Genomic DNA, 97,167 nt, shown 5'->3' with positions numbered 1-97,167 from the left:
CAAATCCTACTCCCGCAACCAACCGCACACACAAACCCCGCAAGTCCAACGACTTGGCGGGGCTTTTCTTTGCCCAACCTCCGCGACCCAGCAAGGCAGCGCGTCCGCAATCGATCAAGCGCCTGCCTTGCTGTCACGATCGGTACAGCCGCGATTTGCAGGTAGCCGTAACAACCCCTGTTGACATGCGACGAGGCGGTGTTAAATTTTTAGCATGTCAGATCGGGCATCCAGGGTCGCGCGCAAAGGGGGTATGGACGGCTTGAGCCGCCGTGAGCGCGAAATAATCAATGTGCTCTACCGGGTCGGTCAGGCGACCGCCGCGCAAGTCCAGGAACAGCTCGCCGATCCGCCTAGCTACACCACCGTTCGCACCCTCCTGACCATTCTGGAAGGGAAGGGCCATGTGCACCACCGCGTCGACGGCTCGCGCTATGTATACGAGCCTGCCGTGGCGCGCGAGCACATGGGCGCGCGCGCGGTCGAAACCTTATTGTCGACCTTCTACGACAACTCGGTCGAGCTGATGATCGCCGGGATGCTGGACCGCGAGGAGGTGCCGGCGGAGGAGCTGGATCGGCTGGCGGAGATGATCGCCCGAGCCCGTAAGGATGGGCGGTGATGTCGCTCGCGCTTCTCAACGCCTCGCTGTTTGCGGTGGAAGCGCTAGCGGCATCGCTGATCCTGCCGCTTCTCGCATGGCAGTTATGCTTCCTGCAACGTGAGCGCGCCGCCCTGCGCCACCTGATCTGGCTGGCGGTATTCGGCGCGTTGCTGTTGCTGCCGTTGCTGGCGTTGCTGGTGCCGTCGCAAGTCATGCTGCATCGCGAACCGGACGCGGCGATTGGCTACTCGCAGCCGATCGCGATAGGGATGGTGGATGCGGCACCGGCACCCCTCTTAAGCAACTCTCACATCGTGATTGCGCTCGCCGCGGTCTGGGCGGCGGGGCTTTGCTGGAATTTGCTCCGATTGGCCGCGGGTCTGTACGGGCTGCATCGCTTGCGCCGGAGCGGTGTGCCGTTCGAGGCCGGTCTGGACTGCACGGTGCGACTTGCCCCCACTGTCCCGCTGACCTTCGGCTGGTTGAAGCCGGTAATCCTGCTGCCGCTGGACGCCCCCTCCTGGCCGCAGGCAAGACTGGAGGCGGTCTTGGGCCACGAATGGGCGCATGTGGGCCGGCGCGACAATCTGAGCAACGGATTGGCGCTCCTCGCTTGCGCTGTCTACTGGCCGAACCCGTTCGTGTGGTGGGCCAGACGGGCGATGTGTCGCGCCGCGGAGATCGCCGCTGACAATCGCGTTCTGGCCGGGGGCATGAGGCCGTCGCTCTATGCCGCCGAACTGCTGGCGCTGACGGCCGAATATCGGGGACGGGCGCCGTTCGCCGCGCTGGCGATGGCGTCGCCGTCCTGGCTGGAAGTGCGCGTAACCACCCTGCTGTCGCCGACCCAGTCGCGCACGGATGCAGCGGCGATCGACATCGCCGGAATCGCCGCCCTGGGTTCTGCTGCCGCCTTGATGCTGGCCCTCGTCCGTCCCGGTGTCGTTGAATTCCCGCTGTCGGCGGTGCGCCCGCAAGGTTCCGCATCGCCGGCAATGGCGGCTCCGCAATCCGATCTGCCGCCGGCGCTCCCCGCTCCGTCGAGCAGCGCGTCCGCGCCTCCGCCGGTGTCGTTCCGTGCCGGGCACGTCCTGCCAGAAGGTATCCGGCCGGTCGAAACGGGGGCGGCCGCGGTCGATGCGGCATCGGGCGAGTCGCCTCCCGCGACCGGCTCCAATCCGCAAGACGTTGATCGCGACAGGGCGAGCAGGGACGCACGACTGATGACCGAGCGCATCGAGCGTGAGGATTGGCTGAGGCAAAAGGCGGTGCAGAGACGGATTGCCCTCGATGCGAAGTTCGCGCGGTCAACGGCCGACCGGGAGGCAATGCTCAATATCAAAGCGGCGGAAAGGTCCGCCCGATTGGCTTCGGAAAAGTCGGCGAGGGACGCCGCGCACGACCTTCTTTAGCTCTTTCAAGACCCGCAGTTGAGACCGCGCTTTGCGGCACGGCGTAGCTTTGCCACAAAAAGGGAGAAACCGGATGACCCGTTCGTGGAGAACATTTCGCAAGTCCGTCTGGGCGCTAGTCCTTGCTTTGGGCATTGCCACGCTTCCAGCCCGCGCGGCGCCGGTGGATGACTACATCCGGTCCGAAATGCGGAAGATGGGTATCCCAGGCCTATCCATCGTCGTCATCAGGGACCGGAAGATTGTAAAGATCGCGGGATACGGATCGGCCAATCTAGAGACCCGCACTCCGGCCACGCCCGACTCGATCTACAAGATCGCGTCGCTAAGCAAACCGTTCATTGCTTCCGCCATTCTGGATCTCGCGGCTGACAGAAAGATCGGCCTGGATGACAGGATCAGCCAACACCTGACGGGGACGCCGGACAGCTGGAAGGATATCACGATCCGGCAGGTACTGACGCACACCTCCGGTATTCCGCGCGATCCGAACGACTATCGTCCCTATCAGGAACAGAAGCCGATGGCTGTCATCGCCTCGGCCTACACACTGCCGCTTTCCTTCCAACCCGGAGAGAAATTCCTCTATTCCAACGTTGGGTATTACATCCTCGCTCAAATCATCGAGAACGCTACAGGAGCGCCGTGGGAAGGCTTTGTGGCGGCGCGCGTGTTCAAGCCTGCCGGGTTGCAGGTTACCCGCCCATTGACGGCCGCGATCGTGCCGGACCGGGCTGCCGGATACGATCAAGTAGATGGACGACTGGTCAATGCCGAGAACTGGATCGCGTCGCGACCCAGCGCCGCCTTCCTCTCCAGCGTGCGCGATTTGGCGCGGTGGGATATCTTTCTAGATGAGCAGCGGTCGCGGTCGCCTGCGTTCTGGGAGCAGACGCGCACGCTGCCAATGCTTCCGAATGGCCGAACCGGGCAATACGGGCTGGGCTGGTATGTCGAGACTTATCTCGGCCACGCGCGAATCCATCACGACGGACAATATCCGGGCTTCCGCTCGACCTGGGAGCGTTTCGAGGACGACAAGCTAACGATCATAATCCTGACCAATTCGGGCCAGGCGCCGGTTGAATCTCTGGCGCTCAAGGTTGCCGGCTTCTATGTCCCCGCGTTGGTCGCGCCGACTTTCAATACCGGCGTGAACCTGCCGACCTCCAGCGTAGCAAGCGGATCGCCGGTGACGATCGGATTCACGCTGCGCGCTGGGAAAGCCGCTCCGAAGTCTGTCCTTGAGCTGGAAATCTGGGATTCCGAGAACAAGGCGGTGTACAAGCAGATCAAGAGCGGCCAGGACTTCGCGGCCGGAGAAGACCGTCGGATCGATTTCCAGTGGACGCCCGCCAAGCCCGGGAAATACTGGATCAACCTGGGCATTTACGGGCCCAAGTTCACGCCAAGTTACGCGTGGAGCGAGCATATCGGAACTCTGACCGTGAATTGATTATCCGCCGCACGGGTTTCCGCTAGCGGGTGGAAGGCGGCATCGCGGCGCTTCGGCGATTTCCATGGGAAGTAGACGGATGCAGCACCAGGCTCAGCCCATGAGTTTCTTCCCAGGCGATGCCCGGTCATGGACCGTCGCCGGCTCGACGGTTTGCGGTCGGTATAGCGCTGCAGGTCCGATAGCTGCAGCGCGCAACCTATCCCCGGCACACGCCCAGACCGCAGCCAGGAGGGGCAGGCTGCCGAGGATGACGATGGGCGGCAGGCGACGGGCGCCTGAGCGCCGCTCGCCGGGAAGCCTGGCGCCGCCCATGCCGGTCATGCCCGCTGCAGGAGGCGGGCCGGCAGGCGGTGCGAGGCCCAGCCGGCAAGCGAGCCGATGGCGCTGGCGCCGAACAATTGGGCCAGGGCCTCGAACGACGGTTCGAGATGCGCCGCGAACCAGGCGACGAGGCCGAGGAAGTATCCGAGCAGGTTGTTCAGCACCGGCAGGCCTCGCAGCGCGACGACCACCAGCCCGACGACGAACACGGCGGCCGGAAGCGCGAGACCGCGCCCGACAAGGCCGGCCAGGTACGGAATGGCAAGCGCCGTGAGTGCGCCGATGATCAGTCCGAGGCCGACACAGGCCAGGTTTTCAAGGGCGGTCCGGTTGTTCTGGATGCGCGTGAAGAACGCGATCCAGCCGATGAACATGGCCCAGATATGCAGCGAGAGCGCCAAGCTTCCGGCTGCCGCGAGCGCGGCAGTTACCGCGGCGACGAGCGTCGTCGCCACATAGGCCTGACGTGAAGGTGCGTGTGCAGACATAGCGTTCTCCTTTTTTGGGGGCCAGGGAGCGGCGGCGCGTCGATCGCGGACGGTCGGCCGTCCGCGATCGACCGTATGGCTCAGGCCTTCCTTGCCGGCTTCAACAGGTCGGACAGGCCGACGCGGTGGAGCATCTCGGCGCGCAGGCGGTCGAGGACGGCGAAGCCGATGTTGGCGCCGTCCTCGGTCGGGTCGAAGTGGATCCGGAACGGGCGCTCGCCGAACGGCGTGTTGACCACGTCCACGATCATGTCGGCGACCGGCGCCGGATCGGCGTCGTCGGGCACGATCTCTGCGAAGGCCTTCTGAACCTCTTCGCCGAACCCGGCATAGGGACCGGCCTCATATTCACCGACGCGCGCTTCATCCGCCGGACGGCCGGAATGGGCGAAGTGGTTGGTGCCCCTGGTGAAGGCGCCGGGCACGACGATCGTCGTCTCGATGCCCCAGCGCGCAAGCTCACGGGCATAGAGGACCGCGAGCGAGTCCATCGCCGCCTTGGCCGCGAAATAGGGCGACAGATAAGGCGGCGTGCCGCCGGCCGAGCTGGAGCTGGACACCCAGACCAACAGGCCTTCGCGGCGAGCGCGCATATGCGGCAGCGCCGCCCGGTTGACGCGCTGGGTGCCGAGCACGTTGACGTCATATTGCTGGGCAAACTGCTCCGGCGTGAAGGCCTCGGCCGGGCCGAACATCATATGGCCGGCATTGTGGACGATCACGTCGATCCGGCCGCTCTCGGCGATGATCTTCTCGACTGCAGTGTTGACCGACGGTTCGGACTGCACGTCCAGCTCGATTGGGCGGATGTCGCTGCCGGCAATGGCCGACAGCTCGGCGGCGTTCTTGGCATTGCGGCCGGCGACGTCGCGCATCGAGGCGTAGATGGTGTGGCCGGCACGGCCCAGGGCTTCGGCGGTCAACCGGCCGAAGCCGCTCGATGAACCGGTAACGAGAATGATCTTGGTCATGAACCCACTCCTTGAAATTGAGGAAGAGTTTTGGCCGGGCCGCCTCACCCGGGCGGGCCGGGCGGCCCGGCCAGTCGGGAGACCCCTTGGGGGCTGGGGGCTCTCGAAACGGATCGCTAAATGATCCCGCCATTGGCGCGCAGGACCTGGCCGTTGATCCAGGCACCGTCCGGGCCGGCAAGGAAGGCGATCGCGCTTGCGATATCCTCGGGCTGGCCGAGCCGCTCGAGCGGTGCGAGCCTGGTCAGTTCGTCGATGACCTCCTGGCGCTTGCCGTCGAGGAACAGCGCCGTGGCCGTCGGCCCGGGAGCGACGGCGTTGACCGTGATGTTGCGACCGCGCAGCTCCTTGGTGAGGATGTGGGTCATCGCCTCGACGCCTGCCTTGGTCGCGGTATAGACCGCATAGTTGAGGGGGCGCAGGCCGACGACGCTGGACGACAGGTTGATGATCCGTCCGCCGTCGCGCATCCGCTTCGCCGCTTCGCGCAACGTGTTGAAGCTGCCCTTCAGGTTGATCGCCACCTGGCTGTCGAACAGCGCGTCGTCGCTTTCGGCGAGGCTCGCCAGCTTCATGATGCCGGCATTGTTCACCAGCACGTCGATGCCGCCATAAGTCTCTTCGGCCGCGTCGAACATCCGCTTCACCGCCAGCGGGTCGCTGACATCGGCTTGGGCGGAGATCGCCTGGCCACCGGCCGCCTCGATCTCATCGACCAGCTCGGCGGCGGTGTTGGCGTTGCCGGCATAGTTCACGATGACGCGGAAGCCGTCGCTCGCGAGTCTCCGCGCGATGGCGGCGCCGATGCCGCGCGAGGCGCCGGTGACGATCGCGACTTTGCTACTTACCTGATTCATTCAAGACCTCCTGAGAAATTGCCGCCTGCCGGGGGATGGAATGGGAAAGGGTCTCGGCCGTTCGACCGCGTTCGTTGCCGACCGCTTGAGGATCCTGTGGGCATCAAAGTTCGCGGCCGATGCGTCGATCGACCGACCAGGCGCCGCCGCCGTGGAGGGAGATCAGCAGTGCGATGAAGCCCAGGATCAGCGGATATTCGATGCCACGGTCGATCCAGGGATAGGTCGGCCCGAGCGCCACGCTGATGAAGATCATCTGCACGGCCAGCATCGGCGCGAAGAGCCGAGTGCCCAGGCCCGCCGCCACCGCAAGGCCGCCGAACGTTTCGAGCAGCGCGACGAACATGGCCAGCTGCGGCGCGAACGGGAGGTTCAGCACATTCGTCATGAGGTTGATCGATCCCGCCATCGGGTCGGCCATCGAACCGTGCGACATCCCGAGAAGCTTCGGGACGCCGTGTGTGACGATGGTCAGACCAAAGGCAGCTCGAAGCGCGGCATAGGCCAGCGGCCGGGCGCGCTCGTAGAACGGCGTCAGTGCCGGGATGAGAAGACGCACGTCACCATTGGCCGCGACCGCGCTATCCGGGTCTGATTCGCTCGACATTGAGACTTCCTCCCGTCCTTGCGCCTGGGGAAGAAGATATCTGTTTCGTATTTTGACAGTAGACTGCGCATTCGAACATCACTGTTTCGAACTGAATAACAATCTGCTATCCAAATTGCATGGATCGCATCAGTGCCATGCGCCTGTTCGTCAGGATCGTGGAGCGTGGAAGCTTTGCTCAAGCGGCAAGGGACCTGAAAATCCCACGCCCGACGGCGACTCATGCCATCCAGCATCTCGAAGCGGATCTGGAGGTGCGGCTTCTGGAGAGAACCACGCGAACCGTCAGGCCCACGCTTGACGGCACACTCTATTACGAGCGCTGCATCCGGCTCCTGGCCGACCTCGACGAAGTCGAGAGCGTCTTTCGCAACGCCGAGCCGCGCGGGCCGCTGCGCGTGGACATGCAGGGCACGCTTGCCCGCTTCTTCGTCCTGCCGGCGCTTCCGGAATTCATCGCCCGCTACCCGGGCATCTCGTTGAACCTGAGCGAAGCCGATCGCATGGTCGACCTGATCACCGAGGGCGTCGATTGTGTTCTGCGCGCAGGCAACCTGTCGGACTCGTCCCTGATTGGACGACGGGTCGCCATGCTTGAACAAGTGACCCTTGCAAGCCCGGCCTATCTTGAGCGCTTCGGGGCGCCGGCCTCGCCAGATGACCTCGCCGGTCACAGGATGGTCGCCTATACGGCGTCGGCGACGGGACAGCCCTACCCATTGGAATTCGCGGCGGACGGTGCCCAGCGGGATGTCCCGCTTCCCTATGACGTCGTTGTTCGAGGCGCCGAGATCTATACCGCATCGGGGGTTGCGGGCCTGGGACTGATCCAGGTTCCACGCTATCGCGTCGAGCCTCAGATCGCCGCAGGGCAACTTGTCCCGGTGTTGGAGGCCTTTTCGCCGCCGCCGATGGAAGTGTCTGTCCTATATCCCCAAAGTCGACATCTGTCGCCACGCGTCCGCGTCTTCATCGATTGGCTCGCCGATCTGTTTCGATCGGCGCAAGGATAGCTGATGGCGCGTTGATGGGCTGCATTCGGCGGGGCGCATTCCCATCTGGCTACACAGGGTTGCGATCGCACGCGGCGGGCAGGATCCGCGCGATTGGCGGGTTCGTCGTTGACAGCCGCGCGCCCGCACTGCTTTCTCCCGTCCGATGAAGCGCATCCTCCTCGCAATCGTCGCTCTGGCCGTGATCGCGGCCGGCGCCTGGTTCTTCCTCCTGCGCTCGAGCGGGATTCCGGTCTATGCCGTGACGGTCGCCGCGACGCATCCGCACGATCCGACCGCCTTTACCGAGGGGCTCTTCTTCCACGACGGCGCGCTTTACGAAGGCACCGGCGAAATAGGCAGCTCCTATGTCCGGAAGGTCGACCCCGCGAGCGGCAAGGTGCTCCAGCAGGTCGAACTGCCCGCGCCCTATTTCGGCGAGGGCATCATCGCGTTCGGCGACAAGCTCTACCAGGTCACCTGGCAGGACAAGACCGGCTTCACCTATAACCTCAAGGACTTCTCGCTCGGCGACACCTTCAGCTACACTGGCGAGGGCTGGGGGATGACGCAGAACGGCAAGAACATCATCCTGTCGGACGGCACGCCGGTGCTGCGTTTCCTCGATCCCAAGACGATGCAGCCGGTATCGACGCTGAAGGTGACTGCCAATGGCTGCCCCGTCGAGAAGCTCAACGAACTCGAATGGGTCGATGGCGAGATCTGGGCGAATATCTGGCAGACCAACCTGATCGCGCGCATCGATCCGGCCAGCGGCCATGTGAACAGCTTCCTCGACATAAGCGCGCTCGGCCCCCGGAACCGCGATGTGGACGATGTGCCCAACGGCATTGCCTATGATAGCGCGACCAAGCGCATCTTCGTCGCCGGCAAGCGCTGGCCGCAGCTCTACGAGATCAAGCAGGGCGCGGCGATGAACAACAACGAGGAAGCGACGAAGCTGACGCGCTGCGCCGGCTAGGGCCCATATTCGATCACGGCCGTTGCCGGCATCGAGTGCGGACCCGGACGCGGGAAGGCTTTGCGACCAATCAGGACATGACGTCGACAAAACCGGACGCCCGCCTTCCTGCATCGTGATATGAAGCGCGGATGGGGCTGAAGGATATGACGGGTCTGCTGCGCAAGCGCGAAGTACGCGCGGCCACGCTTCTGGCGTTGGCCCTCTGGTCCGTGGCAATTGTACTGTGGACGATGCCGGGACTGGCCATGGGCGATCCCATGTCGCCCGGCCTGATATTGCTACTTGCAAAGACCTTCGTCGTAGGCCTCGTCTTCTCCGGTTCGATCGCTGCGGTATTGCTGCGGGTCGAGCGCTGGGATTCCCGGCCGCCGATCCTTGCCGTCGCGACCTTCACCCTGGCGCTTGCCCTGGCGCATGGCTGGCTGGACGCGATCTTCATCAACGATGCGCGTGCCGCCATCGGGCTCAGGGTCGTGCCGCTCTGGCGGCAATTCGTCTTCGGCCTGATGCCGTTCGTTCTGGTCTATGGCCTGTATGCCGCGGGGCTGGGGCTGGTGTTCAGCAGCATGGTCGCGCAGGAACGCGAGCGTCAGCTGGCCGCGGCGCAGAATGCGGCACAGGAAGCGCAGCTTGCCGCCTTGCGCTTCCAGCTCAATCCCCATTTCCTGTTCAACACCTTGAATGCGGTTTCGTCGCTGATCGTCACGCGCCGCAACGACGAGGCCGAGGGGATGATCGGCAAGCTGTCCGATTTCCTGCGCGCCAGTCTCGAGGCCGATCCGCAACGCGAAGTCACGCTCGACGAGGAGTTCGCGATGCTCCAATCCTATCTGGACATCGAAGCGGTACGCTTCCGGGATCGGCTCGATGCCGAGTTCGTCTGCCCCGCCGAGCTGCTGGACGCGCTGGTGCCCAGCTTCATCCTCCAGCCGCTGATCGAGAACGCCGTGAAATATGCGGTGGCGCCTTCGCGCCGCGCCGTCCGGATCGTTGTGCGCGCCACCGCTTCGGAAGAGGACATGCTGCGCCTGTGCGTGGAGGATGATGGGGGGCAGGCGTTTGGCGGCGCTCCCAGAGGCGGCACCGGGCTGGGGCTGGTCAATGTGCGCCGGCGGCTCGAGGCCTTTTACGGCATCGAGGGCGGCCTGGTCGCCACGGCGCGCGAGCGCGGTTTCGTGGCGTTGATGACGCTGCCGCTGCACCGGGCGCACAGAGCGGAGGCTGCGGAATGATGCGGGTGCTGTTGGTCGACGACGAGCCTTTGGCGCTGGACCGGCTGAAGGTGGGCTTCAACGCGATCGAGGATGTCGAAGTGGCCGGCACCGCGAGCGACGGCGTGGAAGCCGTGGAGAAGATCCGCGCGCTGGAACCCGATCTGATCATCCTCGATATCCAGATGCCCGGCCGCAGCGGCATGGAGATCGCACGCGCGCTGCGCCCCGAAGGACACCGGCCGGAGATCATCTTCGTCACGGCGTTCGATCGCTTCGCCACCGATGCCTTTGAAGTGGAAGCGGCGGACTATTTGCTGAAGCCCGTGGCGTTCGATCGCCTGCGCCTCGGCGTCGAGCGCGCGCGGCGCCGACGCGCGCTGCGCGATGCCGAGGGGCAGGTGGCCGAGCTCGGCGCAACGCTGGCGGCGCTTCGCAACGATGCACGTGCCGCGCCTGCCCCGGCGGTGGAATCGCCCTATGACCAGGGCATATGGGTGCCGGGCCGCCAGGGCGCGGTGCTCGTCCCGGTCTCGATGATCGACTGGATCGAAGCCGCGCGCGACTATGTGCTGCTCAACACGCCGCTCAAGAGTCACATATTGCGCGCGCGCATGAACGATATCGAGCAGCGGCTCGATCCCGCGCTGATGCTGCGCATCCATCGCTCGCATATCGTGCGGATCGGCGCGGTGGTGGGCGTCGAGCGTCCGGGCAAGGGGGCATTGCGGGTCGTGCTGTCGGACGATGCGGTGCTGCAGGTGGGCCCCAATTACCAGGCCACCGTCGAGGCCGTGCTCAAGCTCTAGGACGGGTCGGCATTCGGGGAGGGGCCGGTGGCCCGGTCGCCCGGGCTCGTCGCGAATGCGACGGCTCCCATCGCGAAGGAGAAGGATGCGGTGGCGCGCGGGCCTACCGGCCTTGGACGAGACGAGCGAAGACGAGTTGGAGACCGCCCATGCCGAAGCCCAGGATCCGGGCGCTTGCCGCCACCGCGCTGCTCGCCCTGGCCAATGCTCCGGCGGGCGACGATTTCGAGACGCTCGTCGCCGCCGAGCGGCGCTTTGCCGCCGATGCCACGACATTGGGGATCACCCCTGCCTTCCGCGCGCATGTCTCGCCCGACGGGCTGCTGATTTCGCCCGCGCCGCGCCCGGCGGCGCCCGAACTCGCCAGGCAGACGGATGCGCCGGGCGCCCGGCTGGAGTGGCAACCCGAAGCCGCCGGCATTGCCCGATCGGGAGACCTGGGCTTCACCACTGGCCCCTATGTCATGCGGCGCGGCGATCGCGTGTCGCACGGCCAGTTCTTCACCATCTGGCACCGGGGCAAGGACGGCGACTGGCGCTGGTTGATCGATTCGGGTTCCCCGCCTCTTGCTGCAGGCGCGGTGGCGATGCCGGCGCGGGTGGCGCGGCTCGGCGATCCGGGGGCGCCGGCGCACAGCGAGGATCTCGCCGCGGTCGAGCAGCGGCTCGACGCCGATATCTCGGCGCTGGCCGGATTCCTGGCGGCCGACGGGCGGGTGCTGCGCGCCGGCGCGCCGCCGGCGATCGGCGAAGCGGGTGTCGCGCTGGCCGCGCGCGGGCCGAAGGGGGCCGGCAAGCGCCTTGGCGGCGGACGGTCCTCCGCGGGCGATCTTGCCTATAGCTATGGCCAGGTCGAGGATGGCGGCGTGCGCATCGGGCACTATGTCCGCGTCTGGCATCATGGAGCCGCCGGATGGCGGCTGCTCGTCGACCAGTTCGCGCCGACGCCGCGCCGGCCCTGATGGATCAGGCCGGCGACGCGACCCAGCCGACCTTCGGATCGTCGAAATTCAATACGTCGCCAAGCTCCCAGACATTCTCATAGCCATAGCCGACAAGGTTGATGAAGGTCTGGATGTTGAGCGCGAGCGGCGCCGCCTTGAGCGGAACCGGCGCGCGATGGTTCGAGAAATTGTTGTTGCAATAGATCAGGATCGGGCGGTTCCGGTTCGGCCCGATCGCCGCCGCCAGCGATTCCGCGGTGAAATCGGTGAGCGGCAGGTTGACCGCGCCGGCGATGTGGCCGCGCGCGAAAGCGTCCTTCGAGCGGGCGTCGAGCAGCAGTGCGCCTTTCTCCCCCGCCATCGCCTGGAAGCGCGCAAAGGGCAGAAGGCGCCCGGCCCGCAGCGCACGCACGTCATGCGTCAGGGTGGTGAAGGCGGCATAGTCGATCTGCGGATTGGCGGGCGAATCCTGCGGCACGCTCAAGGCGAGCGCGAGGGCGGTGAGCAGCAGCACGGGCGTTCTCCCAGGCGGGGTCGGACGCGGAACGATCGCGCCCTTCGGCTGACGGAAGGCTGAACGGCATTTCTCCCACTCCCCGGGGAGGGGGAGGGCGTGCGAAACAAAGTTGCGCCGGCCCTCCGCCGCGCTACACCACTCTCCCAAAGAGATAGGGGAGTATCGATGGCCAGCCTGTTCCGGTTGAAGCAGATCGTCGCGGAGGAAGACCGCCCGCCCGAGCACCGGCTCGCGCGCACGCTTTCCTGGCCGCATCTCGTCGCGCTCGGCGTGGGGGCGATCGTGGGGACCGGCATCCTCACCCTGATCGGTGTCGGCGCGGATCGTGCCGGGCCGGCGGTGATCCTCTCCTTCGTCGTCGCGGGGGCGATCTGCGCCTGCGCCGCGCTGGCCTATGCCGAGATGGCGACGATGATCCCCGCCTCGGGCAGCGCCTATACCTATAGCTATGCGTCGCTGGGCGAGATCGTCGCCTGGGTGGTCGGCTGGAGCCTGCTTGCCGAATATACGCTGGTGGTGGCCACCGTGGCGGTCGGCTGGTCGGGCTATACGCATGGTTTCCTCGAGGGGATCGGCGTGCACCTGCCCGCCGCCTTGTCGCATGGGCCCAGGATGGCGGGCTGGCAGGTGGTCGAATGGGGCGTGAACGTGCCGGCGCTGTTCATCGTCGCGGTCGTCGCCGGGCTGCTCTGCGTCGGTACGCGCGAGAGCGCCACGATCAACGCCATCCTCGTGGTGGTGAAGCTGATCGCGCTCGCCGTGTTCGTCGCCGTCGCCTTGCCCTATTTCAACGCCGCCAATCTGGAGCCGTTCAGCCCGTTCGGCTTCACCAAGCATATGGGCCCCGACGGCGTGGAACGGGGCGTGATGGCCGCCGCGGCGATCATCTTCTTCGCGTTCTACGGCTTCGATGCGATCTCCACCGCTGCCGAGGAAGCCAAGAATCCGGGGCGCGACCTTGCCATCGGCATCGTCGGCTCGATGGTGGTCTGCGTCGCGATCTACATGGTCGTCGCCGTCGCCGCGGTGGGCGCGCTCAGCTATACGCGCTTCACCAACAGCCCCGAGCCGCTGGCGCTGATCCTGCGCGAAGTCGGCCAGCCGGGCGTCGCGACGTTCCTGGCGGCCAGCGCGGTGATCGCGCTGCCCACCGTGATTCTCGGCTTCCTCTATGGCCAGAGCCGCATCTTCTTCGTGATGGCCCGCGATCGGATGTTGCCCGAGAGCCTGGCCAAGGTCTCGAAGCGCGGCACGCCGGTGCGCATCACCGTCTTCACCGCCGGTGTGGTGAGCTTCTTCGCCGCCTTCTTCCCGATCGACGAGATCGCCGCGCTCGCCAATGCCGGGACGCTGACCGCCTTCGCCGCGGTGGGGCTCTGCCTGTTGGTCATGCGCCGCCGCGTGCCCGACGCCGTGCGCCCGTTCCGCACGCCGGCGGCCTGGGTCGTCGGGCTCGGCGCGATCTTCGGCTGTCTCTATCTCTTCCTCAGCCTGCCGCATCAGACGCAGGTCGCGTTCGGCGTCTGGAACCTCTTGGGTTTGGTCGTCTACTTCGCCTATGCACGCCGCAACGCAGCAAAGGGGTAGGCGATGGGCGGCTGGACGATCGGGATCATCGGCGGATCGGGGCTCTATGATGTCGAAGGCATCGAGGGCGGCGAATGGATCTCGACCGAGAGCCCCTGGGGCAAGCCCTCGGACGATTGCTTCGTCGGCCGGGTGGGGCATGTCCGCGTGGTGTTCCTGCCGCGCCATGGCCGCGGGCACCGCATCTCGCCGTCGGACCTGAACGTCCGCGCCAATATCGACGTGCTGAAGCGCCTGGGGGTGACCGACGTGCTCGCCATCTCCTCGGTCGGCTCGCTGGCCGAGGAGCGGGCGCCGGGCACCTTCACCATCGCCGACCAGTTCATCGACCGGACCAAGGGCCGGCCCTCGAGCTTCTTCGGCGCAGGGCTGGTCGCGCATGTCTCGATGGCCGATCCGGTCTGCCCGCGCCTCTCTGCGCTGGCGGCGGATGCGGCTCGGGCGGCGGGCGCCACTACCCATGCCGGCGGCACCTATCTGGCGATGGAGGGGCCGCAATTCTCGACTCGCGCCGAGAGCCATCTCTATCGCAGCTGGGGCTGCCACATCATCGGCATGACCGGCATGCCCGAGGCCAAGCTCGCTCGCGAAGCCGAGCTGCCCTATGCGCTGGTCGGCATGGTCACCGACTATGATTGCTGGCGCGAGGGCGAGGAGGCAGTCGACGTCGCCACGGTGATCGCCCAGCTCGGCACCAATGCCGACAAGGCGCGCAAGCTGGTGATGCACCTGCTCCGGAACCTGCCCGAGGAGCGGCCAGCCTCGCCGATCGATACCTGCCTCGACTATGCGCTGATCACCGCGCCGAACGCGCGCGATCCGCATCTGCTACGCAAGCTCGACGCCGTCGCCGGCCGCGCTCTCTCCAACTAAGGATTCCCCGCCATGTCGTTTCTCGCCGCTCTCGCCCTGCTCGCCGCGCAGGATGCGCCTGCGCCCGATCGTTCGCAGGACATGGCCTGGCAGAGCCAGCAGATGCTGGCGCTGGCCAAGCTCAATGGCGCGGACGGCTGGCACAGCACGCCGGAAGGGCTGCGCTGGCGCCGCGTGAAGGGCGATGGCACGGGCAAGCACCCGACGGTGGCCGATACGGTCACCCTCCATTATGCCGGCACCTTCATCGACGGCACCAAGTTCGACAGCTCCTATGATCGCGGCGAGCCGGCGACTTTCCCGCTCGGCATGCTGATCAAGGGCTGGCAGGTCGCGGTGCCGCTGATGGGCGTGGGGGACACGTTCGAAGTCGCGATCCCCGCCGACCTTGGCTATGGCTTCAAGGGCAAGGGGCCGATCCCCGGCGGCGCCACGCTGCTGTTCAAGATCGAGCTGCTCGGCGTTCCCGCCGCCGGCTGAACCGGAAGCATTTCCCGGGTGGCGCGTCCGCCTGGACGGGGCACAAAAAAGGGGCGGTACCCGAAGGTACCGCCCCAAATTTTTGCCGTGCCTGCGGTTAGAACTTGAAGTTCGCGCCGGCGCGGAACGTCCGGCCGATCAGGCCCGCCGCGTGCCACGAGGTCAGCGTGTTCACCTGGCTCGGATAGGCGGTGTTCGCGAACAGCGGCGCGCGCGCGTTCGTGACGTTGCCCACCAGGCCGAAGAAGCTGAACTGGTCGTTGACCTTCACCGTGAGATTCACGTCCGTGTAGACGAAGCTCTTGATGTGGCAGAAATCGGCATTGCCGGTGGTCGGCTTGTAGATGGCCGAGGCAGCGCACGAGGTATCGCCGTTGACCGAGCTCGGCTGGTCGGCCGCAACCGCCTTCATCGAGCCGATGAAATAGGTCGTCGTGCTGAGCGAGAACTGGTCGAAGGTGAAGGTGTTCTGCCAGTTGCCGCGCCAGCGCGGCGTGCCGCCGCCCGACGACAGGCTCTGCGGACCCACGGTGCCGGCGTAACGCTGCACCGCGGCGCCGCCGCCCGGGTTGAGATTGTACTTCATCGTCTCCTGCACATCGACGCGGCTTTCCCAGCGGAAGTTCTCGCTGAACTTGATGCGCGCGTCGGCAGTGAACTCGAGCCCGGCGATGACCATATAGGCGGTGTTCACATAGGGCGCGTTGACGACGAGCAGACGCGGCAGCGCGTTGGGGGCGAAGGGATCCGCACCGTCGATCACGTTGCACGAATAGCCGGCGCCGACCGCGGCAACCTTGGCGCAGCCCGCAGCGGCGGCGGCCGCGGCGGAAGCGAAGGTCTGGCCCGCAACCGAGTAATAGGCGTTGACCGCGTCCGACGACAGCGGGCCGGTGACGATCAGGTTCGACTTCTTCACGTTGAAATAGTCAGCCGTGAAGCTCAGCCACGGAGTCGGCTCGAAGATCGCGCCGAGCGTGAAGCTGCGCGCCGTTTCCGGCTTGATCGCGGCGTTGCCGACATAGCCACGGCCCAGGCTGTACGGGGCGGTGTAGGTCGGGTTGGACGCGTGCGCGGTCAGGAACGCGCCGGTCGGCGTGTAGCCGACAAAGCCGGAATAGGAGCTGCGCGGGTCCGATTCCGCGAAGGTCGGTGCGCGGAAGCCTTCGGAGTAGGTGCCGCGGATCGCGATCTGCTTGATCGGCTGGAACTTCGCCGTCGCCTTGGGCGAGAAGCGGCCGATACCGGTCGAATAGTGATCGTAGCGGCCGGACAGGTCGATGTTGAGCGAGTCCAGCACCGGCACGTCGACTTCGAAATAGCCGGCCCATACCGAGCGGTCGCCATAGGCCTGCGCGGTCGAGAGGCCGGGGATGTCGAGGTTCGGGTTGGCGCTGTTGTTGGTCAGCTTCTCCTTGCGATACTGGCCGCCGACGGCCATCCGCACGTCGCCGCCCGGAAGCGCGAAGAGGGTGCGGCTGAGCGACGCGTCCACGGTCAGCTCGCTCGAATTCGAGCGTGCGTTGATCGGCGGAAGCACCGAATCACGGACCGCCTGGGTGTTGAGGCTCGGATTGACGAAATTGTACGAGCCGGTGTTGATCGCCTTGATCAGCCCGTTGAGATTGGCCCAGCCATATTGGGTCAGGCTCAGGTCGGCGCGCGAATAGCCCGCCTCGACATTCCAGTTCCAGCTGTCGCCGAAGGTGCCGTGCAGGCCGCTGGTCACGCGGAACACTTCGTTGACGCGGTCGCTGCCCGAACGGACGTCGCCGAACAGATAATAGATGCGCGCGGCACCATTGGCCGGATCATTGGCATAGGCCGCCGCATAGGGGTTGTTCGGGTTGAGCTGGCGATCGGCCGCAGTCGCGCAGTTGACGCCCGACGAGCAGATATAGACCGGCAGCACGATGCCCGGATTGGTGGTCGACGTCGCCGGCGAGCCGCCGAATGCCTGGGTCTGGCGGATCGCGCGCGGCGGCGAGATGATGTTGACGCGGCTATGGGCATAGCTGCCCGCGATATAGCCCTCGACATTCTCGCCGAGGCGGAAGCTCAGGCGGCCGACGGCGTCGTAGCGCTCCTGCAGCGGCGTGATCTGCGCATATTCCCGCGTGTTGTCGTGCCTGCAGGCCGAGCCGACGCGCTGCGCGGTGTTCTCCGAATAGGTGCCATAGGCGCAATTGGCGAGCGGCGTCAGCGAAGTGAAGATCGCCGGCGTGGTGGCGTTCGTCACCGAACCCGCGAGCGGATTGTTGAGATCGGTCTGGCGCGTGCGCGTGACCATCGCATCGGTGGTCGCGGTGCCCAGCGTGTCGTCGGCGCGGTTGTTGTCGTTGCCGCCGATCGAACGCAGGTCGAGCGTGTCGAAGGGGAAGCCACGCGAAGCGGCCGAGATGCGGCCGCCATATTCATAGTCGCCGCCGATATAGACGTTGAAGCCCTGCGTGTCATAGTCGCCATAGCCGAAGAGGAGCTTCGCGCGGTACTTCGCGCCGTCGCCCTTCTGGGTCGCGCCGCCTTCGACGCCGGCCTCGAGGCCGGTCATGTGCTTGCGGGTGATGATGTTGACCACGCCGCCGATCGCGTCCGCGCCGTACAGCGACGAGGCGCCGTCCTTGAGGACCTGCACCTGCTGGACATTGACCATCGGGATGCTGTTGAGGTCGACATAGGAATTGTGGCCGTCGTCGCTCAGCGGGAAGTTCGTCGAGCGGAGGCCGTCGACCAGCACCAGGGTGGACGACACGCCGAGGTTGCGCAGCGACACGGCGGCGCCGCCGGCCGAGAAGCCGCTGGTGAAGCCGTTACCGATCGAGCCGGCGCCGTCGGCCGAGGCCGAGCGGATCGCGTCGGTCACGTTGGTGATGCCGGCGCGCTCCAGATTCTCGGCAGTGATGACCGTCACCGGCAATGCGGTGTGGGTATCCGACTGGCGGAAGATGGTGCCGGTGACCACGATGTCGCCGTCGCCGGACGGAGCATCCTGCTGCGGGGCGGTGGCGCCGGTGCTGGCCGGCGCGTCCTGCGCAAGCGCGGGCGCCGCAAAAAGCGAGCTCGCGAGCACAAGGGCGGACAGAGCCGCTCCGGTGCGCAGGCGTGTGATCTGAGTCTTCTGCATTATTTTCCTCACTCTCCCTGGTCCTGCCCCAAGGGCAGTCGGTGGAATCCCCCGATTCCTCGCCACCCCCACCCCTGGGGCCTGTTGGCGAAGTTGTGGCGAGGATTTAGAGAGTGTCTGATTTGTGTAAAGCACCAGAGATTGTTGCTGCTCTGTTTCTTCATTGTGTGTTTCTGAAATGCAACACATCCGAAATGGGGGTAACGTGTCGCCGCCGTTTCGGCCCGCCCGGCATGCGCCGGCGCCCCGAACCTCCAAGCGCCCGGTCCAGGCGCAAAAAGGGGGAGGGCGTCGCCGCCCTCCCCCGATATTTCCTGTCGTGCCGGATCAGGCGGCGAGCTTGCGCAGCACGTACTGCAGGATTCCGCCGTTGAGGAAATATTCCAGCTCGTTGACGGTATCGATCCGGCAACGGGTGAGGAAGGTTTCCTTCGAGCCGTCCTCGCGGGTGAGCTCGACTTCGACGTCCTGGCGCGGGCGGAGGCTCGCAACGTTTCGAATCGTGAAGGTGTCGCCGCCCTTGAGCTTCAGCGTCTCGCGAGTCACGCCTTCGGCGAACTGGAGCGGCAGGATGCCCATGCCGACCAGGTTCGAGCGGTGGATGCGCTCGAAGCTTTCGGTGATCACGGCGCGGACGCCGAGCAGGTTGGTGCCCTTGGCCGCCCAATCGCGCGAGGAGCCGGTGCCATATTCCTTGCCCGCGACGATCACGAGCGGCGTGCCGTCGGCCTTGTGGCGCATCGCGGCGTCGTAGATCGGCATTACCTGGCCGCCATAGCGGGTCATGCCGCCCTCGATGCCGGGCACCATCTCGTTCTTGATGCGGATGTTCGCGAACGTACCCCGCACCATGACTTCGTCATTGCCGCGGCGCGCGCCGTAGCTGTTGAAGTCCTTCTTCGAAACCTGATGCTCCTGCAGGAACGTGCCTGCCGGGCTGTCCGCCTTGATCGAGCCGGCCGGCGAGATGTGGTCGGTGGTGATCGAATCGCCGAGGATGGCGAGGGGCTTGGCCTCGAGGATGTCGGTGACCGGCGCGGGGGTCATCGTCATGCCCGCGAAATAGGGCGGGTTGTGGATGTAGGTCGAGCCGGCGGGCCAGCCATAGGTGTCCGAGCCCTCGACGCTGATCTTCCGCCAGTGATCGTCGCCGGCATAGACATTGGCGTAGCGCGAGCGGAACATCGCATCGTCGATGTTCGCGGTGATCAGCCCCGCGACCTCTTCGTTCGTCGGCCAGATGTCCTTCAGGAACACGTCCGCGCCGTCCGAGCCCTGGCCGATTGGCGTCTCGTACATGTCCTCGGTCACCGTGCCCTTGAGGGCATAGGCCACCACCAGCGGCGGCGAGGCGAGGAAGTTCGCGCGCACGTCCGGCGAGACGCGACCCTCGAAGTTGCGGTTACCCGACAGGACCGAGGCGGCGACGATGTCGTTGCCGTTGATCGCCGCCGAGATCGGCTCCGCCAGCGGGCCCGAATTGCCGATGCAGGTGGTGCAGCCATAGCCGACCAGGTTGAAGCCGATCGCGTCGAGATCCTCGCTCAAACCGGTCTTGTTCAGATAGTCGGTCACCACCTGCGAGCCCGGCGCGAGGCTGGTCTTGACCCAGGGCTTGCGGGTCAGGCCCTTCTCGCGCGCCTTGCGGGCGACGAGGCCGGCCGCGATCAGAACGGACGGATTCGACGTGTTCGTGCAGGAGGTGATCGCCGCGATCACCACGTCGCCGTCGCCGATGTCGTGGTCCTTGCCCTCGACCGGCACGCGCGCGGCATGGTCCTTCTTGTACACCTTGGTCAGGTCGCCGTTGAACACTTCGTCGACGCTGTCGAGGCTGACGCGGTCCTGCGGGCGCTTCGGGCCGGCGAGGCTCGGGCGCACGCTGCTCATGTCGAGTTCCAGCGTGTCGGTGAAGATCGGCTCGACGCTGTCGACGTCGTGCCACATGCCCTGGGCCTTGGCATAGGCCTCGACCAGCGCGACGGTCTCGTCCGGACGGCCGGTCAGGCGCATATAGTCGAGCGTCTTGTCGTCGATCGGGAAGAAGCCGCAGGTCGCGCCATATTCGGGCGCCATGTTGGCGATCGTCGCGCGGTCCGCCAGCGTCATCGCGTGCAGGCCGGGGCCATAGAATTCGACGAAGCGGCCGACGACGCCCTTGGCGCGCAGCATCTGGGTGACGGTGAGCACCAGGTCGGTCGCGGTGATGCCTTCGCCGAGCTTGCCGGTCAGCTTGAAGCCGACCACTTCGGGGATGAGCATCGATACCGGCTGGCCGAGCATTGCCGCCTCGGCCTCGATGCCGCCCACGCCCCAACCAAGGACACCCAAGCCGTTGACCATCGTCGTGTGGCTGTCGGTGCCGACCAGCGTGTCCGGATAGGCGATCGTTGCACCGTCGGCATTCTTCGACGACCAGATCGACTGGGCGATATATTCGAGGTTCACCTGGTGGCAGATGCCGGTGCCCGGCGGCACCACCGAGAAGTTGTTCAGCGCCTTGGAGCCCCATTTCAGGAACTCGTAGCGCTCGGCGTTGCGCTCATATTCGAGAGCGACATTGTCCGCGAACGCCTTGGGCGTGCCGAACTCGTCGACCATCACCGAGTGATCGATGACGAGGTGGACGGGGACCTGCGGATTGATCTTCTGGGCATCGCCGCCGAGCTTGGTGATCGCGTCGCGCATCGCCGCCAGGTCGACCACGCACGGCACGCCGGTGAAGTCCTGCATCAGCACGCGGGCCGGGCGATACTGGATCTCGCGGTTCGAGCGCGCGTCCTTCTGCCAGTCGACGATCGCCTGGGCGTCCTCGCGGGTGACGGTGGTGCCGTCCTCGAAGCGCAGCATGTTCTCGAGCAGCACCTTCATCGAGAAGGGCAGGCGGCTGATGTCGCCGAGCTTCTTCGCGGCCTTGGGCAGCGAGAAATAGTCGTAGCTGGCGGTGCCGACGCTGAGCGTGTCGCGGGTGCCGAGGGTATCGTTGCCGATCGCGGTCATGAGGCGCGGGGTCCTTTCTTTTGTCCGGCCGGGCGCTCGGGGGACGTGGCTCCCTTATAGGGCCGCGCGGGCGCACCGGCGTGCTGCGAATGCGAAGATTCGCGGGTGCCGCTAGCACGCGGGAGGGGCGGGGGGAAGGGGAGGGTTTGGGGGCGGGTGGCTGGAATCTCCGGCCCCGGTTCGGGCGGGGAGCGGATGGGCCGCTTTGCACGCGGATCGCAAATGGCCGCCCATGCGGACGACGCCGGTTCCCGCGCGGATCGGCATTGGCGCGCAATGCGGTCTCGCAGGGCATCCGGCGTCATCTCGAAAGCGGTGTCGCGCATCTTCCCGGTGCGCGCGGATGCATGGGATCAGCGCATCACGGGCGAGATAACGCCATGGCTGCGCCTTTCCTTTCCCATTCATTTCTTTGATTTGATCAAATCGACGGCGAACATGAGCTCAGTATCGACGCCATTCACGAGATCGTCGATCCTTGGGCTTACTCGATAGTCCGGATCAACGCCCCGTCCCTTTGTGAAGGCAACGGCATTCACTGTCTTCATCAAGGGGATGGCCACCCTTATTTTGGAATGAGGGAGGACAAGTCTGGCGATGCGATGGGACGTGTTGCCCTCCATCGTGCCCCCACTCTCTTCTCCTATGAATGTCCCCTTGCGATTGCCCTTCAGAAAATCGGCAACCACCGATGCCATCGAACCTGTCGCGCCGTTAATGAGAACATAGAGCTTTCCTCTGAAATGATTCGCATCTGGCTGCTGCTCATTCAGCAGGGGCATGGAGGTCTTCTTCAGCGCGTACATCCCGGTATCCGTCGGATAGACTGACGAGCCATCGACAGACACGTCGTTGCCATTTTGCAGATGGGCGGTCATCGGCGGCTGCCCCACGAACTTAAACTCAGCGGATGCAAAATGCTGATACGGCCTGTCCAATAGATAGGTCAGCAGTTTCTCTCCGGTTTCGTCGCCGCCTTCATTGTTACGTAAATCCAATATCAAGTTATCGATGCGTTTCTCTTTGAGTTCTTTAAATATGCTGTCATACAGTGCGTAGAAGTCTTGCTTGAAGCGATTTCTATGCCATCTTAGGAATGACGATATGCGTAGATATGCGATATCGCCCTTGACGTATCGGAAATCCAACGGGGCGACGAGTTTTGTTCTGCCATAGAAGTATCTCTTGTAGTCGGGATCATCCATTCCGGAAATAGTCGCTACATTTATCTTGGATCGATCGGATCTATCTATGAACTCTATCGTATAAGATTCAGTGTTTTCCACGAAGATCGGATAATTAAGATCGAAGAGATTTTCCTCTTCGGTCATGCTGTAATCTTCCAGGTGTCTAAGGTCGAAGCTTTGAATATAGCCGTCCGAAGGAATGGTAGGAAGTAGGATGCCGAGAAGTTCTTCCGCCGATTTTCCGTTTATAGAGATGATTTCAGATCCAACGGGGATTGTTCCGGCCGATTGTGCGGCCGTTAGAACGTATATCCTTCGATCGATGATCTTCAGGGAAAGAGGGAAGTGATGGCGGGTGTCTTTTAGCGAGAGATAATAGCCCTCCGACGGTTTGGGTATCAGGTGCTCATCATGGACTCTCGCGCAAATGGTGGCGATGAGCTTATAGAACTCGATCTCCGTTTCGGGCTTGTCCAATGACCTGAAGCCGTCGTCTAGAAGCTTGTTCATGATCGATCGGTCGGTGAAGCGATATAGGCTCGGATACATATTCTCCAAGGCTGCTCTGAGAACCGAATAGTCTTCTTGCAATTCCTTTGGGCTATATATCGTCGGTTGCTGCTTCCCGGGCTCGCTCTGACCGTTTCCACAAAGGGCCACTGCTAACAGCGGGAGTGCGATCGCATTCCTTAGAGCTGAATTCATCTGCGGAGTGCCCTTTCGTCACCATGACATCATCTCGATATCTGCAATGAACGATCGTCTTCGGAATTCGGGGGGTAGTCCATCCCATATTGCGGCGGCATCGTCGTCGCGCGCCCGCTTCCAGCACCCCGCCCAACCCACTCATTTCTCCAGCCGATACACCGCCGTATCCCGCACATATCCGGTCCAGGTGGTAAGGTCCGCCGCGCGCACCTCCACCAGCTCCGCCCCGAGCTTCTCGACGGCGCGGCGGGAGCGGGTGTTGCGGGTGTCGATGCGGAACTGGATCGCGGCATAGCCCCCGGCAAAGGCGCGCTCGATCATCAGCCGCTTCATCTCCGCGTTGAACGGCCCGCCGCGCACCCCCGGCACGATATAGGTCGCGCCGATCTCGATCGCGTCGTCCGTCCCCGGCACCGGGATATAGCTCGTCATGCCGACCAGCCGGCCGGCGGCGCCTTCGTTTCCGTGCCCGTCGAGCACGGCGAACATCGTCCAGCCCGGCAGCGCGCAGGAAGCGCAGCGACGGATCGAAATGCGTGCCGACCATGCTCACCGGATAGATCTCCCAGATATCCGGATCCTCGGCACAGGCCGCGCGCAGCGGCTCGACATGCGCCTCCCCGAACGGCGCCAGCCTGACGCGCGATCCCGCCATCGGCTTGCCCAGCATGGCCATCCCCCCTTCCTTCCCGCCGGTTTTCCCTGGCGTTCCGGCGCGCAGGCTCGGCGCGGATTGCAGCCCAATTGCGGCGTCTTCGCGGGCGGCGCATGGCGAGTGCGTTCGGAGCGACGCCGCGGTTGCGGCTCCGGGAGGCGGCCGCGGGCTATCCGATCGCCGCTGCCTGGTCGAGCAGGGCCGGCCAGTCGAGCGCGAGGCAGGCGCCGATCGCGCGGCCCAGCGGGTCGTGCGGATGCAGCCGGCCGCGGCCGAGCTCGCTGGTCATCGCCGTGCCGCCGCCATATTCCACCTTGATCATCCGCAGGTCCGCGGCTGCCCCCGCGCCGGTGGCATAGAGCGCCGGATCGAGGCCGAGCAGCCCGGCCGCGAGCGGCCTGACCGCCGGTTTCGCGCCGCGCCAGGCCAGCCGGGCCCTCGACTGGAGGCAGCGCACGCCGCGCGCGGTCTGCCCGTGCGGCAGCTCGCAATTGGCGAAGGACGGGTTCAGCCACAGCTTGAGCCACACGGCCGGCTGATGCGAGCGGACGCGCGATCCGATGCGTTCGTTGCTGCCGGTATTGGGCTGGATCACGTTGAGCCGGAACGTGATCGCGCCGCGCATGACCGGCTGGGCCCTGGGGCCGAATTCCTTGCCATAGCCCTCGACCAGCAGCTCCGGCTCGATGCTGGTGCCGTGCGGATCGCGGAACGGTGCCGAGGCCATCACGCGCTCGGCGAGGAAGGCCATGCGGCGCTCGAACAGCGCCTCCTCGTCGGGCCGGGCCTGGCTGCGGGCGATGTCGGCCCGGTACGGACCCGGCGCGGTCCAGCCGGGAACCTCCAGCCCGGGATAGGCGGCCATCGCCGATGCCGGCGCGAGATAGGGCGCGCGCCAATAGACGCCGAGATAGGCGGCATAGTCCTTGGTGGCGCCCGCCATCGGGCTGTCCCAGCCGGCATCGGGGAAGAGCGGCGGCCGGAAGCGGCGATGGCCCGGCATGTTGGGCTCGAGCGCGACGGATCCCGGAGGCGGGGCGACGCCGGCGGACAGCGCCACCGCATTGGGCGGGACCGGGGTGCGGACAGGATGCTCGCGCAGCCCCTGGGGCGGCTGCACCGGGGTGAGGCCCCCGTCCTGGACGAGGAGCAGCAGGGCGGCGGAAAGGGCGAGCGTCTTCATCGGGCGCGGGGTGCTCCGGGGCTGTTCACGCCGTCGACCAGGGCGCGCCAGTCCGGCAGGAAGCTGGCGGCGATCAGCCGGCCATGGATGCTGTCCGGCGAAAGCGAGCCCTGATGGGCGTAGCGTGCGTCGACCGGGTTGCTGGCCCCGGGCTCGACGGTGAGGATCTGGATGTCGGTCTTCGGCCGGGCGGGATCGAAGAAGCGGGGGTTCTCCACCTGCTTGCCGCCGCCGCCGCGGAATTCGGAGACGTGGGTCGGCCGGTCCCCGGCGACGACGAGCGCCGCGAAATCGGGCAGGAACGCCACTTGCGTGCCGTGGTAGCGGCCCCAGGCCGGGCCGCCGCGCAGCGGGATGTTGGACGTGATAGCGATGCCCGCATTGTGCCCCTGCTCCGGCGTGCGCCAGCGGCCGTCGCTGCCCTGCGTCGCTCCGGGCGCGCCGATGCGGAGCGCGGGTGCGCCGATCACCAGGCGGAAGCTGTAGACCTCGACTCCGGCAACGTCCTTGCGGCGCGTCATCCACACCGATCCGCGCAGCGTCATGCCCTGGGCGCGCTGGAGCGCGGGCATCTTCAGCACTGCCTGGTACAGGGCGTCGGCCTGGGCGAACAGGGTGTCGACTGCCGCTTTGGGCAGGCCCGGGTCGGCGAACACCGAAGTGCGCGCGAGCCGCGGCGCCACGGCACCGGCCGCGGTGCGGGACTCGCCCGGCGCGCCGCGCACCTTGGCCTGCGGCCAGCTGCGCCAGAAATCGATGAGATAGTGATAGGCGAAGCGCAGGTCGGTGCCAGGCAGATAGGGGCTCTTCGGGCCGGCCCGGGCGGGCAGGTTGCTGCCCTTGATGATCGGCAGCAGGCGCGATTCGACCGCGGGCGAATCATAGTCGCCCTTCTCGTAGAAGGGCGTCCCGTCCTCGACGCGCAGCAGCCGCGTGGTCTCGACCGGCTGGTCCTCCGGCGCGCGGACTTCCCAGCGGCCATAGGGATCATAGGCGGCACCGGTCTGCGGCCGGTCGGGGATCGTCGCGGGGACCTGGGCAAGGGCCGGTGACGCCCATCCCGTTGCCAGTATCGCCGCAGCCACGACAAGACGCATGCATCCCTCCATCGGGCCATGCGCAAGGACCGGAGCGGCCGGAAGGGGCAATCGGGCTGCGACGGACTTCGCGCGCGGCGCGACCGGTCCGTCCGGTTAGGGCGCGGGCCGAAGCCCGCGCCCACCGATGGAGACCGCCGGTGGGCGCCGGCAGCCCGCCAGGCCCCCGTGTTGCCACGGGCGCCGTGCGGCGTGGGGGCGACCGGTGCCGCGGCCGCCCAAGTCCCTTGATCTGCCCCCGCCTATCGGCATGCGGGGCGCCGTCCTCAAGCGGGACGTTGCCCATTTTGGCGGAACCGCGCGCGCCGGTTCAATCGAACGCCACCGGTGCGGGCCGGCCGGCAAGATAGGCGCGGGCGGGGTCGTGGAGGGGGAAACCGTTTACACCCAGGCGCGCAAGCAGGAGCCGGACGGTGGAGAAGCTCCGGACGCTGGTCGCGATCGATTCGGGGCGGTTGAGCCAGGCCTCGGAGACGAGCAGCTTCTTGCCCACCCGCTCGACCCGGCCGTCCGCAAGCAGGTGGACGAGGCGGCGGCGCACCGTCGCCTCGGGCAGGCCGAGCGCGCGGGCGACCGCGCTGGTGCGCACCGGCCGGCGCAGCGCCGGCGGCGGTTCCTTGCGGCCATCGGCATAATGCCAGGAAAGCTCGCGATCGGCGTTGAGCAGGCGCGAATTGGCCGCATAGATGGTCGAGAACAGCACCAGCTCGAGCCAGTCGCGATGCGTGCGCCGATTGGTGTCGACCACCGCGAGCATCAGGTCGATCGCGGCCTGGACGCCGGCGGCGTGGTGATAGGGGCGTACGGTGCCCACTTCCGGCATCGGCACCCCGGCGCGCGCCATGTCGGCGACGAAGCGGACGGCGGCGTCATGGACCAGCGTGAGGAACTCGGCGAGCGCGGGCGCGCGGAGCTCGGCGTGGCTGGCATGGACGCCGTCCACGCCGCGCTCGCACCAGCCGGCATCGACCAGCGCGTGCACGTGGCGGCGCACCGTCTCGTAGGGGCGCGACAGCGACATGGCGAGCGAGTGGGGGGAAACGGTGGGCGCCAGCCCCTCGCGCGTGCCGAAGGGATAGGTGTCGCGCGTGATCACGGCGAAGATCGTCACCCGGTCGAGATCGCCGTCGAACAGGCGGATCGCGCGCGCCAGCACCGTCGTCTGCAGCTCGGCGAGCAAGCGGGTCATGAGCCGGATCGGCGGGGGATCGGGAGGCAGGCGGATCGACATGCTCTGCGCCGATACTCGCCGTTGCGGGCGCCGGCAGCTAGCCCGGGGACGCGCTATTTCGCCAATTTGAGTAGCAGGAAATGGCGGATTCCCGAGGAAAATCAGCCGAAACCGTCCAATCGGGTAACCATGTTCGGCCTGGCGAGGCCTCAACCGGCCCTTGCCCGCGCGGGCGCGGCGCGGGACAAGCGCGGCAAGGAGACGAGAGGAGCCGCATGAAATCCTGGATCGCCGCGACGCTGCTGGCGCTCGGCACGGTCCCCGTGCCGGCGGCGGCGCAGACTGTGCCCGTGCCGTCCGTGCCCGTGCCCCCCGTGCCCCCTGCACCGCCCGAGCGGCCGGCCTGTCGCGAAGTGGGCGACCTGCCCTTCCTCGTCATCGATGCCGGCAGCGCGGCGCGGCTGGGGGCGATCGGGCTCGACCGGGCAGCGATCTTCGCACAGATGCGCGAGACTTCGATCCCCGAGACGATGGGTTGCTGGGCGATGCCGGTGGGCAATTTCGACAGCCAGCTCGTCTCGGTCGGCATGGCGCAGTGGAATTTCGGGACGGGGAGCCTGCAACCCCTGCTCAAGGCGTGGAAGCAGGCGCAGCGCGGCGGCTTCCGCCGCGCGCGCAAGGCGCTGATGCCGGTCCATGGCAAGACGATCTTCTCGCACGCCTGCCTGGCGGTGCCGGTGAAGCCCCGATGCCGCGAGAAGATCCTGGCGGCGCACGGGCCGGACGGGAAGCTCGATCCCGTCCTGTGGGGCGAATTCAATGCGCTGTTCGAGAGCGACGCGATGCTGCAGGTGCAGCTCGACACCTATCTGGTGCTGCTCGAGGCGGTGCGGCAGGACCTGTTGCGCGTGTTCCCCGATGGGCCGATCACGCTGCGCAAGGTGCGCTGGGCGGTGGACACGAAGGTGCAGCAGGGTGGCTTCCCGCTGGACGAGGACCTGGCGCGACTGCGGCGCAAGCTCGCGGCGATGCCCGAAGCCGATCGCTGGGACCGGCTCGGCGCGATCTTCGCCTGGTACGGCGCCCTGTCGCGCTCGATCGACCAGGACGGCGTGCAGCGGGACTGGGCCTGGAACCTCGATCGCTGGGGCTGCCTGCTCGACGGGCGGCGGATCGATCCGGAGCAATATGAGATGCTCCACCTCACCTTCCTGCGCAGCCGCACCGCGATCGGCAATTCGGGGCGCTGGCAGGCGCTGACCTTCGAACGGCGCGCCAAGATCATCCTCGGGGTGGGCAGCGTCTCCGGCAAGGCGGACGGAGAATGTTTGCGCTGACCCCTTGGAACCGGCGGCGCGGCCATCCATTACGTGACGGGAACATTTATCCGGAGTGCAGGGCGATGCGTGGTTTGCTGGTGGCGGCGGGGTTGTTGGCGGTGGCGGGCTGCGCGAGCCCGCAAAAGGATGCGCGCTACATGGCCGGCCATGCCCGCGCCCAGGCGGACCTCAAGATGGCCGACGGCACCGATGTCGGCAAGGCGATCGCCGAGGAAGTCGACGGGTCGATCCGCGTGATGGTGGAAGTGCACGGCTTGACCAAGGGGGTGCACGGCACGCACGTCCACACCGTGGGCAAGTGCGAGGGGCCGGACTTCGCCAGCGCCGGCGGCCATTGGAACCCGACCGCGCACCAGCATGGCAAGGACAATCCGATGGGCCCGCATGCCGGCGACATGCCCAATCTCTCGGTGGGCGAGGACGGCCGCGACCGCACGATCTTCGTGCTTCCGGGCGGCACCTATGCGGGGCTGATGGACGAGGACGGCGCCGCGCTGGTCGTCCATGCCAATGCCGACGACTACAAGACCGATCCCTCGGGCAATTCGGGCGGGCGCATCGCCTGCGGCGTCTTCCACGCGATGTGACGCGGCGCGGGGCGGGAGGCTGAGGTGACGTCGGTGCTGTTCGTGTGCCTGGGCAATATCTGCCGTTCGCCACTCGCCGAAGGCGCGCTGCGGGCGGCGGCGGAGCGCGCCGGGCTCGACATGGTGGTGGATTCGGCGGGGACCGGCGACTGGCATGTCGGCGCACCCCCCGATCACCGCGCACAGGCGGCGGCGCGGCGGCACGGGGTGGACATCTCCGATCTCAGGGCACGGCAGGTGCGGCCGGAGGATTTTCGCCGCTTCGATCATGTGCTGGCGCTCGACGACCAGAATCTGCGCGACCTCGCGGCGCTAGCGCCGGCGGACGGCACGGCGGAAGTCCGGCTGCTGATGGACTATGTGCCGGGGCGCGAGGGCAGCTCCGTCGCCGATCCCTATTACGGGACGGATCGCGACTTCGATGTGACCTGGGCCGATGTCAGCGCCGCCGCCGATGCGCTGGTGGGGTGGCTGGGGCGGCGCGGCGCAAAGGCCGGGAAGATTCGATAGCGGACATTCACTCGACCCGCAGGCGAAGCGCTATTCGGGCTGTGCCCGCGCGGCGAGCCAATGGAGAGGCGAGCCAATAGAGAACGCCGCTCCGCCAAGGAGCACGCCTGGCTCCCGGCGATGCATGCGAACCCGTTTCGTGCATCGACAGGAGGTGTGTTAGCGATGTATGGCAGGCATGCTCGCTCGGCGGAGGACAAGTGCGTAACAGGATCGGAGTCATATCGGCGGCGCTATTGTCTGCACTGCTGCCGGCAGCTGCCGGCGCTCAGGGACAAGCGGCAAGCGGCGGCAACGGGGCGATGAAGACGTCGGGCACCGTGCGCGTCAGCCTCGCCACCGGCCGGGTGGAAGGCCGTGTCTGCATAGCCGACCGGCCCGCGGAGGTTGCGGGCGCCTTCGCGCTCAACGCCGGTCTGAACGTCGCCAGGGTGACGGATGGCGACGGAAAGGCGGTGGCGTTCGACGGATGGTATGATCCCGGCATCAACGGGGAAGCGCGTGTCTATACCGTCTCCGCTGCGCCCGCCGTCCTCTGCGTCGAATATGTCGGAGCCTATCCGGTCTATCCGGCACATGATGCGCCGGACGATTTCAAGGGCGTGATGGCATTCAACGGGGACAGCGCGCGGTTCGCGGAGCAATCTGCGTGGCTTCCGCTTCCCTTCGACAACAAGGCGAAGGCCCGGGCCGGCACCATGGCCTATGCGCTCGACGTGTCCTGCGAGGGCTGTCGCTTCCTCTACATGAACGGAAGTGCGGCGATCATCGGGGACCATGGGCGCTTTTCCAGCGCCACTGCCCGCCCGCCTCTGCTCTTCGGCGGCAAGGGACCGATCACGAAGACGGCCAACGTCACCATCCTGAACGAGACGGTGGCGCCCGCGCAGGCCGACGCGCTGTCGGCTGCGGTGGGACAGGTCGCCAGCTATTACCGCGACTATATGGGGGCGCCGGTTGCGGATCAGCCGACATTCCTTCGGATGGTGGCGGCCAACCAGGTCAAGCGCGATCGCGAGGGTTCGGAATGGGCCTTCGCCACATGGCCGACGATCGCCATGAGCGGGAGCGTCGGCCGTGTCGGCGCGACGCTCCAGGCTGGCGGGCAAGCGCGGGATGGACGCATCGCCTATATCGCGCATGAGATGGGCCATTATTATTTCGGAACGCTCGCCCGGTCCCCAGGCCCATATTTCTGGTTCATGCTGGAATCGACGGCGGAGTTCCTGTCGATCAAGGCATTGCGGGCGCTCGGTGGCGAGGCCGCCGCCCAACGGCATATCGCCGGTCTCGCGGCGGAGGTGAACGGCCATACCCAGCCGTTCGTGGCGCTCGACAAGATCACGGACGGTGCCTCCATCGGCGGGACCTATCGCTACCATTACGGCCCGCTGCTCCTGCTCTCCCTGGAGCGACAGGTGGGAGAGGCGAAGATGCGCGCCTTCCTGCGGGGCCTGCTTTCCGCGCGGAATGTTCGCACATGGGCCGATCTTCAGGGCGTGGCCGCACGCGCCGGCATCGATGATGCCGCCTGGGAACGGTGGCGTAGTACCTGTGTCGCCGATGGAAGGCGTGTTTGCCAGAGTCAGGACTCGTTGGGCAAAACCGGCAGATGACGGTGGCGGGCGCGATGGCGGCGAAGGTTGCGAAGCGATCTTCCTCCCGGATCGGACTGTCCCCTTCGTTCGGGAAACCCTGCCGAACCCTGGGCATGCTCGGCTGATATGGCGCCGATGATGAGCCGCCAAGCTCTGCCCCTCATGCGCCGCCGCGTCTTTCCCCGGCGGACGCAGCATGTATAAACCACGGCCGGGGCGGGGGCGCATGGGGAGCATGGATGGCTGAAGCCGATGCCGCCTGGCCCAGCCACGGCGGAGAGACAGGGGAAAGGCTGCGGGCGCCGGACTTCGCGGTGCCGGAGCTCGGTCCGGTCGCGGACTGGCCGCGCGAGCTCAGGCAAGCGATCGACCTGATGCTCGCTTCGCCGCAACGCGCCTTCGTCACCTGGGGCCCCGACTATCTCTTTTTCTACAACGACCGGATTCTCGACGCCTATCGCGACGAGAACGCGCGGATCTTCGGCCGCTCCTATCGCAGGAGCTGGCCGGCCGTGTGGGAGGAAGTGGGCACCTATTTCGAGCGGGCGCTCGCCGGCGAGCCGGTGCTCCGCCCCGGCCTGCACGTGCAGACCACGCGCGGCGGCGGCGAGAAGATCGACATCCATGTCGACCTGTCGATGACGCCGATCCGCGATGCCGCGGGCAAGGTGGTGGGCATCTTCGGCACCAGTGCCGACCGGACCGAGCATTTCCAGATGGCGGCGCGCGAGCGGGAAGCGCGCGAGGCGCTGGAGGAAAAGTCGCGCACGCTGGAAGTGGTCAACCAGGCGGGCACCGCGATCACGGGCGAGCGCGACAGCGCGCGCGTGGCGCAGACCGCGGTGGATGCGGGCGTGGCGCTGATCGGGGCGAAGTTCGGCGCCTTCTTCTACAACAGGACCGACGAGGCCGAGGGCGAGCGCTACATGCTCTATGCGCTGGCCGGGGCGCCGCGCTCGGTGTTCGACAAGTTCCCGATGCCGCGGATCACCAAATTGTTCGAGCCGACCTTTGCCGGCACGGGCATCATCCGGGTCGACGACGTCACCGCGGATGCGCGCTACGGCCGGAACGCGCCGTTCAAGGGCATGCCCGAGGGGCATCTGCCGGTGCGCTCCTATCTGGCCGTGCCGGTGCGCACCCCGGCAGGCGACGTGATCGGCGGCCTGCTCTACGGCCATCCCGAGCCCGGCCGGTTCAGCGCGGCGGCCGAGGCAAGCCTGGTGAGCCTGGCCGGCCAGGCGGCGCTGGCGATGGACAATGCCCGGCTGTTCGAGGCGGTGGCGCGCGAGCTGGCGCGACGCGCCGCCGCCGAGGAAGAGCTGCGCCTGCTCAACGAGCGGCTGGAGACGCGCGTCGCCGAAGCGGTGGCCGAGCGCGAGACGGTGTTCGCCGCGCTCCAGCAGGCGCAGAAGATGGAGACGATCGGCAAGCTGACCGGCGGCGTGGCGCATGATTTCAACAATCTGCTCCAGGTGATCTCGGGCAACCTCCAGCTGCTCGCGCGCGACGTGCAGGGCAACGACAAGGCCGAGCGGCGGGTGGCGAACGCGCTGGCGGGGGTGCAGCGCGGATCGAAGCTGGCCAGCCAGCTGCTCGCCTTCGGCCGGCGCCAGCCGCTCGAGCCGCGCGTGCTGAACGTCGGCCGGTTCCTGGGCGGAATGGAGGACATGCTGCGCCGCGCGCTGGGCGAGGCGATCGCGATCGAAGTGATCACTTCGGGCGGCTTGTGGAACTGCCAGGCCGATCCCACCCAGCTGGAGAATGCGATCCTCAACCTCGCGATCAACGCGCGCGACGCAATGGCGGGCAGCGGCAAGCTGACGATCGAGGCGGCCAACGCCTCGCTCGACGATGCCTATACCAGCGGGCTGGATGACGTGCCGCCGGGCCAATATGTGATGCTGGCGGTGACCGATACCGGCACCGGCATCGATCCGAAGCTGATCGAGCAGGTGTTCGAGCCGTTCTTCTCGACCAAGCCCGAGGGGCAGGGATCGGGGCTGGGGCTGTCGATGGTCTATGGCTTCGTCAAGCAGTCCGGCGGCCATGTGAAGCTCTATTCGGAGCTGGGCCACGGCACCACGCTGAAGCTCTATCTGCCGCGCGTGCGCGGGCGCGAGGAAATGGTGGCGGCGTCGCCCGAGACCGTGACGATGCGCGGCGGCGAAGAGACGATCCTGGTGGCCGAGGACGATCCGGACGTGCAGGCGACGGTGGTCGAGCTGCTGACCGATCTGGGCTATGTCGTGCTGCGCGCCAATGATGCGCAGAGCGCGCTGAGCGTGATCGAGAGCGGGATGGCGATCGACCTGCTGTTCACCGACGTGGTGATGCCGGGCACGCTGAAGAGCCCCGAGCTGGCACGGCTGGCGCGTGCGCGGCTGCCCGCGCTCACGGTGCTGTTCACTTCGGGCTATACCGAGAACGCCATCGTGCATGACGGGCGGCTGGACGCCGGCGTGGAGCTGCTCTCCAAGCCCTATACGCGCGAGCAGCTGGCGCGGAAGGTGCGCGCGGTGCTGGAGGCGAAGCGGCGGGGCTAGGGTCCGTCAGGCCTGCAGCGGATAGCGTGCCACAGCCTCGTATCGCGCGCCTTCATGGCCGAGATGGCTCTCGAACAGGTGGAAATGGTCGAGCGCGAAGGGCGGGCTCGCGAGGCCGGCATGCGCTTCGACGAAGCGCGCGGCGGCTTCGGCGGGGGCGTTCATCCGGGCCAGGGTGACATGGGGGAGATAGGCGCGGCGCTCGGGCGGCTGGCCGGCGCGTACCAGCGCCTGGTCGATCTTGCGGTGGAGCCCGGCAAGGCCCTCGCGCGGGCGGATGCCGGCCCAGACGGCGTTGATCCGGCCGCGGCTGTCGAATGTGCCGACGCCCTCCAGCGCGACTTCGAGCGGCGGCCAGTGCACGGCCGAGAGCGCGAGCGCGGCATCCTCGGCGGCGCGTTCGTCGACTTCGCCGATGAAGCGCAGGGTGATGTGGAGCTGCGCGTCGTCCTGCCAGCGGGCACCGGGAATGCCGCCCATCAGCGCGCGCAGCTGGGTGCGGATCGGAGCGGGCGGACGCAGGCCGACGAACAGGCGGATCATGGCCTGGGCACTAGCGCGCCCGGTTTTGCTTGAAAACACCCGGCGCGGGGGCGATATTCACGGATACCGGCAGGTGCCGGGCAAAGGAGTTTTGAAATGGCTGACTGGTCGGATCCCCGGACGGGCGCGCCCTATGTGACCGCCGGCGCGGGCGCTGATGCGCGCGACGCGGGGCTCAGGTCCTATATGCTGTCCGTCTACAACTACATGGCGTCGGGCGTGCTGCTGACCGGCATCGTCGCGTTCGTCTTCGCCAAGAGCGGAGCGATCGACACGCTGTTCGCGGTGCAGGAGAATGGCCGCGTCGCGCCGTCGCTGCTCGGCTGGCTGGTGATGCTGGCGCCGCTCGGCATCGTGCTGGTGATGAGCTTCGCCCAGCGGAGCCTCTCCACCCCGGCGATGCAGGCGCTCTACTGGGTCTATGCGACGACGATGGGCCTGTCGCTCTCGACGATCTTCCTGCAATATACCGACAGCTCGATCGCGCAGGTGTTCTTCGGCACCGCCGCGGGCTTCGCCGGGCTGAGCCTGTGGGGCTACACCACCAAGCGCGACCTTTCGGGCTGGGGGACGTTCCTGATCATGGGCGTGGTCGGACTGATCGTCGCCTCGATCGTCAACCTGTTCATCGGCTCGGGCCCGCTGAGCATGGCGATCAGCGTGATCGGCGTGCTGCTGTTCGCCGGCCTCACCGCCTATGACACGCAGAAGATCAAGAGCCTGTACTTCTACGTCCAGGGTACGGACATGATGGGCAAGACGGTGGTGATGGGCGCGCTGACGCTCTACCTCGACTTCATCAACATGTTCCTGTTCCTGCTGCGCCTGTTCGGTAGCCAGCGGAACTAGGCTTCGGCAGCGGAAGCGGAAATCGCGGCCCGGCGGGGAAACTCGCCGGGCCGTTTTCTTTTCTGCCCGGGCGAGAGGCGCGTGCTGGAACGCGAATCGAAGGGCGTTCGTTACAACCCGGCAACGCTCAGGAGAGTGAGTCATGGACGCGAACCCGATCGATCCGGCGGTGGACCCCCTGTCGGCGGCACCGGGCCCGGATGAGGAAACCAAGCGCACGGCCGCGCAATCGGCCGATGCCGGCACCGACGAATCGATCGCCGAGCGGCTGGCGCGCAACCCCGAAAGCAGGGAGGCCCGGCTCGACCGGGCGCTCGACGAATCGATGGACGCGTCGGACCCGCCCGCCTCGACCCAGCCGGTGCACAGCCATCGCGGCGGCGACCTGCCCGAGAGCTCGGGCTATGATCCCAGGAAGGAAGCCAGGCTGGCGCAGAGCGAGGACAAGGGCGTTATCGGCCGGATCCTGGCGAAGATCGGCCTCGGCTAGGGCCGACCGCAGCGGCTTCGCCGGCGTCGGGCCGGCGCGCCCTGCAGGGGCCATCCCTCGGCTATGGCCGCGAGCCTTGTTTCCGGGCGCGGACATCTCGATCCACACGGGATGAGGCGGGTCAGCCGCATCGGGCGGCGAGCCGCTGATCGACGGCATCTTCGATCGGCCTGGCGGTCCTGACGACATTCCTTCCCGCCTCGTCCTTCGCGATCACGAACAGGAAGTCGCGATCGCCCCGCAGATCGGCATGCGCGAAATAGCGCACCGGCACGGTAGGCGCGGCGGCGTGTCCCCTCAGCACCTTGCGGATCTTCAGCTTCGCCGTGATCCACCCATGGCCGAGCATATCGTCCTCGCTATCGACTGGCGTGTAGTCGAGGCTCCTCGCCCGCCCGATCGCCACCAGGTCGCCGCAGCCATAGCCTATCGGCGCGTCCTGGGCCGCGGCTGCCGAGGGCATGGTGGACAGCGCGATCGCGAGTGCCGGGGCGAGAGGCCGGTGCGGGCGCGGCTTCATATCCGCCCGCAATCGCTCGCCGGCCTTTGCCCGGCGAAGCGCGCGTCGATCCAGTCGAGCGTGGCCGCGGCGGCGCCGGCATTGCGCGTGGCGGCGGGATGGTCGCCGCCGGGCAGCGACAGGTAGCGGAGCGGCGCGCCGGTGCGGCAGCGCTGGCGGGCGAAGGCGAGCGTCACGGCCGGCGCGACCACGGTGTCGGCGGTACCCTGGACGATCAGCAGGGGGCCGGATACCGCGCCGGGCACGACGCTGTTGGCGCGGGCGATGCCGGCCCAGGGTGGCGTATCCGCCATGTCCTTGCTGCGCAGCGCCCCCCGGATCGCGGCGATGCCGAGGATGGTGCCCAGCCGCGGCTTCTTGCCGAGCTCGATGCAATTGTTGCGCGCCAGCCGGGTGGCGACTCCGGCATTGGTCTTGTTGAACAGGCTGGAGAGCGGATGGCCGAAATGCTGCGACCAGCTATAGGCTGCATAGGCTGCCAGCATCGCCCGGACATTGGCATCGCTGCCCGAGCGGAGATTGGCGGCGAGATCGGTGGGCGGCGCGGCGGCGGCGGTGCCGAGCAGGCGCAGTTCGGGCGCGTAGCGCGCGGCCTGCGCCGCGGTCCACAGCGCCGCATGGCCGCCCTGCGATTCGCCCCAGACCGCGAAATCGGCGCCGGCCCGGGCCTCGCGCAGCGACCGGGCGGCGCGCACCGCGTCGAGCACCGCCCGGGCAGTGTCGATGCCGATCAGATAGGGATGGGCCATGGGCGAGCCGAGCCCCGGATAGTCGGGCGCGACCACCAGATAGCCGCGCGCGATCATCTCCGCGAGCGCGGGCGTCGCCTGCCAGAAATCGGGGCTCAGCGACGGCGCGCATTTCTCGACCACGCCCCAGGTGCCGTGCGTCCAGGCGATCACCCGGCGCGGCGCGGGCGAAGGCGCATGGTCGCGCGGGGCGACGATCATGCCGGTGACCCGGATGGCCCGGCCATGCGCGTCGCTGGTCCAATAGGCGATGCGCCAGCTGCGCATCGCGTCCGGCCCTCCGGAGACCGGCTCGGCGGAGATCAGCGTGCCTGGGGATTCGCCAGGCCTCTGGGCGCGCGCCGTGGCGGGCAGGGCGATGAGGAGCAGGATGGCGGACAAGAGGGTGCGCAGCATGACGAGCCTCCTTCGATGCGCCGCTTATCCCAGATCGGGCGCCCTGCCTCAACCGGTACGGGCCATGGCGCGGTTCGTGGCGATGCCGGGATCGGGCGCGCATGCCTCTGCGACGATCCATTCCCGGAACGCGATCATCGCGGGCCCCGGCGTGCGCGACTGGAGCCAGGTGAGCCAGTAGCGTCCGGTCGAGACTTCGAGCGCGAAGGGGCGGACGAGCCGGCCTTCGTCCAGGTGGCGGGAAAGCATCGCCGGCGGAGCGAGCGCGACGCCCATGCCCAGGATCGCCGCTTCGGCCATTGCCAGCGAACTGTCGAACACCGGGCCGCGCAGGGGCGGCGGCGCGATGCCGGCCTGGGCGAGCCAGCGCGGCCATTCGTCGGCGCGGTAGGAGCGCAGCAGCGGCAGGGCGAGCAGATCGGCGGGGGCGGCGAGGCGCGCGGCCAGCTCGGGGGCGCAGAGCGGCGTGAGCGGCGTCTCTACCAGCGGCACCGCTTCGGTGCCGTGCCAGGCGCCGGCGCCGAAGCGAATGGCGTAGTCGAGCCCTTCGCCCGCCAGGTCGACGCGGTTGTTGTTGGTGAACAGGCGCAGGTCGATGCGCGGATGCGCGGCGTGGAAGGCGGGGAGCCGGGGAAACAGCCAGCCGGTGGCGAAGGTGCCCACCGCGGCCACCGAGAGCAGCTGTGCGGCAGTGCCGCTGGCGATGCTCTCGACCAGCTCGGCGATGCGATCGAAGCTGTCCCCCAGCGCGGGGAGCAGCGCCAGCCCTTCGTCGGTGAGCGCAAGCCCGCGCGGCAGGCGGCGGAAGAGCTGGGTGCCCAGGCGCTGCTCCAGGCCCTTCACCTGGTGGCTGATCGCGGCTTGCGTCACGCACAGCTCGATCGCGGCGCGGGTGAAGCTCAGATGCCGTGCCGATGCCTCGAAGGCGCGCAGGGCATTGAGGGGGAGGTGGGGGCGGACCATCGGGCGCCAAGCATAAGTTCAGCTAATGCCGGGCGCCAGTGGGGTGGACGGGTTGCGCGCCGGCGGGCGACGTGGCCCGCATGGTCGCGCTATTCCCAGCCCTGCTCGGTCCGGGCCGTGGCGGGGAGTTTCTCGAAGCGCTGCAGCGCCGGGTCGAGATAGTCCCAGGGCTGTGCCGCCACCGTCCACAGCGCGACGCCGGGCACGAAGCGCTCGGGCGCATCGAGCGTGGCGGGGCTGACGATGAACAGCTCGGGAATGTCCGGGAAGGTCATGAAGACCGGGGCGCCGCAGGTGCCGCAAAAGGCCCGGCTCTTGCGCGTGCCCTGCTCGCCCGTGGTTTCCCAGTGGCTCGGCGTGCCGGTGGTGCGGACATCGGCGCCGAAGAAAGTGAGGTGCGAGCTATGGCCGGTGCCGCTGGCAAGCTGGCACTGGCGGCACTGGCAATGGTTCATGTCGACTGGCTCGCCGATGACTTCATAGCCGATCGCGCCGCAGGCGCAGCGGCCGGTATAGGGCAGGCTTCCGGGCATCGTCCGCTCCTTGCTGGATCGTGGTTCAGTCGGCCTCGGCCTCGGCCGCGACGGTGCCGACCTGCTTCACCACCTTTTCCCAGCCGCGGTGCATATTGGTGAAGGCAGTCTCGTTGCGCGGCAGCTCGAAGCCCGAATGGGTGAGCCGCAGCAGCGTGCCGCCGGCCACCGCCGCGAGATCGAAGGTGACCACGGTGTCGAGCCGCGAGCCATAGCCTGCGTTCGCGGCATGGCCGCCAACCCAGCTATAGGCGAAGCGCGTGTTCGGGACGACGGTGAGCACTTCGCACCGGATCGTGCCGTCCCATTCGCCGGCGGGCGTGGTCTGATAGGTGAAGCGGTTGCCCACCACCGGCTCGAAGCCCCTGGGCTCCATCAGCCAGCGCCCCATCAGCGCGCCGCTGGTCAATGCCTTCCAGATCAGTTCCGGAGCGTGCGGAAGCAGTTCCTCGACGAGGATCTGCCGGGTGGCGGCATCGGTTTCGGTCATGGGTCGATTTCCTTGAGCAGGCTGCGGAGGTCGGAGAAGCGATCGCGCCAGAACAGGTCGTAGTGGCGCATCCAGTCGAACAGCGGATCGAGGCCGTCGGGCCGCGCGCTGTAGAAGACCTGGCGCCCCTGCGGCCGTTCGGCGACGAGCCCGGCCTGTTTCAGCGATTTCAGATGTTGCGAGATCGCTCCCTGGGTGACGCCGCTGCCGCGCGTGAGCTCGGCGACGCTGATCTGGTCGCTGCGCACGATCCGCTCGAACACCGACCGCCGGGTGGGGTCGGCAAGGGCGCGCATCACGGTGTCGAGGGGGGCTGCCTGGAGCATGAAGATCAATTAGTATATGCTAATGCATTAGTCAATACTAATTGATCTGACATCCAGATGGCCGGCCGACCTGATCCGCGCCATGGCGGGTGGCTTTCACGCCGGCGACTCGCTAGGCTGTGCCATCGCTGGCAGTTCCGTTCGTAGGCGCCAGCGACTGAGAGACCTCCGTGCTCCCGCTTACGCAATGGGAGCCGCGCATTGGACCTCGACACGCCGCCAAAGGATCCGGCCGGAGAAGATGCGGCCAAGCCGTTGCGGACCAATGGTTTCCGGCGCAAGTTCGCCGAAGCGCGGCTCTCGCCCGAGAGCGTGGAGCGTCAGGGTCGCGTTGCGCGAATCGCGTTCGAGGCGCTGGGGCGCGACGGCGCCACTGCCTTTCTCAACGGACATGACGACGCGCTGGGCGGGCGCCCGCTCGACCTCGCCATTGCGAGCGCCGAGGGGCTGGTCGCCGTCGAGCAGGCGATCGCCGCGCGCCGCGGGGCGCAGTGAGGCACGGGGCGGCGCGCGATGCCGTCATCGTCACCAGCCCCGAACTGATCCGCGCACATGCGACGCTGCGGCGGGGCTCGCATTTCCTGGCGCTCGGCCTGGGCGGCCCCGGCGCGGCGCCGCGCGCGATCGAGGGGCGCCACCGGGCCAAGGTGATCGGCAACGGGCTGCGCGAACTCGATTGTTTCCTCAACCTGCTGGTCGGCGAGGCGGCGCGCTGTCGCGGCATTGCGATGCCCAGGGGCGAACGCAACACCGCGAACAAGCTGGCCCGGCTGCGCCGCGCGCTCCGCGTGCCCGATCCGGACCATGCGCGACTGATGGCGCTGGGGCGCTCGCGCAATTGCCTGTTCCACTGCGCGGGCACGGTACGGCGCGGCGATCGCCGCGGCGAAGCGGCGATGACCACGGGCTGGCACGGCGAAGGCGGCGCCCTGCGGCGCGTGCCCGTCGGCGCGGAGCTGACCATTTCGCCCACCGATCTCTCCGAGGTCTGCCTCTTCTATCGCGATATCGCCGACCGCCTGCTCGCCGAGGCGCGCGGCATCTCGAACGGAACATCATGAACCCGAGCAACCCGCACCATTATGCCATCCGGATCGAAGCGGACGATATCGACGCGCTGGGGCATGTGAACAACGCGATCTACCTGCGCTGGGTACAGGCGGCGGTGGTCGATCATTGGGAACGGCTGGCTCCGCCCGAAGCGGTGGCGGCGCATCGCTGGGTCGCCGTGCGGCACGACATCACCTATCGCAAGCCCGCCTTCCTCGCCGACGCGCTGGTCGCGACGGTGGTGCTCGAGAGCGTGCGCCGCGAAAGTGCGTTCTACGACACGGTGATCCGCCGCGGCGCCGAGACGCTGGCCGAAGTCAAGTCGCGCTGGTGCTGCCTCGACGCCGCCACCCTCCAGCCGGCGCGGCTGCCGGCGAGCACCGTGGCATGTTTCCTGCCGCCGGTGGGGATGGCCATCGCTTCCTAATTTGGCGGTCCCGCCTTTGCCTCCCCCGCACCGGGATGCTTTACTTCGGGCCAATATACCCATAGGGGGTATGGGTATGGCGCATCTCTCCCATGGTAACGACGCGCTGCTGGCGCGGGTCCGCCGGATCGGCGGGCAGGTCGGCGCGGTCGAACGGGCGATGCAGGGCGATTCGAGCTGTGCCGAGATATTGCAGCTCGTCGCGGCGGTGCGCGGGGCAGTGAACGGGCTGCTCGACGAAATCATCGCCGACCATCTCCAGGCGCATGTCGCGCATCCTGCCCTCAGCGATGCGGAGCGCGCCCAGGGGGCCGAAGACCTGCTGGCGGTGATCCGCCGCTACGCCAAATAGGATCCCCCATGGCCACCCTGCCCGAAATCGATGCGTTGGCGCACGACCATGTCTTCCTCGGTGCCGCGCATGACGCGAATGCGCGGCGGACCTTGTGGGTGGTCTGGCTCACTGCGGTGATGATGGTGGGCGAGATCGCTGCGGGCTATTGGACCGGATCGATGGCGCTGCTCGCCGACGGCTTCCACATGGCGACGCATGCCGGCGCCCTGGCCGTTGCCGCTGCGGCCTATGCCTATGCGCGGCGGCATGCGCATAGCGCAGCCTATAGCTTCGGAACGGGCAAGGTGGGCGACCTGGCCGGCTTCGCCTCGGCGATGGTGCTCGGGCTGATCGCGCTGGGGATCGGCGTGGAATCGGTGTTGCGGCTGTTCGAGCCGATCCGGGTGGCGTTCGGCGAAGCGACGATCGTCGCGGTGCTGGGGCTGGCGGTGAACCTTGCCAGCGCGCTGCTGCTCTCGGGCGGGCATCACCACGGCCATGCCCATCGGCATGGCCACGACCATGATCATGGGCACGACCATGACCATCCCCATCGCGGCCACGACAACAATCTGCGCTCGGCCTATATGCACGTCCTCGCCGATGCGCTGACTTCGGTGCTGGCGATCGCAGCGCTGCTGGCCGGGCGCTATCTCGGCTGGGCGTGGATGGATCCGGCGATGGGGATCGTCGGCGCGGTGGTGATCGCGCGCTGGTCGTGGACGCTGATGCGCGACACCGCCGCGGTGCTGCTCGACCGGACCGACGATTCCGTTGCCATGGAAGTGCGCGCGCTGGTCGAGGCCGGGGGCGATGCCCGGATCGTCGACCTGCACGTGTGGCGCGTGGGCCCCGAGGCGTGGGCGGCGATCGTGAGCGTGGTGGGCGTCGATGCGGATGCGATCCGCGCCCGGCTGGCGCCGGTGCACGCGCTGGCGCACCTCACCGTGGAGTGCCGCTGACGCCGCACCCGGCGCATGGCCGGGCGCGGCGCGCGGAGCTCAGTCGATGGCCTCGATGCCCAGGGCCTCGAGGCGTTCGATCGCCGCCTTCATGTGCTGCAGCTGCTCCGGGGAATGGCCCTGCCATTCGGCGATTTCGCCGACCACGCGGAGCGGCGCGCGCGAGCGATAGGAGAGCGTCGGGTTGCCGGGGAATTTCTGGTCGGTGAGGTTGGGATCGTCGACGATCCCGCCGGTCGGCTCGACGATGTAGATCCGCGCGCGACCCGTGCCCCGAGCGAGCTCGGCGCCCCAGATCGCCGCTTCGAGCGTGCCGGTCAGATAGACCCAGCTCGCCTGCTTCCGAGCGCCATAGTTGGAGGCATGGCCGGTGGCGATCAGGTCGCCATTCCCCAGGTCCGCGCGGGTGCCGTGATAATAGATCATGTGCCGTTCCCTCAGTTGCGAATCGAGGGCGGCTTCATGGAACAAGGGCCCCGGCTTGCCGCAAGCCCGGTTCCGCGTTAGACAATGATAGTGGGAAGAGGCCGTGGCGAGGCGCCGGCTTCCCCCGCTCTCCTCCTCCATCGCGCACGCACCGCCGGCATCGCATGCCGGCCGCTCAATCGCGGCGGTTGAACCACCACCAGGCAAGACCCGCCGGCACCCCGTAGCAAAGGCCAAGATCGACACGCTCGATCGTCCATGGCCGATAGGCGCCGAAGAACAGCAGGCGATCGATCGCATGATAGGCGAGTTTGCCGGCCAGGGCGCCGCACACCGCCGCGACCAGCCCCATCCAGGGGCGGTCGCGCCAGCGGCCGAACAGGCGGGCCGCGGGAATGCCGAAGACGAACAGGCCCAGTGCCACGAAGGGAAGCGCGATCAGCCCGTAGATCGCGACGATCGGGACCATCGCCCCTGCATCCGACCAGTCGAGGCCATCCGGCTCCGACGACCAGGCGAGCAAGCACTGAAGCGCAATGCCCGCATAGGCGCCGGTCAGCGCGGCGCTCAGAAATGCGGGCAGGCGGCGCGGACGCGCCGGGTCGCGCATGCTCGGATCGGTCATGCCGGCAAGCAGGCCTATTTCTTCAGGATATCCAGCGCCGCCGCGGTCATCGCCTCGGTCGCGGTGCCGATCACCGCTTCGGCGTCGGGCGCCCAATAGGCACTGTGAAGCGAGGGGAGCGGCTTCCTGCCATTGTCGGACGCGGCCCATTTGTCCGCCGGCACGCCGCCCACCCAGAAGATCAGGCTCTGGATCGACTGGTCGGCCAGCCAGTAGCGGCTGAAATCCTCGCCGCCCATCACCGCGCGGGTCTCGGCCACCCGGTCCTTGCCGAAGCGCGCCGTCCACAGGGACTTCATCCGGTCCGAGAGCGGCTGGGTGTTGAAGGTGGCGGGCGTGAAATTGTCGCGGACCTTGACCTCGGGCATGCGATCCTCGGGCACGCCGGCGGCGATCGCCTCGCCCTTCGCGATCCGGGCGATGCCGTCGAGCAGCAGCTTGCGGACCTCGGGCTTGAAGCTGCGCACGGTGAGCAGCATCGTGACGTCGCTGCCGATGATGTTGTGCGTCGAGCCGCCCTTGATCATGCCGACGGTGACGACCGCGGCTTCCTGCGGATCGACTTCGCGGCTGACCAGGGTCTGGAGCGACGTGACGATGCGCGCGGCGAGGACGATCGGGTCGCGGGTGGTCTGCGGATAGGCGCCATGGCCGCCGACGCCCTTCACCAGCACGTCGACCGAGTCCACGTTCGCCAGGGCATAGCCCGGCGTCACGCCGATCTGGCCGGCGGGCTGGCTGGCGCTGTCGTGGAAGGCGAGCGCGAACTGGGGCTTGGGGAAGCGCGTGAACAGCCCGTCGTCGATCATCGCCCGGGCGCCCATTCCGCGCTCCTCGGCGGGCTGGGCGATCATGACGACGGTGCCGTGCCACTTCGCCTTCATCGCGGCGAGGTTGCGCAGCGTGCCGATCCAGCTCGCCATGTGCGTGTCATGGCCGCAGGCGTGCATCACGCCGGTCTCGATCCCTTCGTCGTTGGTGGTGCGCACCTTGGAGGCGAAGGGCAGGCCGGTGGCTTCGGTGACGGGCAGGCCGTCCATGTCGGCACGGATCAGCACGACCGGGCCGGCGCCGTTCTCGAGCACCGCGACCACGCCGGTGCCGCCCACTTTCTCGGTGACCTTGAAGCCGGCCTTGCGCGCTTCCTCGGCGAGCTTGGCGGCGGTCTTCACTTCATGGAGGCTGAGTTCGGGATTGGCGTGGAAGTCGCGATAGAATTCCATGAGCTGGGGCAGCGCGGCCCTGGTCGCGTCGTGCACCGGATCGGCGGCGGAGGGCGTGGAGAAGCTCATCGCAGTTGCGAGAAGAAGGTATCGAAGCATAAGGTTCCCCGCTGCATGGAGGTTTGAATGTCGCGTGGGGATGCCGGGCTGTCAAACCTCTCGCGCCGGGCGCTGCTCGCCGGTGCAGCATTGCTGGCGCTGCCGGCCCGGGCCTGGGCGGCCGAGGATTTCGCGATCGACTGGCAGGGGGGCGAGCAGACGCCTGCCATCGCCGCATCGCTCGCCGCGCAGATCGCGCTGGTGAAGGCGCTCCGGGTGTCGGACGCGGCGCGGGATTTCTTCGCGGCTCAGGTGATCACGGTGGACCTGCAGCCGGGCACCAGGACGCGGGCGGGGCCGCGCGGCGTGTTCTTCGCGCGCGAGACGCAGCCGGCGGCGAATCCGGTGCTGCTCCACGAGCTGATCCATCGCTGGCAGTTGCTCAGGATGCCGGGCGGGCGGGAGAATCCCGATGTGCTGCGCTTCTATGGCGAGGCGAGGGCAGGCGGGCGCTGGCCGGCCCAGTCCTATATGTTGACCAACCCGTTCGAATTCTTCGCGATGACGGCGAGCGTGGTCCTGCACGGCACCGCCGCGCGCCCGCCCTTCCGGCGCGAGAATGTGAAGGCGAAGGCGCCGGAACTCTATGCGTTCATCGTGAAGGAGTTCGGGCTGCGGGAATAGCGGAGGCGCGCGCCGCCCCGCTCAGCCCGCCGGGATCAGCTCGATCACGTCGAGCTTCGATTCGAAGCCCGGATAGGGCAGGACCAGCCGCCAGCGCGCTTCGCCGATGCGCTCGACATAGCCGATCATGTCGCGCGTCTGGTCGACGCCGTAGCGCAGGGGGGCGGTCTCGTCGCCCAGGACCATCACGCCGATGAACATCGGGCGCGCATCGGTGTTGGCGTAGATCAGCCCGTCGGGGCGCTGCTCGCCGTCGAGGCGGACGAAATGCGTCTCCGGACCTTGCACGGTGATCCGGCACCGGCCGGCAGGATAGGCCGCGAAATAGGGCGTGAGCGGCTGCTGCGAGCCGAGCTTGAAGGTGCGGCAGCGATATTCGCCCGCAGGCGGCATCCCGGCGCCCAGCGCGCGATCGGGATCGAACAGGTCCGGCTCCGCCGCGATCGCCGCCGGTGCCGCTGCCTTGGCCGGCGCGAGCGCGTCGTCCCAGGCGCGGCGCCAGCTGCGGATGCGATCGGCGTCGGCCTCGGTCATCACCTTGCGCCAGCTCCAGCCGGCGGGCGGGCGCGTGGCAGTGGCGTCGCGATAGACGCTGCAGCCGGTAAGCCCGAGCACGAGCAACGCGGCGGCGGGAATCCCCTTCATTGTTCCAAGCCCCTTCTCAGGCCGCGGTCCAGCCGCCGTCGATCGAATAATTGGCACCGGTGATCTGCGCCGCCTCGTCCCGGCACAGGAAAAGCACCAGCGCGGCGACCTGTTCCGGCTGGACGAACTCCTTGGTCGGCTGCGCGTCGAGCAGCACGTCGTTGATCACCTGCTCGCGCGTCATGTTCCGCGTCTTCATCGTATCGGGGATCTGGTTCTCGACCAGCGGGGTCCAGACATAGCCGGGCGAGACGCAGTTCACCGTGATGCCGCTGGTCGCGACTTCGAGCGCGATCGTCTTGGTGAGCCCGGCAATGGCGTGCTTGGCCATCACGTACGCGCTCTTGTTGGGGCTGGCGACCAGGCTGTGCGCCGAGGCGGTGGAGATGATCCGGCCCCATTTCTGCGCCTTCATGAACGGCACCGCGGCGCGCGTCATGTGCCAGGCCGAGGACATGTTGATCGCGACGATCGCGTCGTACTTCTCGACCGGGAAGTCCTCGATCGGCGAAACGTGCTGGATGCCGGCATTGTTGATGACGATGTGCGGGCCGCCGAGTTCGTCGTGGCAGCGCTGGACCATCGCCGCGATCTGGTCGGGCTTGGTCATGTCGGCGGCGTCGTAGAGCGCCTTGGCGCCGCTCGTCGCCTCGAGCGCGGCACGCTCCTTCTCGATCGCCGCCGCGTCGCCGAAGCCGTTGATCATCACGCTCGCGCCCTCGGCCGCCAGCGCCTTGGCATAGGCCAGGCCGATGCCCGAGGTGGAGCCGGTGATGATCGCGGACTTGCCCTTGAGGAACATGGGATACTCCTAACGCTGGGTGAGATCGAAGGCGGCGGTGTTGCCGTCGAGGATGTTCTGGGCGACGAGCCGGGCATTGGCCATGGTCTCCGCCACTGCCATGCGCCCGGCCTGCCAATGCTCGTGCATCGAGCGCGCCGAGAATTCGAAGTCGCGCGCCCCGCCCTCCCAGGCATTGGCGCGATAGATCAGATGGACCAGGCTGACCGGAAATTCGGAGACCCGGGCGCGGACCGCCTGCACCTCGGGATCCTCCAGCAGTTCGGGCGGCAGCTTGCTCAGCAGGCGGCAGACCATCTGGCGCTCCTGGCGCAGCCGCATCCGCTCGTCCGAGACGGCGCGGGTGCGGCTGGAGAAGCGGATCTCCTTCTCGCGCGCCAGCACGTCGGTGATCGTGCGCGGCAGCTCGTCGGCGGCGGGGAACAGGTCGACCTGGAAGATCAGCGTCTCGGCATCCTGCCGGTCGAGGACATGGGTGAGCGGCGTGTTGGAGACGAGGCCGCCGTCCCAATACCAGCAGCCGTCGATCTCCACCGGCGGCAGGCCCGGCGGCAGCGCGCCCGATGCCATGATGTGGCGCGCGTCGAGGCGTTCGTCGCGCGTGTCGAAATAGCGGAAATTGCCGCTCTTGATGTCGACCGCGCCGACCGAGAGGCGGACGGGCCCCTTGTTGAGCAGGTCCCAGTCGACCAGCCGGTCGAGCGTCTCGCGCAGGGGGGCGGTATCGTAGAAGCTCAGCGCCTCGGGCGTGCCGGGGACGGCGAAGCCGGGCGGCAGCAGGCGCGGGCGGAAGAAGCCGGGCACGCCGCCCAGCATGACCATGCCCGCCGCCCATTCGTGGCTCAGCTCGCGCGCGGCGTCGTGCATGGGCAGCGAGAAATCGGGGAGCGCGGCGGTGGCGTCTTCCCAGAAGGTGCGGATCGCGGCGATGCGCTTCTCGGGCGGATTGCCGGCGAACAGCGCGGCATTGACTGCGCCGATCGAGATGCCGGCGACCCAGTCCACCTCGATGCCGGCGCCCTGCAGTTCGTCGATCACGCCCGCCTGATAGGCGCCGAGCGCGCCGCCGCCTTGCAGCACCAGCGCTACCGTGTCCGGCAACGGGAGGCCGGGGGCCTGGCGGCGGGGACGTGACTCGGCGTCTGCCATGCGCCTGCCTTGGCCGAAACCATGCGCCGAGGGAAGTGCCTGTTTCGCGTTGGTTGGTGCGTGCAACGCAACGCCGCTTGGGGCATTGTCGCGGCGCGCCAACGAAGAGGGATGCCATGCGGCTCGACGATATCGACCCCACCGACAATGCCCAGGACCTGGGAAGCGGCGGTGGCGGGGGTGGCGGCGGCTTCGGCCTGCTGGGGCTGCTGCCGTTGCTGCTCGGCCGCGGCATGGGCTGCGGGAGCATCGCGATCATCGGGCTGATCGCCATCGCCTATTTCGCGATGAGCAGCGGCGGCGGCGGCGGGCTGCTTTCGTCGGGCGGCGCCGGCAGCGGCGTGGGCCAATCGCCCACCGCGGGGCAGAGCGGGCGCCAGGTGTGCACGGGCGAGCGGCTCGAATCGTGCCGCGTGATGCGGCTGGCGGACGATACCTGGGCGGCGATCTTCCGCGAGGCGGGGCGATCCTATCGGCCGGCGACGATCAAATTCTACCAGGGCCAGGTCGATTCGGGCTGCGGCTCGGCGAGCTCGGCGGTGGGGCCTTTCTACTGTCCGGCGGACCAGGGCGTGTATCTCGACACCAGCTTCTTCCGGGAACTGGAGCAGCGCTTCGGCGCCAAGGGCGACTTCGCCCGCGACTATGTGATCGCGCACGAAATGGGGCATCATGTGCAGGACCTGCTCGGCACCTCGGGCAAGGTCTCGCAGCTCCAGGCGCGGGCGAGCCGGGCCGAGGGCAATGCGCTGTCGGTGCGGCTCGAGCTGCAGGCGGATTGCTTTGCCGGCGTGTGGGCGGCGCGCAACAAGGAGCGGATCGAGCCGGGCGACATCGAGGAAGGCATGACCGCCGCCAACGCGATCGGCGACGATACGCTCCAGCGCCAGGCCCAGGGCACGGTGGTGCCCGAGAGCTTCACCCACGGCACCTCGGCGCAGCGCATGGCCTGGCTGAAGAAGGGGCTGGACACGGGCGATCCTGCCCAGTGCGACACATTCTCGGGGAATATCTAAGCCCCTCTCCCGGCGGGAGAGGGGTTTCAAGGGGGTCATCGGCCGGCTATCCCGTCTCGATGACCGAAACCACCGCCGCCGAAGCCCCGCCCCGCCCCGCGCTTGCCTATCATCACACGCCGGGCGCAGGCCCGACGGTGCTGTTCCTGTGCGGCTATGCCTCGGACATGCAGGGCACCAAGGCACTCCATCTCGAGCAATGGGCCAGGGCGAATGGCCGGGCATATCTGCGCTTCGACTATGCCGGCTGCGGCGAGAGCGAAGGCGATTTCGAGGCCGAGACGCTCGCCAGCTGGCGCGACGACGCGATCCGGATGATCGACGAAGTCGCGCGCGGGCCGGTGGTGCTGGTCGGCTCGTCGATGGGCGGCTGGATCATGGCGATGATCGCCAAGGCGCGGCCGGAAATGGTCGCCGGCATGGTAGGCATCGCGGCGGCGCCGGACTTCACCGATTGGGGCTTCACCATGGAGCAGAAGCTGGCGCTGCTCCAGACCGGACGGATCGAGGCGCCCAACGACTATGGCGACCGGCCGACCGTCACCACCCGCGCCTTCTGGGCATCGGGCGAGGCGAACCGCGTGCTCGTCCAGCCAATCGCCTGGGGCGGGCCGGCGCGGCTGCTCCACGGGCAGAAGGACAAGGAAGTGCCCTGGGAGCATGCCCCGCGGCTGGCGGCGGCGATCCGTTCAGACATGGTGCAGACTCTGCTGGTCAAGGACGCGGAACACCGTTTCTCGCGCGAGCAGGACCTGGCCCTGATCGTGCGCGCGCTCGAGGAAGTGCTCGCCCTATGCTCCCTTTCCTGATCCTCGCCCTGCAGGCCGTGCCTGCCGCCGCGCCGGCCAAGCCCGCGCCCGCGCCGGCTCCCGTCGCGCCCGAGAAGGAGCCGCCGCGCTTCACCCAGTGCATGGACCTGGCGACCGGCGATCCGGTGCGGGGCCAGATGGACGCGATCCAGTGGCGCACCACCGGCGGCGGCGTGCTCGCGCGCCAGTGCCTCGGCGTCGCCTATGCGAACCAGGAGAAATGGGCGGCGGCCGCCGGCGCGTTCGAGGATGCCGCGCGCGAGGCGGAGACCGGCAAGGATCCGCGCGCGCCCAATTACTGGGCTTCGGCGGGCAACGCCTGGATCGCGGCGGGCGATCCGACCAAGGCGCGTGCGGCGATCGACGCGGCGCTGGCGACGGGCACGCTGGCCGGGCTCGACCTGGGCGAGGCGCATCTCGATCGCGCGCGGGCGATGGTGGCGGCAGGCGACATGGAAGCGGCGCGCAGCGACATCGACAAGGCGCTCACCTATGCCGACAAGGATCCGCTAGCCTGGCTGCTTTCCGCGACGCTGGCCCGGCGCGCGGGCGATCTGGGCCGGGCGGCCCGCGACGTTACCGAGGCGCTGCGGCGCGCGCCGGACGATCCCTCTGTCCAGCTCGAGGCAGGCAATGTCGCCGCGGCGAGCGGCAACGAGGCCGATGCACGAACGGCCTGGAACCGGGCGATCGAGCTGGCGCCGGGCACCGGCATCGCCACCGCGGCCCGCAAGGCGCTGGAGCAGTTCTCGGCGACGGAGAAATAGGCCTGGATCTTCCGCGAGCCGGCAGGGGTGAGGGGAACGGATGCGCAGGATCGAGTTCGGGCGTGGCGCGCCTGGGGCAGCCTCGTTGTTTCCGGCGCTGCCGGCGACATCTTCGATGCCGGGCGGATCACCGCACATGGCTGGGAGACCTTTGCCCGGCGTGCGCTGGTAGCCTCGCTCTATGCCGGGCTGATCGCGATGGTGCATCGGGGGGCGTGGCCGATGATCACGCGGCGGAGCGGCCGGGCATCGGCGCGGGACATTTGAGGCTGGCGCTCGGGTCCGGGCACTCCTATTTTCGCCGCATGCGTTACCTCCACACCATGATCCGCGTGACGGATCCCGACGCCACGATCGCCTTTTTCGAGCTGCTGGGCCTCCGGCAGGTGCGGCGGATGGACAGCGAGCAGGGGCGCTTCTCGCTGATCTTCCTTGCCGCCGACGAGGATTCGAAGGGCGAGGGCCAGCGCGCCGATGCCGAGGTGGAGCTGACCTATAATTGGCCGGCCGAGGACGGCAGCCCGGCCGAAATCTATGCCGGCGGGCGCAATTTCGGGCACCTCGCCTATCGCGTCGACAATATCTACGAGACCTGCCAGCGGCTGATGGACGGCGGCGTGACGATCAATCGCCCGCCGCGCGACGGCCACATGGCGTTCGTCCGCACGCCCGACAATATCTCGATCGAGCTGCTCCAGGCGGGCGACCGGCTGGCGCCGGCCGAGCCTTGGGCATCGATGCCGAATACGGGGCAATGGTAGGCCTTCTCGAAGCGCTTGGGGCGCGGGCTCCGATCGTGCAGGCGCCCATGGCGGGTGCCGGTGGTGCGGCGCTCGCGATCGCGGCGATCCGGGGCGGCGCGGTGGGATCGCTGCCTTGCGCGATGCTGACGCCCGCGCAGCTGGCCGCGCAGGTCGCCGAGGTGCATGCCGCCGCGCACGGGCCGCTCAACCTCAATTTCTTCTGCCATCACTTGCCGGAACCCGCGCCCGACGAGCGCGCCTGGCATGCCCTGCTCGCGCCCTATTATGCTGAGGAAGGCGTCGAGCCCGGCCCCGTGCCGCCGCTGCGCAGGCCCTTTGACGAAGCGTTGTGCGCGGCGGTCGAGAAGGCCCGGCCGGCGATCGTCAGCTTCCATTTCGGCCTGCCCGGGGAAGCGCTGGTCGCCCGGGTGCGGGGCACCGGCGCGCTGGTGTTCGGCAATGCGACCACGCCCGAGGAGATGCGCTGGCTTGCCGCGCGGGGTGTCGACGCGGTGATCGCGCAAGGGGCGGAAGCGGGGGGGCATTCGGGCTGGTTCCTTGGCGCGGCGCATCGGCCGACGCCGCTTGCCGCGCTGCTGGCGGAGGAGATCGCGGTGCCGGTGATCGCGGCGGGCGGGATCGTCGATGGCGCGGACATCGCCCGGGCGCTGGCGGCGGGCGCGAGCGCGGTGCAGCTGGGCACCGCCTTTCTCGCGGCGCGGGAGAGCGCGATCTCGGCGCCGTTCCGCGCCTTGCTGGGCACCCGGGTGCCGACCGAGTTCACCAACCTGTTCTCCGGGGGCGAGGCCCAGGGCATCCGCAACCGGCTGATGCGCGAGCTGGGGCCGATCCGCGGCGAGGTGCCGGCCTTCCCCTATGGCTCCAACGCGCTGGCGCCGTTGCGCGCGCATGCCGAGGCGGATGGCCGGGGCGACTATTCGCCGCTCTGGGCGGGGACCGGCGTCGCGCGGGTGCGGGCGATGGGCGCGGAGGAACTGGTCGGCACGCTCGTTGCGGAACTGGCGCAGGGGCGCGCGGGCGCCTAGTCTGGCGCCATGCTCCAGATCGTCCGCATCCCCGCCCTCAGCGACAATTACATCTGGCTGGTCCATGATCCCGCCTCGGGCGAGACGATCGTGGTCGATCCCGCCGTCGCCGATCCCGTGCTGGCGGAGGCGGACGAGCGCGGCTGGGCGATCACCGCGATCTGGAACACGCACTGGCATCCCGATCACACCGGGGGCAATGCCGGGATCAAGGCGCGCACCGGCGCCGAGGTGGTCGCGCCCGCGGCGGAGGCGGCGAAAATCCCGACGGCCGACCGGCTGGTGCGGGAAGGCGACGAAGCGCGCATCGGCGATCATGTCGCGCAGGTGCTGGAAGTGCCGGCGCACACGGCGGGGCACATCGCCTATCATTTCGCCGGGGATGCGGTGGTCTTCGTGGGCGACACGCTGTTCGCCATGGGCTGCGGCCGGCTGTTCGAGGGGACGGCGGAGCAGATGTTCGCCAATATGCGGCGCCTCGCGCAGCTGCCGCCCGAGACCCGGGTCTATTGCGCGCACGAATATACCCAGTCGAACGGCCGCTACGCGCTGGTCGCCGAGCCGGACAATGCGGCGATCCGCGCGCGCATGGCCGAAGTGAACGCCGCGCGCGCGGCGGGCGAGGCGACCGTGCCGACGACGATCGGCCAGGAACTCGCCACCAATCCCTTCCTGCGCGCCGCCAGCGCCGCCCAGCTCGGCGAGCGGCGTGCGGCGAAGGATGCATTTTGATCGGCGAAGCGCTATGATGCGACGGTCGGGGGCGACAGGAGAATAGAGATGTTCCGCTTCGCCATTCCCGCGGTCCTCACGCTCGCCGCCGCCTGCGCCGCCAACGCCGCGATGCCGCAGCGGGCCGCCGATCGCGACGAGGCCAAGATCGCCAGGACGCTCGCCGGCCTTACGCCGGGCAAGCCGCAGGATTGCATCCCGCGCGAGCGGATGGGCGAGACCCAGGGCTTTCCGAACACGATCCTCTATATCGAAGGCCGCAAGAAGGTGTGGCGCAACGACGTGACCGGCAGCTGCACCGGGCTGGCGAGCGACGATCTGATGGTGGTCGAAAGCACATCCGGCCAGCTGTGCCGCGGCGACATCGTCCGCACGCGCTCGCGGCTGGGCGGCGGCATGCTGACCAGCAGCTGTGCGCTCGGCAGCTTCGTGCCCTACGCCAAATGAGGAGAGCCGGGATGCGCGTCCCCATCATCGCCGCGATGCTTGCGCTGGCCGGCTGCGCCGCCAGCAGCGAGATGCAGGCCTCGCAACGGGCCGAGGCGCGGAACGACCTGGCGACGGCGCTCGGCGACCGGGTGCCGGGCGCGCCGCGCGACTGCATCAGCATCTCCGATTCCGACGGCCCGCAGATCATCGACGACCGCACCATCCTCTACAAGCCGGTGGGGCGGACGCTGTGGCGCAACGACCTGGGGAGCAGCTGCCCGGGCCTGCGGCCCTACACCACGCTGATCGTCGAGGTGCACGGATCGCAGCTCTGCCGGAACGACCGGTTCCGCGTGCTCGATCCGGGTTCGAGCATTCCGGGCGCCTATTGCATGTTCGGCAGGTTCACGCCGTACGAGAAGGCAAAATAGCGCCCTCTCCCCGCGAAGGGGAGGGGGCTCACTTCGCCACGCCGAGCCGGTCCATCACGAAGCCGAGATATTCGGACTGCTGGCGATAGCGCTCGAACCGGCCCGATTTGCCGCCATGGCCGGCCTCCATGTTGATGCGGAAGACGAGCGGGTTGGCGTCGGTCTTCTTCGCGCGCAGCCGGGCGACCCATTTGGCCGGCTCGTAATATTGCACCTGGCTGTCCCACAGGCCGGTGGAGACGTACATCGCCGGATAGGCCCGCGCCGCGACATTGTCGTAGGGCGAATAGCTCAGCATATAGTCGTAATAGCGCTTCTCGGCGGGGTTGCCCCATTCGTCGAACTCGCCGGTGGTGAGCGGGATCGAGGTGTCGAGCATGGTGGTGACCACGTCGACAAAGGGCACTTGCGCGACGATCACGCGATAGTCCTGCGGCGCCATGTTGGCGACGCCGCCCATCAGCAGCCCGCCGGCGCTGCCGCCCATCGCGGCGACGCGGCCCTTCGCGGCATAGCCCTGGTCGACGAGGAAGCGCGTCACGTCGATGAAATCGGTGAAGCTGTTCTTCTTGTTGAGCACCTTGCCCTGGTCGAACCATTTGCGGCCCATTTCCTGGCCGCCGCGGATATGGGCGATGGCATAGACCATGCCGCGATCGAGCAGGCTGGGGAGCATCGGCGAGAAGGCCGGATCGGTCGAATAGCCGTAGCTGCCATAGGCATATTGGAAGAGCGCGGCGGTGCCGTCCTTCGCGAAGGCCCTTGCATGGACCAGGCTGACCGGAACCCTGGTGCCGTCGCGCGCGGTGGCCCAGACGCGCTCGGTGACGTATTTCGCGGGATCATAGCCCGGCACCGGCTGGACCTTGAGCACGCGGCGCTCGCCGGTCTTGTAGTTCACTTCGTACGTGGTGGTCGGCGTCACCAGCGAATCATAGGTGTAGCGCAGCCATTCGCTGCCCGGCTCCTCGTTGGTGCCGAGCGCCATGGTATAGGCGGGCTCGTCGGCCGCGACCGGGAACGGCTTGGCGCCGGGGACGAGGATGCGCAGCTTCTTGTTGCCCTGGGAGCGTTCCTCGACGGCGAGGAAACCGTCGAAGGGCTTGAAGTCCTCGATGAACACCTCGCCATCGGCCGGGACCAGGTCCGTCCAGGCGGCGCGGCCACGGGGGAGATGCGCGTCGCGCACCGTCGCCAGCCGGTAATTGGGCGCCCGCCAGTTGGTGCGGACGATCCAGCGGTCGCCGAGATGATCGGCCTGGTAGAGGAAGTTGCGCTCGCGCGGGGCGATCACCGTGAAGGCGGCGGGGTTCGCCGCGGGGGCGCAGCGCTGCTCGTCGCTGACCGTGCTGTGCAGATAGATGCAGAGGTACCGATCGTCGGTCGTGCGGCCGACGCCCATGTAATAGGTGTCGTCCTTCTCCTCGTAGATCAGCCGGTCCGCAGAGGCGGGCGTGCCGAGGACGTGCGCCTTGACCCGCTTGGAGAGCAGGGTGACGGGATCCTTCTCCAGGTAGAGGATCGTCCGGTTGTCGCCGGCCCAGGCCACGCCGCCCTCGACATTGGGAATGCTGTCCGAGAAGGTCTCGCCGGTCGCGAGGTTTTTCACCTGGAGCACATATTGGCGGCGCCCGACGGTATCGAGCGTATAGGCGAGCAGTCGGTTGTCCGGGCTCACCGCGCGGCCGGCGATCTGGAAGAAATTATGGCCCTGCGCCATGGCCGGCTGGTCGAGGATCACTTCCTCGGGCGCCTCCAGGCTGCCCTTGCGCCGTGCGACGATCGGATAGTCGGCGCCGGTGGCGAAGCGCGTGTAGTAATAATAGCCGCGCTTCAGATAGGGGACCGAGCTGTCGTCCTGCTTGATGTGCCCGACGATCTCTCCATAGAGCTTGTCCGCCAGCGGCTTCTCCGCGGCGAGTACTGCGTCGGCATACAGGTTTTCCGCCTTGAGATGGGCCAGCATCTCCGGGTTCTTCCGCGTGTCGTCGCGCAGCCAGTAATATTCGTCGTTGCGGGTGGCTCCGAAAGGCGCCTTGACCTCGTGCGGCTTTTGCGCGGCGACGGGCGGGGCCGGGGCTGCCGTCTGCGCATGGGCGGGCGCCGCGGCGGCGGTGGAGAGCAGGGCGGCGGCGAGCAGGCGCTTCATGTGGATCCCCGTGCGAAACGAATCGTGAAGGGATGGTGGCAAGGCACACAGTATCGGGAAAGCAAATTCCTCCCCGATCTGCTCGGGCGATTATCCCCTTCGGACAAGGAGGGTCCATTCTCGGTCGCTCGGCCGGGCGACGATCGATCCAAAAGCGGTCGGGCAGCAAACGCCCCAGTTGCGGACATTCTGGTCTCCGCTAAAACGGTTCGCAGGAATTGCGGGGGTATAAAAAATGGATCGCTTAGGCCGTAACGTTCCGCTGCCGGACCCCATGCAAGGATGTTGGGTTGATGCGGACGATCAAGCATCTGAACTTTCGATCAATGGTGGCGAAATTTTCTGTTTCGGCAAAGTAGTTGAATATGATTACAAGCTGATTAGAGAAGAGGGTGGCGCGCTCACCGTCAGCCTCAAGGTCAACGACCAAGCGAACGAAGATACCTTCCAACGCGCCAATATTACGGAATTAGTTGTTACGCCCGAGGGCGATTTTCACGCCTACAATACGCAGTTTGCAAGCCAGTTCGTCAGAGAGGTTGGTTAGTCGGTTCGCTGGCAACGACCGCTTTCCATCCAATCTCCGCCGCTCCAGCTGAATTTTCGGCTCATGAAGCGGCCTAGCGGCTACCGCCCCAATTGCGGACGCTGCGTGATGGAGTATTTTGGCGAATGGCAGCAAAGCATCGGCAGGCGATTGGCGTGCTGCGACGTTTCCCGCAGGAGCAGATATATCTCGCCACCGAGCACGGTCATCTGTGGCGGCTAGAGGTCGATGATGATCGCATACTCGGGCTGGTGGGCCTGAGGGTGCAGGTGGAAGGCAGACAGCGCGGTGACCTTATCATCGTCGAGGCTATCAAACGGGCGTAGCGGGCGTCCGCTTCCCACCCATTGCCGGTCACTCAGCCGGGCGGCGACCTGTCCAGGAGCGGTCGGGCAGCAAACGCCCCAGTTGCAGACATTCAGCAGCAGAATATAATATCGGGATGCAACGAGATGCTGCCCTGGCCATAGTGCTTCTTCTTGGAAGCGTGACGGGTTGTGCAGCGCACGAGGTAGTGAGAGATCAAAAACAGCCTCTTACCGATGAGAATTTGGAACGAGCCCGGAAACAATGCGGCATTTCGGATGCGGTTCTCGTTGACGGAAACACGATAAGGTTTTCCGGTCTTCAGCAAATCGGTAAGCCACGCCATTATGGGCAAGAATGGGCCTGCCTGAAGAGCAAGCTGCAAATGGACACCGCCCGTTTTATGACTGGCTAATTCCGTACCCTGTCCGGTCTGAAGCGTACGGCAGCTAACCACCCAATAGCCGCCATCCCCGCGAAGGCGGGGATGACGAGAGAAGGGGGGAACCCTCGACCCGATCGGGGAGCAACCTTGCGCGTCTACAGTACGTAGCGGCTCAGGTCGGTGTTCCGCGCCACGGCGGCGAGCTGCCCGTCGACATAGGCGCCGTCGATCACCAGCGTCTCGCCCTTGCGGTCCTCGGCGCCGAAGCTGATGTCCTCGAGCAGCTTCTCCATCACGGTCTGGAGCCGGCGGGCACCGATATTCTCGACTTCGCCATTCACTTCGGCGGCGATGCGCGCGACTGCGCGGATGCCGTCGTCGGTGAAGTCGATCCGCACGCCCTCGGTGCCGAGCAGCGCCGCATATTGCTGGACCAGGCTCGCCTTGGTGTCCGAGAGGATCGCGACGAAATCCTCCTCGGTCAGCCCCTTCAGCTCGACCCGGATCGGCAGGCGGCCCTGCAGCTCGGGAAGCAGGTCGCTCGGCTTGGCGACATGGAAGGCGCCGCTCGCGATGAAGAGGATATGGTCGGTCTTCATCGGCCCGTATTTGGTGGCGACGGTGGTGCCCTCGATCAGCGGCAGCAGGTCGCGCTGGACGCCCTCGCGGCTGACCGAGCCGCCGCGCACGTCCGAAACGGCGATCTTGTCGATCTCGTCGAGGAAGACGATGCCGTTGGCCTCGGCATCCGCCAGCGCGACGCGACTCACTTCGTCCTGGTCGAGGCGCTTGTCGGCCTCTTCCTCGACGAGCTTGGCCCAGGCGGCGCGCACGCTCATCTTGCGGCGCTTGAGCGACTGGCCGCCCAGGCCCTTCATCATTTCGCCCAGGTTGATCATCTGCATCGGTGCGCCGGGAATCTCGAAGGGCATGCCGCCGGCCTGCTCGACTTCGATCTCGATCTCCGAATTGTCCAGCGTGCCCTCATGGAAGCGCTGCTTGAACGCCTCGCGCGTGGCGGTGGACGAGTCCTTGCCGGTCAGCGCGTCGAGCAGGCGGCCCATCGCCGCTTCCTCGGCCTTATCCTTCACCGCGGCGCGGCGGCGCTCCTTCTCGAGCCGGATCGCCTCTTCCACCAGGTCGCGGGCGATCTGCTCGACATCGCGGCCGACATAGCCGACTTCGGTGAACTTGGTGGCTTCCACCTTGACGAAGGGGGCATCGGCGAGCTTGGCCAAGCGGCGGCTGATCTCGGTCTTGCCGCAGCCGGTCGGCCCGATCATCAGGATGTTCTTGGGCGTGACTTCGTCGCGCAGTTCGGCCGAGAGTTGCTGGCGGCGCCAGCGGTTGCGCAGCGCCACCGATACGGCGCGCTTGGCGTCCTTCTGGCCGATGATGTGCGCATCGAGCGCGGCGACGATCGCCTTGGGCGTGAGATTCTCGTTCATTTGGGGAAATGGGTTCTCTGGTTCGTTTCGGACCCCGATGTTGGGGGCCGCACGCGCCGCTTCAAGCCGTGCAGCGAAAGCCGGAGAAGAAGCCGCGCTGCTTCGCGAGGATCTTCGCGATCCGCTCGGGCTGGGGCGTGGGGTCCCATTCGCCATGTTCGAAAGTGCCGCCGCAGACGATCCCGTCGTCGCGGGGAAACATATAGCCCATCTGCCCGGCGACGGCATATTGCACCTCGGCCTGGGGCAGCAGCACGGCGAGCTGGCCGCGTACCGGTTCGATCCCGGTATCGCCGAACAGCGTGCCGGCGCCCAGGCCCGTGCAGTTGAACACCAGCGTCTCGGGCAGCGCGAGGATGTCGGTGGGCGTGGCGAAGTCGCGGACCACGAACCGGCCGCCGGCGATCTGGACGTCGCGCATCAGCTGGCGGAGGAGATGGCCGCTCTCGGCATACAGGGTGCTGAACCGGCGGACGCGCCGGACCGGGAAAGGATGCTCGCCGGGGCCGAGGATCACGCGGTCGGTCTCGTAGGTGCTGGAGAGATCGGGCTCGGCATCGTCCCCGGCCGGATCGTCGGGCATCTGGAGATAGGTCGGCATCCAGCGAATGCCATATTCCGCGCCGACCATGATCTGGAAGCGGCGCCAGCTATAGTCCATCGCCGCCTTGAACTGCGCGATCCATTCGGGCGTGACCCGATCGGGGTCGTAGAGGCTGGCCGGATGCCACTGCCCGCCGGCGACGTTCGACGTGGTGTGGGGCGGAAGCTGGGCGGCATAGAGCGTGACCTGGCGGCCCGCTTCCTGGAGCAGGCGCGCGGTGGTGAGGCCGACGATGCCGCAGCCGAGCACGGCAACCGGGCCGCCATGGCCGGGCAGGCCGAGATCGACCGCGAGGCGCGACGTGCCCCAGCCGAGCGTGATGCCGGCGCCGCCATGGCCGTAGTTATGGACGAGCCGCTTGTCCCCCAGCGGCTCGGCGCGGACGACGAAGCCCTGGGCGCGATAGGGACGCAGGCCCGCGACGGTGCGGATGACCCGGCCGGGCGCGACGTTGACGGCCGGCAGGCATTTCGGGCCGCGCGTGGTGCTGGCCAGCGCCGCCGGGCGCGGATCCGCCGCGCAGCCGGGAAGGGCCAGTGCGGCGGCGGAAGCGATCAGCGGGCGGCGGGCGATGTCCATGGCGCGCAGGGTAGGCGCGGGGCGGGGAGGCTCAACCCCGTTTTGGATAGGGGGAGGCATGAGCTGGGCTCATGGCACGGATTTGCCCCTCTCCTTCAGGGGGAGGGGAGAGTCATTCCCCGCTCAGCCAGGCCTCGGCCTCTTCCACGGTCATGAATATCCGCATCCGGGGATGCGTCTGGGTGCGCTCGGCCTGGAGCTTGTTCAGATGGCTGCCCACGACCGAGGCGGCGCGGCCCGAGGTGAGGGTCAGACCGGCCTCGGCGATGCTGGGGAGGAGGTCGGCGACGTCGTTCGCCTGGACCGGGAAGTCGCGCGAATCGATCAGCACGTCGTAATCGTCGCGGATCGCGCGCACCTCCTGCGCCTTCGCGCCCGCCGCCGCCGCGAAGGCGCGCACCGTCTCCATCGTCCAGAAATCGCGGATATGGACCAGGATGCGGTTGCGGCGGGGATCATAGTCGAAGCCGAACCTTGCCCGGTCGCCCCCGGCGTCAGGCATCACTGTCGAGCATTTCCACGGTCAGCCGATCGTTGGTGTAGACGCACAGCTCGCCCGCGATCTTCATGGCAGCCCGCGCGATCTTTTCGGGGTCGCTTTCGTAATCGACCAGCGCGCGCGCGGCGGCCAGGGCGAAATTGCCGCCCGAGCCGATCGCCGCCACCCCGCCCTCGGGCTCGAGCACGTCGCCGTTTCCGGTGACGACCAGCGTCACTTCCTTGTCGGCGACGATCAGCATCGCCTCGAGGTTGCGGAGATATTTGTCGGTCCGCCAGTCCTTGGCGAGCTCGACCGCGGCGCGGAGCAACTGGCCGTTATGGCGCTCCAGCTTGGCCTCGAGCCGTTCGAACAGGGTGAACGCATCGGCGGTGGCGCCCGCGAAGCCCGCGATCACCTTGCCGTCGCCCAGGGGCCGCACCTTGCGGGCATTGGGCTTCATCACGGTATTGCCGGCCGATACCTGGCCGTCCCCCGCGATCACCACCTTGCCGGATTTGCGCACGGAGAGAATCGTCGTGCCGTGCCACGCATTTGTTTCGCTCATGGCGCGGATATGGGGAGTCCCCTGCACGTGCCGCAAGAGGGGCGGCCCGGTGCCCGCGGATGGCCGGCGCGGGCCGAGGTGTTGCATCGACGACACATCGCAGTGCAGCAAAATTCAACGCCGACAACGCTGACGCATCCGTGGGATTGACAGTTTCATGAAACCGGTTTCATGGGAGTTTCTGGCGGCAACCATAATCAGAACAACGCGCGCCACCGTTTGTAACCGGTTACAACTGGGTTGGGGAGGAATGACAGTGGGAATTTCGAGGAAGAATCGTCGCGTCCTGACGCGTGGCATCTCGGCGACGGCGATGGCGGCGGCAACCTTGTTCGCGAGCGGCGCGGTGCTGCTGCCGGGCATGGCTTCGGCGCAGGTGAGCACTGCCAGCGTGCGCGGCCAGGTGATCGGCGCCGACGGCAATGGCGCGGCCGGCGCGCAGGTGGCTGCGCGCAGCACCGCCACCAACCAGATCTGGCGCGCAACCGGCGATGCGAACGGCGGCTATACGCTCACCGGCCTGCGTCCGGGCGAATATGAAGTGACCGCCACGGCGGGCAGCGAGAGCACGACTCAGCGGGTGGTGGTCGCCGTTGGCCAGTCGGCCAGCCTCGATTTGACGATCGGCGGCACGGCGAGCGTGCCCGAGGGCCGGATCGTCGTCACCGGCAGCCGCCTCACCGAGACGCGGACCAGCGAAGTCGCGACCAATGTCAGCGTGACGCAGATCCAGCGCCTGCCGCAGACCGATCGCAACTTCCTGTCCTTTGTCGCGCTCGCGCCGGGCGTGAAGTATAATGATAGCGAGACCAGCAAGGGCTTCACCTCGGGCGCCTCGACCGCCAGCCAGGTCAATGTGTTCATCGACGGCATCAGCCTGAAGAACCAGGTACGCGAGGGCGGCATCGCCGGCCAGCAGAACAGTCGCGGCAATCCGTTCGGCCAGTTGGCCGTGCAGGAGTTCCGCGTCCTCACCCAGAACTACAAGGCCGAATATGAGCAGGCCGGCGCGGCGATCGTCACCGCGGTCACCAAGTCGGGTACCAACGAGTTCCACGGCGAGATCTTCGGCCAGTACACCGACAAGGGGCTGAGCGAGAAGGCGTATCTCGACAAGCGCTACAACCGGCCCGAGCCGGCGTTCGAGCGCAAGCAATATGGCGTGTCGCTCGGCGGCCCGATCATCAAGGACCGGCTGTTCTTCTTCGGTGCCTATGAAGGCAATGACCAGAACCGCGCGTTCAACGTGAAGAGCACCGGCTCGCCGGGGGCGATCCAGCAGTTCGAGCAATATTCGGGCCGCAAGCTGAGCGACTTCGAAGGCGCGTTCGTCAGCCCGTTCCGCGGCGATTTCTACTTCGGCAAGCTGACGCTCACGCCGGACGATCGCCAGACCTTCGACCTGTCGTTCAGCCGCCGCCAGGAAACCGACATCCAGAATTTCGGCGGCATCATCTCCTATGAGAATGCCGAGAACAAGAAGAACAAGATCGATACCTATCTGTTCAAGTGGACCTACAACGGCGGCGACTTCACCAACGAGTTCAACGCGAGCTACCTGAACTACAACTTCAACCCGACCTCGCTGCACCCCGAGCTGCCGTCCTACGAGTATGCGGGCGTGATCGTGTTCGGCGGCAAGGATTCGACGCGCAACGAGACCCAGCAGAACTACACGCTGCGCGACGACTTCACCTTCACCGGCTTTGACGGGCATGCGATCAAGTTCGGCGCGCGCGTCGAAGTGACCGACATCCAGTTCGACAACAACGCCTATGTCCAGCCGCGCTACACCTATCGCATCGATGCGGCGGGCACGCCGAACGATCCGAGCGACGACACCGACTTCTCCTTCCCGGCCGAAGCGCGGCTGGGCCTGGGCAGCGGCAAGATCAAGGCATCGAACACCCAGATCGGCCTCTACCTGCAGGACGACTGGAACATCACAGAGCGGCTGCAGCTGAATCTGGGCGTGCGCTGGGATTACGAGACCAACGGCTTCAACAACCATTATCGCACGCCCGCTGCCGCGGCGGCGGCGCTGCGCGCACTGCCGAAGACGTTCTATTTCAATCCCGAAAACTACATCACCGACGGCAGCAACCGTAAGCCGTTCGCCGGGGCGTTCGCGCCGCGTATCGGCTTCTCGTGGGACATCAAGGGCGATCGCTCGACGGTGATCTTCGGCGGCGCGGGCCGTTATTACGACCGCAACAACTTCAACAACACGGTCGACGAGCTGTCGCGCACGATCAACCCGGTCGGCGTGTTCCGCTTCTCGCGCAACGGCCAGCCGCGCTCGGGCCTGCCCACCGTGGCATGGAATCCGGCCTATGCCACCCGCGCAGGCCTGCTCGCGCTGGCGGCAAGCTCGACCAGCGGCCTGCCGGAGCTGTTTGCGGTGAAGAATGACGCCAAGCCCCCGGTGAACGACCAGTTCAGCCTGGGCGTGCGCCAGCGCTTCGGCGTGTTCGAGGCCTCGGTCACCGGCGCCTATCAGCGCGGCCGCAACGGCTATACCAACCTGTTCGCCACCCGGCAGAACAACGGCCTGGGCAATTGCTGCAACACCGCGCCGGTGGTGCCGTTCGGCTATGCCAACGTCCTGATCGGCTATGACGGGCTCGATACGCGCTACAAGGCGCTCTATTTCACGCTCGACAAGAACTACACCAAGTCCTCGGGCTGGGGCCTGAACATCGCCTATACGCTCTCCAAGGCGGAGCAGAATGGCGGCGACCTGTTCAGCCTCGATGGCCTGACGCCGGACGGCTATGGCTGGCGGCCCAAGGCCGGCGACGAGCGCCACCGGGTGGTGATCTCGGGCATGGCCGACCTGCCGTTCGGCTTCCGCTTCTCGACGCTCGCCACGCTGAGCAGCGGCGCGGCCTATCAGGTCACCGACGGCAGCCGCGGCTCGGACAGCGGCGCGGCGCTGCTGACCGCCGCCTATCCGGAGAAGAACTGCATCAAGGGCCTGTTCGCCTTTTGCGAGGTCAACGTCTCGCTGGCGAAGGACATCAAGATCGCCCGCGGCAATGTCGAGGCGGCGGTCGATATCCTGAACCTGTTCAACAACAAGAACTTCAAGGACTTCGACACCTATATGAACCCGGCGTCGAATCCGCCCGACCTGCTGCTGCCGGCAGACGCCGCCCACGCCGCCAATACGCTGACGCTGCCGCGGCGCATCCAGTTCCGCCTGGGCTACCGCTTCTAGGCTGGTCCCTGGCGCAATCACTTTCGGGGGAGGCGAGCCACGGGGCTCTCCTCCCCCTTTTTCATGCGGGGAAGAACGATGCGTATCCTGTTTCCGCTCGGCGCCGCGCTGCTCGTGGCCGGTGCCGTCCAGGCGCAGGAGGCGCGCCGGACCTATGCCAATCCGATCGACATCGACTATCGCTACAATTTCGAGCAGGTGAACCAGGGCATCTCGTACCGCACCGGCGCGGACCCGGCGATCGTCACCCACAGGGGCAGATATTATCTCTTCCAGACGCTGGCCGACGGCTATTGGTCGTCGAGCGACCTGGTCCACTGGACCTTCGTCACGCCCAGCCGCTGGCCGTTCAACTCGATCGTCGCCCCCGCGGTGTGGAGCGACGGCGCGCGCATCCTGATCCAGCCCTCGATGACGCGGGCGGAATCGATCCTGTCGACCAGCGATCCGGACGGCGGCAAGCTCGACTTCTTCGTGCGGCGAATGCCCGACCTGGTGGACTCGGTGGGGGAGGGGCATGTCCCCGCGCCCGGCGAGGACAAGGTGCCGCCCGGCCCCTGGGATCCGGCGCTGTTCAAGGACGAGGACGGCAAATGGTATATGTATTGGGGCTCGTCCAACGTCTTTCCGCTCTACGGGATCGAGATCGCGTTCGAGGACGGCAAGCTGGTCTACAAGGGCAAGCCCAGGCCGATGCTCGCGCTGCAGCCCGAACGGCATGGCTGGGAGCGCTTTGGCCAGGACCATAGCGGCACCCTGCCCGACGGCACGCCGATCAAGCCCTTCATGGAGGGTGCCTGGATGACGAAGGCAGGCGGCCGCTACTATCTCCAGTACGGCGCGCCAGGGACCGAGTACAACGCCTATGCCAACGGCACCTATGTCTCGGACAAGCCGCTGGGGCCGTTCGAATATGCGCCGTGGAACCCGGTCGCCTACAAGCCCGGCGGCTTCGTGCAGGGAGCGGGGCACGGCTCGACCTTCCAGGACGTGAGCGGCAACTGGTGGAACACCGGCACGCCGTGGATCGGATACAACTGGACCTTCGAGCGGCGCATCGGCATGTGGCCGGCGAAATTCTGGGCGGACGGGCAGATGTCGGTCTCGGCCCGGTTCGGCGACTTTCCCCATTATGCGCCGACGACGAAGGTCGAGGATCCGGAGAGCCTGTTCACCGGATGGATGCTGCTGTCGTACCGGAAGGCGGCGGTGGCGTCGTCGACGATGGGCGAGTTCGCGGCGGATCGGGTGACCGACGAGAATCCGCGGACCTTCTGGGTGGCGGGCGCGAACAGGCCTGGCGAGACGCTTACCGTCGATCTCGGCGCGGCGAAGATGCTGCGCGCGGTGCAGGTGAATTTCGCCGACTACAAGTCCGGCCGCTTCGGCGATGCGCCGGACATCTATACCGAGTTCGCGCTGCAATCCTCGCTGGACGGAAAGCGCTGGCGCCCGCTGGCTCGAACCGAGCCGCCGCGCCGCGACCGGCCCAATGCCTATTTCCAGCTGCCGGCCCCGGTGGAGGCGCGGTACGTGCGGTACGTGCACGAGCATGTCGGCGGTTCGAACCTGGCGATCGGCGACCTGCGCGTGTTCGGCAGCGCGGGCGGCAAGGCGCCGGCGATGCCGGGCGGCGTTGCGGCGAAGCGCGATGGCGACGCGCGCAATGCCCATGTGGCGTGGAAGCCGGTGAAGGGCGCGGTGGGCTACAACGTCCTGTGGGGCGTGCGGCCGGACCGGCTGACGCTCGCCTATCAGCGCTGGGCCGATCAGGGGCCGGCGCTGGAACTGCGGGCGCTCAACACGGGCGTCGACTATTGGGTCGCGGTCGAGGCGTTCGACGAGAGCGGAGTCTCGCGGCGCACGCGGCCGGTACGGATCCGCTAATATGCTCCTCCCTGGAAGAGAGGGGAGTCATTGGGCTAGCCCAGCCAGCCCCCGGTGAACCCGGCCAGCTTCAGCCCTTTGCGGATCGGCGCGCAGCCCTGCATGCGCTTCCAGACGAAGTCGTTCCGATAATTCGCCGCCTGGAGCAGGATCGAGCCCTGGTCGATGCCGATATGGTCGGTGTCGTACCAGCCCTTGGCCGGATCGACGCGGCCGTTGGAGAGCGGCTTGTCGGTCCAGCGGAAGCTGGGGTTGAACGAATCGTAGAAGCCGTATTTGCCGTAGAGCAGGTCGCCATGCTCGCGGCGCATCGCCTCGGCCGCCGGGATCACGATCTCCGGCGCGAAGGGCAGCGAGCTGAGCGCCGCGGTGGGGGCGATGGTGCCGTCGTCGCGCCCGTCGGGCTGGCCGAGCGGGCCGCGCGCGGAATAGCCGAAGAACTCGGCGGTCCCGCCCTTGAACGGCAGCTTGAAATCGCCCGGGCCGTCACAGGCGGAGAGGCCCCATATGTCCTTGGACCAGCCGTCCCAGCCCCGGGGGTTGGCGATGCAATAGGCGCGGTTGGCATAGGTGGAGCGGCGCGAATTCTCGAAATAGTCCATGCCGGCCTCGCGCATCACCTTGTCGCGGATGCCGCGGAAGTCGATCCAGATATGGCTGTACTGGTGGCCGAGCAGCGGCGCGAAGGCGATGTGGCGAGTCGGCCCCTCGCCGCGCCAGCAGTGCGGATAGGGGGCGGTCCACACCTCCCAGCTGTCCGCCGGCAGCGGATGCTCCGGGGCGGCCAGGCCCAGGATATAGACGAACATCCCCTCGTTATAGCCGGTCCAGCTGGCCGGGATCAGGCCGCGCTCCGGGTGCCAGCCCATCGACACGGCCTTGCGGCCGTCGGTGCGGAAGAAATTCCAGTCGGCGCGGGCATAGAGTTTCTGCGCGAGGTCGCGGATCTCGCGCTCCTTCGCGTCCGCCCGGTCGTAATATTGGCCGGCGAACAGCACCCCCATCAGCAGCAGGGTGGTATCGACGCTGGAGAGCTCGGTCCTGCCGAAACGCTCGCCGGTGATCATGTCGATGAAGTGGTAGTAGAAGCCCTTGTGCCCGATCCTGCCGGTCGGCTCGGGGCCCTGGGGCGCTTCCCAGAAGAAGCGCAGCGTGGTGAGGGTGAGGTCGCGCGCCTCGGCCCGGGTGATCCAACCGCGCTCGACGCCGATCGGATAGGCGGTGAGCGCGAAGCCGACCGCGGCGACCGAGCAGAAGCTGGGCGCGGGATAGCGATCGGGGACCAGGCCGTTGTCGCGCCGCGCCGTCTCCCAGAACCAGCGGAAGGTACGGTGCTCGATGTCGGCGTAGAAGGGCGGCAGCGCGCGCATGGCCGTGCCCTTGTGCGCCTGGGCCGCGGCGGTGCCGGGCAGCGCCGAGGCCGCGAGCAGCAGCGAAGACTGCGAAAGTAGCGCGCGCCGGTCGATCATGTCCAAAGCCTCATAGCCGATAGAGCAAGGGGTCCCCGTTCCGCCCCGAAAAATTGGGGGCGACGCGCGAGACGCCGCCCCCGAGGGGGGTGTAACCGGGGGAAGGGAGCCATGGAACCGGTTACAGTCCAGGCCGAGAAAGTGACGGAGCCGCGGTCACGCATGCGCGGCTCCGTTCCCGGAAGCGGTGCGCGGCGCCGTGGTGGCGCGCATCACCAGTTCGGGAGTGAGGATCTCGCTGGCACGGTGCATGTCCTTGCCCTCGAGCAGGTCGATCAGCCGGGCGACGGCACGGGCGCCCATCTCGGCGATGTTCACGCGGACGGTGCTGAGCGAGAGATAGCGGGCGAGCGGCACGTCGTCGAAGCCGGCCACCGCGATGTCCTCGGGCACGCGGGTGCCGGCGTCGCGCAGCGCATGGAGGCAGCCGATCGCCATCATGTCGTTGGCGGCGAAGACGGCGTCGGTGCGCGTGGCGCTTGCCAGTATCGCGCGCGCGGCGGCTTCGCCGGCCTCCTCGTTGAAGTTGCCCGGCAGGATGCGCGGGGGCAGATGGTGGCGGGCGCAGACGGCGAGATAGCCCTCGGCGCGCTGGGCGGCGTCGAGATTGCCGTCGGGTCCGGCGATGTGGACGATGTGGCGATAGCCATTGGCGACGAGATGCTCGACCATCGCCTCGGCGCCCGCGCGATTGTCGAAGCGCAGCGCCGGACGGCCGGGCAGGTCGGCATGGCTGTTGAGCAGGATCGAGGGGAGCGCGGGCGGGATGGCCTGTTCGAGCGTCTCGGGCGCGATGTGCGGGGCCATGACGAGCAGGCCGTCGACGCGGCCGCGCATGGTGCGCAGCGCGACCGCCGCCTGGTCGCTGTCGTCATGCATGTTGGAGAGGAGGAGGAGATAGCCGCGCCGGCTCGCTTCCCTGTCCATGCCGCGGACGCATTCGGAGAAGAACTCGCCGTGCAGGTCCGGCAGGACGACGCCGATCGCGTGCGCGCGGGCCAGGCTGAGGCTGCGGGCGCCCGCATGGGGGACATAGCCGAGCTCGTTCGCCGCCTTGATCACTTTCTCGCGGGTTTCGGCGCGGACATTGTCGAGGCCGTTCAGCGCGCGCGACACCGACGCGACCGAAACTTCGGCGCGGCGTGCGACATCGCGGATGGTGGCCTCGCCCATTTCAGTCCCTTCTCCCCGATCGACGCGTGTTTTCCCGCGTTTCAGACCGCTTCGGCGATTGCAATACAACCCGTCCGCGAGTTATGTAACCGGTTACGGCGGGCGGCGACAAGCAAAAAAGTTTCGCGGCCGGCCGGGTGCAGACAATTTCCGTCGGCGTTCAGCGGCGGGCGTTCAGGAGAGGAAACGAGATGTTCGACACCAGGATTTCGCGACGCGCGGCTCTCATGGGAGCCGGAGCGGTCGCGGCCTGGGCCGCGAGCCCGGCGCGCGCGATGCTGCAGGCGGCGGGCAGCCTGCCGGTGCCCGCCTTCATCGATTCGCTGATCGCCAAGATGACGGTGGAGGAGAAGGCCGGGCAGCTCACCATCCTGCCCGCGGCCTGGGGCGGCGGCGTCGCCACCGCGCTCAATCCGCCCACCAACGGGCCGAGCTTCGAGCAGCAGCTGGAGGAAGTCGCGAAGATGCGGCTCACCGGCGTGTTCAACGGCAACGGCGCCGAGATGGCCCGCCGGATGCAGACCGTCGCGATGACCAGGGCGCGCCTCAAGATCCCGCTGCTCTTCGCCGCCGATGTGATCCATGGCCATCGTACGATCTTCCCGGTGCCGGTGGGCGAGGCGGCGGCGTTCGATCCCGATCTCGCCGAGCGCACCGCGCGCATGGCCTCGTACGAAGGCGCTGCGGCAGGCATCGACTGGACCTTCGCGCCGATGGTCGACATTGCGCGCGACCAGCGCTGGGGCCGCACCATGGAAGGCGCGGGCGAGGACACGCTGCTCGGCGAGGTCATCGCCGCGGCGCGGGTGCGCGGCTTCCAGGGCAAGGACCTGAAGGCGAACGACGCGATGCTGGCCTGCGCCAAGCATTTCGCCGCCTATGGCGCGGCCGAGGCCGGGCTCGACTATTCGACCGTCGACGTCTCCGAACGGACGCTGCGCGAAGTCTATCTGCCGCCCTTCAAGACTGCGTTCGACGAAGGCGCGCTCTCGGCGATGGCGTCGTTCAACGAGATTTCGGGCGTGCCCTCGACCGGCAGCGAATGGCTGATGCGCAAGATCCTGCGCGACGAATGGCGTTTCGAGGGCTTTGTCGTCTCCGACTATACCGGGGACATGGAAATGATCGACCACGGCTTTGCGGCGGACGCGCGCGAGGCGGCGAAGCTCGCCTTCCTGGCCGGCGTCGACATGAGCATGACCAGCGGCTTCTACCGCGACCATCTGCCCGATCTCGTCGCCAAGGGCGAAGTGCCGATCGCGCTGGTCGACGAATCGGTGCGCAAGGTCCTGGCGATGAAGGCCCGGCTCGGCCTGTTCGAGGATCCCTTCCGCCGGATCGACGCCAAGCGCGAAAAGGCGCGCTCGCGCACCAGGGAAGCGATCGCGCTGTCGCGCGAGAGCGGCCGCAAGTCGATCGTGATGCTCAAGAACGACGGCGACCTGCTGCCGCTGCCCAAGAGCGGCAAGAAGATCGCCATCATCGGGCCGTTCGCGGAAGGGAAGCGCGACATCAACGGGCCCTGGGTGGTCTATGGCGACAATGCGCTGGCGATCGACCTGGCCAGCGGCGTGCGCGGCGCGGTGGCGGACAAGGGCTCGGTGAGCGTGACGCTCGGCTCGGGCGTCGAGGCGCCGCTGCCCGGCGGCATCGCGGCGGCGGTGGCCGCGGCCAATGCGGCGGACGTGGTGATCCTGGCGATCGGCGAGAGCGAGAACATGTCGGGCGAGGCGCAGTCGCGCGCCGAGATCGTGATTCCCGCGCCGCAGATGGAACTTGCGGAAGCAGTGGCCCGGACGGGCAAGCCGATCGTGGTGGTGCTCAAGAACGGCCGGGCGCTGGCGCTGGACGGCGCGGTGCTGGCGGCGCCGGCGATCCTCGTCACCTGGTTCCTGGGCTCGGAGGGCGGCAACGCGACTGCCGATGTGCTGTTCGGCGACTACAGCCCGGCCGGGCGCCTGCCGTGCAGCTTCCCGCGCTCGCCCGGGCAGCAGCCCTATTACTACAACCACAAGCCGACGGGCCGGCCGAACCCGGAGGGGCCGCTCCAGCCGTACAAGGCGCATTATCGCGGCATCCCGAACTCGGCGCTGTTCCCGTTCGGGCACGGCCTGACCTATGGCAAGATCGGCTATTCGGACCTGTCGGTGCCGGGGACCCTGGCCTGGGACGGCGAGATCGCGGTTTCGGCGAAGATCACCAATTCGGGCAGCCGCGCAGTCGAGGAAGTGGTGCAGCTCTACATCCGCGACCGGGTGGCGAGCGTGACGCGGCCGGTGCGCGAGCTGAAGGCGTTCCGCAAGCTGGCGCTGGCGCCGGGGGCGAGCGAGACGGTGACGTTCAAGCTGCGCCGGGAACAGCTGCTGTTCATCGGCCGCGAGAACAAGCCGACGGTGGAGCCGGGGCTGTTCGACCTGTGGATCGCGCCGTCGGCGGAAGCCGAGGGCGTGAAGGCGCAGTTCACGCTGGCGGCCTGATCTCCTGGATCCTCCCTCGCGAGGCGGGGGAGGATCTATTCGGAACGCCCCTCCAGGTCCTTCACGATCCGGGCATGCGCGCCCTTGCCCAGCGGGTTGAGCAGCATCAGCACGCACGACAGCGCCAGGAACGCCAGCGGCACCAGCGCGATGGTGATGCGCATCGCGGCGAGGGTCGCCTCGCTCTGCCGGACGTTGGCGACATAGCCGGCCGCGTCGAAGCCGCTTGCGAGCAGCAGCGTGGCGACGCCGATCGCGATGCGCTGGAGCAGCGCGGCCATGCCGAACACTGCGCCTTCGACGCGCAGGCCGGTGGCCTTCTCGCCATATTCCACCGTGTTGGGCAGCATCGCCCAATAGGCGAAGTGCAGCCCGACGATCAGCGCCTGCATCGCCACCAGGAAGAGCTGCATCGGCGCGGCCCGGTCGATATGCGCGCCGGCGAACAGCACCAGCCCCGCCATGCAGAAGCCGGCGGCCAGGAACCATAGCCCGCGCGTGCCGAGCAGGCGCTGGAGCAGCATCCAGAGCGGCACCGCCGCCGCGCCGACCACGCCCATCCAGGCAAGCGCGCTCTGCCCCGCCACGTCGTCGCCGACGAAGTACTTGAAATAATAGAGCACCGATTTGTTGAGGATCGTCACCGCGACGATCATCGCCATCATCGCGAGGTTGAGCGTGACGAAGGCACGATTGGCGGCGAGGCTGGCGAGGCTGGCCGCGATCGAGGGGGGCTGGGTGCGCGCGGGCACGACCTGCTCGCGGTAGCTGGCGCCGACCAGCACGAGGATCGCGGTGCCCAGGATCGCGAACAGGATCGCCGCGCCGAGATAGGCCTGGGCGGGAACCGCGCTGCCGCTCAGCCAGGCGCCGAGCGGCAGCGTCCCGCGCGCGACCAGCACCGCCGCCATCGTGCCGAACAGCATGCGCATGCCGGCCAGGAAGGCGCGGTCGCGGCTGTCGCTGCTCACCCGTGCGCTCATCGCCAGATAGGGCACGTTCACCGCGGCATAGGCGGTGCGGAAGAGCAGGTGGCCGGCGAAGATCGTCGCGATGCCCCACCATCCGCTTGCAAGGGGCGGCATATAGGTGAGGACGAAGGCGAGCCCCAGCGGGATGCTGCCCAGCATCAGGAAGCGGCCATAACCGCGCCCGGGCTCGCGCCGGTCGGCGATCGCGCCGGCGAGGAAATTGGCGAGCCCGTCCCATACCGAGGCGATGGTGTAGATCGCGGCGGCCCGCGCCACCGGCAGGTCGAGCGCCTCGGTGTAATAGAAGAGCAGGAAGAGCATGATGCTCTGCCAGTAGAGGTTGAAGGCGAAGTCCCCGAAGGCGAAGAGCAGCAGCCGGAGGCGTGCCGGCGCGGCGCGGAGGCGGACGATCATCGGGCCTGTCTAGCGCGGCGCGGGCGCCCCCGTCACGGGCTTATCGCGCGTGCGCCAGGCAGGGGGGCGCGGCACGCGTCGACGGGCGGGCTTGCGCGGCGGTCCGGGCTCCGGATACGGCTGTCGTGCCGGGGAACGGCGGGCGGCGTTGGAGGTGTGCGATGGACATTCGGCCGGCCGACATCCGACGAGTCGAATGTCTCGACGGACTGCGCGGGCTGGCGGCGCTCTGGGTGCTGTTCGGGCACCTGGTGATCCTCACCGGCTTCCGCCTGCCGGTGCTGAGCAAGCCCGATCTCGGCGTCGACCTGTTCATCCTGCTCTCCGGCTTCCTGATGGTGTTCCAGTATCGGCTGCGCGCCGGTGCGGAGGATTGGCGTGCGCCCGGCACCTGGGCGGCGTTCTGGGCGCGCCGCTTCTTTCGCCTCGCGCCGCTTTTCTACGTGGCGCTGGCGGCGGCGCTGCTCGCCGGGCCGGCCCTCTATGCCGACCGGGTGGCGATCGACAGCTTCCTGGGCCAGCCGCTCCAGCCGCGCGAGCGCTATGCCGATGCGAGCCTCGCCAATATCGCGGCGCATGCGAGTTTCGTGTTCGGCCTGCTTCCCGACTATGCCTTCCGCACTCCGCTGCCGGACTGGAGCCTGGGGCTGGAGATGCAGTTCTACGCTGCCTTTCCGTTCCTGGTGCTGCTCGCGCGGCGGATCGGCTGGGTGCCGGCGGCGCTGGTCGCGGCGGGTGCGGCGCTGGGGCTGGCGGTGATCGCGCATCGGCTGGGGCTCGATTTCCCGATGCCCGCCTTCCTGCCGCTCAAGCTGCATCTCTTCCTGTGCGGCATGCTGATCGCTGCCGATCCCGGGCCGGGCCGGGGGCGGATCGGCGTCCATCTCGTCGTGGCGATGCTGCTCGCGGTGATGCCGGTGGGGGGCGATCACGACCTGCTGCATATCGTCGTGCGCGAGGCGCTGGTGCTGGGCTTCTTCGCGCTCGTCCATCTGCGTTCGCTGGGCGCCGTCGACCGGGTCGCGCGGTTGCTGGGCGGCAAGCTGTTCCACTGGCTGGGGGAGCTTTCCTATGGCGCCTATCTTATCCACTTGCTGATCCTGTATCCGGTCGCGGCGGGCGTGATCGCGCGTTTCGGCGCCGGGCTTGGCGCGGCCGGGCGATTCGCATTGACCGGCGCGATCGTGGTGCCGGCCACCTATGTCCTCGCCTATGTCACCTACAGGCTGGTCGAGTTGCCCGGGCAGCGTCTGGGCAAGGCCGTGATCGCCCGGGTCGCCGGCGACCGGATGCGCGCGCGCCAGACCCTGCCCGAGGAGATCGCGGCGCCCTGACCGGGATGCGCAGGCGCGCGCCCGCGCGAACGCGAGTGAGGGTTCGCGGTATCGGGGTCATGGCTGAGGGCAGGGCCCCGAAAGGGGCGGATCGGCGATCGATCGATGAAATGGTCGGGGCGACAGGATTCGAACCTGCGACCCCCACACCCCCAGTGTGATGCGCTACCAGGCTGCGCTACGCCCCGACCAAGGGTGCGCCCTCTAGGCCGGACCGGCGCGGGATGCAACCCATGGGCGACAATAGTTGCGCCGGGGTGTGCCGCATGTTAGCGCGCCGCGCTTGAACGGTGCGGATTCCTCCGCCCATAACAATAATAATCAGGACCCCATGCTCATCACGCCAGCACATGCACAGGCCGCAGGCGCGGCAGCCCAGGCCAACCCGATGGGCGGCGTCCTCGGACTTGCGCCGCTCGTCCTCATCTTCGTCGCCTTCTACTTCCTGATGATTCGCCCGCAGCAGAAGCGGATGAAGGATCTTCAGAACGCCGTGAACGCCGTGAAGAAGGGCGATCAGGTCGTCACCGGCGGCGGGCTGCTCGGCAAGGTGACCAAGGTCGACGAGACCGAAGTCGAGATCGAGCTCGCTCCCAATGTGAAGGTCCGCGCGATCAAGGCCACGCTCACCAGCGTGATGCCGGCCGGCGGCGCGAAGCCCGCGAACGACTGATGCTCGACTTTCCCCGCTGGAAGATCACGACGATCCTGGTCGGCATCGCGATCATGATCGCGCTGTCGATTCCGAGCTTCTTCCCGAAGAGCGCGCGCGACCATTGGCCGAGCTGGGTGCCCAAGCCGGCGATCAACCTCGGCCTGGACCTCGCCGGCGGCAGCTTCCTGCTGTTCGAGGCGAACACCGACGACGTGCGCCAGGCCAAGCTGACGCAGATGCAGGATCAGGTCCGCGCCGAGATGCGCAAGGACCCGAAGATCGACATCGGCGACATCTCGATCCAGGGCGGCAAGGTCAGCTTCATGCTGCGCGACCCGACCAAGGTCGATGCCGCGCGCGAGAAGCTGCTGGCGATCACCGGCACGGGCGTGGGCACCACCGGCCAGCGCCAGTGGGACGTCGCCGTGGTCAATTCGTCGCAATTCGTGCTGACGCCGACCGAGGCGGGGATCAACGAAGCGATCGATACCGCGATGGGCGATGCCCGCGAAGTGATCGAGACGCGCATCAACGCGCTCGGCACGGTCGAGCCGACGGTGGTGCGCGAAGGCACCAACCGCATCGTCGTGCAGGTGCCGGGCCTGCAGAACCCGACCGCGCTCAAGGCGCTGATCGGCCAGACCGCGGTGCTCGAGTTCCGCCTGGTCGATGTCAACGCCGATCAGAACGCGGTGCAGCGCGGCGAGGCGCCCGCCGGCGATGTGATCATGCCGTACCAGGCGGGCGGCAAGGTCGCCGTGCAGCGCCAGGTGATGATCAGCGGCGACATGCTCGTCGACGCCAAGCAGACCTATGACCCGCAGACCGGCGCCCCCGGCGTCACGCTGCAGCTCAACGGTGCCGGCTCGAAGCGCTTCGCCAAGGTGACGCAGGAGAATAGCGGCAAGCCGTTCGCGATCATCATCGACGGCGTCGTGATCTCGGCCCCGAACATCAACGAGCCGATCCTGGGCGGCAGCGCCGTGATCAACGGCGGCTTCACGGTGGAGAGCGCCAACCAGCTCGCGATCGCGCTGCGCTCGGGCAAGCTGCCGGTGAAGCTGAAAGTGGTGCAGGAGTCGACGGTGAGCCCCGAACTCGGCGCCGATTCGATCCGCGCCGGCGTCACGGCCTCGATCATCGCGGTGATCGCGGTGATCGCGTTCATGATCCTCACCTATGGCCGCTTCGGCATCTACGCCACGCTGGCGGTGATCATCAACGTGCTGGTCATCCTGGCGGTGATGGGGCTGCTCAACGCCACGCTGACGCTGCCGGGCATCGCCGGCTTCGTGCTGACGATCGGCACCGCGGTGGACGCGAACGTGCTGATCAACGAGCGCATCCGCGAGGAGCGGCGGCGCGGGCGCAGCGTGAGCCAGGCGGTCGAGCTCGGCTACAAGGAAGCCAGCCGGACGATCTTCGAGGCGAACGTGACGCACGCGATCGCCGGCCTGATCATGGTGATCCTGGGCTCCGGGCCGGTGCGCGGCTTCGCGGTCGTGCTGCTGATCGGCATCGCGACTTCGGTGTTCACCGCCGTCGTGTTCACCCGCATGCTCGTCACGATCTGGTTGCGCCGTAACCGGCCGACCGAAATCCACATTTAACGGAAGCGACGCGCATGCGGCTCCTCAAGATCATTCCCGACAATACGAACATCGGGTTCGTACGCGTCCGCTTCATCGCCTTCGCGGTCACCACCTTGCTCACCATCGCCGCCGTGGCGCTGGTGGCGATCCATGGGCTCAACATGGGCGTCGATTTCGTCGGCGGCGTCTCCATCGAGGAGAAGTTCGCCAGCCCGCCGCATCTCGACCAGGTGCGCGAGACGGTGAACGAGCTCGGGTTCGGCGAGGCTGCGCTCCAGCAGCTGGGCGGCCAGAACACGGTGACGATCCGCCTGCCGGTCCCGCATTCGACCACGCCCGACGCGGTCGACAAGATGGTGGAGACGGTGAAGACGGCGCTGGCGGCGAAGTTCCCGGGCGCGACCTTCAGCACCTATTCCACCGTCTCGGGCAAGGTCTCGGGCGAGCTGGTGAACAAGGGCATCCTGGCCGTGGTGCTGGCGATCATCGGCATCGCGATCTTCTCGTGGTTCCGCTACGAATGGCAGTTCGGCATCTCGACCGCGGTGGCGATCATCCACGACGTGCTGATGGCGCTCGGCTTCTTCGCGGTCACCGGCATGGTGTTCGACCTGAACATCGTCGCCGCGGTGCTGACGATCATCGGCTATTCGATCAACGACAAGATGGTGATCGACGATCGCATCCGCGAGAACATGCGCAAATACCGCAAGATGGGGATGAGCGAGCTCATCGACCTTTCGGTCAACGAGACGCTGCCCCGCACGGTGATGACTTCGCTGACGATCATGCTGGCGCTCGCTTCGCTGCTGATCTTCGGTGGCCCGGTGCTGCGCGGCTTCACCGCCGCCATGATGCTCGGCATCGTCGTCGGCACCTATTCGTCGATCTATGTCTCGTCGTCGCTGCTGATCACGCTGGGGCTGAAGCCGGGCCCGCGCGAGGAGAAGCCCTCGCCGGCGAGCGGCGCCGAGCGCGTCCGCTGAGCCGATGGAAGTGAAGCGCGCCAGCGCGGAGGGGCCGGTCATCTCCGGCTTCTCCGGGCGCGGCTTTCGCGTCGACGAGGGCGTCTATGAAGGGCTGCTCATCACGCCCGAGCGCGCCGACGGATGGGCGCCGCCGCCGATCGCCGAATTGACCGAGGCCGATCTCGCGCCCCTGCTGGGCCTGGAGCCCCGGCCCGAATTCCTGCTGCTCGGCACCGGCAGGACTTTGGTGCGGCCGCCGCGGGCATTGGCCGAGGCGCTGGGCGCCAGGGGCATCGGCATCGAGGCGATGGACAGCCGCGCCGCGGCCCGTGCCTGGGGCGTGCTGCGCGCCGAACTGCGCTGGATCGCCGGGGCGCTCTACCCGCTGGACTAGTTTCCCGGAGGGGAGGCTTTCCGCATCGCTCGAACATTGGGTATGCTGCCCGGAAAGGGAGAGGCAGCATGATGATTCTCGCGCTCGCGCTGGCCATGGCCGCTGGGTCGGACACGCCGGACTATCGCAATTCCGCCAACTGGCTCTGCCGGCCCGGCCGGCAGGATGCGTGTGCAGCGGACCTCTCCACCACGGTGGTCACCGCCGATGGCGCGCGCCGCGTCGAGCCGTTCAAGGCTGCGCGTGCGCCCCAGTTCGATTGCTTCTACGTCTATCCTACCATCTCGCTCGACCCGACGCCCAATAGCGACATGATCCCGGGCCCCGAGGAGAAGCGCGTCGCCCAGTTCCAGGTGGCGCGGTTCGGCGCCAATTGCCGGGTGTTCGCGCCGGTCTATCGCCAGGTCACGCTCACCGCGCTCAGGAGCCTCATGGGCGGCGGCGCGCCGGCGATCGACCGCGACATGGCGTATCGCGACGTGAAGGCGGCCTGGGACGACTATATGGCCCATGACAACAAGGGGCGCGGCGTGGTGCTGATCGGGCACAGCCAGGGCTCGCTGATCCTCACCCAGCTCGTCGCCCGCGAAATCGACGGCAAGCCCGCGCAGAAGCAGCTGGTCTCGGCGATGCTGATCGGCAGCTCGGTACCGGTCCCGATCGGCAAGGACGTGGGCGGCATATTCCCGACGATCCCGCTGTGCCGCAGCGCCGATCAGGCCGGATGCGTGGTCACCTATGCGAGCTTCCGCGCCGACTCGCCGCCGCCGGCTGGCAGCCGCTTCGCCAGGGGCGACAGGCCCGGCGTCGAGGCGGGCTGCACCAACCCGGCGGCGCTGGGCGGCGGCAGGGCGGTGGCGCATGCCTATCTCAATGCCGGGGGCAACATGCTGATCCCGGGCCCGGCCGAGGCCTGGAGCAAGGACGGCGCGCCCGTCGCCACGCCCTTTGTCAGCGTGCCGGGGCTGATCTCCACCGAGTGCGTCGACAGGGACGGCTTCAACTATCTCGCGGTGACGGTGAACGCGGATCCGGCGGATGCGCGCACCGACACCATTCCCGGCGACGTGAAGGTGGGCAACGCGATCCTGAAGGACTGGGGCCTGCACCTGATCGACATGAACCTGGCGCAGGGCGACCTGGTCGACCTGACCGCGCGCCAGTATCGTGCCTGGGCGAAGAAGCGCTAGGCGCGGCCTAGCTTCTTTCATCGTCATCCCCGCCTGCGCGGGGATGACGGCATAAAATCAGATACTTGTTTGGATTTCCAACCTAGCGCGCCGGGGAGATGCGCATCAGCAGCTGGCGCCAGAAGGGAATGGAGATCAGCGCGACCTGGCCGAGGAACGGCACGACAAGGCTGACGACGAAGGCAGTGACCGAGCCGAGGAACGCCGCCAGCCCGCGCTGGCGGATCATCCTGCGGTGCTGCTCCGACACATGCTCGCCCACCACCGGCGGCGCGGTGAGGATGCGCTGGACGATGATATTGAAGATCGAGATCAGCACCATCCAGCCGCAATAGAAGGCCGTCGGCACGCGGTGGCCGAAATACTCCGCCGTGAAGGCAGTGAAGAAGGGCATCGCCGCGATCGTGCTGAGCAGGAGCAGATTGGGTGCGAACAGCACCGGGCTCCACTGGCGGGCGCAATCGAAGGCGCGGTGATGCCCGGCCCAGAAGGCGCCGATCGCGAAGAACGAGACGAAGAAGCCGATGAAATTGGGGATCAGCTTGTTCAGCGCCTCGAGGAACGCGGCATCGGTATAGGGTGCGGTGATGTGCGGCACATGGATCTCGATCACCAGCAACGTGATCGCGATCGCGAACACCGCGTCGGAAAAGAACGCCATGCGCTCGAGACCGTGCGCCGGCCCCTCGGCGTGCGGTTTGTCTTTCATCGATACTCCCCCTCTGGTTCGGCAGCGTGCCTAGCAGAGGATCAGCGCGTCGTCTTGGGCGGCGTCGTCTTGGCGCGGCGCGTGGTGGCGCGCGGCGTGGTGGCCGGCGCCTTGGCCGCCGCGGCCTTGCGCGGTTTCGGCGCCGGCTTGGGTGCCGATAGGGTCGCGGGGGCCGGCTTGGCTGGAGCCGCCTTGGGCTTTGCCGCGGTCTTGGGCGCCGCCGGCTTGGCCTCGGCCTTGGTTGCGGGCGCCTTGGCGGCGGCCGGCGTCGCGGGCGTCTTGGCCGCGGATGCGGGCTTGGCCGCACGCTTCGACGGCGCCTTGGCGGCCGGCTTCGCGGCGACGGTGCGCGTGCGCTTCGCCACCGGCTTGGCCGCGGCAGGGGCCGATGCGGGCGTCGGGGCGGGCGGGGAAGCGGGAGCGGCCGCTTCCTCGGCCTTCTCGCTGGGCTTGAGCTTGGCGGCCAGTGCGACCAGGCCCGCGGCGAGCAGATCGTTCACCACCGGATGCTTGGCCAGCGCGTCAAGCTGCCTGCGCAGTTCCTTGGGCAGTTTCATCCCGGCGATGCTCTTGGGAAGAAAGCCCTTCTTCTCGGGCTTGGTATCGCCGGCCCGCTTGTCCTTCTTGCCCGCCATCACTCGGTCTCCACCGCTGGTAACTTCACTGTCATGAATGTCACGGACCGACGCCGCCTAGTCAACGCGGAAAAGAATCACTCCTCTTCCGCTTCCCAATCGGGTTCGAACTCTATCTCCAGGTCGCCCGGGCCGATCGGCGTCTCGGGCGGCTGCTCCGCCTGGGGCAGGATGTAGTAGACGAGCGGCGGCGCTTCGGCGGGCCGCTCGGGCAGGTTGCGAAAAGGGTCCATCGTCCATCTCTCTCCGTTACGCCCCGGGCACGAACGGCGGGCGGGGCGAAGCGGTTCCCTCAGGTGCCGTGGCGGCGATCGACGAGGCGCTGGAGAAACGCGTGGAGGCGGGTGCTGTTGGCGGCCCAGGTGAACGGCGCGGCGACGGCGCGGGTGTCGGCCGGAGCGGGCGGCGCCGCGATCAGCGCGCCCAGGGCTTCGGCAAAGGCGGCGGGGGTGCGCGGAACGATGCTGCCGGCTGCTGGCGCCGTGACCACCTGGCGGGCCCCCCCCACATCGGGGACGACGATCGGGGTGCCGCTCGCCAGCGCCTCGAGCCATGCATTGGCGAGGCCCTCGCGTTCCGAGGCAAGCGCCATCGCATCGGCGGCGGCGAGCGCGGCGGCGACGCGATCGGGAGGGATCGAGCCGAGCAGCCGCACGCGGTCGCCCAGGCCGAGCTGCTCGATCCGCGCCTCGAGCCGCTTGCGATCGGGACCTTCTCCGGCGATCCACAGCGTGACGCCGGGAAGCGTCGAGACAGCGTCAATGACGATATCGTGCCCCTTGATCGGAATCAGCGCGCCGACCGAGAGGACGAGCGGCCCGTTGATGCCGAGCTCCGCCTTGGCGGCGGCACGGTCGCGGGGCGCGAAGCGGGCCAGGTCGACGCCGGTGGCGATCGTCTCGACCTTCTCGCCCGGAATGCCCATGGCGATCATGTCGGCGTGCAGTGCATCGCTCACCGAGAGCACGCCGTCCGCCCTCCGGCCGGCGGCGATCACCTGTGGCCCGATGGTCTTGCGCCGGCCCCAGTCATGGATGTCGGAGCCGCGCGCCTTGATCGACACGGGCACGCCGATGCGCTCGCCGAGCAGGACCGCGGCGGGGCCGTCGGGGAAGAAGAACTCGGCGGAGATCACGTCGAACGGGAACTCCCCGCGGATGGCGCGGAGCAGCGGGGCGAGCGCGGCGGCGAGGGCCCGGGCATGGAAGCGGCCGCCGGTGCCCGGCAGGTTGCGGAAGCGGGGGCGGTGGACCGTCAGTCCATTCCAGGTCTCGCGCTCCGGCAGGGCGGCGAGACGGGCGTAGCGGGAAAGCCGTGCCAGCGGCCAGGGCGGCAGGCCGAGCGGGGCGACGACACGCACTTCCACATCCTCCCGCTCCGCCAGCGCCCGGGTCTGGCGCTCGACGAAGATGCCGAAATTGGGGCGCGACGCATCGGGGAAGAGCGTCGAGAGGACGAGCACGCGGAGCATGTTCCCGCCTATAGCCGGCAAGGGTTAATGGGCCGCTCGCCATGCAAAAACGGTTCGCCCGGCGCGTTCTCCGGGCGAACCGTTTCCTGTTGCCGGCAGGGGATCAGCGGCAGCGGCGCTTGCCGCTGCGCTCGATCTCGCGGCCCGCCACCGCGCCAGCCGCGGCACCGAGCAGCGTGCCGACGGTGCGGTCGCCGCGCGTGTCGATCGTGCGGCCGACCAGCGCGCCGGCCACGCCGCCGACCACCAGGCCGGTGGTGCCGTCGGGCTTGCGGCAATAGCTGCGGCCGTCACGCCCGCGCCACTCGCGATAGGCATAGCGCTTGCGATCGCGGCGATCCTGCGACCAGTTGCCGTCGACGCCGGCCTTGGCGATGGCGGCGGCGTTGGCCGCGACCGGAACCACCGCGACGGACGGCACGGCCACGGCGATCGCGCCGAGCGCGAGAATGAATTTCCGCATGTTACACTCCTGATGCACTTTGGGGCAAACCGGGAACCTAACGTTTCGGTTCCGAACTAGTTTCATGAACGGAAGACAACATATCGTTCATCGGAAGGAAGGAAAATGGACGAAGCGCGGGCGATCATCGAGCGGCTGCAACTGGTGCCCCATCCCGAAGGCGGCTGGTATCGCGAGACCTGGCGAGCGGCGCCGGGCGCGGACGGGCGGGCCGGGGGCACCGCGATCCATTTCCTGCTCGAGCGGGGCCAGCGCTCGCACTGGCACCGGGTGGATGCCGACGAATGGTGGCTCTGGCACGCCGGCAGCCCGCTCGCGCTCCACATCGCCGACGCGGCGGACCGCGATCCGGCGACGACCCGGCTTGGCGGCGACGTGACCGCCGGCTATGCGCCCCAGTGCCTGGTCCCGGCGAATCGCTGGCAGGCGACCGAGGCGCCGCACGGATGGGCGCTGGTGAGCTGCATCGTCGTTCCCGGCTTCGATTTCGCCGGGTTCGAATTGGCGCCTCCCAATTGGTCCCCGCGCAATAATATTGCCTAGTTGTCCACGTTATCCACAGTCTTCACAAGTCTGCAGGGGTATTTCGCGCTTTGCGCGACTCGGGTTCGATGACACCATCATGACTGTAGACGGAACGGTCCGGCGGCGGGAAACCAAAGCAAGATCAGAGGTTTACACGGGCCGGAAACGGTGCAGGTGCCTTCGGGAAACCGCATTCGGAGATGGTTCGGGGATGCGAGGCCCCGGAAGTTGCGAAGCCGAAGTGCCGCCCAGGCGCTGCCGAGGTTTCGAGGGACGCCGGAGCACGGTTCGGCCGGAAGCGGAGGGTGCTGCGCAAGCATCGCCCGAGGCGGAAGGACGAAGCGGAAAGGGGTTGGAACCCTGGTTCGCGGAAAGGGGTGCGCAAGCGCCCGGTTTCGGGAGCGAAGGAACGGCCTGCCGGGAGATTGGCCAGCCGGACGCGCTGCGCAAGCGATGCGGAAGGACCTGGAGGGATCGAGCGGAGAGAAGCATCCAGCAAGGCTTCCGATTTCCGGCCCCCGGCCGAAGAGACGAAGCGGGCCGCCGAGGCTGGTAACCGCAACTCCCTTTCGGGGTGAGTGGACAACGGCCAGCCTCGACGACCGACCCGAGGTTCGCATGCCCTTGCCGGCGCGAGCCGAGGATGCCGCCGAAACCATGCCGACGATCCGTCCGGATCCACGGCAGCAGTCCGGCGACACGGGGCCTGGCAGCAATGCCGGGCCCCTTTTGCGTTGCGCGGCGCCGCCCGGCCGAGGTTCGGAACCCGGGTCGGGACACATTCAGCGGAGCCCGTCACTCCCCCGCAGGCGGGGGTGACGAAGGAAATCGAGGTCTTAGCCCCAGCTCGACAACTCAGGCACCTGTCCGCAGCCCGACGCATGCCCCACATGGCGCCGGCAAGGCAGGCGAAATCCTGCATTGCAGGCACCGGGCAAGCGCCGGGACGGCGCGGCGATCAGAGCAGGGTCGCGTCGAGGCTGCTCTCCGCCTTGAGCAGCTTGGAGACCGGGCAATTGGCATGGGCACCGGCGGCCAGTGCCTCGAACTGCGCCTGGGCCAGGCCGGGGACGCTGGCCCTGAGCGTCAGGTCCGAGCGGGTGATGGTGAAGCCGTCGCCATCCTGCTCGAGCTTCACCGCGGCGCGCGTTTCCAGCGAGCCTTCGCTGAAGCCGGCCCGGGCCAGGGCGAAGCTCAGCGCCATGGTGAAGCAGCCGGCATGGGCGGCGGCGACCAGTTCCTCGGGATTGGTGCCGGGCTCGTCGGCGAAGCGCGTGTTGAAGCCATAGAACTGGTCGGTCAGAACGCCCGACTGGGTGGTGATATGGCCCTTGCCCTCCTTGCCGAAGCCTTCGTAGCGGGCAGTCGCGGTACGGGTCGTCATGGCATGCATCTCCCTCTTTGCCGGGCCCCTGATCTAGGGAATCCGGGGCCCGGCTTGAAGGCCGTCCGTTCGGGCTAGCGGCAGCGCGCCTCGCCCTTCTCGACCGACGAGCCTACCGCGCCGCCGGCCGCCGCGCCAAGCAGCGCGCCGAGCAGCTCCGAGCCGCCCGGTGCGATCGCCGCGCCGAGCAGGCCGCCGGCCACGCCGCCGACCACCAGGCCGGTGGTCCCGTCCGAGCGGCGGCAATAATAGCGGCCGTCCTGGCCCCGATAGACACGGTCGTTCCGGCCCAGCCGATATTCGCGATAGCCGCGGCCCTCGCGATAATAGCGATCGGCATAATAGCCGCCATATGACGGATCCGGACGGTTATAGTCATAGTCGCGATAGCCATAGCCGCCGCCGGGCCGCGTGTCGTAATCGGTACAGCCGGCAAGCGCCGTCGTGGCCGCCAGGCCGAGGATCAGGATGCGCATCGGTCTCTCCTCCGTGAACCCGCTCGCCTGGGGGAATGCACGGGGGGCGGAAAAGGTTTCGCCTCCATCACGAAATTGGTGGGCGGCGGGGCCGGCGCTTCGCCGCCCCGCCGCTTGCGTCAGCTCTTCTCCTTGCCGGTGCAGGCGCCGGCGCGCCTCGCGTCGATCGTCATCGCCATGGTGCCGGCCTGGCCGCCGCTGGAGGTCACTTCGGTGTGATAGGAATCGGGGGAATAGGTGCCCTTGATCGTCATGTCGCGCTTCTGGCCGGCGGTCTCGCAGGTCATCTTCGCGTCGATCGTGCCGCCGGCCATGGTGAAGTGATCGTAGCGGCAGCTCTTGTCGCCGCCGAACATGCCCGCCTTGGGCGACTTGACGTCGGCCTCGGTCACGCAGCTGGCGAACTCCTGGCCCTTCATCATCTTGTCCTTCATCGTCTTCGCCATTTCGGGCGGCATCTTGTCCATGCCCGGCATGTCGAGATTGGTGATGGTGACCTTGCCGTCCCAATGGCCCGGCGAGATGAAGCTGCCGGAGCCCTGGGCCGCGGCAACCTTGTTCGAGACTTCCTCGACCGAGGCATTCTCGGCCGTGACCTTGGGCCCGGAATTACAGGCGGCAAGGACCAGCGGCAGCAGCATGATGAAGCGCTTCATCGGAATCCCCTCTTTCAGTTGACCTGCCCCGGACGGGGCTATGCCTTGAACGCGGAAAAACGGCATGTGGCCCCGGCCCCGCGCTCGACTGGGCGCACGAGGAGACCGGATGGACGGAAGCGTTATGGAAAGGGATGGGCCGGGGCCAGGCCGAAAGCCGGCCCCGGAAGAAAGCGCCGGCTCCTAGCCGAGCACCTCGATCGCCGCGGCGCGGGCAATGGCGCGCTGACGCTGGCTGGTCTCGAGGGGGAAGAGGCGGCGGTGCGGCGGCACAAAGGCCTGGAAGGGCCGGCTGGCGCCGCGGATAATCTGGGTTTCGTGTATTCGATTGAAAAAGTTCATGTAGTTTCCTGTGTTGTTGATCGGATGGCCGGACTGGCCGCCTCTCGTGCAATGCGCGAGCTGACGGTTCGTTCCTGGCGGACGGCCATTTCAAGCCATGCCGCTTCTGCCCGCAGCCGCTGTTCGCGGACATTTTCGAGCGTGGCGGCATCGGCCTCGGCACGGCATTTCGCCGCCTGAGCCCGGAAATCGGGTTGGTTTGCCACGGGTGCGTTCTCCAAGAGAGGACGTTGGGGTGGCGGCGCCCCCGCAAGGGAGCGGAAGACGCCGCCGACGGCCGAAGCCGCCTGTCGGAGTCCGTTATTCAGCCGGCGACAGATTGGCGGCCGACGGGCGGCCGCGCTTGTCGTTCTCCAGCTCGTAGGTGACGCGCTGGTTCTGGCTGAGCGTGCTCATGCCCGAACGCTCGACGGCGCTGATATGGACGAAGTGATCGTCCTTGCCGCCGTCGGGCGAGATGAAGCCGAAGCCCTTCGTCGCATCGAAGAACTTGACGGTGCCGGTATAGCTCATGTGCTTTCTTCCTCATGTTATCGGCCGCGCCCAGTGCGAGCGGACCTCGCGCTGCAAGGGGCAGATGGAAGGAAGAAGGGGCCGCAAAGCGCCGAAAACCGTCGAAATGCGACTGTAGCATCTAGTATGTGGGGAGCGGGGGCCGAAAGCGCAACCCCCCGGCCATGACGGCACCGTCCCGCCGGCCGTCTCGATGCCTGTGCGAGCCGCGATTCCCGCCGCGTGATCGCCGTCACGCGTGCCGGTGCCGGGCCGGCGCTATCCCCCGGGGCGGAAGGCCTGGCCTTCGTTCAGGGAGAAGAGACATGAGCTACAGGATCGCATTGGCCGCCGCCGCGGCCGCCCTGCTGGTGCCGATGGGCGTGCAGGCACAAGAGACCCTCGCCCCCAGCGAGCTGGCGCGCGACGCGCTGCCGGCCGATGCCGATACCGCCCGGATCGAGATCGCCCGCGCGGACCTGGCCGGAGCGATCGGCACCTGGTCCGGCGTGCGCAACTGCGGTGACGCGGCACGGGTGAAGGGGCTGATGCAGGCGGCGTTCGACCGCTGGATCGGCCAGCAGGTGCAGGCGCGGCCGGGCAGGCTGCTGATCACCTATGGCTGGGAATCGAGCAGCTGGTCATATCGCAACGGCAGGAGGCCCTGGCCCAGCAATGCGCGATACTGCCGGGGCAGCTTCGGCAGCGCCAAGGTCTATGCGCGCTTCTATTGAGCGAGGGGAGGGGCAACCTGCCCCTCTCCCCAACCCTCGCCCCGGGGCGGGAAGAGGAAGCGCTATTCCGGGGCCACGGGCTCCTTCCGTGCACGCCTCCCTTGACGTTGACGCTGAAACGGCCGGGCTTGCGGCCCCGCGCCTGGGTCTCGGGGAACCCCGGGGACCCGTCATGGATGCTGGTGAAGCGCCGGCATAGATCGCCGGGTTCGAGCGCGGGGTGTGGCCGATCGGCGACTGGTCGATGGCTGCGCTGCCTGGCGAAGGTGACCTGCTTCTTGCTTGATCAGCCCAGCGGACGGATGTTGCGCAGGGCTTGGCAATCGCGAACTGGAAAATTCGCGTGCAATGTTGGATTATGCCTGAAAGTTCTCTCTTTGTTCCGATGATGGTGCCGTGCCTATCGGAAACCGAGGAGGCTTGCATGTTATTTAATGTAAAGGATTTTGGTGCAATCGGTGACGGCGTTACCGACGACACTCCAGCGTTTCAGCTGGTTGCATCGACGATAGATTCCCTGAATGGTGGCGTCGTCTATATCCCCCGCGGCACTTATCTGTTGACCGACCATTTCGCGTTCTCCACCGGCAACCTGCATATCTATGGCGACGGGATCGGTCTTTCGACGATTCTGGTCGGTGCGTGGATAGACGGCATTCGTGTCGCCAATGGCTATCCCGCTGCCGTTGCGGTGGTCGACGACGTTCTTATCGAAAATCTTTCGATCAACGGCAACCGTTCCAATTATACGCCCGGCCCCAGCGATACCCATGGGAACGGCATCAATTTGAATGCAGTGAACCGCGTGACGGTCCGGAACTGTGAGGTCTACGATGTTGCTGAGCAGGGCATCGTCTCCACCTATTGGAACGCGACCGAGCTCTGCGACCATCTCGTCATCGACAACAACATCGTCCGTGATTGCCAAACGAGCCGGATTTCGATCGGTCTGGAAGGACGGGTTCGCGCCTCCCGCGTGACCAACAACACCGTGATCGGCAATCGCGGAATCGGCATTTATGTCGGCCACAATACCGGTTCCGGAGAAAACGGAGAAGTCATCGTCGGTCACAATCGGGTCGAAGGTGCAGCCTCGGAATACGCGGTCGGCATCTACATCGAGGATTATGTCTTCGATTGCCTCGTGACCTCGAACATCGTGGTCAACAACAATATCGGCATCCGCGCCTCTGTGAATACCGGTCCGACGGCGCGCCATCAGCTCAACAACAACACGATTCTGCAATGGACGCAGTTCGGGATCATCAATTTCCCGCTCACCGGGGCGGATCGATCCTTCACCCAGATCGCGACAAACCGAATCTACACCGATGTTGCCGAGGAGGGCAGCGTGGCAATTGTGGCGAGTGCTGGCACCAGCGTCCAGGCGAACATGATCCGGGCGACGGGGCCAGGCAACGCGATCGGCATCGCGGCGGCGGGCGATGGCGTTCGCTTCATTTCGAACGATATCGATGTCGAGGGCTATTCGTTGAGCGATGCTGGCAAGGCGGATGTCGTTGCGCTGTCGAACTTCATCACCACGGACGTGAACTTCGCCAGCAGTTCCACCCAGGCTTCGGCAAACCTCGGCGCCACGCCTATACGGTGGACGCGCGCCAATCTGGGAGCGGTGGTGTCGACGCTCGGCTTGCCGACGACAGCGGGCGTTACCGGGCTGGTGTATCACGACACATCGACCAACACGCTGAAAGTCAGCTAGTACGAGGTGATCGCGCCATTGCCGCCCGCCGGTGGAGACTTGTGGGGCTTAGCGGAGTGTTACGTATGAAGGAAAGCGTAGCGGGGGGCATCACCCCCGCCATTGCTTCCGCGGTGCTCGTTGCGTGCCCCTCTCCCCGGAAGGGAGAGGGGGATTGGGTCACTCCGCGGCCACTGGCTCCTTCCCCTTCACCTTAAGCAGCGGCGCCAGATACCTGCCCGTAAAGCTGCGCGGTTCCTTCACCACGTCCTCGGGCGTGCCCTGGGCCACGATCTCGCCGCCCTTGACGCCGCCTTCGGGACCCAGGTCGAGGATCCAGTCCGCCGTCTTGATGACGTCGAGATTATGCTCGATCACCACCACGGTGTTGCCCTGCTCGACCAGCGCATGGAGCACTTCGAGCAGCTTGCGGACGTCCTCGAAGTGCAGGCCGGTGGTCGGCTCGTCGAGGATGTAGAGCGTGTTGCCGGTGGCCCGCCGTGCCAGCTCCTTGGCCAGCTTCACCCGCTGCGCCTCGCCCCCGGAGAGCGTCGTCGCCTGCTGGCCGACCTTGACATAGCCCAGGCCGACCTCGGCCAGCATCGCCATCTTGTCGCGGATCGGCGGGACGGCCTTGAAGAACTCGACTGCGTCCTCGACCGTCATGTCGAGCACCTCGGCGATGCTCCGGCCCTTGAACTTCACTTCCAGCGTCTCGCGATTGTATCGCGCGCCGTGGCAGACGTCGCAGGTGACATAGACGTCGGGCAGGAAGTGCATCTCGATCTTGAGCACGCCGTCGCCCTGGCACGCCTCGCAGCGGCCGCCCTTGACGTTGAAGCTGAACCGGCCCGGCTTGTAGCCCCGCGCCTGGGCCTCGGGCAGCCCCGCGAACCAGTCGCGGATGCTGGTGAAGGCACCGGTATAGGTCGCCGGGTTCGAGCGCGGGGTGCGGCCGATCGGCGACTGGTCGATGTCGATCACCTTGTCGAGGTGCTGGAGGCCGGTGATCCGGTCATGCTTGCCGGCGAGCAGGCGGGCGCCGTTCAGCTGGCGCGCGGCGGCGGCATAGAGCGTGTCGATCGTGAAGCTCGACTTGCCCGAGCCCGAGACGCCGGTGATGCAGGTGAACGTGCCGAGCGGGATCGATGCGGTGACGCCGCGGAGGTTGTTGGCGGTGGCGTTCTCGACCGTGAGCTTCTTGCCCGTGCCCTTGCGGCGCTTGGTCGGCACCGGGACTTCGCGCGTGCCGTTGAGATAGTCGGCGGTCACCGAGCCGGTGGCGGTCAGGATCTGGTCGAGCGTGCCGCGCGCGACGACCTCGCCGCCATGGACGCCGGCGCCCGGGCCCATGTCGAGGATATAGTCGGCGGTGCGGATCGCGTCCTCGTCATGCTCGACGACGATCACGGTGTTGCCGAGATCGCGCAGCCGGCGCAGCGTGGCGAGCAGCATGTCGTTGTCGCGCTGGTGCAGGCCGATCGACGGCTCGTCGAGGACGTAGAGCACGCCGGACAGGCCGGAGCCGATCTGCGAGGCAAGGCGGATGCGCTGGCTCTCGCCGCCCGAAAGCGTGCCCGAGGTGCGATCGAGATTGAGATAGTCGAGGCCGACATTGTTGAGGAAGCCCAGCCGCTCGTCGATCTCCTTCAGGATCGCGCGGGCGATCTCGCGCTGCTGGTCGGTCAGCGTGGCGGGGAGCGCCTTGAACCAGCCGAGTGCGTCGACCACCGAGAGGCGCGTGGCGTGGCTGATATCCTCGCCCGCGATCTTGACCGCCAGCGCCTCGGGCTTGAGGCGGGCGCCGCCGCAGGTCTCGCAGGGATGGGCCGCCTGGTACTTCGACAGTTCCTCGCGCATCCAGGCGGATTCGGTCTGGAGCATGCGGCGGTTGAGGTTGCCGATCACGCCCTCGAACGGCTTCTTCACATCGTACGACTTCTTGCCGTCGACGAAAGTGAGGGTGACCGGCTTGCCGCCGGTGCCGTGGAGGATGATCAGCCGGACCTCGCCGGGCAGGTCGCGCCAGGGCGTGTCGAGGCTGAAGCCGAACTCGCGGGCAAGGCTGCCGAGGACCTGCATGTAATAGGGGCTGGGCGGGTTGGACTTGGCCCAGGGGACGACCGCGCCCTTCTTGATGCTGAGATCGTGATTGGGGACGACCAGATCCTCGTCGAACACCAGCTTCTCGCCCAGGCCGTCGCATGCCGGGCAGGCGCCCTGGGGCGCGTTGAACGAGAAGAGGCGGGGTTCGATCTCGGGGATGGTGAAACCGGAGACGGGGCAGGCGAACTTCTCGGAGAAGACGATGCGGTTGTCGGGAATGCCGGCGCCCTTGAGGCTGCCGCCGGTGGCGTTGAACTCGGCGCGGGCTTCCTGGACGCGGGCGCCCGTCACTTCGGCGACGCTGGCGTCCACCAGGTCGACATAGGCCAGCCCGTCCGCGAGCTTGAGCGCGGTCTCGAAGCTCTCGGCGAGGCGGGTGGCGATATCGTCGCGGACGACGAGGCGGTCGATCACCACTTCGATGTCGTGCTTGTATTTCTTGTCGAGGGCGGGGGCCTCCTCGATCAGATAGGTCTCGCCGTCGATGCGGACGCGCTGGAAACCGGCGCGCTGCCATTCGGCGAGCTCCTTGCGATACTCGCCCTTGCGGCCGCGCACGACCGGAGCGAGGAGGAGCAGCCGGGTGCCCTCGGGCAGCGCCAGGACGCGATCGACCATCTGGCTCACCGTCTGCGCCGAGATCGGCAGGCCGGTGGCAGGCGAATAGGGAATGCCGACGCGCGCCCAGAGCAGGCGCATGTAATCATAGATCTCGGTGACGGTGGCGACCGTCGAGCGCGGGTTGCGCGACGTCGTCTTCTGCTCGATCGAGATGGCGGGGCTCAGGCCCTCGATATGATCGACATCGGGCTTCTGCATCAGTTCGAGGAACTGGCGGGCATAGGCGCTCAGCGACTCGACATAGCGGCGCTGGCCCTCGGCATAGATGGTGTCGAAGGCGAGGCTCGATTTGCCCGAGCCCGAAAGACCCGTGATCACCGTGAGCGTGTCGCGCGGAATGTCGACGTCCACGCCCTTCAGATTGTGCTCGCGCGCGCCGCGGACGGAGATGTGGGTAAGCATGCGGGAAGCCTGACTGTTCCAGTTATGTTCCGATTATAGGGAGCACGCCGGCGAGGTCAACGCGCGAGATCGCATGTGGGGCCACGGGGCGGGCGCGGCAAGGGCGGTGCGGGTTGCGGCGGCGTGACGGCCGTCACGCGCGGCCGGGACGGGGACGCGGCATGGTGGCGCCAGATCAGGGAGACCGACCATGGCCACGCCGCTTGCATTCCAGCACGCCTATGACGCGATCCAATCCTATGTCGCCGAGCGCTTTCCCGAGCAGAGCGACGCCTGGGACGGCATCGTGCCCTCGGGACCCGAATGGGGCTTCACCGCGCCGGGCTGGCGCGCCGCCGCCAGCAGGATCGTCGCCGCCTTCAACGCATTGCTGCCCAGCGGCGTCTCGGTGAATGTGCCGGCGGCGGCGAAGGACAATCATTTCGACAAGCCGATGATCGAGTTCCAGCGCTATCTCGCCGCGCTGGCCGATCGCCGGGCGAGCGTGCGTGCGCTCGAGCGGCTGGAGGTCTGACATGGTCCGCCCTCCGCGCATCGCCGGCCTTGCCGTGCTTGCCGGCGCCCTGGCCGGTGCGGCTGCGCCCGCCCGGGCACGCGACGTTCCCGCGCCCGACGCGGTGATCGCCCGCGCGTGCCTGGGCCGGGTCGGCCAGGCCATCGATCAGGCGGCGCTCGGAGAGGCGCTGCTGGTCGAGGCGGGCAGGCGCCCCGCCGACTGGGCCTGGCAGGGCGCGGAGGCGCAGCGCGACGCGCGGATCGGGCGGATCCTCGAGCAGCTGCGTCGTCATCCGGACAGCGCGGAAGCCGCGCATCCCGACCAGGCCTTCCGCGACCTGGAGCGCGAAGGCGTGGTCGCCCGGCTGGGACGCATCGCCATGGGGGCGGCCGAGCCCGCGGAAGACGCCTATCTGATCGCGGGGGCGATCCAGCAGCTGGAGACCCGGCTGATGGCAAAGGCGAGCGAGGACGATGCCTTCGCCATCGCACCGCACCCGGCGCGCCGCGGCTTCCTGTTCCGCGAGGAAGCGCCCGGCTGGACGTTCACCTGCCGGCCGCCGGCAACGCCGGATCCGGGCTATATCGCATCCGCCGAGAAGGTGACGGCGCCCTATGCCTGGGCGATCCGGGCCAAGCCCGAGGAACTGGCGCTGACCGGCAAGGACCGCAAGACCGCGGGCGCCGCGACGATCGCCGTCGACCGCACCAACACGATCCTCGACGATGGCTCGATCAAGAAAGTGAGCAACTTCCGGATCGACGCGACTCTCGGCTATCGGATCACGCCCGCGACTTCGGCTGACACGGTCTATCTCTACGATCGCTACGTCCTGTCGCGCTCGCGGACGCGGCCCCTGCCCAAGCTCGATCCGGGTGCGAAGGAAAGCGATGGCGATACCGATGCCTTCGAGGCCGGCTTCCTGACCAGCGCCGAGCTGACGCCGAACGCCGCCGCGGCGAAGCTGTTCGTCGATGCCAAGGCGGCGACCGTCTATGATTTCGCCAAGGATGGCGCACGGCTGAAGGGGGCGATGCTGTTCCGGCCGGTGCTGGACGCGGACATCGGCATTTGCGGGCTGGAGAGCTATGGCGCGAAGCTCGGCTGGCTCAAGACCCGCTGCCGGCTGCAGATCGACCTGGAGGCGTCGCGCATCCTGCGGCGGGGGCGCATCGAGCGGGGCGACTATGACAATTTCGTCGCGCTGGGCGTGCGGCCCTCGTTCGAGGCATTCGTGCCCACCGGCGGCGAGACTGCGCTGCTCGGATCGGTCAACTACCGCATCCTGCCGATCCTCGACGGCAAGCCCGGGCATATCGAGCGGCTCGACATGAGCGTGAAGTTCCGTTTCTGGACGGAAACCACGGCCGGCGTCGATATCGGCTTCGCCTATTCGAAGGGGCGCAACGAACTCTCCTACGAGAAGGAGGATGTGCTGAGCATCGGGCTGGGCCTCATCTATTGAGGCGTGGTCGGCCGGTGCTTCGCGTTGGCATGGCTTCCGTGGGATGCGGAAGCGCGATCGGGAGGATGAAGATGACGACGACGGCCATGACTCCGTTCGGAGAATTCTGCCAAACCTATCTCATCACGGCGGCGACGGCGGCGGCGTGGGGGAAATGGTTCCTCGCGGCGGGCTTTGCCGCCGGCACGCTCTATGCGCTGATCGAAGCATATAGGCGGTGGAAGGCGCCGATCGTCCAGGCCGACGGCACCGGGCTTGTCGGCGGGACGACGACGGGCCTGCCGATCAAGGACCTGGCCGATGCCCTGCGCGAGCTGGTCGCCGCGCTTGCCGCCGCGCCGGTGTGGCTGGGGATGGTGGCGGCGGGCATCTTCGCACTCTGGGTGACCGGCGCGATGGTCCCCGACAGATGCACCCAGCCCGACACCTACAGGTCGCCGCAGAATCCGGCCCCGCCGGCCCCGGGCGCGAAGTAGCCGGGGCACGCCGCCGGCGGGCCGCGCCCTGGCCTTCCTTTCGCGAAGCTGCATATGCATTTCACACGCCGTTCAGCGGCGCGGGCGGAAGCTCGCGGCACGATACAGGAGGGCAGGGCGATGCGGTTCGAGAGGATGATCCGGCTGACGATGCTGACCGGGGCGGCGTTCGCGCTGCCCGGCGCCGGCGTGGCGCTGGCCGGGGCGGCGCCGGGCACGGGCCAGTCCGCGCCGCAATCGGCCGACGACTATCAATGGATCGACCAGGCCGATGCGTTGTGGGACGCGATCGGCGACGCGCCGCCCGACTTCGCCTTCGCCTTCGAGGGACAGGAACCCTGGGCCTGGCAGACGACCGACGGCTACACGATCATCGTGGAGGATGCGGGGACGGGCGGGATCCGCAGCTATTATTTCGCGCCGGGCGCGTCCGGGCCGTTCCTCGCAGTCGAGCCGGGGATGAGCTTCGCCTATGTGCGCGGACGGCTTGCCATGGTCTATGACGCAGATGGCGAGGCGGCGCCCCGGGCCGAGTTCGGCGATTATGACGATGCGGCCGGCGATCTCTACGCGCGCGCCGTGCGGCTGCGCGAGGCGCTGGCGGGGCGCGACTATCGTCCGGTCGATACCGATGCCTGGATCGATGCCAGCCCCTATCTGCTCAGCTTCATCCAGGTCTGGGACAGCGGGCGCAGCCGCTATCCGGGCTGGAACCGCTATCACGACCGCAGCGACGCCGCCGCCTGGCGCCGTCGCCTCGAGGCCGAGCAGCACCGCCGCCGCGAGGCGGCCGAGCGCTTCCGCCACTGGCGCGAGGGCGGTTTCCAGGGCCCGCCGCCGGGCCGTTTCCATCCGCCGGGCCGCGGGCCGCATCAGCCGGGCCGGCCGGGGGCGGGGCGCCCGCCGCAGCCGGGCTGGGGCTGGTCGCGCCAGCCAGGCCGCCCCGGCGGGCCGGGAACCAATCCGCCGCCGCGCCCGGGCACGCCGAACCTGGAGCCCGGCGGTCCTCCGGTCCCGGGCCGCCCGCCGATGACGCGCCCCTGGAGCGGCGGGCCGGATGGGACGCGCGTGCCCGGCTGGCGGCGTGGCCGCCCCGAAATGCCGACACCGCCCGGAGCGCCCGGCGCGGGGCCGGATATGGGCAATCCGCCGAATTCCGGCCCGCGCCCGCCCCGGCCGGGCGGCGGCACCGGCTGGCAGCGCCCGGCGTCCCCGCCGCCGGTGGTGACGCCGTCGCCCGCGCCGGTCCCGCCGCCTGCCGGGGCGGAGAACCCGCCCGCGCCGCCGGCATGGTCGCGCCCGGGCTGGAGCCGGCCGCGTCCGCCGGCGGATGGGGACAATGCGACGCCGGTGCCGCCGCGCCCGATCCGGCCCGAGGGCGGCTGGAACCGGCCGCGTCCGCCTGCGGAGGGGGACAATGCGACGCCCGCGCCGCCGCGCCCGGTCCGGCCGGAGGGCGGCTGGAACCGACCGCGTCTGCCCGCGGCCGGGGAGGGCGCGACTCCTGCCCCGCCCCGTCCGCCGCGACCGGAAGGGGGCTGGCAGCGGCCCGCGCCGCCCGCACCCGGCAGCGCACCGCCGCCACGGCCGAACTACACGCCGCCGCCGCCGCGCCCCAGCGCGCCGCCGCCGGCTCCGCGTCCGGCTCCGTCGCCGCGCCCGCCCAAGATCACCGCGGAAGACATGCCGCACTAGGCGGTGCGGAAGGGCAGCAGCGCCGCATAGCTGCTCAGCGGCGCGGCGCCGGGCAGCTCCATGCCGCGTCCGAGCAGGAAGGCGTGGCGGACGATTTCCGCTTGCTGTTCGATGCCGTAGCGCAGGAAGGGGCGGCCGGGCTCGAGCACATAGCCATAGCGGCAGAAGGGATGGCGCCGCAGCGGCAGGAACAGGCCCTGCTGGTGCTGCCAGACATGGACGAGCTCGTGGACGAACAGCCCCTGCAGCGCGAGCGGCGCGGCGGCGAAATCCTCGCGATAGAGGCCGGATGCGGGATTGAAATGGATCGTGCCCAGCGGCGCCATGGTGGTGTTCCGCGGCTGGAAGAACGCCCATTTGCGATTGGCGACGAAGGCGCGGGCCGGATCGAGCGCGTCGCCGAACACCGAGCGGGCGAGCTCGGCTTCGCCGGGGGTGAGCGGGCGGGAAGCAGGCATGGGCCCTAGATGGCGCGGGCGGACGGGCTTGTCATCCGTGCGCCGGCCCGCCAGATAGCGCCTTCCCGAATTCCCAAGGAGTGAGCCGCCATGCGCCAGGAACCGATCGTCGTTCGCCCGATCGTCTTGTCCTGCCCGCAGGTGTCCCATGTCTTGCTTCGTAACCCTGGATTCGCTTTCCGCCGCCACGCCTGAGGGCAGGCCGCTCTTCGATGATCTGACGCTGGCGCTCGGGCGGGAACGCACCGGGCTGGCGGGGCGCAACGGCTCGGGCAAATCGACCTTGCTGCGCATCGTCGCGGGCGAAATGCCGCCTGTGGCGGGGAACGTCACGCGCGCCGGCAGCATCGGCGTGCTGCGCCAGGAATGGCCGGGCGGGTGGCACGTCGACGAAGTGCTCGGCGTGCGCGAAGGGCTGGCGCAGCTGGCCCGGGTGCTGGCCGGCGAGGGAAGCGCGGAGGACCTTGCCGAAGCCGACTGGACCCTGGAGGAGCGCGTGGCCGCCGCGCTTGCCGAGGCCGGGCTGGACGCGATGGCGCTCGACCGGCGCGTGGCGACGCTTTCTGGCGGCGAGCGAACGCGGGTGGGGATCGCGCGGCTGCGCCTCGACGCGCCCGATCTGCTGCTGCTCGACGAGCCGACCAACAATCTCGATGCCGCGGGCCGCGCGGCGGTGGCGGCACTGGTGGACGGGTGGCGCGGCGGGGTGCTGGTCGCCAGCCATGACCGCGAACTGCTCGAGCATATGGACCGGATCGTCGAACTGACGCCGCGCGGCGTGCGCGTGTTCGGCGGTGGATGGTCGGGCTTCGCGGCGGCGCGGGCGGCGGAGCGGGCGCGGGCGGTGGCCGAAGTGGAGCGGGCGGGCGACTTGCTGCGCGGCGCCGAGGCGGGGGCGCAGCAGGCGCGCGAGCGCCAGGCGCGGCGCGACCGGGCGGGCCGCGCCTATGCCGCGAGCGGATCGGCGCCGAAGATCCTGCTGGGGCGGCAGAAGGAGCGGGCGGAGAATTCGGCCGGGCGCGGCGCGGGG

At 67.8% G+C, this 97,167-nt stretch carries 99 protein-coding genes and 1 tRNA gene (1 of these 100 running past the window's edge); 52 read left to right on the top strand and 48 right to left on the bottom strand.

The features are described from left to right. The first annotated feature begins 253 nt into the window (after positions 1–253). From BGP17_RS04940 to BGP17_RS04930, 3 genes are all read left to right on the top strand, one after another. The gene (locus tag BGP17_RS04940; RefSeq protein ID WP_167301600.1) at positions 254–622 is read left to right on the top strand and encodes a BlaI/MecI/CopY family transcriptional regulator; all 369 of its coding nucleotides are present in this window, start codon (positions 254–256) and stop codon (positions 620–622) included. After that, positions 622–2,016, top strand: coding sequence for a M56 family metallopeptidase (locus tag BGP17_RS04935; protein WP_286711199.1), 1,395 nt, complete (start codon positions 622–624; stop codon positions 2,014–2,016). The genes BGP17_RS04940 and BGP17_RS04935 overlap by 1 nt, the downstream gene beginning before the upstream one ends. Positions 2,017–2,089: 73 nt before the next feature. Next, positions 2,090–3,472 (top strand): serine hydrolase, encoded by a 1,383-nt coding sequence (locus BGP17_RS04930; RefSeq protein WP_286711198.1) that lies wholly within the window; start codon positions 2,090–2,092, stop codon positions 3,470–3,472. Positions 3,473–3,792: 320 nt separating this feature from the next. On the opposite strand, the gene BGP17_RS04925 is transcribed toward BGP17_RS04930, so the two are convergent. From BGP17_RS04925 to BGP17_RS04910, 4 genes are all read right to left on the bottom strand, one after another. Next, positions 3,793–4,284: a DUF1097 domain-containing protein gene (locus BGP17_RS04925; protein ID WP_286711197.1), complete on the bottom strand. Its 492-nt coding sequence runs from the start codon at positions 4,282–4,284 to the stop codon at positions 3,793–3,795. An 80-nt stretch (positions 4,285–4,364) separates the two neighbouring features. Beyond that, positions 4,365–5,255: an SDR family oxidoreductase gene (locus BGP17_RS04920; RefSeq protein WP_167301596.1), complete on the bottom strand. Its 891-nt coding sequence runs from the start codon at positions 5,253–5,255 to the stop codon at positions 4,365–4,367. 116 nt (positions 5,256–5,371) lie between these two features. Beyond that, positions 5,372–6,112 (bottom strand): SDR family oxidoreductase, encoded by a 741-nt coding sequence (locus BGP17_RS04915; protein WP_286711196.1) that lies wholly within the window; start codon positions 6,110–6,112, stop codon positions 5,372–5,374. A gap of 103 nt (positions 6,113–6,215) precedes the next feature. Next, a complete protein-coding gene (locus BGP17_RS04910; RefSeq protein ID WP_286711195.1) occupies positions 6,216–6,719 on the bottom strand; it encodes a DoxX family protein in 504 nt (167 codons plus the stop codon). A gap of 119 nt (positions 6,720–6,838) precedes the next feature. Between BGP17_RS04910 and BGP17_RS04905 the strand changes: the two genes are divergently transcribed. From BGP17_RS04905 to BGP17_RS04885, 5 genes are all read left to right on the top strand, one after another. Beyond that, positions 6,839–7,732: a LysR family transcriptional regulator gene (locus BGP17_RS04905; protein ID WP_286711194.1), complete on the top strand. Its 894-nt coding sequence runs from the start codon at positions 6,839–6,841 to the stop codon at positions 7,730–7,732. A gap of 145 nt (positions 7,733–7,877) precedes the next feature. After that, a complete protein-coding gene (locus tag BGP17_RS04900) occupies positions 7,878–8,693 on the top strand; it encodes a glutaminyl-peptide cyclotransferase (RefSeq protein ID WP_167301592.1) in 816 nt (271 codons plus the stop codon). A gap of 131 nt (positions 8,694–8,824) precedes the next feature. Then, entirely contained in the window at positions 8,825–9,928 is a 1,104-nt protein-coding gene (locus BGP17_RS04895; protein ID WP_286711193.1) for a sensor histidine kinase, read from the top strand. Then, positions 9,928–10,716, top strand: coding sequence for a LytR/AlgR family response regulator transcription factor (locus BGP17_RS04890; RefSeq protein WP_167301590.1), 789 nt, complete (start codon positions 9,928–9,930; stop codon positions 10,714–10,716). The genes BGP17_RS04895 and BGP17_RS04890 overlap by 1 nt, the downstream gene beginning before the upstream one ends. A gap of 149 nt (positions 10,717–10,865) precedes the next feature. Next, on the top strand, positions 10,866–11,678 hold the full coding sequence (locus tag BGP17_RS04885; protein WP_286711192.1) for a Cif family virulence factor: 813 nt from the start codon (positions 10,866–10,868) through the stop codon (positions 11,676–11,678). 4 nt (positions 11,679–11,682) lie between these two features. Here BGP17_RS04885 and BGP17_RS04880 read toward each other — a convergent pair whose 3' ends face one another. Then, positions 11,683–12,174: a rhodanese-like domain-containing protein gene (locus BGP17_RS04880; RefSeq protein ID WP_286711191.1), complete on the bottom strand. Its 492-nt coding sequence runs from the start codon at positions 12,172–12,174 to the stop codon at positions 11,683–11,685. Positions 12,175–12,342: 168 nt separating this feature from the next. Here BGP17_RS04880 and BGP17_RS04875 point away from each other — a divergent pair, with 168 nt between their 5' ends. The 3 genes from BGP17_RS04875 to BGP17_RS04865 are packed head-to-tail and all read left to right on the top strand — an operon-like array spanning position 12,343 to position 15,117. Continuing rightward, positions 12,343–13,764: an amino acid permease gene (locus BGP17_RS04875; RefSeq protein ID WP_286711190.1), complete on the top strand. Its 1,422-nt coding sequence runs from the start codon at positions 12,343–12,345 to the stop codon at positions 13,762–13,764. 3 nt (positions 13,765–13,767) lie between these two features. Next, positions 13,768–14,637, top strand: coding sequence for an S-methyl-5'-thioadenosine phosphorylase (locus BGP17_RS04870; protein WP_167301586.1), 870 nt, complete (start codon positions 13,768–13,770; stop codon positions 14,635–14,637). 12 nt (positions 14,638–14,649) lie between these two features. Then, positions 14,650–15,117 carry an FKBP-type peptidyl-prolyl cis-trans isomerase gene (locus BGP17_RS04865; protein WP_286711189.1) on the top strand — a complete coding sequence of 156 codons (468 nt, stop codon included), beginning with the start codon at positions 14,650–14,652 and terminating at the stop codon, positions 15,115–15,117. Between the two features lie 97 nt (positions 15,118–15,214). Here the strand turns inward: BGP17_RS04865 and BGP17_RS04860 are convergent, their stop codons facing one another. From BGP17_RS04860 to BGP17_RS04830, 7 genes are all read right to left on the bottom strand, one after another. Further along, positions 15,215–18,241 (bottom strand): TonB-dependent receptor plug domain-containing protein, encoded by a 3,027-nt coding sequence (locus BGP17_RS04860; protein ID WP_286711188.1) that lies wholly within the window; start codon positions 18,239–18,241, stop codon positions 15,215–15,217. Positions 18,242–18,568: 327 nt separating this feature from the next. Continuing rightward, complete coding sequence (gene acnA / locus BGP17_RS04855; protein ID WP_286711187.1) at positions 18,569–21,241, bottom strand: aconitate hydratase AcnA; 2,673 nt, start codon at positions 21,239–21,241, stop codon at positions 18,569–18,571. Positions 21,242–21,645: 404 nt separating this feature from the next. Beyond that, positions 21,646–22,938: a S41 family peptidase gene (locus tag BGP17_RS04850; protein ID WP_286711186.1), complete on the bottom strand. Its 1,293-nt coding sequence runs from the start codon at positions 22,936–22,938 to the stop codon at positions 21,646–21,648. Between the two features lie 336 nt (positions 22,939–23,274). After that, the gene (locus BGP17_RS04845; protein ID WP_286711185.1) at positions 23,275–23,625 is read right to left on the bottom strand and encodes a GNAT family N-acetyltransferase; all 351 of its coding nucleotides are present in this window, start codon (positions 23,623–23,625) and stop codon (positions 23,275–23,277) included. A gap of 335 nt (positions 23,626–23,960) precedes the next feature. Further along, positions 23,961–24,974: a hypothetical protein gene (locus BGP17_RS04840; RefSeq protein ID WP_167301580.1), complete on the bottom strand. Its 1,014-nt coding sequence runs from the start codon at positions 24,972–24,974 to the stop codon at positions 23,961–23,963. Then, positions 24,971–26,071 carry a hypothetical protein gene (locus tag BGP17_RS04835; protein WP_286711184.1) on the bottom strand — a complete coding sequence of 367 codons (1,101 nt, stop codon included), beginning with the start codon at positions 26,069–26,071 and terminating at the stop codon, positions 24,971–24,973. Before BGP17_RS04835 ends, BGP17_RS04840 begins: the two co-directional genes overlap by 4 nt. Positions 26,072–26,381: 310 nt before the next feature. Continuing rightward, a complete protein-coding gene (locus BGP17_RS04830) occupies positions 26,382–27,260 on the bottom strand; it encodes a hypothetical protein (protein ID WP_167301578.1) in 879 nt (292 codons plus the stop codon). 257 nt (positions 27,261–27,517) lie between these two features. Between BGP17_RS04830 and BGP17_RS04825 the strand changes: the two genes are divergently transcribed. From BGP17_RS04825 to BGP17_RS04805, 5 genes are all read left to right on the top strand, one after another. Further along, entirely contained in the window at positions 27,518–28,579 is a 1,062-nt protein-coding gene (locus tag BGP17_RS04825) for a hypothetical protein (RefSeq protein ID WP_286711183.1), read from the top strand. Between the two features lie 65 nt (positions 28,580–28,644). Further along, positions 28,645–29,169 carry a superoxide dismutase family protein gene (locus BGP17_RS04820; protein WP_167301576.1) on the top strand — a complete coding sequence of 175 codons (525 nt, stop codon included), beginning with the start codon at positions 28,645–28,647 and terminating at the stop codon, positions 29,167–29,169. Positions 29,170–29,193: 24 nt separating this feature from the next. After that, positions 29,194–29,679 carry a low molecular weight protein-tyrosine-phosphatase gene (locus tag BGP17_RS04815; protein WP_286711182.1) on the top strand — a complete coding sequence of 162 codons (486 nt, stop codon included), beginning with the start codon at positions 29,194–29,196 and terminating at the stop codon, positions 29,677–29,679. Between the two features lie 200 nt (positions 29,680–29,879). After that, on the top strand, positions 29,880–31,295 hold the full coding sequence (locus tag BGP17_RS04810; protein ID WP_286711181.1) for a M1 aminopeptidase family protein: 1,416 nt from the start codon (positions 29,880–29,882) through the stop codon (positions 31,293–31,295). Positions 31,296–31,516: 221 nt separating this feature from the next. After that, entirely contained in the window at positions 31,517–33,823 is a 2,307-nt protein-coding gene (locus tag BGP17_RS04805; RefSeq protein WP_286711180.1) for a GAF domain-containing hybrid sensor histidine kinase/response regulator, read from the top strand. A 6-nt stretch (positions 33,824–33,829) separates the two neighbouring features. Here the strand turns inward: BGP17_RS04805 and thpR are convergent, their stop codons facing one another. Next, complete coding sequence (gene thpR, locus BGP17_RS04800; protein ID WP_286711179.1) at positions 33,830–34,366, bottom strand: RNA 2',3'-cyclic phosphodiesterase; 537 nt, start codon at positions 34,364–34,366, stop codon at positions 33,830–33,832. Between the two features lie 96 nt (positions 34,367–34,462). On the opposite strand from thpR, the gene BGP17_RS04795 reads away from it, so the two are divergent. Together BGP17_RS04795 and BGP17_RS04790 are read left to right on the top strand one after the other, a co-directional pair. Further along, entirely contained in the window at positions 34,463–35,215 is a 753-nt protein-coding gene (locus tag BGP17_RS04795) for a Bax inhibitor-1/YccA family protein (RefSeq protein WP_286711178.1), read from the top strand. A gap of 142 nt (positions 35,216–35,357) precedes the next feature. Then, complete coding sequence (locus tag BGP17_RS04790; RefSeq protein WP_286711177.1) at positions 35,358–35,705, top strand: hypothetical protein; 348 nt, start codon at positions 35,358–35,360, stop codon at positions 35,703–35,705. 121 nt (positions 35,706–35,826) lie between these two features. On the opposite strand, the gene BGP17_RS04785 is transcribed toward BGP17_RS04790, so the two are convergent. The 6 genes from BGP17_RS04785 to BGP17_RS04760 all read right to left on the bottom strand — a co-directional run bounded on the left by BGP17_RS04785 (position 35,827) and on the right by BGP17_RS04760 (position 39,682). Next, entirely contained in the window at positions 35,827–36,225 is a 399-nt protein-coding gene (locus tag BGP17_RS04785) for a hypothetical protein (RefSeq protein ID WP_286711176.1), read from the bottom strand. Then, the gene (locus tag BGP17_RS04780; protein ID WP_286711175.1) at positions 36,222–37,370 is read right to left on the bottom strand and encodes an alpha/beta fold hydrolase; all 1,149 of its coding nucleotides are present in this window, start codon (positions 37,368–37,370) and stop codon (positions 36,222–36,224) included. The genes BGP17_RS04785 and BGP17_RS04780 overlap by 4 nt, the downstream gene beginning before the upstream one ends. Before the next feature lie 48 nt (positions 37,371–37,418). Then, positions 37,419–38,333: a LysR family transcriptional regulator gene (locus tag BGP17_RS04775; RefSeq protein WP_286711174.1), complete on the bottom strand. Its 915-nt coding sequence runs from the start codon at positions 38,331–38,333 to the stop codon at positions 37,419–37,421. Between the two features lie 89 nt (positions 38,334–38,422). Then, positions 38,423–38,866: a GFA family protein gene (locus BGP17_RS04770; RefSeq protein ID WP_167301567.1), complete on the bottom strand. Its 444-nt coding sequence runs from the start codon at positions 38,864–38,866 to the stop codon at positions 38,423–38,425. Positions 38,867–38,891: 25 nt separating this feature from the next. Next, on the bottom strand, positions 38,892–39,356 hold the full coding sequence (locus BGP17_RS04765; protein WP_286711173.1) for an SRPBCC family protein: 465 nt from the start codon (positions 39,354–39,356) through the stop codon (positions 38,892–38,894). Beyond that, positions 39,353–39,682: an ArsR/SmtB family transcription factor gene (locus tag BGP17_RS04760; RefSeq protein WP_086130816.1), complete on the bottom strand. Its 330-nt coding sequence runs from the start codon at positions 39,680–39,682 to the stop codon at positions 39,353–39,355. The genes BGP17_RS04765 and BGP17_RS04760 overlap by 4 nt, the downstream gene beginning before the upstream one ends. A 201-nt stretch (positions 39,683–39,883) precedes the next feature. Here BGP17_RS04760 and BGP17_RS04755 point away from each other — a divergent pair, with 201 nt between their 5' ends. From BGP17_RS04755 to dmeF, 5 genes are all read left to right on the top strand, one after another. Then, on the top strand, positions 39,884–40,177 hold the full coding sequence (locus BGP17_RS04755) for an antitoxin Xre/MbcA/ParS toxin-binding domain-containing protein (RefSeq protein ID WP_286711172.1): 294 nt from the start codon (positions 39,884–39,886) through the stop codon (positions 40,175–40,177). Then, positions 40,174–40,743 (top strand): hypothetical protein, encoded by a 570-nt coding sequence (locus BGP17_RS04750; protein WP_286711171.1) that lies wholly within the window; start codon positions 40,174–40,176, stop codon positions 40,741–40,743. The genes BGP17_RS04755 and BGP17_RS04750 overlap by 4 nt, the downstream gene beginning before the upstream one ends. Continuing rightward, the gene (locus tag BGP17_RS04745) at positions 40,740–41,159 is read left to right on the top strand and encodes an acyl-CoA thioesterase (RefSeq protein WP_167301563.1); all 420 of its coding nucleotides are present in this window, start codon (positions 40,740–40,742) and stop codon (positions 41,157–41,159) included. Before BGP17_RS04750 ends, BGP17_RS04745 begins: the two co-directional genes overlap by 4 nt. Before the next feature lie 76 nt (positions 41,160–41,235). Further along, positions 41,236–41,511, top strand: a complete 276-nt coding sequence (locus BGP17_RS04740; protein WP_286711170.1) for a metal/formaldehyde-sensitive transcriptional repressor — start codon at positions 41,236–41,238, stop codon at positions 41,509–41,511. An 8-nt stretch (positions 41,512–41,519) separates the two neighbouring features. Then, on the top strand, positions 41,520–42,455 hold the full coding sequence (dmeF, locus tag BGP17_RS04735) for a CDF family Co(II)/Ni(II) efflux transporter DmeF (RefSeq protein WP_286711169.1): 936 nt from the start codon (positions 41,520–41,522) through the stop codon (positions 42,453–42,455). 39 nt (positions 42,456–42,494) lie between these two features. On the opposite strand, the gene arr is transcribed toward dmeF, so the two are convergent. The 3 genes from arr to BGP17_RS04720 form a co-directional block, all read right to left on the bottom strand. Further along, positions 42,495–42,881 carry an NAD(+)--rifampin ADP-ribosyltransferase gene (gene arr, locus BGP17_RS04730; RefSeq protein WP_286711168.1) on the bottom strand — a complete coding sequence of 129 codons (387 nt, stop codon included), beginning with the start codon at positions 42,879–42,881 and terminating at the stop codon, positions 42,495–42,497. Positions 42,882–43,056: 175 nt separating this feature from the next. Next, a complete protein-coding gene (locus BGP17_RS04725; RefSeq protein WP_286711167.1) occupies positions 43,057–43,506 on the bottom strand; it encodes a hypothetical protein in 450 nt (149 codons plus the stop codon). 14 nt (positions 43,507–43,520) lie between these two features. Further along, on the bottom strand, positions 43,521–44,828 hold the full coding sequence (locus tag BGP17_RS04720) for an amidohydrolase (protein WP_167301558.1): 1,308 nt from the start codon (positions 44,826–44,828) through the stop codon (positions 43,521–43,523). A 27-nt stretch (positions 44,829–44,855) separates the two neighbouring features. Between BGP17_RS04720 and BGP17_RS04715 the strand changes: the two genes are divergently transcribed. Beyond that, on the top strand, positions 44,856–45,452 hold the full coding sequence (locus BGP17_RS04715) for a hypothetical protein (RefSeq protein WP_167301557.1): 597 nt from the start codon (positions 44,856–44,858) through the stop codon (positions 45,450–45,452). 21 nt (positions 45,453–45,473) lie between these two features. On the opposite strand, the gene BGP17_RS04710 is transcribed toward BGP17_RS04715, so the two are convergent. Genes BGP17_RS04710 through BGP17_RS04700 form a run of 3 tightly spaced genes read right to left on the bottom strand, consistent with a single transcriptional unit; the run spans position 45,474 to position 48,048 of the window. Then, positions 45,474–46,097: a DUF4893 domain-containing protein gene (locus BGP17_RS04710; protein ID WP_167301556.1), complete on the bottom strand. Its 624-nt coding sequence runs from the start codon at positions 46,095–46,097 to the stop codon at positions 45,474–45,476. A gap of 16 nt (positions 46,098–46,113) precedes the next feature. Next, a complete protein-coding gene (locus BGP17_RS04705) occupies positions 46,114–46,899 on the bottom strand; it encodes a 3-hydroxybutyrate dehydrogenase (protein ID WP_286711166.1) in 786 nt (261 codons plus the stop codon). A 9-nt stretch (positions 46,900–46,908) separates the two neighbouring features. Further along, the gene (locus BGP17_RS04700; protein WP_286711165.1) at positions 46,909–48,048 is read right to left on the bottom strand and encodes a patatin-like phospholipase family protein; all 1,140 of its coding nucleotides are present in this window, start codon (positions 48,046–48,048) and stop codon (positions 46,909–46,911) included. A 116-nt stretch (positions 48,049–48,164) separates the two neighbouring features. On the opposite strand from BGP17_RS04700, the gene ypfJ reads away from it, so the two are divergent. Genes ypfJ through BGP17_RS04655 form a run of 9 tightly spaced genes read left to right on the top strand, consistent with a single transcriptional unit; the run spans position 48,165 to position 54,021 of the window. Then, positions 48,165–49,064: a KPN_02809 family neutral zinc metallopeptidase gene (gene ypfJ / locus BGP17_RS04695; protein WP_167301553.1), complete on the top strand. Its 900-nt coding sequence runs from the start codon at positions 48,165–48,167 to the stop codon at positions 49,062–49,064. A 59-nt stretch (positions 49,065–49,123) separates the two neighbouring features. Further along, positions 49,124–49,873: an alpha/beta fold hydrolase gene (locus tag BGP17_RS04690; RefSeq protein ID WP_167301552.1), complete on the top strand. Its 750-nt coding sequence runs from the start codon at positions 49,124–49,126 to the stop codon at positions 49,871–49,873. Then, positions 49,858–50,640 (top strand): tetratricopeptide repeat protein, encoded by a 783-nt coding sequence (locus BGP17_RS04685; protein WP_286711164.1) that lies wholly within the window; start codon positions 49,858–49,860, stop codon positions 50,638–50,640. Before BGP17_RS04690 ends, BGP17_RS04685 begins: the two co-directional genes overlap by 16 nt. A gap of 27 nt (positions 50,641–50,667) precedes the next feature. Next, a complete protein-coding gene (locus tag BGP17_RS04680) occupies positions 50,668–50,907 on the top strand; it encodes a hypothetical protein (protein ID WP_286711163.1) in 240 nt (79 codons plus the stop codon). Positions 50,908–50,945: 38 nt separating this feature from the next. Beyond that, a complete protein-coding gene (locus BGP17_RS04675) occupies positions 50,946–51,401 on the top strand; it encodes a VOC family protein (protein WP_286711162.1) in 456 nt (151 codons plus the stop codon). Then, positions 51,395–52,429 (top strand): NAD(P)H-dependent flavin oxidoreductase, encoded by a 1,035-nt coding sequence (locus BGP17_RS04670; protein ID WP_286711161.1) that lies wholly within the window; start codon positions 51,395–51,397, stop codon positions 52,427–52,429. Before BGP17_RS04675 ends, BGP17_RS04670 begins: the two co-directional genes overlap by 7 nt. Positions 52,430–52,438: 9 nt before the next feature. Continuing rightward, entirely contained in the window at positions 52,439–53,161 is a 723-nt protein-coding gene (gene gloB, locus BGP17_RS04665; protein ID WP_286711160.1) for a hydroxyacylglutathione hydrolase, read from the top strand. A gap of 48 nt (positions 53,162–53,209) precedes the next feature. Then, on the top strand, positions 53,210–53,608 hold the full coding sequence (locus BGP17_RS04660) for a hypothetical protein (RefSeq protein ID WP_167301546.1): 399 nt from the start codon (positions 53,210–53,212) through the stop codon (positions 53,606–53,608). An 11-nt stretch (positions 53,609–53,619) separates the two neighbouring features. Then, positions 53,620–54,021, top strand: coding sequence for a DUF6491 family protein (locus BGP17_RS04655; RefSeq protein WP_208413813.1), 402 nt, complete (start codon positions 53,620–53,622; stop codon positions 54,019–54,021). A 28-nt stretch (positions 54,022–54,049) separates the two neighbouring features. Here BGP17_RS04655 and BGP17_RS04650 read toward each other — a convergent pair whose 3' ends face one another. Then, positions 54,050–56,170, bottom strand: a complete 2,121-nt coding sequence (locus BGP17_RS04650) for a S9 family peptidase (protein ID WP_286711159.1) — start codon at positions 56,168–56,170, stop codon at positions 54,050–54,052. A gap of 235 nt (positions 56,171–56,405) precedes the next feature. Here BGP17_RS04650 and BGP17_RS04645 point away from each other — a divergent pair, with 235 nt between their 5' ends. Continuing rightward, the gene (locus BGP17_RS04645) at positions 56,406–56,717 is read left to right on the top strand and encodes a hypothetical protein (RefSeq protein WP_286711158.1); all 312 of its coding nucleotides are present in this window, start codon (positions 56,406–56,408) and stop codon (positions 56,715–56,717) included. Between the two features lie 125 nt (positions 56,718–56,842). Beyond that, complete coding sequence (locus BGP17_RS04640) at positions 56,843–57,043, top strand: DUF5818 domain-containing protein (RefSeq protein ID WP_286711157.1); 201 nt, start codon at positions 56,843–56,845, stop codon at positions 57,041–57,043. A gap of 92 nt (positions 57,044–57,135) precedes the next feature. On the opposite strand, the gene BGP17_RS04635 is transcribed toward BGP17_RS04640, so the two are convergent. From BGP17_RS04635 to hslV, 5 genes are all read right to left on the bottom strand, one after another. Then, positions 57,136–57,369: a hypothetical protein gene (locus tag BGP17_RS04635; protein ID WP_286711156.1), complete on the bottom strand. Its 234-nt coding sequence runs from the start codon at positions 57,367–57,369 to the stop codon at positions 57,136–57,138. 194 nt (positions 57,370–57,563) lie between these two features. Beyond that, on the bottom strand, positions 57,564–58,856 hold the full coding sequence (gene hslU, locus BGP17_RS04630; RefSeq protein WP_167301541.1) for an ATP-dependent protease ATPase subunit HslU: 1,293 nt from the start codon (positions 58,854–58,856) through the stop codon (positions 57,564–57,566). Between the two features lie 61 nt (positions 58,857–58,917). Further along, complete coding sequence (locus BGP17_RS04625; RefSeq protein WP_286711155.1) at positions 58,918–60,039, bottom strand: FAD-dependent oxidoreductase; 1,122 nt, start codon at positions 60,037–60,039, stop codon at positions 58,918–58,920. A 112-nt stretch (positions 60,040–60,151) separates the two neighbouring features. Continuing rightward, positions 60,152–60,541, bottom strand: coding sequence for a hypothetical protein (locus BGP17_RS04620; RefSeq protein WP_286711154.1), 390 nt, complete (start codon positions 60,539–60,541; stop codon positions 60,152–60,154). Further along, a complete protein-coding gene (hslV, locus tag BGP17_RS04615) occupies positions 60,534–61,085 on the bottom strand; it encodes an ATP-dependent protease subunit HslV (RefSeq protein ID WP_086130717.1) in 552 nt (183 codons plus the stop codon). The genes BGP17_RS04620 and hslV overlap by 8 nt, the downstream gene beginning before the upstream one ends. A gap of 313 nt (positions 61,086–61,398) precedes the next feature. On the opposite strand from hslV, the gene BGP17_RS04610 reads away from it, so the two are divergent. Continuing rightward, entirely contained in the window at positions 61,399–64,305 is a 2,907-nt protein-coding gene (locus tag BGP17_RS04610; RefSeq protein WP_380925324.1) for a TonB-dependent receptor, read from the top strand. A 78-nt stretch (positions 64,306–64,383) separates the two neighbouring features. Continuing rightward, complete coding sequence (locus BGP17_RS04605; protein ID WP_286711152.1) at positions 64,384–66,192, top strand: family 43 glycosylhydrolase; 1,809 nt, start codon at positions 64,384–64,386, stop codon at positions 66,190–66,192. Positions 66,193–66,227: 35 nt separating this feature from the next. Here the strand turns inward: BGP17_RS04605 and BGP17_RS04600 are convergent, their stop codons facing one another. Together BGP17_RS04600 and BGP17_RS04595 are read right to left on the bottom strand one after the other, a co-directional pair. Further along, positions 66,228–67,661 (bottom strand): glucoamylase family protein, encoded by a 1,434-nt coding sequence (locus BGP17_RS04600; RefSeq protein WP_286711151.1) that lies wholly within the window; start codon positions 67,659–67,661, stop codon positions 66,228–66,230. A 156-nt stretch (positions 67,662–67,817) separates the two neighbouring features. Further along, positions 67,818–68,834 (bottom strand): LacI family DNA-binding transcriptional regulator, encoded by a 1,017-nt coding sequence (locus BGP17_RS04595; RefSeq protein WP_286711150.1) that lies wholly within the window; start codon positions 68,832–68,834, stop codon positions 67,818–67,820. 191 nt (positions 68,835–69,025) lie between these two features. Here BGP17_RS04595 and BGP17_RS04590 point away from each other — a divergent pair, with 191 nt between their 5' ends. Then, complete coding sequence (locus BGP17_RS04590; protein ID WP_286711149.1) at positions 69,026–71,311, top strand: glycoside hydrolase family 3 N-terminal domain-containing protein; 2,286 nt, start codon at positions 69,026–69,028, stop codon at positions 71,309–71,311. Positions 71,312–71,346: 35 nt separating this feature from the next. Here the strand turns inward: BGP17_RS04590 and BGP17_RS04585 are convergent, their stop codons facing one another. Continuing rightward, on the bottom strand, positions 71,347–72,696 hold the full coding sequence (locus tag BGP17_RS04585; protein WP_286711148.1) for an MFS transporter: 1,350 nt from the start codon (positions 72,694–72,696) through the stop codon (positions 71,347–71,349). Positions 72,697–72,857: 161 nt separating this feature from the next. Here BGP17_RS04585 and BGP17_RS04580 point away from each other — a divergent pair, with 161 nt between their 5' ends. Continuing rightward, entirely contained in the window at positions 72,858–74,030 is a 1,173-nt protein-coding gene (locus tag BGP17_RS04580; RefSeq protein ID WP_286711147.1) for an acyltransferase family protein, read from the top strand. Between the two features lie 111 nt (positions 74,031–74,141). On the opposite strand, the gene BGP17_RS04575 is transcribed toward BGP17_RS04580, so the two are convergent. After that, positions 74,142–74,218, bottom strand: a tRNA-Pro gene (locus BGP17_RS04575). 143 nt (positions 74,219–74,361) lie between these two features. On the opposite strand from BGP17_RS04575, the gene yajC reads away from it, so the two are divergent. The 5 genes from yajC to BGP17_RS04550 all read left to right on the top strand — a co-directional run bounded on the left by yajC (position 74,362) and on the right by BGP17_RS04550 (position 78,829). Beyond that, complete coding sequence (gene yajC / locus BGP17_RS04570) at positions 74,362–74,703, top strand: preprotein translocase subunit YajC (RefSeq protein WP_086130725.1); 342 nt, start codon at positions 74,362–74,364, stop codon at positions 74,701–74,703. Beyond that, positions 74,703–76,295 (top strand): protein translocase subunit SecD, encoded by a 1,593-nt coding sequence (gene secD / locus BGP17_RS04565; protein ID WP_286711146.1) that lies wholly within the window; start codon positions 74,703–74,705, stop codon positions 76,293–76,295. The genes yajC and secD overlap by 1 nt, the downstream gene beginning before the upstream one ends. A 14-nt stretch (positions 76,296–76,309) precedes the next feature. Beyond that, positions 76,310–77,263, top strand: a complete 954-nt coding sequence (secF, locus tag BGP17_RS04560) for a protein translocase subunit SecF (RefSeq protein WP_286711145.1) — start codon at positions 76,310–76,312, stop codon at positions 77,261–77,263. A 4-nt stretch (positions 77,264–77,267) separates the two neighbouring features. Continuing rightward, a complete protein-coding gene (locus tag BGP17_RS04555; protein WP_086130728.1) occupies positions 77,268–77,639 on the top strand; it encodes an Mth938-like domain-containing protein in 372 nt (123 codons plus the stop codon). Between the two features lie 68 nt (positions 77,640–77,707). Further along, a complete protein-coding gene (locus tag BGP17_RS04550) occupies positions 77,708–78,829 on the top strand; it encodes a DUF3089 domain-containing protein (protein ID WP_286711144.1) in 1,122 nt (373 codons plus the stop codon). Between the two features lie 82 nt (positions 78,830–78,911). On the opposite strand, the gene BGP17_RS04545 is transcribed toward BGP17_RS04550, so the two are convergent. From BGP17_RS04545 to BGP17_RS04525, 5 genes are all read right to left on the bottom strand, one after another. After that, the gene (locus tag BGP17_RS04545) at positions 78,912–79,538 is read right to left on the bottom strand and encodes a TMEM175 family protein (RefSeq protein ID WP_167301528.1); all 627 of its coding nucleotides are present in this window, start codon (positions 79,536–79,538) and stop codon (positions 78,912–78,914) included. A gap of 41 nt (positions 79,539–79,579) precedes the next feature. Beyond that, positions 79,580–80,173 (bottom strand): hypothetical protein, encoded by a 594-nt coding sequence (locus BGP17_RS04540; protein ID WP_286711143.1) that lies wholly within the window; start codon positions 80,171–80,173, stop codon positions 79,580–79,582. Positions 80,174–80,250: 77 nt separating this feature from the next. Next, positions 80,251–80,406 (bottom strand): hypothetical protein, encoded by a 156-nt coding sequence (locus tag BGP17_RS04535; RefSeq protein WP_167301527.1) that lies wholly within the window; start codon positions 80,404–80,406, stop codon positions 80,251–80,253. A gap of 59 nt (positions 80,407–80,465) precedes the next feature. Further along, positions 80,466–81,644 (bottom strand): glycosyltransferase, encoded by a 1,179-nt coding sequence (locus BGP17_RS04530; protein ID WP_286711142.1) that lies wholly within the window; start codon positions 81,642–81,644, stop codon positions 80,466–80,468. A 103-nt stretch (positions 81,645–81,747) separates the two neighbouring features. Beyond that, positions 81,748–82,107 (bottom strand): glycine zipper 2TM domain-containing protein, encoded by a 360-nt coding sequence (locus BGP17_RS04525; RefSeq protein ID WP_167301525.1) that lies wholly within the window; start codon positions 82,105–82,107, stop codon positions 81,748–81,750. Positions 82,108–82,212: 105 nt separating this feature from the next. Between BGP17_RS04525 and BGP17_RS04520 the strand changes: the two genes are divergently transcribed. Continuing rightward, the gene (locus tag BGP17_RS04520) at positions 82,213–82,650 is read left to right on the top strand and encodes a cupin domain-containing protein (protein ID WP_286711141.1); all 438 of its coding nucleotides are present in this window, start codon (positions 82,213–82,215) and stop codon (positions 82,648–82,650) included. Positions 82,651–83,590: 940 nt separating this feature from the next. Here the strand turns inward: BGP17_RS04520 and BGP17_RS04515 are convergent. The 6 genes from BGP17_RS04515 to BGP17_RS04490 form a co-directional block, all read right to left on the bottom strand. Continuing rightward, positions 83,591–84,016: an OsmC family protein gene (locus BGP17_RS04515; protein ID WP_167301523.1), complete on the bottom strand. Its 426-nt coding sequence runs from the start codon at positions 84,014–84,016 to the stop codon at positions 83,591–83,593. A 74-nt stretch (positions 84,017–84,090) separates the two neighbouring features. Further along, positions 84,091–84,492 carry a glycine zipper 2TM domain-containing protein gene (locus BGP17_RS04510; protein ID WP_086130735.1) on the bottom strand — a complete coding sequence of 134 codons (402 nt, stop codon included), beginning with the start codon at positions 84,490–84,492 and terminating at the stop codon, positions 84,091–84,093. 119 nt (positions 84,493–84,611) lie between these two features. Beyond that, entirely contained in the window at positions 84,612–85,148 is a 537-nt protein-coding gene (locus BGP17_RS04505; RefSeq protein WP_286711140.1) for a DUF3617 domain-containing protein, read from the bottom strand. 183 nt (positions 85,149–85,331) lie between these two features. Further along, on the bottom strand, positions 85,332–85,490 hold the full coding sequence (locus BGP17_RS04500; protein ID WP_167301521.1) for a hypothetical protein: 159 nt from the start codon (positions 85,488–85,490) through the stop codon (positions 85,332–85,334). Continuing rightward, the gene (locus tag BGP17_RS04495; RefSeq protein WP_167301520.1) at positions 85,487–85,696 is read right to left on the bottom strand and encodes a hypothetical protein; all 210 of its coding nucleotides are present in this window, start codon (positions 85,694–85,696) and stop codon (positions 85,487–85,489) included. The genes BGP17_RS04500 and BGP17_RS04495 overlap by 4 nt, the downstream gene beginning before the upstream one ends. A gap of 94 nt (positions 85,697–85,790) precedes the next feature. Beyond that, on the bottom strand, positions 85,791–86,003 hold the full coding sequence (locus BGP17_RS04490; RefSeq protein WP_286711139.1) for a cold-shock protein: 213 nt from the start codon (positions 86,001–86,003) through the stop codon (positions 85,791–85,793). A 305-nt stretch (positions 86,004–86,308) separates the two neighbouring features. On the opposite strand from BGP17_RS04490, the gene BGP17_RS04485 reads away from it, so the two are divergent. Together BGP17_RS04485 and BGP17_RS04480 are read left to right on the top strand one after the other, a co-directional pair. Then, positions 86,309–86,716 (top strand): hypothetical protein, encoded by a 408-nt coding sequence (locus BGP17_RS04485; protein WP_286711138.1) that lies wholly within the window; start codon positions 86,309–86,311, stop codon positions 86,714–86,716. A 424-nt stretch (positions 86,717–87,140) separates the two neighbouring features. Next, positions 87,141–88,439 (top strand): glycosyl hydrolase family 28-related protein, encoded by a 1,299-nt coding sequence (locus BGP17_RS04480; protein ID WP_286711137.1) that lies wholly within the window; start codon positions 87,141–87,143, stop codon positions 88,437–88,439. 159 nt (positions 88,440–88,598) lie between these two features. Here the strand turns inward: BGP17_RS04480 and uvrA are convergent, their stop codons facing one another. Continuing rightward, a complete protein-coding gene (uvrA, locus tag BGP17_RS04475) occupies positions 88,599–91,547 on the bottom strand; it encodes an excinuclease ABC subunit UvrA (protein ID WP_286711136.1) in 2,949 nt (982 codons plus the stop codon). Positions 91,548–91,737: 190 nt separating this feature from the next. On the opposite strand from uvrA, the gene BGP17_RS04470 reads away from it, so the two are divergent. From BGP17_RS04470 to BGP17_RS04455, 4 genes are all read left to right on the top strand, one after another. Beyond that, positions 91,738–92,061 carry a hypothetical protein gene (locus tag BGP17_RS04470; RefSeq protein ID WP_167301516.1) on the top strand — a complete coding sequence of 108 codons (324 nt, stop codon included), beginning with the start codon at positions 91,738–91,740 and terminating at the stop codon, positions 92,059–92,061. A gap of 1 nt (position 92,062) precedes the next feature. Then, the gene (locus BGP17_RS04465; RefSeq protein WP_286711135.1) at positions 92,063–93,508 is read left to right on the top strand and encodes a hypothetical protein; all 1,446 of its coding nucleotides are present in this window, start codon (positions 92,063–92,065) and stop codon (positions 93,506–93,508) included. 71 nt (positions 93,509–93,579) lie between these two features. Further along, positions 93,580–93,984, top strand: a complete 405-nt coding sequence (locus BGP17_RS04460; RefSeq protein WP_167301514.1) for a hypothetical protein — start codon at positions 93,580–93,582, stop codon at positions 93,982–93,984. A 120-nt stretch (positions 93,985–94,104) separates the two neighbouring features. Next, a complete protein-coding gene (locus BGP17_RS04455; protein ID WP_286711134.1) occupies positions 94,105–95,679 on the top strand; it encodes a hypothetical protein in 1,575 nt (524 codons plus the stop codon). Here BGP17_RS04455 and BGP17_RS04450 read toward each other — a convergent pair. Further along, entirely contained in the window at positions 95,676–96,137 is a 462-nt protein-coding gene (locus tag BGP17_RS04450; RefSeq protein ID WP_167301512.1) for a vgr related protein, read from the bottom strand. The genes BGP17_RS04455 and BGP17_RS04450 overlap by 4 nt on opposite strands. Before the next feature lie 148 nt (positions 96,138–96,285). On the opposite strand from BGP17_RS04450, the gene BGP17_RS04445 reads away from it, so the two are divergent. Further along, positions 96,286–97,167 carry the 5' portion of an ABC-F family ATP-binding cassette domain-containing protein gene (locus tag BGP17_RS04445; protein WP_286711133.1) on the top strand. It continues 696 nt past the right edge of the window, so only the first 882 of its 1,578 coding nucleotides appear in the window; it begins with the start codon at positions 96,286–96,288; its stop codon lies off the right edge, out of view.

The organism is Sphingomonas sp. 67-41, from assembly GCF_001899725.1.
Taxonomy (GTDB): Bacteria; Pseudomonadota; Alphaproteobacteria; order Sphingomonadales; family Sphingomonadaceae; genus Sphingomonas; species Sphingomonas leidyi.
The sequence above is the reverse complement of the archived record's forward strand: the minus strand, read 5'-3'. Positions and strand labels throughout refer to the sequence as shown.

Bases quoted from the DNA above. Each gene is read 5' to 3' on its own strand.
- BGP17_RS04940 (WP_167301600.1), top strand. From the start codon at position 254: ATGGACGGCTTGAGCCGCCGTGAGCGCGAAATAATCAATGTGCTCTAC.
- BGP17_RS04935 (WP_286711199.1), top strand. From the start codon at position 622: ATGTCGCTCGCGCTTCTCAACGCCTCGCTGTTTGCGGTGGAAGCGCTA.
- BGP17_RS04930 (WP_286711198.1), top strand. From the start codon at position 2,090: ATGACCCGTTCGTGGAGAACATTTCGCAAGTCCGTCTGGGCGCTAGTC.
- BGP17_RS04925 (WP_286711197.1), bottom strand. From the start codon at position 4,284: ATGTCTGCACACGCACCTTCACGTCAGGCCTATGTGGCGACGACGCTC.
- BGP17_RS04920 (WP_167301596.1), bottom strand. From the start codon at position 5,255: ATGACCAAGATCATTCTCGTTACCGGTTCATCGAGCGGCTTCGGCCGG.
- BGP17_RS04915 (WP_286711196.1), bottom strand. From the start codon at position 6,112: ATGAATCAGGTAAGTAGCAAAGTCGCGATCGTCACCGGCGCCTCGCGC.
- BGP17_RS04910 (WP_286711195.1), bottom strand. From the start codon at position 6,719: ATGTCGAGCGAATCAGACCCGGATAGCGCGGTCGCGGCCAATGGTGAC.
- BGP17_RS04905 (WP_286711194.1), top strand. From the start codon at position 6,839: ATGGATCGCATCAGTGCCATGCGCCTGTTCGTCAGGATCGTGGAGCGT.
- BGP17_RS04900 (WP_167301592.1), top strand. From the start codon at position 7,878: ATGAAGCGCATCCTCCTCGCAATCGTCGCTCTGGCCGTGATCGCGGCC.
- BGP17_RS04895 (WP_286711193.1), top strand. From the start codon at position 8,825: ATGGGGCTGAAGGATATGACGGGTCTGCTGCGCAAGCGCGAAGTACGC.
- BGP17_RS04890 (WP_167301590.1), top strand. From the start codon at position 9,928: ATGCGGGTGCTGTTGGTCGACGACGAGCCTTTGGCGCTGGACCGGCTG.
- BGP17_RS04885 (WP_286711192.1), top strand. From the start codon at position 10,866: ATGCCGAAGCCCAGGATCCGGGCGCTTGCCGCCACCGCGCTGCTCGCC.
- BGP17_RS04875 (WP_286711190.1), top strand. From the start codon at position 12,343: ATGGCCAGCCTGTTCCGGTTGAAGCAGATCGTCGCGGAGGAAGACCGC.
- BGP17_RS04870 (WP_167301586.1), top strand. From the start codon at position 13,768: ATGGGCGGCTGGACGATCGGGATCATCGGCGGATCGGGGCTCTATGAT.
- BGP17_RS04865 (WP_286711189.1), top strand. From the start codon at position 14,650: ATGTCGTTTCTCGCCGCTCTCGCCCTGCTCGCCGCGCAGGATGCGCCT.
- BGP17_RS04860 (WP_286711188.1), bottom strand. From the start codon at position 18,241: ATGCAGAAGACTCAGATCACACGCCTGCGCACCGGAGCGGCTCTGTCC.
- acnA (WP_286711187.1), bottom strand. From the start codon at position 21,241: ATGACCGCGATCGGCAACGATACCCTCGGCACCCGCGACACGCTCAGC.
- BGP17_RS04850 (WP_286711186.1), bottom strand. From the start codon at position 22,938: ATGAACAAGCTTCTAGACGACGGCTTCAGGTCATTGGACAAGCCCGAA.
- BGP17_RS04845 (WP_286711185.1), bottom strand. From the start codon at position 23,625: ATGTTCGCCGTGCTCGACGGGCACGGAAACGAAGGCGCCGCCGGCCGG.
- BGP17_RS04840 (WP_167301580.1), bottom strand. From the start codon at position 24,974: ATGAAGACGCTCGCCCTTTCCGCCGCCCTGCTGCTCCTCGTCCAGGAC.
- BGP17_RS04835 (WP_286711184.1), bottom strand. From the start codon at position 26,071: ATGCGTCTTGTCGTGGCTGCGGCGATACTGGCAACGGGATGGGCGTCA.
- BGP17_RS04830 (WP_167301578.1), bottom strand. From the start codon at position 27,260: ATGACCCGCTTGCTCGCCGAGCTGCAGACGACGGTGCTGGCGCGCGCG.
- BGP17_RS04825 (WP_286711183.1), top strand. From the start codon at position 27,518: ATGAAATCCTGGATCGCCGCGACGCTGCTGGCGCTCGGCACGGTCCCC.
- BGP17_RS04820 (WP_167301576.1), top strand. From the start codon at position 28,645: ATGCGTGGTTTGCTGGTGGCGGCGGGGTTGTTGGCGGTGGCGGGCTGC.
- BGP17_RS04805 (WP_286711180.1), top strand. From the start codon at position 31,517: ATGGCTGAAGCCGATGCCGCCTGGCCCAGCCACGGCGGAGAGACAGGG.
- thpR (WP_286711179.1), bottom strand. From the start codon at position 34,366: ATGATCCGCCTGTTCGTCGGCCTGCGTCCGCCCGCTCCGATCCGCACC.
- BGP17_RS04795 (WP_286711178.1), top strand. From the start codon at position 34,463: ATGGCTGACTGGTCGGATCCCCGGACGGGCGCGCCCTATGTGACCGCC.
- BGP17_RS04790 (WP_286711177.1), top strand. From the start codon at position 35,358: ATGGACGCGAACCCGATCGATCCGGCGGTGGACCCCCTGTCGGCGGCA.
- BGP17_RS04785 (WP_286711176.1), bottom strand. From the start codon at position 36,225: ATGAAGCCGCGCCCGCACCGGCCTCTCGCCCCGGCACTCGCGATCGCG.
- BGP17_RS04780 (WP_286711175.1), bottom strand. From the start codon at position 37,370: ATGCTGCGCACCCTCTTGTCCGCCATCCTGCTCCTCATCGCCCTGCCC.
- BGP17_RS04775 (WP_286711174.1), bottom strand. From the start codon at position 38,333: ATGGTCCGCCCCCACCTCCCCCTCAATGCCCTGCGCGCCTTCGAGGCA.
- BGP17_RS04770 (WP_167301567.1), bottom strand. From the start codon at position 38,866: ATGCCCGGAAGCCTGCCCTATACCGGCCGCTGCGCCTGCGGCGCGATC.
- BGP17_RS04765 (WP_286711173.1), bottom strand. From the start codon at position 39,356: ATGACCGAAACCGATGCCGCCACCCGGCAGATCCTCGTCGAGGAACTG.
- BGP17_RS04760 (WP_086130816.1), bottom strand. From the start codon at position 39,682: ATGCTCCAGGCAGCCCCCCTCGACACCGTGATGCGCGCCCTTGCCGAC.
- BGP17_RS04745 (WP_167301563.1), top strand. From the start codon at position 40,740: ATGAACCCGAGCAACCCGCACCATTATGCCATCCGGATCGAAGCGGAC.
- BGP17_RS04740 (WP_286711170.1), top strand. From the start codon at position 41,236: ATGGCGCATCTCTCCCATGGTAACGACGCGCTGCTGGCGCGGGTCCGC.
- dmeF (WP_286711169.1), top strand. From the start codon at position 41,520: ATGGCCACCCTGCCCGAAATCGATGCGTTGGCGCACGACCATGTCTTC.
- arr (WP_286711168.1), bottom strand. From the start codon at position 42,881: ATGATCTATTATCACGGCACCCGCGCGGACCTGGGGAATGGCGACCTG.
- BGP17_RS04725 (WP_286711167.1), bottom strand. From the start codon at position 43,506: ATGACCGATCCGAGCATGCGCGACCCGGCGCGTCCGCGCCGCCTGCCC.
- BGP17_RS04720 (WP_167301558.1), bottom strand. From the start codon at position 44,828: ATGCTTCGATACCTTCTTCTCGCAACTGCGATGAGCTTCTCCACGCCC.
- BGP17_RS04715 (WP_167301557.1), top strand. From the start codon at position 44,856: ATGTCGCGTGGGGATGCCGGGCTGTCAAACCTCTCGCGCCGGGCGCTG.
- BGP17_RS04710 (WP_167301556.1), bottom strand. From the start codon at position 46,097: ATGAAGGGGATTCCCGCCGCCGCGTTGCTCGTGCTCGGGCTTACCGGC.
- BGP17_RS04705 (WP_286711166.1), bottom strand. From the start codon at position 46,899: ATGTTCCTCAAGGGCAAGTCCGCGATCATCACCGGCTCCACCTCGGGC.
- BGP17_RS04700 (WP_286711165.1), bottom strand. From the start codon at position 48,048: ATGGCAGACGCCGAGTCACGTCCCCGCCGCCAGGCCCCCGGCCTCCCG.
- ypfJ (WP_167301553.1), top strand. From the start codon at position 48,165: ATGCGGCTCGACGATATCGACCCCACCGACAATGCCCAGGACCTGGGA.
- BGP17_RS04690 (WP_167301552.1), top strand. From the start codon at position 49,124: ATGACCGAAACCACCGCCGCCGAAGCCCCGCCCCGCCCCGCGCTTGCC.
- BGP17_RS04685 (WP_286711164.1), top strand. From the start codon at position 49,858: ATGCTCCCTTTCCTGATCCTCGCCCTGCAGGCCGTGCCTGCCGCCGCG.
- BGP17_RS04675 (WP_286711162.1), top strand. From the start codon at position 50,946: ATGCGTTACCTCCACACCATGATCCGCGTGACGGATCCCGACGCCACG.
- BGP17_RS04670 (WP_286711161.1), top strand. From the start codon at position 51,395: ATGGTAGGCCTTCTCGAAGCGCTTGGGGCGCGGGCTCCGATCGTGCAG.
- gloB (WP_286711160.1), top strand. From the start codon at position 52,439: ATGCTCCAGATCGTCCGCATCCCCGCCCTCAGCGACAATTACATCTGG.
- BGP17_RS04660 (WP_167301546.1), top strand. From the start codon at position 53,210: ATGTTCCGCTTCGCCATTCCCGCGGTCCTCACGCTCGCCGCCGCCTGC.
- BGP17_RS04655 (WP_208413813.1), top strand. From the start codon at position 53,620: ATGCGCGTCCCCATCATCGCCGCGATGCTTGCGCTGGCCGGCTGCGCC.
- BGP17_RS04650 (WP_286711159.1), bottom strand. From the start codon at position 56,170: ATGAAGCGCCTGCTCGCCGCCGCCCTGCTCTCCACCGCCGCCGCGGCG.
- BGP17_RS04645 (WP_286711158.1), top strand. From the start codon at position 56,406: ATGGATCGCTTAGGCCGTAACGTTCCGCTGCCGGACCCCATGCAAGGA.
- BGP17_RS04640 (WP_286711157.1), top strand. From the start codon at position 56,843: ATGGCAGCAAAGCATCGGCAGGCGATTGGCGTGCTGCGACGTTTCCCG.
- BGP17_RS04635 (WP_286711156.1), bottom strand. From the start codon at position 57,369: ATGGCGTGGCTTACCGATTTGCTGAAGACCGGAAAACCTTATCGTGTT.
- hslU (WP_167301541.1), bottom strand. From the start codon at position 58,856: ATGAACGAGAATCTCACGCCCAAGGCGATCGTCGCCGCGCTCGATGCG.
- BGP17_RS04625 (WP_286711155.1), bottom strand. From the start codon at position 60,039: ATGGACATCGCCCGCCGCCCGCTGATCGCTTCCGCCGCCGCACTGGCC.
- BGP17_RS04620 (WP_286711154.1), bottom strand. From the start codon at position 60,541: ATGCCTGACGCCGGGGGCGACCGGGCAAGGTTCGGCTTCGACTATGAT.
- hslV (WP_086130717.1), bottom strand. From the start codon at position 61,085: ATGAGCGAAACAAATGCGTGGCACGGCACGACGATTCTCTCCGTGCGC.
- BGP17_RS04610 (WP_380925324.1), top strand. From the start codon at position 61,399: ATGGCGGCGGCAACCTTGTTCGCGAGCGGCGCGGTGCTGCTGCCGGGC.
- BGP17_RS04605 (WP_286711152.1), top strand. From the start codon at position 64,384: ATGCGTATCCTGTTTCCGCTCGGCGCCGCGCTGCTCGTGGCCGGTGCC.
- BGP17_RS04600 (WP_286711151.1), bottom strand. From the start codon at position 67,661: ATGATCGACCGGCGCGCGCTACTTTCGCAGTCTTCGCTGCTGCTCGCG.
- BGP17_RS04595 (WP_286711150.1), bottom strand. From the start codon at position 68,834: ATGGGCGAGGCCACCATCCGCGATGTCGCACGCCGCGCCGAAGTTTCG.
- BGP17_RS04590 (WP_286711149.1), top strand. From the start codon at position 69,026: ATGTTCGACACCAGGATTTCGCGACGCGCGGCTCTCATGGGAGCCGGA.
- BGP17_RS04585 (WP_286711148.1), bottom strand. From the start codon at position 72,696: ATGATCGTCCGCCTCCGCGCCGCGCCGGCACGCCTCCGGCTGCTGCTC.
- BGP17_RS04580 (WP_286711147.1), top strand. From the start codon at position 72,858: ATGGACATTCGGCCGGCCGACATCCGACGAGTCGAATGTCTCGACGGA.
- yajC (WP_086130725.1), top strand. From the start codon at position 74,362: ATGCTCATCACGCCAGCACATGCACAGGCCGCAGGCGCGGCAGCCCAG.
- secD (WP_286711146.1), top strand. From the start codon at position 74,703: ATGCTCGACTTTCCCCGCTGGAAGATCACGACGATCCTGGTCGGCATC.
- secF (WP_286711145.1), top strand. From the start codon at position 76,310: ATGCGGCTCCTCAAGATCATTCCCGACAATACGAACATCGGGTTCGTA.
- BGP17_RS04555 (WP_086130728.1), top strand. From the start codon at position 77,268: ATGGAAGTGAAGCGCGCCAGCGCGGAGGGGCCGGTCATCTCCGGCTTC.
- BGP17_RS04550 (WP_286711144.1), top strand. From the start codon at position 77,708: ATGATGATTCTCGCGCTCGCGCTGGCCATGGCCGCTGGGTCGGACACG.
- BGP17_RS04545 (WP_167301528.1), bottom strand. From the start codon at position 79,538: ATGAAAGACAAACCGCACGCCGAGGGGCCGGCGCACGGTCTCGAGCGC.
- BGP17_RS04540 (WP_286711143.1), bottom strand. From the start codon at position 80,173: ATGGCGGGCAAGAAGGACAAGCGGGCCGGCGATACCAAGCCCGAGAAG.
- BGP17_RS04535 (WP_167301527.1), bottom strand. From the start codon at position 80,406: ATGGACCCTTTTCGCAACCTGCCCGAGCGGCCCGCCGAAGCGCCGCCG.
- BGP17_RS04530 (WP_286711142.1), bottom strand. From the start codon at position 81,644: ATGCTCCGCGTGCTCGTCCTCTCGACGCTCTTCCCCGATGCGTCGCGC.
- BGP17_RS04525 (WP_167301525.1), bottom strand. From the start codon at position 82,107: ATGCGGAAATTCATTCTCGCGCTCGGCGCGATCGCCGTGGCCGTGCCG.
- BGP17_RS04520 (WP_286711141.1), top strand. From the start codon at position 82,213: ATGGACGAAGCGCGGGCGATCATCGAGCGGCTGCAACTGGTGCCCCAT.
- BGP17_RS04515 (WP_167301523.1), bottom strand. From the start codon at position 84,016: ATGACGACCCGTACCGCGACTGCCCGCTACGAAGGCTTCGGCAAGGAG.
- BGP17_RS04510 (WP_086130735.1), bottom strand. From the start codon at position 84,492: ATGCGCATCCTGATCCTCGGCCTGGCGGCCACGACGGCGCTTGCCGGC.
- BGP17_RS04505 (WP_286711140.1), bottom strand. From the start codon at position 85,148: ATGAAGCGCTTCATCATGCTGCTGCCGCTGGTCCTTGCCGCCTGTAAT.
- BGP17_RS04500 (WP_167301521.1), bottom strand. From the start codon at position 85,490: ATGAACTTTTTCAATCGAATACACGAAACCCAGATTATCCGCGGCGCC.
- BGP17_RS04490 (WP_286711139.1), bottom strand. From the start codon at position 86,003: ATGAGCTATACCGGCACCGTCAAGTTCTTCGATGCGACGAAGGGCTTC.
- BGP17_RS04485 (WP_286711138.1), top strand. From the start codon at position 86,309: ATGAGCTACAGGATCGCATTGGCCGCCGCCGCGGCCGCCCTGCTGGTG.
- BGP17_RS04480 (WP_286711137.1), top strand. From the start codon at position 87,141: ATGTTATTTAATGTAAAGGATTTTGGTGCAATCGGTGACGGCGTTACC.
- uvrA (WP_286711136.1), bottom strand. From the start codon at position 91,547: ATGCTTACCCACATCTCCGTCCGCGGCGCGCGCGAGCACAATCTGAAG.
- BGP17_RS04470 (WP_167301516.1), top strand. From the start codon at position 91,738: ATGGCCACGCCGCTTGCATTCCAGCACGCCTATGACGCGATCCAATCC.
- BGP17_RS04465 (WP_286711135.1), top strand. From the start codon at position 92,063: ATGGTCCGCCCTCCGCGCATCGCCGGCCTTGCCGTGCTTGCCGGCGCC.
- BGP17_RS04460 (WP_167301514.1), top strand. From the start codon at position 93,580: ATGACGACGACGGCCATGACTCCGTTCGGAGAATTCTGCCAAACCTAT.
- BGP17_RS04455 (WP_286711134.1), top strand. From the start codon at position 94,105: ATGCGGTTCGAGAGGATGATCCGGCTGACGATGCTGACCGGGGCGGCG.
- BGP17_RS04450 (WP_167301512.1), bottom strand. From the start codon at position 96,137: ATGCCTGCTTCCCGCCCGCTCACCCCCGGCGAAGCCGAGCTCGCCCGC.